This window comes from Actinoplanes sp. NPDC051861, from assembly GCF_040681145.1.
Taxonomy (GTDB): Bacteria; Actinomycetota; Actinomycetes; order Mycobacteriales; family Micromonosporaceae; genus Actinoplanes.
Window position 1 is genome coordinate 426,486 of sequence record NZ_JBFAYE010000003.1, and the last position, 104,414, is coordinate 530,899.

Below are 104,414 nucleotides of genomic sequence, written 5' to 3' on the forward strand. Positions count from 1 at the left end.
CGACGGTGCGGCGGCGGCGCCCGCCGACGGGATCTTCGTGGCGCAGCGCACCGGCCGCCGGCAGCACAGCGAGGACCAGGTGCAGGTCTCGATCCGGCCCAACCAGGCGAACCTCGCCGTCATCGACGACCTCGCCGCACGGCACACCGCCGGCAACCGCTCCGCGTTGATCGCGATCGCGCTCGACGAGTTCCTCCCGCCCGTCACGAAAGGCGTTTCCGCGTGAAGCAGTTCAACGATCTGATCGCGGACTTCTGGCGCGACTATGCGGCGCTGGTGCTGCTCGGCGCCGGCCTGGTCGGCGTGCTCGCGCTGATCAGCCTCGGCGTCTGGGCCAAGCGGTCCCGCAAACCGCTGCGCCCGATCGCCCTGGCCGTCAGCATGAACCTGGCGCTGCTGCTCAACGCCGAGGGCATGTGGGTCATCGCCATCGACCAGCTCAAGCTCCCGCCGGTCTTCGCGGTGCTGGTCTTCGCGGTGTTCGAGATCTGCTTCCTCACGGCCACGTCCCTCGCCGCCGAGCAGTATCGGCGGACCACGACGTACGGGCCGGACGGCGAGATCGTCACGCCCGGCCACCCCGGGTCGATGCTCTACATCGCCGCCCTCATCGCGGCCGTCTCCGGCATCATCGTGGCCAGCAACGCGGTCACCGGCACGGAGAAACTGCTGCGCCTCGCCGTGCCCTGCGTGATCTTCCTGATGTGGTGGGCGGCGCTGACCGCCGCCGGCCAGCGCATCCGCCGGGGCCGGTTCGCCTACAGCCCCCGTCGCCTGGCTGAGCGATGGGGATGGCTGATCCCGGACGACGACCCCGATCTGGTACGCATGGCGTCCGACCGCCAGGTCCGCCGCATGATCGTGAACCACCACCGGGTCAGCGCGGGCCGCTGGCCGAGGCCGTGGTGGCGGTCGCGGTTGTTGAAGGACGCCCGGACCGCGGGGGAGCCGGTGGTCGCGGACGTGATCCAGCAGGTGGCCCGGATCCAGCGGGTGATGGATCTCCTCGTGCCGGGTGGCGCGGGGATGCCGACGATCGACCGTGACCGGCTGGCCGCTGCCATGGCGCCTCCGGCTGTTGCTCCGCCGGTGCCCGTCGCGGTTCCTGAGGAGGTGCCGGTGCCGGTGCCGGTGCCTGACGCTGTCGCTGTCCAGCCTGTGGCGCCCGCGCCGGCGCCTGTACAGCCGGTCCAGTTCGTGCCGCCGGTGCAGCGCCCGGCGGTGGTCGTCGATCCGCCGGCTGCCCCGGAACCCGTCGTGGTGGCGGTGGAGGTGCCGGCGCAGCGGCGGCCCGTGGCGGAGCCGGAGTTGCCGGCCGCCCCGGTCACCGAGTTCGTCGCCCGTGCCGTTCCCGGCGCTCCCGCTCCTCCGAACGGCACTGCGGTGACGGCGCCGGTTGCGGGAGTCGCTGTGCCCGCACCTGTCGCTGTCCACCCTGTGGTGCCCGTGCCCGTGCCCGTGCCCGTGCCCGCGCCTGTCGCTGTGCCCTCGACTGTCGCTGTGCCCGCGCCGGAGCTGGAGGACGCACCGGTTTCGGCTGTGCCGGTCTCGCCGGCGGTGCCCGCGTGGGCGTCGACCGGGACAGGCGCGCGACCGGCCGTCACGATCGTCGGTTCGCCGTGGTGGCGGCTCGCGGTGGAGCGGCTCGCCCGGCTCGTCGCGGCCGAGATCAGCCCGGAGGACCTGCCCGCCATGACCTACCTGCGTGTCACCGAACTCGCGCGCGCCCTCGCGCCCCGCGTCTCGGAACTGGGCGAGGGGGTCGTGCGGGCGTTCGTCAACGACTACGTGCGAGAGCTCAACGGCGAGCATGTGGAATCGGCGTACCCGTGGCGCGACCTCCTGCCCGAGCCCGCCACCGCCCCGGCCCACTCCTCGGCCTGGATGACCGCCCTCGAGGAGCTGCGCGACGCCCTGGTCGAGGAACTCGGCCACGGCGAACCCCGCGACGCCCGCGAGCTGGCGGAACTCCTCGCCCCGAGTGCCCCCCGCCTGGACGACGTGACGATCCACGGCTTCATCACGGACTATCTGCTGGCGCTCGGCGGCCAGAGCAACTCGGGCAGCTCCGAGCCGTGGCAGCATCTGCTTCCCCGGCCGCAGGCGGGGCGGGGCCCCACGGACGAGGAGGTACTGGAGGTCTACGGCGACCTCCTCGACGAACACCTCCGCACGACGGGCCGGCTGAGCCGTTACCGGGTGCAGTCCGTCACCGGCGTCAAGAGCAAGATCCAGGCCGACCGCATCAAGGCCGCCGTGGAGGACCGGGCGGCGCGTTCGGCGTCTGCCGCCCACTGACCTGCCCGGTTACGCGCGTGTGGTGATCGAGCCGTCGCGGGAGCCGCGGACGGCCCGGTTACGCGCGTGTGGTGATCCAGACGTCGCGGGAGCTGCGGACGGTCAGGTCCGGACGGTGTTCGAGGGCGTCGGGGCCGGTGGCGGTGAGCAGTTCGTGGAGGGCTGCCTGGTCGGCGGGGGAGAGACGGTCGGCCAGCGTGACGGTGAAGCGCTGGAGGATGGCGCGGGCGTAACGCAGGGCCAGTGGCGGGAGCGGCGCGGCGATCTCCACGTCCAGGGTGCGTTCCTCCTGGACGGTGAATCCGGCGGCCTTCAGCAGGGTGGGCCAGGGAGCGCCCATGTGCGGCAGGTGTTCGTTGCGGGCCTGTTCGCTCAGGGTGTGACAGCGGACCTCCGCGCCCGCGCCGAAGCTGTCGGGCAGGAAGCGGGGCATGTGTTCCATCTCCAGCATCACGAACAGGCCGGCCGGGCTCAGCGTGGCGTGGATGTCGCGCAGCACTCGGCCGGGCTCGGCCATGTGGTGCATGGCGGACGACGCCCAGACCAGGTCGGCCCGGTCGAGTGCCGGCCACGCCTCGTCGAGATCGGCACGCAGCGGCCGGACGCGGCCGGCGAGGCCGAGGCGGCCCGCGGACTCGGTCAGGTGCGCGAGCATCTCGTCGGAGGTGTCGACGGCCGTGACCGTCGCCTCCGGGAAGCGGCGCAGGAGGGCGAAGGTGCCGGCCCCGGTGCCGCTGCCGACGTCGACGATGTGCCGGACCGGGTGCGCGGCGAGCGCGGCCACGCGGGCGGTCAGGTCGGCCGTCTGTTCGCGGGCAACCTCCGCGTCGAGGTCGAGGATCTCGGAGAGCCCCTGACTCGAGCCGTGCTGGTGAGGGGCGTGGATGTGACCGTGGGGGTGGGCGTGTTCGTGAGCCATGCCTCGACTGTAGGCATCCTTTGCGCCCAGCGCATACTATCTTGCGTATGACGCAAGACGCCGAGATCGACGCCCTCGTCCGGGCCCGGATCAGAGGGCTCCGGATCGCCAAGGGCTGGTCGCTCGACGAGCTCGCGGCGAGGTGTTATCTCAGTCCGTCCACGCTGAGCCGGATCGAGACGGGGCATCGGCGGATCGGGCTGGATCAGCTGACCGCTATCGCGCGGGCGCTCGGGGCCAGCATCGATCAGCTGGTGGAGGAGGCCGGGGACGAGGTGGTGATCAAGCCGCACCATCAGCCGGAGCGGGGGATCACCACCTGGGTCCTGAGTCATGACCCGGGGCAGCAGGGGATGACCGTCGCGCGGCTGCGGATCACTCAGCCGGCGTCGCGGGACCCCGGCGCGCTCAAGGTGCATCCCGGGCGGGACTGGTTCACCGTGCTCTCCGGGACCGTCGAGCTGGTCCTGGGTGACCGGCTGGTCGTCGTCGACGCCGGGCAGGCGGCGGCGTTCAGCACGATGGTGCCGCACACCTTCGGGGCGCGCGGCGGGCCGGCCGAGGTGATCGCCATCCTCGATCACGACGGCGAGCGGATGCATCTGGACGCCTAGAAGGCGCAGCTCTCCCGCCAGATGATGCTGGCCTCCGCGGGCTCGGCCCGCGGCCCGTCGTCGTCGCCCAGCGCGAGTGCCATCGCCCGCTCGCCCATCGCCACCAGGGGCAGTTTGACCGTGGTCAGCGACGGGGTGACGTCGCGGGCGATGGGCATGTCGTCGAAACCGGTCACCGACACGTCCTCGGGAACCCGCACCCCGCGCTCGCGCAGCGTGGCCAGCGCGCCGACGGCCATCGAGTCGTTGAGCGCGATCAGCGCGGTGATCGCCGGATCGGCGTCGATCAGCGAGGCGGCGGCCGCGGCACCGCCGTCGCGGGTGAAGTCGGTGTAGAGGATGCGGGCGGGCGGAAGCTCGACACCACAGTCCTCGGCGGCGCGGCGGAAACCGGTCAGGCGGTCGGTGGTCGTGGTGAGGCGGCGCGGGCCCGCGACGATCGCGACGCGGCTGTGGCCGAGGCCGAAGATACGCAGGCCCAGCGCGTGTGCGCCGTCCTCGTTCGCCGGCAGGACCGCGCTGCCGACCAGCCGGTGCCGGCCGATCACCGCGACCCGGCCCCCGGCCTGCTGGTACGCGCCCAGCTCGGCGTTGAGCCGCTCGGTGAAAGCGTCGTCGTGGTAGCCGGAGCCGGCCAGGATCAGCGCGTGCACCTGCTGGGCGCGCAGCAGAGCGACGTACGCGAGCTCGCGCTCCGGCTCCCGGTAGCTGTTGCAGATCACCAGGAGCCGGTCGTGTGCGCCCGCCTGGCGTTGCAGCCCGCGGGTGATCTCCGCGAAGTACGGGTCGGACACGTCGTGAACGATCACGCCGACCGCCGACTTGCGCGGCCGGGCCACGTGCTGGGCGTGCGCGTTCGGCACGTAGTGCAACTGCGCGACCGCGGCCAGGACCCGCTCACGCAGATCGTCGTTCACCCGCTTGGAACTGTCGTTGATGACGCGGGAGACAGTTGCCGGGGAGACCCCGGCGAGCCGGGCCACATCTGCCAGAGTGACCGCCATCGGCACAGCATAGAGAGTTTCAGCCGCGGCCGATCAAGGCGAGGGTGTCGACGACCCGGTTGGCGAAGCCCCACTCGTTGTCGTACCACGCGACGACCTTGACGAGACGGCCCTGCACGCTCGTCAGCAGCGAGTCGAAGATCGAGGACGCCGGGTTTCCGGTGATGTCGCTGGAGACCAGCGGGTCGGTGGAGAACTCGAGGATTCCGCGCAGCGGCCCGGCCGCGGCCGCCTCGAACGCGCTGTTCACCTCCTCGACCGTGACGTCACGGTTGACCAGGGCGTTCAGTTCGACGAGCGAGCCGACCGGGACGGGCACGCGGACCGAGTACCCACGGAGCCGGCCGTCGAGCCGCGGCAGCACCTGCCCGATCGCGGTGGCGGCGCCGGTCGTGGTGGGCGCGATGTTGAGCGCGGCGGCCCGGGCGCGCCGCAGGTCCCGGTGCGGCCCGTCCTGCAGGTTCTGCTCCTGGGTGTACGCGTGGATCGTCGTCATCGAACCCTGCTCGATGCCGGCCAGGTCGTCGAGGACCGAGGCGACCGGTGCCAGCCCGTTCGTGGTGCAGGACGCGTTGGAGACGACGTCGTGGCGCTCCGGGTCGTAGTCGCCGTGGTTCAGCCCGTACGCGATCGTGATGTCAGCGCCCTTCGCCGGCGCGCTGACGAGGACCTTGCGTGCGCCGGCGGCAAGGTGTGACCGGGCGTCGGCGGTGAACTTCCCGGTGGCCTCGACGACGACGTCCACCTCTTTCCACGAAATATCCGAAATATCGCGGAAAGAGGTCACCTCGACGCGGCGGCCGCCAACCACCAGGTGATCATCGTAGGCCTCGACAGGATGACCGAAACGGCCCAGCGTGCTGTCGTACCGGAGCAGGTGAGCCAGCGTCGAGGCGGGAGCGAGGTCGTTGACCGCGACGATCTCCAGGTCGGGATTGGCGAGCGACGCCCGGAAGACATTCCGCCCGATACGACCGAAACCGTTGACAGCGATACGAATCGTCATGCCGTAGACGATGCCGGGAACGGCGCCACCCCGGCAGACGGTGGAGCGCCATGTTGCGCAAGCATCCCGCCGCTGAACATCCGCCGGTACTCGCTCGGCGACGTGCCGAGGATCCGCTGGAAATGCAGCCGCAGGTTCGCCCCGGTGCCCAGACCGACCCGCGCCGCCACCTGATCCACACCGAGCACCGTGGACTCCAGCAACTCCCGCGCCAGGTCGACCCGGGCACGCAGCACCCACTGCATCGGCGTGTACCCGGTGTCCTCCACGAACCGCCGCCCGAACGTCCGGGCCGACACACGGGCGTGCCGGGCCAGGCTCTCGACGGTCAGCGGCTCGTCGAGGTGCCGCAGCGCCCACTCCCGGGTCGCCGCGAAGACGTCGCCGAGCGGTTCCGGGATCGTCCGGGGCACGTACTGCGACTGCCCGCCACTGCGGTACGGCGCCGCGACCAGCACCCGGGCCACCGTGTTGGACGCCTGCACCCCGAAGTCGCGGCGGATGATGTGCAGGCACAGGTCGATGCCGGCCGCCACGCCCGCCGACGTCAGCACCTGGCCCTCGTCGACGAACAGCACGCCGCCGTCGACCTTCACCTTCGGGTACTCACGGGCCAGCGCGGGAGCCATCTGCCAGTGCGTCGTGGCCCGGATGCCGTCCAGGATCCCGATCGCGGCCAGAGCGAACGCACCGGTGCAGATCGACACCATCCGCGCGCCGCGGAACGCCGCGTCGCTCAGCGCCTCGGAGACGCGCGGGTCGCGCGGGCGCAGCGGGTCCTTGAAGCCGGGGACGATCACGGTGTCCGCCGCGGCCACCGCCTCGAGGCCGGCGTCGACGACGAAACCGAGGCCGTCCCGGCCGGCCACCGGGCCCGCCCGCAACGAACAGTGCGTCAGTTCGTAGGCAAGCCCGTGTCGCGGGGCGAAGATCTGGGCGGTGATCCCGACGTCGAGCGGTGCGGCGCCGTCGAGGACGAGGACAGCGATGCGATGCATGTGATCCATGCTGCCGGTTCACGTCGCGAGCCGGAACTGGCGGTCCCGCCACTGTTCGCAAGAATCCCGCCAGTGAGGAGGACCTACCTGCACGCCAGAGGGGACGTGTAGGTTGTGACGGGCGCGTATTGACGACGCGATTGCCGCGCGGCGCGGAAAGGACGGCCGGCGATGAGGGACGAACGTAGCCGCTCGGCGGGGCGGCCGACGCTCGAGGAGGTCGCGGCCCGGGCCGGGGTCGGCCGCGGCACGGTGTCGCGCGTCGTCAACGGTTCCGCCCAGGTGAGCCCGAAGGCTCGGCAGGCGGTCCAGGACGCTATCGAAGCGCTTGGCTATGTGCCCAACCGGGCCGCCCGCGCGCTGGTCACTCAGCGAACCGATTCGATTGCGCTCGTCGTCTTCGAGTCGGGGGAGCGGTTCTTCGCCGAGCCGTTCTTCGGCCGGATCGTGCAGTCGGTGTCGTCGGTGCTGGTCGCGCGCAACCTGCAGATGGTGCTGATGATCGCTCAGGCGCCGGAGGAGCGACGCCAGCTCGAAGGCTATCTCACTCGCCAGCACGTCGACGGCGCGCTGCTGCTCTCGCTGCACGGCGACGACCCGTTGCCGGCGCAGTTGGAGGAGCGCGGCGTGCCGACCGTGCGGGTGGGCCGGCCGGTGCACCCGGAGCCGGTGAGCTTCGTCGACGCCGACAACCGCGGTGGTGCCCGCGCCGCCGTCTCCTATCTCAAGGACCAGGGCCGCCGCTGCATCGCGACGATCACCGGCCCCCTCGACATGGCCGCCGGTATCGCTCGTTACGACGGCTATCGCGACGTGGTCGGTGAGGGCCCGGCCGCGCGCGGTGACTTCGGCGAGCTGAGCGGCGCGACCGCGATGGAGTGGCTCCTGGGGCAGTACCCGCAGATCGACGCCGTGTTCGCCGCCTCCGACATGATGGCGGCGGGTGCGCTGCGCGTGCTGCGGCGGGCCGGTCGCCGGGTGCCGCAGGACGTCGCGGTGATCGGTTTCGACGACTCCGGCATCGCCCGGCACACCGATCCGCCGCTGACCAGCGTCTATCAGCCGATCGAGCAGATGGGCCAGGAGATGGTCCGCCTGCTGCTCGCCAAACTGGACGGCGACGAGCCGGTCGATCACGAGACCGTGCTGCCTACCCGCCTGATCCTTCGCGGGTCGGCCTGAGAGCCTTTTATCGTACGGAAAATGGCATTTCCCCTGCATCGCACCGCGGCCTGACCGCGGCACCGGGCCGTGCCGCGCCCGCCGGGCGGAAATCGGTGGTCAGGCGCCCGACGCGTCCTTGAGATCGACCAGTCGCGCCTGCAGGACGTTCGACTGGTCCTCGGTGAGCGCGCCCTCGACGAGCCGCTGGCGCACCTTGCTGCTCAGCAGGTCGACCTGATCGCTGATGTCGACGTTGCCGGCCTGCATCTGGCGCAGCAGGTTCATGAAGTCCAGGGCCACGTCCGGCCGGATCTCGCCCTGCTGCTCGCCGCGTTCGACGGCGGCGCGAACCCGGCTCAGCGCGGCGTCCACGGTCAGCGTCGCCCCCGGTGTGGCCGGCACTGTGGACTCGATCCGGGGCGCCGGCGGTGACGGGGCCGCGACGCTGGGCTCCGGCGTCGTGGTGGACGGCGTGCCGGCCGGCGGCTGAGCGAGCTCGCCGTTCTTGTCCGGCGAGTTGACCGTGTTCACCAGCAGCAGGAACGCGGCGATCGTCAGGACCAGCGCCGCCGCGACACCGACACGGCGGGCCAGGACCGAGCCGTCCCGCCCGGCCGCCGGGATGACCTTGGCCAGCCCGGTCGGCGGTGGCTCGGGCAGCGGGATGGTGCTGCGCGCCGGCGCGGACGGGATCAGGCGGGACAGCGCGCGGCGGGCCTCGGCGGCGGAGGGCCGACGGTACGGATTGTCCTCCAGGCAGCGGCCGATCAGGTCACGCAGGCGCGCGGGCAGCCCGTCGGGGAGCCGCGACGGGCCGGTGGCCTGCGCCGCGGCCAGCTCCTCCCAGGTGTCCACACTGTAGGGCGGCTGGCCGGAGACCATCTCGAACAGGAGCACGCCCAGCCCGTACAGATCGGTGGCGGGCTCGGCGGGCTTGCCGTCGAGGCGTTCCGGTGCCGCGTAGGCCGGGGTGCCGAACGTCGCGCCGGTGTCGTCGTCGTCGGGCTCGCCGGCCGCCGCGCTGATCCCGAAGTCGAGCAGCTTGACGCCGCCGGGGCAGAGCATGACGTTGCCCGGCTTGATGTCGCGGTGCACCACTCCCGCGGCGTGCGCGGCGGCGAGCGCCTCGGCGACCGCGGTGCCGATCGAGACGGCCTCACCCCACGGCATCGGGCCGTCGACCAGCCGGGCCGCGACGGTCTCGCCGGCCAGCAGCTCCATCACCACGAAGGGCGCGACCGACCCGTCCGGGCGGACCGCCTCGCGGTAGTCGTGCACGGCGGCGATCCCGGGGTGGGAGAGGCGCGCGGCCAGCCTGGCCTCGCGCCACGCCAGGTGGGCCGCTCTGGTGTCGCCGGCCGGCAGCTTGACCGCGACAGGGCGGTCCAGCAACTCGTCCACCGCCCGCCAGACCTGCGCCATGCCGCCTGTCTCGATCAACGTGACAAGGCGGTACCGCGAGGCCAGGAGGACACCCGGTGCCGGCCAAACATCGTGCATCCCAGGACATTCACCCAGTCCGCCGGGCATGTCAACTCTTGCGCGGTGGCGGCTCGGCACAACTACCGGGAACGCGGGCTCAACGGGCGGGTAATCGTCGTTATCCGTGAAAAGCGGCGCAACCCATCCGCAACCGGGAGCGCAACCGGCTTGATCCTCACCCGGCCAACCATGGGTGCATCCCCCGAGGTTGTAGTTGAGGAGCTCTTTTCATGCGCATGCGCCGCACCGCCGCCGCCGTTGCCATGGCAGCGGTCGTCACCGTCTCCACCGCCATCACCGGAGTGAGCGCGTACGCGTCGTCGACGCCCGGCTCTGTCTCGGTGACCAGTGCTGTCTCGGTGGCCAAGAAGAAACCGGAGGCCCCCGCGCCGAGGAAGAAGGTCACCTTCTCCGCGACCGGCACGGTGACCGCTGTCGACGCGGCCAAGTCGACGGTCACGGTCGCCGCGAAGAGCGGCACCAAGGGCATCAAGGGCACGACCGTCAAGGTCAACGTGCCGGCCGGTGTCCGGATCGTGCTGAACGGCAGGTTCGTCAAGATCGGCGCGCTCGCCGCCGGCGACAAGATCACGGTGACCGGCACCCGGGTCGACACGACCTACACGGCGTCGAAGATCCAGGCCTCCGGCAAGCGGGTCAAGCCCGGCCCGTCCACGTCGCCGACCTCGTCACCCACCGCCTCGCCGACCACCTTGCCGACCACGTCGCCCACCGCGGGGCCGACCGACTCGCCCTCGGCCTCGCCGTCGCAGTCGCCGTCGCAGGAGCCCTCCGAGGGCCCCGAGGACCCCGAGGACGAGCCCACCGCGTCGCCCGAGCCGACCGGTTCCGCCGAGCAGTGACCGGCTCGGTGACCGGCCCGCCCACCGCCATGACAGCCGGGCGGGCCGGTCACCGTGTTTCGACGGTTGTCTCTCAGTCGACGGTCGGCGGCATCAGGCGCGCCGCCTCCTTCAGAGCGGCCGAAGCCGACGTGTACGGGTTGTAGGTGTACGCCCGTGCCGGCGCCCCCGGCACCGTGAAGTAGGACGTCGCCAGCTTCGCCGGGTCCGTGGCGATCTCGCCGCGGGCCACGCTGTCGTTGCCGTCGTCCCAGCCCCACGGCGCGTTCGCCGAGTTGGTGCCGCACGAGAACGTCCCGGTGCCGCAGCCGCCGCTGGTGTCACCGGCGAACGTGCCGAGCCCCGAGAAGAGGCTGCTGGTGTTCCGCTGCGCCCACAGCCCGCCACTGGCGAAGACGTCCACCAGCCGGTACCGGACGTCCCGGTCGTCGGCCCCGCTCGGCGAGTCCGCGGCCGACAGCGACGGGTAGTAGACGATCCCGTCCCCGTTGATGGCGTACTGCGGGTACGCCTTGAGCCCGTGCCCCTTGGCCTCCTGCGCGGTCACCGGGTGCTGGAACGCGTCGTGCGGCGACGACTGGAGCTGCAAGGTCCCGTCGATCGTCTCGGCGCCGTTCTTCCAGGTGCTGCCGGCCGGCGCGTACGAGTAGAAGTCGCTGTGCGCCACCGTCACCGCGCCCCGCAACACCCCGTAGTCCGAGCCGTCCCGCTCCACGGCGACGAGCACACCCTCGCCGTCGTTCTCGTGCTCGGTCTCGAAGAACGGGTGGTCCACCCAGTCGCGCGGGTGGAAGAACAGGTACGTCAGGTACCAGTGCGTGGCGGTCTCGGCGATCGACCAGTACGCGTACGCGGACACGTCGGTGCCCGCGTTGTCCCAGTTGTCGCGGCCGTTGAGGTTGCCGTCGAAGTCGTACCGCGTGATCATGTCGGCCTTGCCGCCCAGCGCGTGCGACCCGGTCGCGTCCACGTCCTGGTAGTGCACCGGCGCCCAGCGCAGCGCCAGGTCCGCCCGGCTCACCGCCGCCTGCGCGGCCCCCGGCGCCACCACGACCGCCCCGGCCGCGAGGACGAACGACGCCACCCAGCGACCAGCACCTGATACAGCAGCCATTGATGCCCCTCTGTCCGGCGAATATAAGAGCATCAATATATGGTCCGAGAATGACCTTGGGGGGAAGGCGACATGGCCCTCCCGGAAAGCTAAGACCGAACTTTCCCGCGCCGATCGCTGGCATGGACAGGGAGAGGACGGGAGACAACCATGCCCGCAGCGGTCGCCGATGCCGCCCGCCCGGTAGCGCTCCGGCGCGACCCGGTGCTGGTGGCGCTCGTGGTGGCCGCGTCAGCCCTGTTCGGCTGGTTCGCGCTCGACCTGGCACCGCCGCGCACCCAGCTGGTGCTCTGCTGGCTGATCGCGCCGGTGATGGACGTCCTGCTGTTCTGGATGTGCCGCCAGGTGTCCCGGGCGCCGGGCGTCTCCCGTGAGATGCGCCGCTTCTGGACCGCGTTCTCGCTGGCCGGGCTCACGTTCTGCCTCGGCGACGTCGCGCTGGTCGTCAGCATCCTCGGCGACCCGGCGATCGAGCGGCCCTACACCCATCCGGTGCAGACCGCCGCCGCGCTACTCGGCGTGATCATGGTCTACGTGGTCGGGCTGCTGCACCCGATCGGGATCTGGCAGCGCAGCGAGCGGTTCCGCTTCCTGCTGGACGCGGCGATCGTGAACACCGCCGCGGTGGCGGTCGCGTGGTGCCTGATGACCCGCCCGAACGTGGTCTCGTCCGGCAGCGCCGCCTTCGTGACGGCTCTGGTCGGCTGCGGGGTGATGTTCTGCGCGGTGCTGCTCGCCGTGAAGCTCGCGCTCAGCGCCCACAGCCCGGTCACCGCCGGTGCCGCCGTGCCGCTCGGTGCCGCCCTGGTGCTGCAGGCGGGTGCCAACGCCGTGCTGCCGAGCGGCGCCACCTCGCACACCGGCCTGCTGATGATCCTCGCCATCAGCCCGTGCCTCGTCGTGCTCGCCGCGCCCCGGATCCAGCTGCTGCGCCAGGACGCCCGGGCGCCGCAGCGCGCCACCGCGCGGCGCCGGTACAGCGTGCTGCCGTACGCCGCCACCGTGGTCTGCGCGATCACCCTGGTGACCGCGCTCGTCGCCGGCGGCCTCGGCCTGCCCGCGTGGGGCGCCCTCGTCGCCCTCCTGGCGAACGTCGCCCTGGTGGTGGTCCGCCAGATGCTCGCGCTCGCCGAGAACAACCGCCTGCTGCAGCGCCTGGACGACCGCGAGCAGCGCCTCGAGACGCTGCTGCGGCACGCCTCCGAGATCACCGCGATCTCCCGGCCGGACGGCACGTTCAGCTACGTGAGCCCGGCCGTGGAGAAGGTTCTCGGCATAGCGGTCTCGGCCGCGACGGGCCGGTCGTCCCTGGCGAATCTGCACGATGACGACCGGGTCCGGCTCGCGGACGAGCTGGCCGTGCTGTACTCGACTCCGGGAGCGCAGCTCACCTACGAGGGGCGGTACCGCCGCGCTGACGGCACGTGGCGATGGCTGGAGGTGGTCGCGGTGAACCTCTCCCACGACCCGGGGATCGCCGGCGTCGTGAGCAACGCGCGGGACATCACCGAGTCCCGCGAGCTGCACGAGCGCCTGCGGTTCCAGGCCGGGCACGACGACCTGACCGGGCTGGCCAACCGCCGCCAGTTCACCGCCACCGTGTGCGCGGCGGCCGGCGACGGGACCGGGCAGGCCGCGGTGCTGCTCATCGACCTCGACGGCTTCAAACAGATCAACGACACGTACGGCCACAGCGCCGGCGACGCGATGCTGCGGCACGTGGCCGACCGGCTGCGCGCCTGCACCGGCCCCGGTGACGTGGCGGCCCGGCTCGGCGGTGACGAGTTCGCCGTACTCGCCGGTGACGGTGACCTGGCAGCGGCCGGCCTGATCGCGGAGCGGATCCGGGCCGCTCTCACCGAGCCCGCGCCGGTTGCCGGGCGGATGCTCCCGGTCGGCGCCAGCATCGGCGTCGCCACCGGGCCGGCGAACGACCCCGACCACCTGCTCAACGCCGCGGACCTGCGGATGTACGACGAGAAGCAGCGAGCCAGGGCGGTGCGCTCATGACCGCCCCGCCGCGCCGGTTCGTCATCTCGGCCGGGATCGTCGTGCTGCTCGGCACGCTCTGGTACCTGCTGTGGGTGGCCACCGGCGGCTCGCACATGGGACCGGTGGCGATCGGCTACCTGTTCATGCCGGTCGCCATGGGCATCGGCGGCCTCGCCGTACGCGCGCTGCGCCGTGCCGTGCCGCTGGCGCCCGCCGGGCGCCGGTTCTGGCTGCTCCTGGAAGCCTGCTGCTACCTGTTCTCGTCCGGGTTCACGCTGCTCGCCGTCGACGCGTTCCGCTTCGGCCCGGAGCTGCCGGACATGCCGCCGGCCGGTGCCGTGCTGATCGGCTCCGGCGTGCTGCTGGCGATGTGGGGCGTCATCCAGGTGCCGGTCGGCGTCACCACCTGGTACGAGCGCGGCAAGCAGTGGCTGGACCGGATGATCGCTCTTCTCGGTTGCTCCACCGTGCTGTGGCACTTCGGGATCTCCCCGATGGTCCTGGCACCCGAGCCGTGGACCACCTCGGCTCTCTCCGTCCTGCTGCTCGCCTGCGCGTTCGCCGCCGGGTCGATCACCAAGGTCTCGTACATCGCCGGTGGCCCGGTCGACCGCCGGGCGATGCGCCTGGTCGCCACGACCGGTCTGGCCGCGGCCGCGGTCGCCCTGCTCTCCGTGCTGGGCGGCTACGACGGCATCCTGCCCGGCCAGACGGTCTGCATGCCGGTCTGCGGGCTGCTGATCGCGCTCGGCGCGCGGCGCCAGCAGGCCGCCACCGACGCTCCGAAGCGCAGCGGCAACATCTGGCTGCCGTACCTGGCGGTGCTGGCCGTGGACGTGCCCGTCGCCGACGTGCTGTTCCGCTCCGAGCACTGGGGGCCGGGCCGCTGGGAGGGCCGGCTCGTGGTGCTCGCGGCGGTCGTGGTGACCGCGCTGGTCGCGCTGCGGCAGTTCGTGGTGTTCCGGGAGAACATGCGGCTGCTGCGCGAGCGGAAGGCGTCCGAGGCGCGGCTGCGGCACGAGGCGACCCACGACCCGCTGACCGGGCTGGCCAACCGGGCGCTGTTCAAGGAGCGCCTGGAGACCGCCCTCGGCGAGGGCGAGGCCACCGTGCTGCTGGTCGACCTGGACGACTTCAAGACGGTCAACGACTCGCTCGGGCACGACGTCGGCGACGCGCTGCTCGTGGCGTTCGCCGGTGCGCTGTGCGACGCGGCGGGCGAGGACGGCGAGGTGGCCCGCCTGGCCGGTGACGAGTTCGCCGTCCTGACCGGCACACCGGAGGCGGGGGAGTGCGTCGCCGAACGGATCATGGCGGCCACCGCGCTGCCGATCAGCACCCACCGGCTGCTCGTCCACGTCAGCGCCGGTCTCGCCTCGGCGCTGCCGGGCACGGTGCCGAGCCAGCTGCTGCGCGACGCCGACGCCGCCATGCACGCGGCCAAGCAGCGCGGCAAGGCGAACTGGGTGCGGTACGCCAGCGGCATGGAACAGCCCGCCCAGGCGCACGCCCGGCTCGGCGGTGACCTGCGCCGCGCGCTGGACGCCGGCGAGTTCCGGGTCGTCTACCAGCCGATTGTCGGCCTGGCCGACGGCCGGGTCCTCGGCGCCGAGGCCCTCGTACGCTGGGCGCACCCGGAGCGCGGCCTGGTGTCGCCGGCCGATTTCATCCCGGCCGCCGAGCGCACCGGCCTGATCGTCCCGCTCGGCCGGTACGTACTGCGCGAGACCTGCCGGCAGGCCGCCGAGTGGCTGGCCGAGTTCGGGCCGGACGCGTTCAGCAAGGTCGCGCCGAACGTGTCGGTGCGCCAGCTGCACGACCCCGACTTCGTCGCCGACGTCCGCGCCGCGCTCGCCGACACCGGCCTGCCGCCGGAGCGGCTGGTGCTGGAGCTCACCGAGTCGGCGGTGCTGCGCGGCCAGCAGGTCCTGCGGGTGCTCCACGAGTTGCACGACATGGGCGTACGCCTGGCGCTCGACGACTTCGGCACCGGCGAGTCGTCGCTGAGCCTGCTGCGCTCGTTCCCCGCGGCGATCGTCAAGCTGGACAAGTCGTTCGTCGACGGCATCGAGATCGACGAGCCGGGCACGCCCGCCGCCGACGCCCGGCAGGCGGTGGCCCGCGCGGTCGTCCAGCTCGCCGACGCTCTCGGCCTGGACACCGTGGCCGAGGGCATCGAGAACCAGGAACAGGTGGACCGGCTGCTGCGTCTCGGCTACACCGTCGGCCAGGGCTACCACCTGGGCCGGCCGGGCAGCGCCGCGGACCTGACCGCGCGGCTCGCCGCACAGCGCGCGCCCGCCGCCGCTGCCTGATCGCCCGCGCCGGTTAGGGTACGGCGATGGACACGGCGGACGACGGCACGGCCACCGCGCGCTCCCTGACGGAGCGGCTCGACGGCCTGGCCTTCACCGACCTCACCGCCGACCAGGCCACCGCCCGCATCCTGGACGCGGTCGAGGAGTGGGCCGTGTCCCGGAGCTGGCGGGTCTACCGCCGCGCTCCCAGCGTCTTCCCGCTGCCACCGCCGCTGCGCGGCAACTCGGTGCTCGACGTCGCCTGCGCGCGTCCCGGAGCCCCGCCGATCGCGATCGAGGTGGACCGGCTGGACCGGCAGCGCACGGTCGACAAGCTGCTCGCCGAGGCGGCCGCCGGGCGGGTGGCGATCTGGGTGCGCTGGGGCACCGGCCCGTTCCCGCCCCCGCCGCTGCCGGTGCACCTGGTGACCCGCGAGGCGGCCCGGCAGGGCGGTAAGTGGCACACCGTCACCGACCTGCCCGCACCGAAGCATTCCGGCACTGTCGTCGCCAGTGCCGAGACCGAGCAACTGCCCTGGGGGAATCAGTGACCGAGAGCCCTTCCCGTCTGGCCTGGCGGGTGACCGAGCCCCTGCACGCGATGATCTATTTCGTGCCCGAGGCGCCGGAGCGGTACGCGCTGCAGGGACTCGACGCGTCGGCCGGCTACTTCGCTTCCCGTGCCGCCGCGTTCGGCACCGCCGGTCCGGGGCTGGTGACGGCAACCTTCTACAACTTCAACCCGGCACTGGTGGCCCGCGCTCTGCCGGCGGCGTGGGAGCGGACCACACCGGCCGCGATGCTGGCGGCCCGGCTCGAGGCGGCGGACGCGGCACTGACCCGCGGCCTCGGCGCCGACGTGATCGCCGGGCCGGAGGTGGCCGAGGCGGCCGAGCTGGCGCGCACCGCGGCGCTGTCGGCGGCCGCGTTCCCGCACGGCCGGCCGCTGTTCGCCGCGCACGCCGAGCTGCCCTGGCCGGACCAGCCGCATCTGGTTCTGTTCCACGCGCAGACGCTGCTGCGCGAGTTCCGCGGCGACGGGCACGTGGCGCTGCTGCTGGAGTCGGGCCTGACCGGCCTGGAGGCGATCGTGCTGTACGTGGCCGACGGCCAGTCCGACGAGCGGTTCCTGCGGCCGACCCGCGGATGGAGCCGGGAGGTTTGGGCGGCCGCGATCGAGGAACTCCGGTCGCGCGGCCTGATCGGCGAGGACGGCATCACCGAGGCGGGCCGCGAACTGCGTGCCGGTATCGAGGAACGGACCGACCGGCTCGCCGAACCGGCGTACCGGACGCTGGGTGAGGACGGATGTCTGCGGTTGGCGGCGCTCACCCGGCCATTGAGCCGTACCGTGGTGAAGGGCGGCCTCCTCGACCCCGGGCAGCTGACGAAAAGTCGTTCGTGAGCAGGCACACGGACCTGATCGGCCGAATCCTTTGCCGCAGCGTAATCGGTACGTCACGCTGGGTTGGTGACAGAGCAGCGGAGACACCCGGCGTCCTGGTGGGCGCAGTTCCAAGAGGCCTCCGACCGATTCGACATGGCGTATCTGACCGAGGGCCTGGGTGACCTGATCGTCGCCAAGATCGCGTCGCCGCTGCTGCGCCGCGAGGCGGAGATCGCACTCGACATCATGGTCCGGCACCTCAACAAGCCGAACAGCGACGAGCTGGCCGAGCGCGCCAACAAGGGCGTCGAGCGGCTCGTCGCGACCGTCGACCGGCTCGGTGAGCGCTCCGGCGAGGCCTTCACCCTGGACGAGGCCTGGGCCCTGTGCCACCTGCTGGAGGGGCGTGTCGGCGAGGCGGCCAACGAGGCCGAGGCGTTCGTCAAGACGCAGTCGATCCTGCGCGTCTTCGTCGGCGCGCTGCGGATGGAGCGGTTCGACGGCGACGTGGCGGTGAAGATGCTCGCCGCCGGGCAGCCGCCGGCCGCCGCCCTGCACTCCGGCCAGGTGGTCGGCAAGTACAGCTGGTGGCCGAGCTGGCTGCTGACGGTCGTTACCGAGCGGGCCATGGCCGGCCATCTCGACAACGAGACCGTCGAGGCGCTCGACCGGTGCGCCTACGCGGAGCTGAGCCCCGCGCAGGCGCGCATCGCCCGCCGCCTGCTCGCCGGCGAGGACGCCCTGATCGACGCCTCCGCCGTCCGCCTGGAGGGCCTCGGCGAGGCCGACGCCGCCGAGAAGCTCCGCAAGGGCGACCTGACCGCTGTCGCCCTCGCGGCACGCCTCATACCTATCTAGCGGCTCAGGCGCCGCCCTCCTCGAGGGTGACGGTGGCCGGTGCGAACGACGTGCCGTTCACGTCGACGCCCGCGGTCTTGGCCTGCTCGATCGCCTGCTTGATGTAGTCGTTCGTGTAGGCCAGGCCCTCCGGCGCCTTGGTCAGCACGGTGTCGCCGGTCTGGTTCTTCGTGGTCATCGAGATGTCGACGGTCTGCTTCCAGTCGTCCTCGTCGATCACGCCGATGCCGCCCTCGGCCGGCCAGATCAGCTTGTTGACCTCGTTCATCTGCCAGAGCTGGTGGCTCTTGCCGAGCTTCGAGCCCTTGGCGACGACCAGGTCACGGCACTTCTCCGCGTTGTCCCGGCAGAACGCCCAGCCCTTGATCGAGGCGGTCAGGAACTTCACGGTCTGCTGCTGGTACGCCGCGTCGTTCAGCTTCTCCGTGTTCGCCCACACCGCGTCCTGCAGCATCGACGTGCCCTCGGTCTTCCAGTCGATGATCGAGAAGTCGTCGGCGGTGTACAGCTTGCCGGTGGCCGGGTTCTTGGCCTCCAGCAGCTGGGCGTACTCGTTGTAGCTCATCGCCTGCGCTGCGTCGATCTCCTTCTTGAGCAGCGCCTGCATGTCGAACTGCTGCTGCACCAGGGTGACGTCCTTGCCCGGGTCGATACCGGCCTCGGTCATCCCGGCGAACAGCTCGAACTCGTTGCCGAAGCCCCAGTTGCCGACCTTCTTGCCCTTCAGGTCGGCGGCCTTGGTGATGCCGCTGTCCTTCCACGCCACCTGGTACGTGCCGGACCGGGCGAAGATCTGGCCGACGTCGGTGATGCCGGCGCCCTGCTCGCGTGAGGCGAGCGCCTTGGGTACCCAGGCGATGGCGTAGTCGGCCTTGCCCTGCGCCAGCACGGTCTGCGGCACGATGTCGACGCCGCCCTCGAGCAGCTCGACCTGGAGACCCTGTTCGGCGTAGAAGCCCTGGTCGACCGCGGCGATGTACCCGGCGAACTGCGCCTGGAAGAACCACTGGAGCTGAAGCTTGATCGGGGTGAGGCCGCCGCTGCCGCCGGGTGCGGGGGTCGACGGGGTGTCCGCCGTGCCGCAGGCGGTGAGGGCGAGAACGGAGGCGAGAACTATGCGGGAGATCTTCATACGAAACCCCTGACTAACTGATGAGGCGTTGCTTCCATGGCATGGCCAGGCGCTCCAGCAGGAGCGTGACCAGGTAGAAGGTGAGTCCGAGCAGGCAGGCGCCGGCCACGAAGGCCCAGGCACGGGGGTAGGCCGTGAACGCCGCGGCGGAGGTGATCCGCGCGCCGAGCCCGTCCTGCAGTCCGCCGAAGTACTCGGCGACGACCGCGGCGATCACGGCCAGCGACGACGCCTGCCGCAGGCCGGTGAAGAGGTGGGGCAGTGCACCGGGGAGGCGCACCTTGCGGGCGAAGGTCCAGCCGCCGGCCGCGTACGAGTGCATCAGCTCCTGGTGCACCGGGCTGACCTCGCGCAGGCCGCGCAGCAGGTTCAGGAAGACCGGGAAGAACACGACGATTCCGGTGACCAGGCGCCGCGGGACGCTGCTGGTCGACTCGAACATGTTGTTGAGGATCGGGGCGAGCGCGATGATCGGCAGCGCGTTGATCAGCGCGGCGAACGGGATCGACACGTCGCCGAGAGATCGGAACCGGCTCGCGGCAAGCGCGGCCAGGACCGCGACGAGGGCGCCGCCGATCAGCCCGGCCAGCGCGTTGGCGCCGCTGGCCAGTGCCGCGTCCCAGATGTTGCCGCGCTGCTCGACCACCTGCTCCCAGATCGCGGTCGGCGCGGGCAGGATGAACGGCGCGATCCGGCCCAGGTCGACGGTGAGCTCCCAGAGGACCAGGGCGAGGACGCCGACGACGAGCGGCGGGAGCAGGCGCCTCATCCGCGCAGCGCCTTCCGTACCTCGGTGATCTTCTCGAAATAGACCGGTGACTGCCGGCCCACCTCGTCGCGGGACGGCAGATTCACCTCGATCGACGCCGTGATCCGGCCGGGCCGCGCGGACATCACCACCACCCGGTCGGACAGGAACACCGCCTCGGAGATCGAGTGGGTGACGAAGACCGTGCTGGTCCCGGTCTTGGCGCAGATGCCGAGCAACTCCGACTGCAACCGTTCCCGGGTCATCTCGTCGAGGGCGCCGAACGGCTCGTCCATGAGCAGCAGCGGCGGTTGCACGGCCAGCGCCCGCGCGATCGCGACCCGCTGCTGCATGCCACCGGAGAGCTGGCCCGGGTAGTGCCCGGCGAAGTCGGCGAGCCCGACCAGCTCCAGCATCTCGTCGGCCTTGGCGCGGCGCTCGGCCCGCCCGGCGCCGCGCAGTTCCAGCGGAAGCTCGACGTTGCGCCGCACGGTCCGCCACTCGAAGAGGCCGGCCTGCTGGAAGGCGATGCCGTACTCCTGCTCGCGGCGGGCCTGCGCGGCCGGCCGCCCGGCCACCGAGATGGTGCCGGTGGTCGGCGGGATCAGGTCGGCGACCAGGCGCAGCAGGGTGCTCTTGCCGCAGCCGGACGGGCCGATCAGCGAGACGAACTCGCCGTCGCCCACGGTCAGATCGACGTTCTCCAGCGCGGTGACCTCGTCGGCCCGGCCCCTGTTGAAGATCTTGGTGACGTTCTCGACGACCACTGCGGTCATAGCGTGACTACCTCCACGTGGCGCCGGTGCCGCATCAGCGGCCATTCGAGCAGGGTGACCGCCACCGCGACGAGCAGGCCGAGCAGCGCCGCCCCGAGCATGGCCGTGTAGACCTTGGCGGGGTCCGAGGTGGCCTCCCGCGAGTATTCGATGATCAGACGGCCGATGCCGCCGCGCGTACCCGTGGAGATCTCACCGACCACCGCGCCCACCACCGCCGCCGCGCCGGCCAGGCGCAGCGCCGGGAACAGGTAGGGCAGCGCTGCCGGGAAGCGCAGCTTCACCAGGGTCCGCCACCAGCCGGCGGCGTAGCTGTGCATCAGCTCGACGCCGGCCGGGCCCGGCGACTGCAGGCCGCGGAGCATGCCCACGGCCACCGGGAAGAAGGCCAGGTATGCGGCGATCACGGCCACCGTGGTCCAGGGCGGCATGATGCTGCCGGACCAGCCCGCGATCAGGGGGGCCAGGGCGACCAGGGGAACGGTCTGGGACAGGATGACGTACGGGAGAAGCCCCCGCTCGGCGATCCGGAACCGCTGCATCCCCACCGCCAGGGCGAGCCCGACGACGGTGCCCGCGAGAAACCCGGCCGCCGTGATCCCGAGCGTGAAGAAGCACGCCTGCAGCACCACGATCCACACCGGCCGGCCGCCGGTCATCTCCGGGTCGGCCAGCCGCTGCGCGATCGTCCACAGGTGTGGCATCGAGAGGTCGTCGGCGCGCGGGAGCACCCGCACGCCGAGGACCACCGTGCCCTCGGGGTTGCCGAGAGCCTTGTAGCCCTCCCAGACCAGCGCGGCCGCGACCAGCCCGGCCAAGACCGAGAGGGCCCTCCTCACGCGAACGCCGGGATGATGTGCTCGCCGTACGCGGCGAGGGTCTCCTCTTTGGCGTCGTGCTGGAGATAGACGGCGAACTGGTCGACGCCCAGCGCCTTGAGCTCCTGCAGCCGCTTGACGTGGTTCTCCACCGGGCCCAGCACGCAGAACCGGTCCACGATCTCGTCCGGCACGAACGTGGTGTGGCTGTTGCCGGCCCGCCCGTGCTCGGAGTAGTCGTAGCCCTGCCGGGCCTTGATGTAGTCGGTCAGCGCCTGCGGCACCGCGCCGTCGGCGCCGTAGCGGGCGACGATGTCCGCCACGTGGTTGCCGACCATCCCGCCGAACCAGCGGGTCTGGTCCCGCTGGTGGGCCAGGTCGTCGCCGACGTAGGCGGGCGCCGCCACGCAGAACTTGATCGCGTCCGGATCGCGGCCCTTGTTCTCCGCGGCTTTCCGCACAGCGCCGATCATCCACTCGGCGATGTCCGGGTCGGCGAGCTGCAGGATGTACCCGTCGCCCACCTCACCGGTCAGGGCCAGGGCCTTCGGGCCGTACGCGGCGACCCACACCTCGAGCCGGCTGTCCGGCGCCCAGGCGAACTGGATCTCGTTGCCGCGTACGGAAACCTTCTCGCCGTTGCCCAGGCCCTTGATCACCTGAACGCTCTCGCGGAGCTGGCCGAGTGTCTGCGGCTGCAGCCCGAGGACGCGCAGCGCCGAGTCGCCCCGGCCGATGCCGCAGATCGTCCGGTTGCCGTACATCTCGTTGAGCGTGGCGAACAGCGAGGCGGTGACCGTCCAGTCGCGGGTGCCGGGGTTGGTCACCATCGGGCCGACGACGATCCGCTGGGTCGCGCCGAGGATGGCCGAGTAGACGACGAACGGCTCCTGCCAGAGCACGTGCGAGTCGAAGGTCCAAAAATGACTGAAGCCGGATTCTTCCGCCTTCTTCGCCCAGTCCACCATTGCGCGAGCGGGTGGGTCGTTCTGCATGACTACACCGATGTCCATCTTCACCCCCTCAGAGCAGGTAGTCGCTGAGGCCGCGCTTGAGATACTTGCCGCGACCGGCCCGTCCCGAGTACTCGCCGTTCGCGACGATCACCTCGCCGCGAGCGAGAACGGTGTCGACGCGGCCGTCGATCTCCCAGCCCTCCCAGGCGGAGTGGTCCATGTTCATGTGGTGCGTCTCGACGCTGATCCGGGTCCGCCCGTTCGGGTCGTAGAGCACGATGTCGGCGTCCGAGCCGGGCGCGATGATGCCCTTGCGCGGGTAGAGGCCGAACATCCGCGCCGGTGTGGTGGCGATCGTCTCCACCCAGCGGGCCAGCGACAGCTTCTTGTCGACCACGCCCTGGTAGAGCAGGTCCACCCGGTGCTCGACGCTGCCGATGCCGTTCGGGATCTTGGAGAAGTCGCCCAGGCCGAGTTCCTTCTGGTCCTTGAAGCAGAACGGGCAGTGGTCGGTCGAGACCACCGACAGGTCGTTGGTCCGCAGGCCCTGCCACAGGTCGGCCCGGTGCGTCTCGTGCTTGCTGCGCAGCGGTGTCGAGCAGACCCACTTGGCGCCCTCGAAGCCGGGCGCGCCGAGCTGGTCCTCCAGCGTCAGGTACAGGTACTGCGGGCAGGTCTCGGCGAACACGTTGCGGCCCAGGTCGCGGGCGGCCTTGACCTGTTCGAGGGCCTTGGACGCGGACAGGTGGACGATGTAGAGCGGGCAGTCCGCCGCGACGCTCGCCAGCCAGATCGCCCGGCTGGTCGCCTCCGCCTCCAGCTCCTGCGGCCGGGTCAGACCGTGGTGGATCGGGTCGGTCTCGCCGCGTTCGAGGGCCTGCTTGACGAGCACGTCGATGGCCGGCCCGTTCTCCGCGTGCATCATGATCATGGCGCCGTTGTCCCGGGCCTTCTGCATGGCGCGCAGGATCTGGCCGTCGTCGGAGTAGAACACCCCGGGGTACGCCATGAACAGCTTGAAGCTGCTGATGCCCTCGGTGGCGACGAGCTGGTCCATCGCCTTGAGCGAGTCGTCGTCCACGCCGCCGAGGATCATGTGGAAGGCGTAGTCGATGTGGCAGTTGCCGTCCGCCTTGCCGTGCCAGGCGGCCAGACCGTCCTGCACCACCTCGCCGTACCGCTGCACCGCGAAGTCGACGATCGTCGTGGTGCCGCCGATCGCCGCGGCCCTGGTGCCGGTGTCGAACGTGTCGCTGGCGTGGGTGCCGCCGAACGGCAGCTCCATGTGGGTGTGCGCGTCGACGGCCCCGGGGATGACGTACTTGCCGGTGGCGTCGATCGTCTGGTCGATTTGTGGTGCTTTGCCTGGCTGGTACAGAGCGGCGATCGTCTCACCGTCGATCAGCACGTCTTGGAGGGCCGCGCCGGTCGGGCCGATGACGGTCCCGCCCTTGATCAGGATGCTCACGGCGCCACCAGCCCGTCGTAGCTGTCCGGGCGGCGGTCCCGGTAGAACTGCCACCGGTCACGGACCGTGCTGAGCAGGCTCAGGTCGAGGTCACGGACGATCAGCTCGGGGTTGTGCGTGTCGCCGACCTCGCCGACGAACTTGCCCTCCGGGTCGACGAAGTACGTCTGCCCGTAGAAGTCGTTGTCGCCCAGCGGCTCGACGCCGACCCGGTTGATCGCGCCGATGAAGTACTCGTTCGCCACCGCGCTGGCCGGCTGCTCCAGCTGCCACAGGTACGACGAGAGGCCGCGGCTGGTCGCCGACGGGTTGAAGACGATCTGCGCGCCGTTCAGGCCGAGCGCCCGCCAGCCCTCCGGGAAGTGCCGGTCGTAGCAGATGTAGACGCCGACCCGGCCGACCGCGGTGTCGAACACCGGGTAGCCGAGGTTGCCGGGACGGAAGTAGAACTTCTCCCAGAAGCCCTTGACCTGCGGAATGTGGTTCTTGCGGTACTTGCCGAGGTAGCTGCCGTCGGCGTCGACGACGGCCGCGGTGTTGTAGAGGACGCCGGGCTGCTCCTGCTCGTACATCGGCAGGACCATCACCATGCCGAGCTCCGCCGCGAGGGCCTGGAAGCGCTCGGTGGTCGGGCCGGGTACGGACTCCGCGTATTCGTAGTAGGCCGCGTCCTGCACCTGGCAGAAGTACGGCCCGTAGAAGAGCTCCTGGAAGCAGATCACCTTCGCGCCCTGGGCGGCGGCGTCACGAGCGTAGTCCTCGTGCGCCTTGATCATGGATTCCTTGTCGCCCGTCCAGGTCGTCTGGACCAGGGCGGCGCGGACGACTTCAGTTGACATCAGTGTCCTCCCGAATGGGTCACGCCTGTGATCGTGTGTCTACTCCCCGTGATAGCACCTGCGCCAGGGGTTGCTTGAAGACGCCCGATGCCGTAGGACCTTAACGACACACATTGAAGCGGACAATTGCCAGTACGTAACCGATTGTTTCGGAGAGGTAATTTGCTCACCCTGATCACCGGGGCGGTCCAGGACCGCAGCGCCCGGGGCATCGCCGCGGCCGTCAGCCGTCTGATCACCGCGGGACGGCTGCCGGCCGGCAGCCGGCTGCCCACCGTCCGGTCCGTCGCCGGCGAGCTCGGGGTCAGCCCCACCACGGTGAGCGAGGCCTGGCGCAGCCTCATCCACGCCGGGGCGATCCAGACGCGCGGGCGCTCCGGCACGTTCGTCTCCGGACCGCTGCCACCCCGCGAGCGGCTGCGTTTCACCCAGCTGGGCGGCGGGCACGTGGCGCTGCCCAGGGACCTCTCCACCGGCGTGCCCGACCCCGCCCTGCTGCCGGACCTGAGTGAGTCGCTGCGCCGGATCGGCGACGGCCGGTGGTCCGGGAGCTACCTGGACGCGCCGGTGCTGCCGGAGCTCGAGTCGCTGCTGCGGCGCCGCTGGCCGTTCCCGCCGGAGCGCCTCACCGTGGTCGACGGCGCCATGGACGCGCTGGACCGGATCGCCGGCGCCATGCTGCGCTTCGGCGACCACGTCCTGGTCGAGAACCCGGCGTTCGCGCCGCTGCTCGACATGCTCCAGGCGGTCGGCGCGACCGTGATCGGCGTGCCGATGGACGACGACGGCGTGGACCCGGCCGAGCTGCGGCGGCTGCTGCGCGAGTTCCGGCCGGTCGCGCTCTTCCTCCAGCCCCGGGCGCACAACCCGACCGGCGTCAGCATGAGCCAGGCCCGCGCGCTGGAACTCTCCGACATCCTCCTCGAGTCGCCGAGCGTGCTGGTCGTCGAGGACGACCACGCCGGTGACATCGCCTCGGCGCCTCCGGTCAGCATCGGCCGCCACCTCCCGGACCGGACCGTGCACGTGGCCGGCTTCTCCAAGAGCCACGGGCCGGACCTGCGGCTGGCGGCGATCGGCGGCCCGGCGCACGTGGTCGACGCGGTCGCCGACCGGCGGCTGCTCGGACCGGGCTGGTCCAGCCGGCTGCTGCAGGGCGTCCTGCTCGACCTGCTCACCGACACCGGTGCGATCGCGCAGGTGGCGGCGGCCCGCGCCGCCTACGCGGCACGCCGGTCGGCGCTGCTGGCGGCTCTGCACGCCCGCGGGGTGACGGCCACCGCCGCGGACGGGATCAACCTCTGGATGACCGTTCCGGACCAGCAGAACGCTCTCGTGGCACTGGCCGCCTGCGGTATCGCCGCGGCGCCCGGCGCGCCCTTCTGTGTCACCCCATTGGGTGACGACCACCTCCGCATCACCGCCGGCCTGGTCGCCGGCGGATACGACGAACTGGCCGACGTGCTCGCGTCGGCAGCGTTCCAGACCAGCCGCGGCAGCGGCCGGCGCGGCCTCGGGCACCCACACGGCTGGCGCTGACGATCTTTTTCGCAGGAGGTAACCCGATGAGTCTTCTCGACCGCCACCGCGCGGTGATGCCAGGCTGGATGCCCCTCTACTACGGCGACGACGCGCTGGAGATCGTCTCCGGCAGCGGCCGCCGCGTCACCGACGCCGCCGGCCGCACGTACCTCGACTTCTTCGGCGGGGTGCTGACCACGATGATCGGTTACGACGTCGCCGAGATCAGCGACGCGGTCCGCCGGCAGGTCGGCACGGGCGTCGCGCACACCTCCACGCTCTACCTGATCCGGCAGCAGGTCGAGCTGGCCGAGAAGATCGCGCGGATCTCCGGCATCCCGGACGCGCGGGTCTTCTTCACCAACTCCGGCAGCGAGGCGAACGAGTGCGCCCTGCTGTTCGCCACGAACGTGCGCCGCTCCAACCAGATCCTGGCGATCAAGAACAGCTACCACGGGCGCACGTTCGCGACCATGGCCGTCACCGGGCACCGCAGCTGGTCGTCCAGCTCGCTCAGCCCGATCTCGGTCAACTGGCTGGCCTCGGCGGACCGGTTGCGCGGGCGGATGGCCGGTCTCTCCGACGGCGATCTGCTGGACGCGGCCGTCGACGACCTGCGCGAGGTCCTCGCCACGGTCACGGCGGGTGACGTGGCGGCGCTGATCGCCGAGCCGATCCAGGGCGTCGGCGGTTTCGTGCACGGCCCGGACGGGCTGCTCGGGGCGTACTCCAAGGTCCTCGCGGAGCACGGCATCCTGCTCATCGCCGACGAGGTGCAGACCGGCTGGGGCCGCACCGGTGAGCACTTCTGGGGCTACCAGGCGCACGGGGTGACGCCGGATCTGATCACTTTCGCCAAGGGGATCGGTAACGGTTTCGCGCTGGGCGGCGTCGTGGGCCGGGCCGACGTGATGAACGCGGTGCCGGCGATCAGCTTCTCCACGTTCGGCGGCAACCCGGTGAGTGCGGCGGCCGGCAACGCCGTCCTGGACTACGTGCTCGATCACGACCTGCAGAGCAACGCGAGGCACGTCGGCGAGATCCTGCTCAGCGGCCTGCGGTCGCTGCGGCAAGGGATTCTTGCAGACGTACGCGGCCGCGGGCTCATGATCGGACTTGAGTTCGTCCGGCCCGGCACCCGCGAGCCCGACGCCGCCGCCACCGCGCGCGTCTTCGACCTGTGCCGCCAGGGCGGCCTGCTCGTCGGCAAGGGTGGCCTGTACGGCAACGTGATCCGGATCGGCCCCGCTCTGACGCTGACCGAGGAGGAGGCGCGCGAGGGCCTCGCCATCCTCACCGATGCCGTCGCCACAGCCGACGCGGAGTACCGCATCGCCTAAGGTTCCCCTGTGGAGCTGAGCGCGACCGAGAAGCTGGTCCGGGAGGGGTTCGCACGCGGGGCCCCGGTCGACCTGGGACCGGCGGACGATCAGGTGGTCCGCGCCGAGGTCCTGCGCCATCTCCTGCTCGGCGGCGTGCCGGCCGCCGACGGTGAGCTGCCGGGGCTGCGCCTCCAGCACGCCCGTGTCACCGGCCGTCTGGAGCTCAGCTACGCCGACGTGACCGTGATGGTGATCCTGAACGACTGCCGGTTCGACGAGCGGATCACGCTCCACGGAGCACACCTGCGCCGCCTCAACCTGGCCGGATCCACGCTGAACGGCATCGCCGCCGAGAACGCGACGATCGCCGGCGGCCTGAGCCTGAGATACGCGGTGGTGCACGGCACCATCGACCTGATCGGCACCCGGATCGAGGGCGCGCTCGTGCTCGACGGCGCCCGCCTCAGCGCCGCGTCGCCCTCGCCCGGCGGCGCGCCGCCCCCGCCCGGTGGCGCGCTGCCCTCGTCCGGCGGCGCCGGGCCCGGGGGCGCCCTGCCGGCGCTCGACGGATCGCATCTGAGCGTCGCGAGCAGCATTCTGGCCCGCGACGGCTTCGTCAGCGACGGTCCGATCTGGCTCGGTGGCGCGACCGTGGCCGGATCGCTGCGCTGGTGCGGGGCGACCATTCGCAACCCGGGCGGGCGGGCCCTGGACGCACCGGGTCTCAAGGTGGGCGGGGTCGCCGATCTCACCGACGGGTTCACCGTGGCCGGGTCGATCCGGCTCAGCAACGCCGAGGTCGGCGGTCTGCTGTCGCTGCACGGGGCGGAGCTGTCCGAGCCGGGCGGCCGGTGCCTGGATCTGCGCAACCTGGTCGCGGGGGAGGTGAACCTGCGGCCGCGGACACCGTTCCCCGGGCGGGTCGACCTCAGCTACGCCCGGATCAGCCTGCTCCGCGACGACCCGGCCACCTGGCCCGAACAGATCGCGACGACGGACTTCCGCTACGAGGCGATCGGCGGGCCGGCCGAGGTGGGGGAGCGGCTGCGCTGGCTGCAGCGGGACCCGCACGGGTTCCGGCCGCAGGCGTACAGCCAGCTGGCCGGGGTCTATCAGGCGGCGGGGCGCGACGACGACGCCCGGACCGTGCGCTACGCGGCGGAGCGGAACCGGAGCCGGAAGAACCGGATCTGGTCGGCGCTGCAGAACGTGACCGTCGGCTACGGGTACAAACCGGTGCGGGCGGCGAGCTGGCTCGGAGCGCTGCTGGCCGCGGGCACGGTGCTGTTCACGCTGGTGGAGCCCCGGGCGGCGGAGGCTCCGAAGGCACCGGAGTTCCACGCGCTGGCGTACACGGCCGATCTGCTGCTGCCGGTGGTCGATCTCGGGCAGCAGTCCGCATACCACGCGCGGGGTTGGACCGCTTGGGTCGCGTACGGGCTGATCGGTGCGGGACTGGTGTTTGTGACGACTGCGGCGGCGGCGATCGCCCGCCGGCTCCAGCGGGGCTGAGGTCTCCCGGCAGGTGCCCCGGCGGTCGCGCTGCGGCCTCGCGTCGCAGGTCGTCGCGGGTCTGGAGGAGGCAGAGCGCGAGTCGCGTACCCCATGATCCCGCTCAGAATGAGTGGCACCCCGCGTGAGTTACCGGCGGGTTTTGTCGTGGACACGCGAACTTTCGCTGGATCTGAAGAAACTTAGCTTCACTGTGGACGAAACTAATCGGTAACGTCCTCAACGATGTAGATGCATCGATGTGGAGGGGGACCGCAATGCCGCAGTCACTAAGCCGCAGACGACTACTGGGCGCCGCAGCCGCTGCGGGCGCCGCTGGAGCCTTCACCGTCCCTGAGGTCGCCGCGGCCCACGGTGGTGGATCACTTCATCGCGTGCCACGCGATCAGATCAGCGTGCAGCTCTACACGCTGCGCAATCAGCTCAACATCGACCTCGAGGCGAGCCTCGCCGAGCTCGCGGAGATCGGATACACGCGGGTGGAGCACGCCGGGTTCGTGGGGCGGACCGCAGCACAGTTCCGCACCGCGCTGGACAACGCCGGCCTGCGCGCCACGTCCGGCCACGTCGGGATTCCGCAACCGTGGAACGCCGACACCTGGAAGCGCGCCCTCGACGACGCCGCGATCGTCGGCAACAAGTTCATAGTTCACCCCTACTTCGGCGCCGGCCCGACCGGCCCGATCCGCGACGCCGCGGTCTACAAGGCGTTCGCTCGCGACCTGAACAAGGCGGGCGACCTGGCGCGCCGGGCCGGGCTGAGCTTCGGCTACCACAACCACCAGAACGAGTTCTTCCGTCAATCCGGCACCGACGTGACCGGTTTCGACATCCTGACCGGCGACACCGACCCGCGCCTGGTGCACCTGGAGGTGGACCTGTTCTGGGCGTTCCGCGGCGCCAGCGACCCGGTCGACCTGATCAAGGAGCACCGCGGCCGGATCCGCCAGGTGCACGTCAAGGATCTCAACGAGGGCGGCAGCTTCGCCGACCCGGGCGCCGGACTGATCGACTTCGGCCGGATCTTCGAGCGGTCGAGGGAGGCGGGCCTGGTCGAGTACATCGTCGAGCGTGACGACGCGGGCAGCCCGCCGCGGACGCCCGCCGACGCGCTGGTGACCGCGAAGGTCGGCTACGACTACCTCGCCGGGCTGCGGTTCTGATGATCCGCGGACGGATTCTGATCAGTGTCGTCGGTGTGGCCGTCTTGGCCCTGCCGACCGCGGCGGTGGCGCACCCGGACCACGACCTGCCGCCCGCATCCGACTTCCAGAAGGTCACCCTCAACGACTTCCCCGGTGAGCCGATGGCGCTGGCCGTGCTGCCGGACGGCCGGGTGCTGCACACCGCGCGGACCGGCGAGGTGCGCGTCCACGAGCCGTCGACCGGTCGTAACGTGCTGGCCGCGACCCTCGACGTCTACCAGCACGACGAGGAGGGCGTGCAGGGCGTCGCCATCGACCCGGACTTCGAGCACAACAAATGGGTCTACATCTACTACTCACCGCCGCTGAACACACCCACGGACGACCCGGAGACGCCGACGACGAACGAGGGCGACGCGCCCGCCGAGGGCACGGCGGCCGACTTCGCGCCGTTCAAGGGCCTGTTGCGGCTGTCGCGGTTCAAGCTGTACGGCAACACGCTCAAACTCCACACCGAGCAGAAGATCATCGATGTCGCCACCGACCGCGGCCAGTGCTGCCACGTCGGCGGAAAGATCGACTTCGACCGGCACGGGAACCTGTTCCTGTCCACCGGTGACGACAGCAACCCGTTCTTCTCCGACGGGTTCGTACCGATCGACGAGCGGCCGAACCGCAACCCGGTGTTCGACGCGCAGCGGACGTCGGCCAACACCAACGACCTGCGGGGCAAGCTGCTGCGGATCAAGGTGGGCAAGAACGGCGGGTACACGGTCCCGCGCGGGAACCTGTTCAAGCCGGGCACGCCCAAGACCCGTCCGGAGATCTACGCGATGGGCCTGCGCAACCCGTTCCGGTTCACCGTCGACCCGCACACCAGCGCGGTCTACATGGCCGACTACTCGCCGGACGCGCGCGCCGCCAACCCGGCACGCGGGCCCGCCGGGCACGGGCGCTGGATGGTGATCGACAAGCCGGCGAACTACGGCTGGCCGTACTGCGTGCAGCCGGACATGCCCTATGTGGACTACGACTTCGCCACCGGCGTGTCGGGTGCGCCGTTCAACTGCGCGGCTCCGGTGAACGAGTCGCCGCGCAACACCGGGCTGCGGAACCTGCCGCCGGTGGAGCGCTCCGAAATCGCGTACTCGTACGGGCTCAGCCCGACCTTCCCGGAATTGGGTACCGGGGGCATCGGGCCGATGGGCGGGCCGGTCTACGACTACGACCGCCGGTCCAAGTCGCGGATCAAGTGGCCGTCGTCGTTCGACGGGCTGCCGCTGTTCGCCGAGTGGACCCGTGACTGGGTGAAGGCACTGCACGTCGACCGTACCGGGGTCACCCAGATCGACGCCGTGCTGCCGGAGCTCGTCTTCGACAACCCGATGGATCTGGAGTTCGGCCCCGACGGCGCGCTCTACGTCCTGGAGTACGGCGACGGCTACTTCGCCGAGAACCCGGACGCCCAGCTGTCCCGGTTCGACTTCGTGCGCGGCAACCGGACCCCGATCCCGAGGGCGTCCGCCACGCCGACCTCGGGCCAGGCGCCGCTCACCGTGACGTTCTCCAGCGCCGGCACCGTCGACCCGGACGGCGACGCGCTGCGGTACGAATGGGACTTCGACGCGGACGGCCGTGTCGACTCCCGGCAGCCGAACGGCACCTGGACGTTCACCGAGAACGCCGACTACCGCCCGACCCTGAAGGTCACCGACAGCACCGGCCGGTCCGCGTCGGCCGAGGTGATCCTGCCGGTCGGCACCCTCGCTCCGGTGGTCCGTTTCGTGACACCCGTCGAGGACCAGCCGTTCGAGTTCGGCGACACGGTGACGTACGAGGTCGCGGTGACCGACGACGCGCCGATCGACTGCTCGCGAGTCACGGTGCGTTACATCCTCGGGCACGACCAGCACGGGCACCCGCTGTCCACGTCGCAGGGCTGCACCGGTTCGATCACCACGTTCCTGGACGGTGGCCACGCCGGTGCGGACAACCTGAGGGCGGTGTTCTTCGCGTCGTACACCGACACCGGAACCCCGCCGCGGACCGGAACCGATCAGGTGGTCCTCACGCCGGGAGAGTGACACACCCCGTTTCCCGGGCGCCGGCCGGGCCTCTTGAGAGGCTCGGCCGGCGTCACTCTGTGTGATGCCCTCACCGAGAGCAAACCTACGTTAACGTGAGGCGAACATCACACATCCGGCCGACATCGTGATGCACCCGGCGTGATCGATCGACAACCCGCTGTTCAACTTTGGGAAACGTCAGGTTAACGGGGGCCGAATCTTGTACATGTGTCGTTCGCCCTCTGGCTGCGAGTGGCATTGCTCCGTCACGATCACGACGTGACAGAAACATCCGTGATCTTGGCGCTGGTGGTCCTCACGGCCCTGGCCTTCGATTTCACCAACGGTTTCCACGACACCGCGAACGCGATGGCGACCTCCATCGCGACAAAGGCGCTACGGCCCAAGACCGCCGTCGCCCTCTCGGGTGTTCTGAACCTGGTCGGCGCGTTCCTCTCCGTCGAGGTCGCGCTCACCGTCACCAACGCCGTCGTCAAGATCCAGGACAAGAGCGGCGCACCCAAGGCCGAACTGCTCGCCGACGGCGGCACCGGCCTGCTCCTGATCATCCTGGCCGGCCTCGTCGGCGGGATCATCTGGAACCTGCTCACCTGGCTGTTCGGCCTGCCGTCCAGCTCGTCGCACGCCCTCTTCGGCGGTCTCGTCGGCGCCACCCTCGCCGGTCTCGGTGTCGCGGGCGTCAACTGGAACGGCGACGGCTCGAAGCTCGACGGTGTGGTGGGCAAGGTGCTGCTCCCGGCGGTGATCTCCCCGGTGATCGCGGCCGTCGTGGCGGCGGTCGGCACCTGGCTGATCTTCAAGATCACTACGGGTGTGGCGGCGCGGTTCACCGAGCAGGGCTTCCGGTGGGGCCAGATCGGCAGCGCCTCGCTGGTGTCGCTGGCACACGGGACCAACGACGCGCAGAAGACCATGGGTGTCATCACTCTCGCCCTGATCGCGAGCGGTCACTGGAGCGACCTGGAGAACATCCCGCTGTGGGTCAAGGTCTCGGCGGCGCTGGCCATCGCGCTGGGGACCTACCTGGGTGGGTGGCGGATCATCCGTACGCTCGGTAAGGGACTCACCGACATCAACCCGCCGCAGGGAACCGCGGCCCAGTCGGGCGCCGCGGCCGTCATCCTCGCCTCCAGCCACCTCGGCTTCGCGCTCTCCACCACGCACGTCGCCACCGGCTCGGTGCTCGGGTCCGGCCTCGGCCGCCCCGGCGCGAAGGTCCGCTGGGCCGTCGCCGGCCGCATGGTCGCCGCCTGGATGATCACGCTGCCCGCGGCCGGCCTGATCGGCGCCCTGACCTGGTACATCGGCAACGCGGTCGGCGGTGTGGCCGGAGCCCTCGTCGTCTTCACGCTGCTGGTGGCGGCGTCCGGAGCGATGTACGTCCGCTCGCGCACCGGCCGGGTGGACCACGAGAACGTGAACGACGACTGGGACGGTTCCGCTCCCGCCGCCGCCACGCCCGTACCCGCCGTCGCGGCCAACTGAGAGGCGATCAGCGATGCACAACCTCGGTTTCGCGCTCGACGGCGCCTGGCAGGTCCTGCTCGCCGGCCTGGTCCTCGGCGCCGGCCTGCCGATCCTGTTCGCCCTCGGCATCCGCTCCCTGGCCTGGGGCGCCGGCGAGGCGTCGGTCAGCGCGGACGGCGTCACCGCCGCCGGACCCCGGCGCCCAGTCGGCACGGCGATCGGATACACCCTCTTCGCCGTCGTCGTCATCGGCGTCCTGCTGGGCCTGACCTTCATCGTCGCCACGGGCTTCGGCTACAAGCTGGATTTCTCCCACATCTTCCCGACCCTCGTCGCCAAGTAGCCGTCAGACGTTCGTGAGGCCCGGCGTGCGCACGCCGGGCCTCACCTTTCGGGACCTCAGTAGTTGTCAGAGCAGCGAACGGGCCAGGACGCCCACGTCCGGGTTGTCGGTGAAGAGGCCGTCGATTCCGGTACGCAGGAACGTGATCTGCTCGTCGATGGCCTTGCCGTAAGCGGTGGCGTCGGCGCCGACACGCAGCTCGGCCGGCAGGAACGAGTTCTCCGCCCGGAACGTGTACGGGATGACCTTGAGCCCGGCCCCGTGCGCGTCCTTGACCAGGGTCGTCGGAGTGCCCAGGGTGGCGTCCGCCTTACGCGGGATGATCTGGCCCTTCTCCGGGCCGATGCCGTCCACGTACTCGGACAGCTCCTTGAGACCGGCCGGCGTCAGGTAGTCGGCGTACGGCCGCGGGTCGTTGTACGGCGTGCCCGAGGCGCTGCTCAGGAACACCAGCGGCACCTCGAGCCGGTGCTCGTCGGCGAAGGTGCGCAGGTTGGCCGCCTCGAACGACTGCACGAACACCTTCGCACCGCGCCGGTCGAGCCCGTTGCGGCGCAGCGCCCGCACCAGCGGCTTCTCCAGCTCCAGGCCGAGGCGCTGGAAGTAGGTGGGGTGCTTCGTCTCGGGGAACACGCCCAGGTCGCGGTCGAGCTCCTTGGAGAGCCGCTTGCGCAGGTCGAGGACCTCCTGGAAGGTCGGCACCTCGAAGAAGCCGTCATAGAGCGTGTTCTGCTGGCGTACGGCCGGGATGCGCTCGGTCGCGCGCAGCGTCTTCAGCTCGGCCAGCGTGAAGTCGTGGGTGAACCAGCCGGTGACGCTCACCCCGTCGAGCAGCACCGTCTTCCTCCGGTCGGCGAACTCGGGCCGCGACGCGACGTCGGTGGTCCCGCCGATCTCCGGCTCGTGCCGGCAGACCAGCACGCCGTCCTTCGTGATGACGAGGTCCGGCTCCATGTAGTCGGCGCCCATCCGCGCCGCGAGCTCGTACGACGCGAGCGTGTGCTCCGGCCGGTACCCGGACGCGCCACGGTGCCCCACCACGAGCGGCGCGGCACGGTGCCCACCGTGCCCGCCGGATCCGGCCCACGCGGGCGCGGAAGCGGTCCCAGCCAGCACCGGCGTAGCGGCGGCAACCGCCCCGAAGCGCAGCACCTGACGGCGATCAGCCACGTTCTCCTCCACCGTTCCAGTCCCCGGCGCCACCCGCCGAAGCCCCGACAGGCAGTCGACGTGATCGATTCGTCGCGAAGGAGAAGGGTTCGTGGCGTGTCCACTAACAAGCGGGGGACACTGAGATCACCGCCAGGGTGTTCCGCAGGCGCCTCGCCTCTCTGACGAGCCGGGAGCCGCCGCGCCGGGCGGCCACCTCGGACAGTGCCGGGATCTCGGCGCGTGCCCCGGCGGCGGTGGCGGTGATGGTGGCCAGTTCGAGCAGGTCGGGGAGCCCGCGCGGGGCCGTGGCCAGCAGAGCGGGAAGGGCGGCCGCGAGCGCCTCCCACACGGGGGCGGACGCGCCGGCCCGGTGGGCGTCGGCCAGTGCCGGCACCACTCGGCTCAGCTTCACGGTCCCGTCGGAGCCCAGGTCACCGAGGTCCGCACCGAGCGCGGCGGCGAACGGCTCGGGCCGGGCGGCCAGGGTCAGGAAGGCGTCCACCGCGGCGACCCGGTCGGCGGGATGCCGGGCGCCCAGCCCGTAGACCAGAGCCAGCGTCATGGCCGGGCCGATCGGGCCGGAACACTCGGCGAGCAGCGGCAGCAGCGCGGCGTCCCGGCGGTCCTGGTCGGCCAGCACGGCCACGGAGGGAAGCGCCCAGGCGGCGGCGACCTCGCGGTGCTGCGGCAGGACCATCGTGAGCACGCCCGGCTCGTCGGGTGAAGTCCAATAGGTCTCCGGCCGCGGCCGCCGCGTCAGCGTGACCAGCGCGTCCTCGAGAAGAATCCAGCCGTCGTCGGTGCGGGCCGACTCCAGGTTCACGACGACCCGGCGTTTCACCTCGGTGCCGTGTTGCTCGAACCGGGTACTCACCGGGTCCGGCAGCCCGCCGGCCCGCAACCACCCGGCCAGCTGCCGGCCCTCCGCCGAGGTCAGCGCTCCCGCCCGCGCGAGCACGTCGTCCCCGGCGGTCCGCGACACCCGGAGCAGCGCCTGCTGAAAATCGAGCGACCACGGCCGGCACCCCGCACCCTCCACCCGGGCCAGCCGCTCGACCAGCACCGAGGCGTCGAGGGCGCCGTTGACATGGGTGGGCGTGGCCAGCAGGACCGGCACCGGCGCCCGGGTGATCTGCACGGCCAACTCGGCCAACCGCAGCGTGAGAATCCCCGACGGCGTGTTGATCAGCGACCGGTCCATGCCCCCGCCCACGTCGGTCAGGCTCCGCCGCACCACCCCGAGCAGCCGCTCCCGCATCACATGCCCGCGCTCCCGCCCGATCCGCGCCCCGATCGCCTCACCCAGGAACGGAACGCGCCCCCACCGATCGGTGAAGCTGCTCCGATAGCGATCGAGCACCGGCCCCAGGGACTCCTCGAGCCCCTCCACGGGCAGCTCCACCAGTGCCGCCATCACCCGCTCCCACCCCACCGCGACGGAGTCGTGCAGGAGCCCCACCACCTCCTCCGCCAGCTCAGCCGGACCACCCACCCCGGCCGCCATCCGCGCGACGCCCGCCCCCGGCACCGCAGCCGCGTCCGGCCTCCCCGCGCTGGTGCCCGGTGCTGCCTCAGCCGCCCCCGGCCTCCCCGCGCTGGTCCCCGGTGCTGCCTCAGCCGCCCCCGGTGTCTCTGACTCCGTGAACTGGGCCTCCGCCACAGCCGGGTGCGGCGCAACCGTGAACAGCGCAGCCGCCCGAGCCGCCAGCTCCCCGGTAAGCCCACCGGCGGCCTCGGCCAGCCGCTCCCTGACGACCCGCCCTGCCGCGACTTGGCCGGCCTCGTGCGGCCCGTCAGCGGCGCCGTCCAGCGTTGGCAGGTGGCTGCCGATCACGGTCAGGGCGCGTTCCTGAATGTCGAGCGTGGGATGCCCGAGAGCCGGCGCGACCGCCTCCAGGATCTCGCCGAGGCGGTCCGGGGTGCGGCGAGCCCTCTTGTCGAGCCACGTCAGTTGTGCGCGGATGACGGTCTTCTCGGTGCGGGTCAGGGCGGCCGCGCACGCCTCCAGGAACTGCTCCGTCTCCAGAAGGCCGGCCTCGTCGGTCCTGCGCAGCGCGCGCTGGGCGAGAGTGGCGATCGTGGACGGTCCCTGTGCGAGCAGGCCGAGGTAGGAGCCGGCGTGTCCGGCGAGCTCGGCGGGGGAGGGGGCGAGGGCCTCGTGCAGCATGGCGAACGGTTTCAGGTGTGCGGGGCGGTCGCCGCGCACGAGACGGTCGACGGTTGCGTCCAGCACCCACGCTCGGTCGATGAGGCCGTCGGCGGCGAGTCCGGCGACGGCCGCGGGGAGAGTGGGTGTGTCGTCCCACTTGCCGTCCTCGTAGCCACCGACGTTGAGCCAGTCGCCGATGCCGTCGAGGTCGAACAGCGCGGGAAGCATCAGATCCAGGTAGGGCAGCGCCCGCAGTCGCGAGCCGGCCAGCGACAGCGGCCCGTCGTGCACCGCCGCGAGCCAGCCGATCACGAAGCCCTCGGTGACCGGTGGGCCGGCCCTGCCCTCCTCCAGGAGAGCCGCCACGAATCGCCACTCGCCGGCGCGGACGCCGTCGTCCGGCAGCCGCTGCGCCAGCCGGACGCCGAGGTCACCCACCCAGCTCAGCTGCCGGGCCCGCGCGATCGCCAGGAAGTGCTCGACGGAGATCTGCTGCCACTGAGTCATCCCCCAGTGGCGCAGCAGCGGCACAGCCCGCGCGGCCGACGGCATGCACGCGATCACCGCAAGCGCATAGCCCGCGGCTCGGTGATGGCGCCCGTGCCACCAGCCCCGCTCAACCTTGATCCGGGCCTCGAGCTCCGCGCCGAACGCCAGCCGATCGCTCTCCTCCACAGCGAGCAGCGCGGCACTCAACGCCCCGGAGTCACCGTCCCGGACGTATCGATCGAACAGCACCCACGTGATCGGCATGCCGGACAACTTAGGGCCCGGGTACGACACTTCGCCGACCCGTCAGGCATCGATCGCCGCCAGCAGGCGCCTGGCCTCCCGCACCACGCGCGTGCTGCCACCCCGCCCCGCCACCTCCGCGAGTCCCGCGATCTCACCCCTGGCCCCCACGGCGCCCGCCACCCGCGCGGCCAGCTCCAGCAGATCCGGCAGGCCCCGCGGCGACACGGCCGGCCCGGCCGGCGACGTCACCCCGCCGGCCATCCGGCGGCCCCGCTCCACCGGCAGAACCGAGGGCAGCGCCGCCGCCACCACCTCCCAGACCGCCGCGGACGCTCCGGCCTGGTGCAGATCAGCAAGCGCCGGGACGGCACGCGACAGCGTCACCAGCCCGTCCCCGGCCAGGTCACCGAGCTCCACCCCGACAACGACCGCGAAGTCGGGGGACACCGTGGCCGCGATCGTGCGGAAGGCGTCCACCGCCGCGACGCGGTCGGCGGCGTGGCGGGCGCACAGTCCGTAGGCCAGCGCCGCCACCGTTGCCGGGCCGATCGGGCCGGAGCGGCCGGCGAGGAGGGGGAGCATGCCGGCGCCCTGATGGTCCTGGTCGGCGAGCGCGGCCACGTCGGCGACGAACCAGGCCGCGAGCACCTCACGGTGGTGGGGGAGGGCCATGGCGAGGGCCTCGAAGAGGTACGACGAGGAGGACCGCAATCGTGGCTCGCCCGGCGGTTCGACCGTGAACAGCGCCTTCTCCAGGTGGAGTGGCAGGCCCTCGGTGCGGCCCGGGCGCAGGCGGGCCACGACACGGCGCCGCACCGCACACTCGCCGACGCCGGCGAACACCTGCTCGAACCGGGTGCTCACCGGCGCGGGAAGTCCTCCGCCCGCCAGCCAGGCGGCCAGCCTCCGCCCGTGCACCGACGTGAGGGTGCCCGCCCGGTCCAGGACAGCGGCATCAGCCGGAACCGCCACGCGCAGCAGCGCCTGGTCGAAGTCGAGCGCCCACGGATCCCAGCCACCGGCCTCCGCGCGGGCCAGCCGGTCGATCAGCACGGCCGGGTCGATGCTGCCGGTCACGTGCGTAGGAGTGGCGAGCAGCGACGGCACCGGCGCCCGCCCGGCCTGAACCGCGAGCTCGCCGGCGCGCAGTTTCAGCAGGTCGGCGGGAGTCTCGATGAGGGGCCGGCCCGGCACGCCCGCGTCCTGCCAGGCGAGCCGGACCATGTCGGTCACCGGCTGGGCCGGCTGGTGCCCGGGAGTCCCGTCCAGCACGGCGCGGACGGCCTCGGCGAGGTAGGGCAGCGCACCCCAGGCCCCGAGCCGGAAGGCCGCCGAGTTCCTGGCGAGCACCGGCTTGACCGCCGCGACCTCGCCCCGCTCCAGCGTGACGAGAGCGGCGAGCACCCGCTCCCACCGCACCCCGCTCTCGTCCTCCACGAGCGCCGCCAGCTCCTCAGCCAGCTCAGCACCACTCGAGATGCCCGCCGGCATCTCGGCCACCGGTGAAGAGGGGAGCGTGGCCCAGGTCAGCGACATGCCGACACCCTAGGGCCACGGTCCGACAGAAAATCAGAGCCGCAGATGGCTCCAGTCGAGCAGGCCCTCGCCGAGATCGCGCACGGTTGCCAGCAGCCCCAGGCGGGCCGCCCGGAGTGCCGGGTCGTCCGCCATCACGAAGATCTCGTCGAAGAACAGGTTGAGCGGCGCCACGAGCGGGCCCACAGATCCCACAAAATCAGAAATGTCGGAAAAATTGGATCCGGCGATCGGGGCGACGGCTGAATGCAATGAAACCTCAGCGGGTTCCTTCAGGAGCGACGCGTCATATCCGGCCGGGGTTCCGGCGGGAACAATGCGGCGAGCGCGCGAGACCGCCTCCGCCACGCTACGGAACTCCGGATCCGCGACAGCCGGCGACAAGGATTCCAGCAGGGAATCCACGAACGACGGACGGGCGAAATGCGGCAGAACGGCCCGCACCCGGTCCACCGGCTGTCCCTCCTCCACCAGCACCTGTTCGAGCCGTTTGGCGAGGAATTCCGCACAGGCCGGGACCACCGGCGGCGGCACCGGAACCGGCTGCGCGGCCGCCGCGAGAGAAAGGGCCGAGACGAGGTCGAGGGACGAGAACGCCGGTGTCGCCCGATGCACCGCCAGCAATCCGAGAACAGCCCGCCGCACCGCGAACGGGTCACTCGACCCGGTGGGCAGGCCCACCGTGGCCGCGAGCCCCGCCACCAGGTCCAACCTGTCCGCCAGCGACAGCAGTGCTCCGGCCACCGTGCCCGGTAGCGCGTCCCCGGCGCTGCGCGGCAGCTCCGCCTCGTAGACGGCCTGGGCGACCGCGCGGTCCGCACCGGCGTTCAGCGCGTAATCGCGCGCCATCACCCCCGCGAGGCTGGTCATCTCCGTGACCAGTTGCGAACCCAGATCGAATTTGACGAGCGACGCCGCCCGTTCGAGTGCCGGCGTCCGAACGCCCAGTCCGTCGGCCAGGAGAAGCGCGAGCCGGGCGATCCGGGAAGCGCGATCCGCCATCGACCCCAGCTTGTCGGTGAACGTCAGCCGCGTCAGCCGCGAGCGCATCTCCTCCACCGGAGTCGCGAGGTCGGCGCGGTAGAAGAATGCGGCGTCCTCATATCGAGCGCGCAGCACGGCCTCGTTTCCGGCGCGGACCAGTTCGACGTCGACCGGGCCGTTCGCCACCGTCACGAACATCGGCAGCAGAGCGCCGTCGGCGTCGCGCACCGGAAGATATCGCTGGTGCTTTCGCATGACCGTGGTGAGCACCGCGTCCGGCAGCGACAGATATGCCTCGTCGAACGTTCCGAGAAGGGGCAGCGGCTGTTCCACCAGATCGGTCACCTGATCGATGAGCGCCGATTCACCCTGCAGGTCGACGCGGCCGTCGGGATAGACCAGGTCCTGCGCGCCGATGACAATCAGTTCGCGACGGTCCTCGTGGTCGGCGACGATTCCGTTGACGCCCAGCGTCTCCAGGAAAGTCTCCGCCGATTCGACCTCGACGACAGACGGTGAGGCAGTCCGCAGCAGCCGGGTGGAGCGTCCCGCGGCGAGTGCCGACACGCTGACCGGCACCACGTCGTCGCCCCAGAGCGCCGTGAGCCAGCGGATCGGCCGGCTGAAGGCCAGTTTCGGGTCGTTCCAGCGCATGTTCTTCGCGGCACGCAGACCGGTCACCACTTGCGCGAGCACAACGGCGAGGACTTCGCCTGCCGCGCGGCCGGCTTCGTGCTTTTGCAGAACCACATGGGGTACGCCGGAAAGCTCGGCGGTCTCCACCTGGTCGATTGTCGCGCCCTGCCCCCGCAGGAAACCCTCGAGCGCTTTCGTGGGCGTGCCGTCAGCTCCGTACGCATGCTGGGTCTTTGGTCCTTTGACCGTGCGCGACCAATCCTCCTCGCGTGCCCCCACCTCCGGAACGACGGCGATGAGCCGGCGCGGTGTCCCGAAGATCCGCACCTCGCCGTGCGGGAGCCGGGTGGCCGCCAGGCCATCGGTGAGAAGGCGCCGCACCTGCTCGCGTGCCGCACGCAGCTCGGCCGGCGGAAGCTCCTCGGTGCCGATCTCGAAGGCCAGCGTGCGCGGCAGCGTGCCGGTCTGCGCCGCCGCGGGAGGACTCGCGGCGGCGAGCGGTTCCACCAGGCCGAGCGGATGCTCCAGCTCGGCGCGACGGGCGACCCAGAGCCTGGCCACCTCGCCGGCCAGCCGCCGCATCCGGGCGAACTCGGCGGCCCGCTCGGCGGTGGAGACAGCGCCGCGGGAGTCCAGCACGTTGAAGGCCTGCGAGCACTTGAGCACGTAGCTGTGCGCGGGCACGGGCAGCCCGGCGTCGATCATGCGCTGCGCCTCGCCCGCGTAGATCTCCAGGAGCCGCCGGTTGGCCTCGACGTCGGCGTCGTCGAGGTAGTAGCGGGACATCTCGTACTCGGACTGGCCGAAGACCTCGCCGTAGCTGACGCCGGGCGCGTACTCGATCTGTTTGAAGTGGGTCTTGTCCTGCAGGGCCATGATGATCCGCTCGATGCCGTAGGTGATCTCCACCGACACCGGATCGAGGTTCAGGCCGCCGGCCTGCTGGAAGTAGGTGAACTGGGTGATCTCCAGGCCGTCCAGCCAGACCTCCCAGCCCAGGCCCCAGGCGCCGAGCGCGGGGGAGGCCCAGTTGTCCTCGACGAACCGTACGTCGTGCGCGGCCACGTCGATGCCGAGCGCGCGCAGGCTGCCCAGGTAGAGCTCCTGCGGGTTGCCGGGGTCGGGCTTGAGGATCACCTGGAGCTGGGTGTGTGTCTGCAGCCGGTTGGGATTCTCGCCGTAGCGGGAGTCGTCCGGCCGCACCGACGGCTCGACGTAGACCACCCGCCACGGCTCCGGGCCGAGCACCCGCAGGAAGGTCGCCGGGTTGAGCGTGCCCGCTCCGACCTCGGTGTTCATCGGCTGGACGACCAGGGCTCCCTGATCCGTCCAGTACGTGGTCAACCGGGCGAGCGCGTCCTGCATGGTGAGCATGGGACCGAAGTCTAGATCTGGGACGATCGGACGTACTCCTTGACGGTGACGCGCTGGTCCGCGGTGAAGGACAGGTCGCAGGCGGCCGGTCCGGTCCACGCGATCGAGAAGTGCCCGCGCCGGGCCGCCGGGTTCAGGTCGAAGGTGACCGGGCCGGTGCCGTCGGGGAAGTCGCGCCAGCCGGGGTCGCCCGCCGAATAGGTGCCGGTCCGGTCGGCGGTGAACCCGATCCGGCCCCTGGCCTGCGGTGTGTCGCAGGTGCGGGTGAACGTGACCCGCACCGGTCCCGGTTCCAGCTGGTGCTCCGGGCCGGTCCGCCCGCAGGTCGCCCGGCAGTCGAGCCGGGTGCCGCCCCAGGTGTAGACCATGCGGTTCTCGGTCCGGGTGGTGAACACGGCGAGGCCGTCGACGGCGTACGCGGTATAGCGGTTCTTGCCGCGCACCTTGGCGTCGCTGCGGTACGTGGCGTAGTAGTCGCCCGAGGTCTTCGCCTTGGTGGCCAGCTTGAAGTGCCCGGCTCCGGTGCTCCGGACCGTGCCGAGGAGCACCTTGCGGCCGGTCTCGTCCTCGAAGTGCACGTCGACCCGGCCCGCGTAGCCGCTCCTGCCGGGCCCGATCCTGCCGGTGAGCGTGATCGCGGCACCGGCCCGGACCTCGCTGCCCGCCGGTCCCGCGGTGAAGTCCATCGTCGGCGTCTGGTTCGGCGGCGGCGCGGCGAGGCCCGGTGCGGCGCCGGCCAGGCTCGCGACCACCGCGAGCCCGGCCGCGAGGAGGCTCTTTCTGCCCACCATGTCGTCCTTCCCCATCGGGCGTTTCGGGATAATTCTCCCGAAAACTACCAGGACTGAGAAGGACTCACGGCGTTACCGCTTGGTAGGGCGCGTCAGGCACCGGCCAGCCGTACCCCGCCGCCACCGCGTTTGGCCTGGTACATCGAGGCGTCGGCGTCACGCATCATGGCGCCGTACTCGGTGGCGTGGTCGGGGAAGAGGGCCACGCCGATGCTCGCGCCGATCTTCACCTCCTGGCCCTCGATGTCGAACGGCTCGCGCAGGGCCACGCAGATCCGCTCGCCGGCGTCGAGCGCGGCCGACTGGTCCGGGTCGCCGGTGAGCAGCACCGAGAACTCGTCGCCGCCAAGCCGGGCCACCAGGTCGGGCCGGTGGATCGTGGCCTGCAGGCGCTTGGCCACCAGCTGCAGCAGCACGTCGCCGGCGTGGTGGCCGACCGTGTCGTTGACCTGCTTGAAGCCGTTCAGGTCGAGCAGCAGCAGGGCGACCCGGGTGCCGGTCGCGGCGGCCACCTCGACCGCCTCCTCGGCCCGGTCCAGCAGGTGCTTGCGGTTCGGCAGCCCGGTCAGCGAGTCGTGGAACGCCTGGTGGGTGAGCTCCTCGACGTGCACCTGGGCGGCCTGCCGCATCCGGGCGCTGTCCATGATGAGGGCGCCCTCGACGGCGAGCTGCTGCGCGAGGAGCCGGTCGCGGGCGCCCCACTCGCGGGTGGCGGTCGAGTCGCCGGCCATCACCATGCCGACCGGCCCGTTGCCGGACATCAGCGGGATGGCGATGAAGGACTGCACGCCGATGGTCTGTGCGAAGCCACCGGTCCGTGTCTTGGCGGTCTTGATGTCGCTGATCATCACGGGCTCGCCGGACTCGGCCGATGCACGCCACACCGGTGACTCGGCGGCCAGCTTGCCGAGCAGGTTGTCGTCGAGTGCCCGGCGGATCTCCGGCGGGAAGCCGACACCGTGCACGTAGCGGATCCGCCCCTCGGCGTCGATCAGGTGCAGACCGGCGTGCTCGGTACGAAAAGCCGTCGCACAGGACTCGGCCAGGAGCTCGGCGGCCGACTCGATGCTGCCGGCGGTCATACCCTGCTCGAACAGCTCCTGGATCGTCGCGCTGCTGTGCGCGACGAACTGCCGCTGCTTCTCCGCGGCCAGACCCTGCAGGGTGGTGGCGAAGTGCAGCGCCATCGTCCAGATCGTGTCGTCGCGCAGCGCGGCCAGCTCCGGCCCGGTCAGCAGCAGTACGCCGACGGTCTGCCCACCGATACGCAGGCGGATCGCCATCTGCTCGCCGTTGACCACGGGCTTGCCACCGGCCGGCGCACGGAACACCTTGCCCGCGACGAGCTGATCGCGCCGCCCGGGCTCGCCGATCCGGGCGGTCGGCGTCATCATGCCGGTCTCCGAGTCCAGCTCGAAGACGGTCGCTGCGGTCAGCCCGGCCACCGCTCGCAGGTGCGGCGCGGTCAGTTCCAGCACGTGCTGCACCGAGGGCGTGTCCTTGGTCATGAACGCCACGAGCTCGGCCAGCATCAAGCCCTGCTGGTCCGGGGTGATGTCCAGCTCGCCTGGCCCGTCGGTCACGGGTTCGGCTGTGTGCACTCCGCTGCCCACGTTCATGGCCCTAGGGTCGGCACACCGCCGCCGGGGTTGAGCGCCCCGAGCCACCGCGCTGGTGCAATCCGGGTGCGGTGCCGCCGGGACCAGGTGTTTCGCGAGGCAGAGTGCCTGATCGTCGCATTTGCGGGTGGCGATTGCGGGCCCCGCGGGGGCAGCATGAACTCGTGGTTGCTCCGGTGTTTCCGGATCATTGCGCTGGGAGCGCTCCCATGTAATGCTGTCCACATCGGCCAACGATCCCCACCGATGTTTGGCCGCCGTTCCCTCGGCGCTCCCGCGCCCACCCCCGTCTCGAGGAGTTCTCAAATGAGACCCATCCCCACCCGTGCCCGCGCGCTCACGGCAGCTGTCGCCGTGAGCGTCGTGGCCGGCGGCGGCGCCGTCGCCATGGCGAACAGCGCGAGCGCAGCGGCCGGTTGTCGCGTCAACTACTCGGTCAACCAGTGGAGCACCGGCTTCACCGGCAACGTGACGGTCACCAACCTGGGCGACCCGATCAGCGGCGGCTGGCGGCTGACCTGGACGTGGCCGGGCAACCAGACCATCACCCAGGGCTGGAGCTCCACGATCACCCAGTCCGGGACGAGCGTCACCGCCACGAACCCGTCCTGGTCGAACTCGCTGGCCACCGGCGCGACCGCCAACTTCGGCTTCAACGCGAACTACTCGGGTACGAACACCGCGCCGGCGAGCTTCTCGCTCAACGGCACGGTCTGCACCGGCACCGTCCCGACCGGTGGGCCGTCGAGCCCGCCGCCGAGCTCGCCGTCGAACCCGCCGCCCAGCTCGCCGTCCACCTCGCCGTCGACCTCGACCGGCCCGGTCGGCCCCCGGGTCGACAACCCGTACGCCGGAGCTCGCGGCTACGTGAACCCGGAGTGGAAGGCCAAGGCCGAGTCGGTCTCCGGCGGCAACCGGGTCTCCAACAACCCGACCGCCGTCTGGATGGACCGCATCGCCGCCATCAACGGCAGCAGCGACAGCAGCTCCAACGGCGCGATGGGCATGCGGGCGCACCTGGACGCGGCCCTGACGCAGGGTGCCGGCTACATCCAGTTCGTCATCTACAACCTGCCCGGCCGGGACTGCGCGGCGCTCGCCTCCAACGGTGAGCTCGGCGTGAACGACCTGCCGAGGTACAAGACCGAGTACATCGACCCGATCGCGGCGATCCAGGCCGACGCGAAGTACCGCAGCCTGCGGATCATCAACATCGTCGAGATCGACTCGCTGCCGAACCTGATCACGAACGTCGGCGGCCAGGCCGGTGCCACGGCCACCTGCGACACGATGAAGGCCAACGGCGGCTACGTGCAGGGCATCGGTTACGCCCTGAACAAGCTCGGCGCCCTCGCCAACACCTACAACTACGTCGACGCCGCGCACCACGGCTGGATCGGCTGGGACTCGAACTTCAACCCGACCGCCGACATCATGCTGCAGGCCGCCCAGGCGTCCGGCAACGTGCGCAACGTGCACGGCTTCATCACCAACACGGCCAACTACTCGGCCCTGCGGGAGACCAACTTCAACATCGGCACCTCGGTCGGCGGCACCTCGGTGCGCCAGTCGAAGTGGGTGGACTGGAACCAGTACGTGGACGAGCTCACGTTCGCCCAGGCCTTCCGGACCCGCCTGGTCTCGATCGGTTTCGACTCGGGCATCGGCATGCTGATCGACACCTCCCGCAACGGCTGGGGCGGCTCCGCGCGGCCCACCGGCCCGAGCAGCTCGACCAACGTCGACACGTACGTCAACGAGTCCCGCATCGACCGCCGGATCCACGCCGGCAACTGGTGCAACCAGTCCGGTGCCGGCCTCGGTGAGCGCCCGACGGCGGCGCCCGCCAGCGGTATCGACGCCTACGTCTGGGTCAAGCCGCCGGGTGAGTCGGACGGCTCCAGCAAGCTCATCCCGAACAACGAGGGCAAGGGCTTCGACCAGATGTGCGACCCGGCCTACGCCGGTAACGCCCGTAACGGCAACAGCATGTCGGGTGCACTGGCCGACGCTCCCATCTCGGGTGCGTGGTTCTCGGCCCAGTTCGCCCAGCTGATGCAGAACGCGTACCCGCCGCTCTCCTGACCTGCGGTTGCTCCATCCGGTAAAGGCCGGCGCCTTCGGGCGCCGGCCTTTGCAATACAAGTGCATCGTGACGTACGGTTGCCCGCATGGCGAAGGTGTGGGCTCTGATCCGATTCGTGGTGCTCTACGAGCTGCGGCTCTGGGCGGCGCTGTTCCGCTGGATCGCGCGGCGGCCCGTCCCGGTCGAGCCGGGCACACTGCGCTTCGGGTACGTGGGTGCCATCAAGCTGATCCTCGGAGCCTTCATCGCCGTCTCCGCCGTCGAGATCCCGATCCTGCACCTGATGATCCCGTGGGAGCCGGTGCGCGTAGCGCTGCTCGCCCTCGGCGTGTACGGCCTGTTCTGGATGTTCGGGCTGGCCGCCACCATGAGTGTGTACCCGCACCTGACCACGCCGGACGGCCTGCGCATCCGTAACAGCATCACGCTCGACCTGCCGCTGGACTGGGCCGCGGTCGAGTCGATCACGGTGCGCCGCCGCTCGATGCCGCCGGGCGGCCAGACCCAGCTCGAGGACGGTGTCCTGTCGCTGGGCATGGCCAGTCAGACCAGCGTCGACGTGCGCCTCACGGAGCCGGCGGTTGTGCCGGTCCGCAAGACGCGCGGCGAGCCGGTCCGGGAGATCCGCTTCCACGCCGACGACCCGGAGGCCCTGGTGGCCGCCGCCCGGACGGCGATGGATCAGGCCTTGGCGACGAAGAACCGGTAGACCGCCGTGTACGGCACCGCGGTCGTGGCGGTCCCGCTGCAGGCACCGGCCGGCGCGATCCCGCCCTTGGTGTCCAGTCGCTGGATGTAGGTCACCTTTCCGAACACCCCGTCACCGCGGGTGAGCTTCGCGGTGATCCGCAGCTGCGGGATGCTGTTCGGGGTGCTCGACGGTGCGCGCACCGCGCTGGCCCCGTCGCCCTCCAGCAGCGAGCCGTCCTGGTCCGACTGCCAGCTCGGGCCGCGGAAGTGCAGCGCGGTCACCTTCTTCACCGGGCTGAGCCGGACCCCGGTCAGCGTGGCGGCCGGCTCGATCAGCGTCCAGACCGCGTTCTGGCAGCCGTAGATCTGCACGCCACGGGCCTTGAAGACGGAGTCGACGACGTTGCCGGCCGGCGGTGCGAGCTCGGCGGGCACCGTGGGCTTGCCGCCGAGGAAGCTCTCCTCCTGCGTGGTGGCCGGTTTGCCGGCCGCTGACTGTTCGGCCGTGCCGGCGAACGAGATTCCGGCCGGTACGGCCACCGCGGCGACGGCGACAGCGGCGAATCCGGCGGAAATCGACAATCGGGACCTGAGCACAGAGTCCTCCCCAGTGGACGGTGATGTCGGCCACCGACCGTAGCGGTACTCCGTCCGCGGGGACCGGTTGAGTCGGGAAAGTTACCGGGGCGATCCGGGCATCGTGTAGAAGCCGGTCGGAATCATCTCCTCCCGGCGGCGGGCGGCGCGGGCGCGCGAGCGGATGCGCAGCAGCATGAGCAGGCCGAGGAAGACGAAGACACCGCCGACGATCAGCCCGGGACCCAGCAGGGAGGTCTCCTCGGCGGCCAGGGCGGCGTCGACCTCGTCCGCGTCGCCCGCGCCGGCCGGCGGCGCGGCACCCGCGTTCCCCTCCGGCGCCACCGCGCCGGCGCCCTCCGACGGCTCCGCGGAGGGCTCCCCGGTCGGCTCGGGGCGGTCACCGCCGGTCACCTCGGTGGCGGCTCCGCCGGTGCTGAGCAGCCGGTCGCGTACGTCGAACGCCTGCGCCTCGAACTGCACGTCGTCCGCGTCCGGGCCGTCGAACTCGATCTGCCAGCGGCCCGTCACGGTCCGCCCACGGCACAGCGTCCCCGGGTCGACCCGCTCGTCGACGATGCGCGTGGTGACACCCTCGGTACGCGTCTGCACCGGGAACGCGCGCTCCTCCTCGATCCGGGTCACCTTTAGCTGGTCCGGGTTGATCGCGGTGTGCACCAGCAGCGCCCACCGCACCTTGCGGCACTGGCGGTTCTGCGAGGTGACGACGGCGGTCACGGACTTCGCGTTGCCACCGGCGGTGAACTTCGCCGGAGCGTCGACGGTGACGCTGAAGCCCGGCTCGTCCGCGGCGGCCGGCGCGGCCCACCCCGGGCCCACCGCAGCGGTCAGGCCGGTCAGCACGGCACCGGTCAGTGCGGTCGTGCGACGACGCATGACGATCCCCCTCATCCAGGCATGGACCTGCACTACATAGTTCGCCGGCGGGGGCCGAATGGTTCACCCGGTGCTCCGCATCACCCCCCGACGCACTTTAAATCTTCCTTAGGGATGCCCACGTTCCGTTGTTTACGCAGGTCAGAGGCTCATTGCCAAAAGTAGCCGCGCCGCTACGCAAAAAGTTTCGACGGCGTTCATCCGATCCCGGGCCACCTTCGTAATCCGGGGTGGACGCGGACTGTGGCGCGGCAGGGGATAGCAGGGCCACAGAATGCGTTCGGCAGAGCTTGAGCGCGGGGTGTTCCCCACGGACACCGGCGTCCCACCGCCCACGGGACGTGACCGCACCAAGGAAAACGAGGAGTCAATGGCCCGGTCGAAGAACAACCAGCGAGCCGCCGCCCCCAGGCCGGTGGCTGTCGACGTCGAATCCACCGGAACACGTTCGGCGCCGGCATCCGCAGTACTACTGCTCGTCCTGTGCGTCGTGGCCGCTCTCTGGGCCGTGGCGATGATGACGAAGCCTGGCCGTGTCGCGTACTACTACTTCTTCATCTACGCCGAGTACTACATGGGCGTCATCAGCCTGGTGTCGCTCTCGATAACGATCATGATCGGCCTGGTCGCGACCGACCGGCTGGTGCTCTCGATCCGTCAGCGGGTGCTGCTGCAGTCCGGCCACCGCACCACCGGCCTGATCGCGGTCTCGGCGCTGTTCGTGCACGTCTGGACGAAGTTCGCCGAGGACCACATCGGGTTCATCGACATCGTCGTCCCGTTCCTGTACCCGGGACTGAACAAGGTCTACGTCGGCCTCGGCACCATCTCCGCCTGGGTCATGGTGCTGGTGATGTGGACCGGTATCGCCCGGTCCCGGTTCATCGGGATGGGCAAGCCGTGGATGTGGCGCAGCATCCACGCCGTGTCGTACCTGATGTGGCCGCTCGCCCTGATGCACGGTCTCTCGGCCGGCCGCCCGGCCGCGACCTGGGTCACCGTCAGCTACGTCGTCTGCGTGCTCGGCGTGCTGATCGGCCTCGCCGTGCGGCTGTCGGTCAGCCTGAACCGCAAGAAGGACTTCGCCTCACCGGCCGGTGTCGGTGGCGCCAAGCCGAACGAGATCGGCAAGCTGGTGCCCACCAGCGCCGCGCCGATCCGCCGGTCCTCGCGCCGCGCCCCGGAGCCGCAGGCGGACCTGATGGCCCCGGCGGCACCCGACACCTGGGTCCCGGCGGCGCGCCCGGTCAGCCCCGCCCCGGCGCCCCGCCCGCCCGCGATGGCTCCGGAGGACGACTACGCGCCCGCTCCGGCGCCTCGGCAGCGCCGCGCCGCCGAGGACGACGACCGCTACGACACGTCCACCCGGGCGATCTCGCGGCGTGCCATCGAGGAGGAGCGCTACCGGTACGAGGAGGAGCCCGCTCCGCGCTCCCGGAGCAGCCGTTCCCAGGAGATCTACGACGCCGGCCCGCGCCGCGGCCGCCGGTTCGACGACGACGAGCCGGACCCGCGCGAGACCACCGGCACCCGCATGCGCCGTGACGACCTCGAGTCCACCGGCACCCGCATGCGCCGTGACGACCCGGAGTCCACCGGCACCCGCATGCGCCGGTACGCCGACGACGAGCCGCCGCCCCCGCGCTCGCGCCGCCGTGAGGCCGAGTACGACGACGCCCCGCGTGGGCGCCGCGCCGACGACGGCTACGACGACGCACCCCCGCCGCGCGGCCGGTACGAGGAGGAGCCGCCCCGCCGGCGCGGCGGCCGCAGCCAGTTCGTGGACCTCTCCGCCGACGGCTACGACGACAGCCCCACCCTGGTCGACGCCGCACCGCGCCGTTCCCGGCGCGCGCCCGAGCCGGACTACGAGCCCCGCGGCGGCGGCCGCCGGGCCCGCGGCCGGGCGGACGAGGACGAGGCCTATTTCTCCCAGTTGCGCGGTGAAACGAATTGAGTACGGCACAGGTTCCACCCGTCACGGCGATCGGCACGCCACGCATCACGGCGGGCTTCGACGAGTACGGCCGCCTCGACCTGGTCGCCCATCAGGAGGTGCACGGCGGGTTCGCCGCGCTGACCTCGGGCGAGCTGGTCGGGCTGGCGGACCGGATCGAGCTGCGCGGCCGTGGCGGCGCAGGCTTCCCGTTCGCCCGCAAGGTGCGCGCGGTGATCGACTCCTGCCGCCGGCAGGAGCTGCCCCCGGTCATCGTGGTCAACGGCACCGAGGGTGAGCCGCCGTCGTGGAAGGACAAGGCGGTCCTCACCCGGGGACCGCACCTGATCCTGGACGGCGCGGCACTGGCCGCCGCGGCGCTGGACGCCGAGGAGATCGTCATCGGTGTCGCCGACGACGGTGTCGGCCTCAGTTCGATCACCGCGGCGCTGGCCGAGCGCAAGATGCCCTGCCCGACCCGGATCGTCACGGTGCCGCACCGGTTCATCTCCGGTGAGGGCGGCGCGCTGGTCCGCGGCATCAACGGCGAGGCGCACATCCCGCCCGGCCGCAAGGTCCGCTCCAGCGACAACGGCGTGATGGGCCTGCCCACCCTGCTGTCGAACGCCGAGACGTTCTCCCAGCTGGCGATCGCCGCGCGGCTCGGGCCGTGGGAGTACAACTCGGTCGGCATCCCGGAGGAGCCGGGCACGGTCATGCTGACCGTCGGCGGCTCGGCCACCGCTCCGGCGGTGGTGGAGGCGCCCAGCGGCACCCCGCTCATGGAGGTGCTGGAGATGTGCGGGGCCGACCTCGGCCCCGGCCTGCTCGTCGGCGGCTACCACGGCAAGTGGGTCACCGCCGAGGCCGCGAAGACCATCACGATCTCGCGGAAGGGCTTCGCCAAGGTCGGCGGCACGCTCGGCGCCGGCATGCTGATCCCGATCGGCTCCAAGACCTGCCCGCTCGGCGAGGTCGCCCAGGTCGTGCAGTACCTGGCCGGCGAGTCGGCCGGCCAGTGCGGCCCGTGCCGGATGGGCCTGCCCGACCTGGCCCGGGCGGTCACCCTGGTGTCGCTCGGCGGCAGCGCGCTGGAGAGCGTGCGGCAGGCGGCCGGCATGGTGAAGGGCCGGGGGGCGTGCAGCCACCCGGACGGCACCTCCCGGTTCGCGCTGTCGGCGATGGAGGTCTTCCACGCCGACGTGGAGGCGCACGCCAACGGCGAGGGCTGCGGCAAGCAGGTACGCGGCATCCTGCCGCTGCCGTACACGGCGGAGAAGGGCGCGCGGAAGCTGGCCCTGGACTGGTCGCGGTGCGACGGGCACGGGCTGTGCTCGGCGGTCGCCCCCGAGATCATCCGCCTCGACCAGAACGGCTTCCCGGCGTTCCCCCAGACGCCGCTGCCGCCGTGGCTGGAGAACGGCGCCCGCAAGGCGGTCAACGTCTGCCCGGCGCTGGCACTGCGACTGACCGAACCGACGACGACGAAGTGAGCCGAGGCCGATGACGAACGGGCGGGCGGTACGCGTACCTCTGCTGTGGGGTTTGTTTCTTGCCGCCGCGATAGCGGTGAGCGGATGCACGACGCTGCACCAACCGTCGTCAGCGGCCGCTCCGGCGCCGTCGTCCTCGACCCGCACCACGCCGGTGGCGCTCACCTTCACCGGCAAGACGCTGGACGGGGCCGCGTTCGACGCGGCCTCGCTGGCCGGCAAGCCGGCCCTGCTCTGGTTCTGGGCGCCCTGGTGCGCCACGTGCGCGAGCGAGGCGCAATCGGTGGGTGACATCTATGACGAGTACGCCGACCGCCTGGGCATCCTCGGCGTCGGCGGTCTCGGCACCACCGACGCGATGCACGAGTTCGTCCGCGACCTGGAAGTGGAGAAGGTGCCCCACCTGGCCGACACGCCCGGCAAGATCTGGCAGCGGTTCGGGATCGCGCAGCAGAGCTGGTACGTGCTGATCGACCCGGAGGGCACCATCGTCTACCGCGGCTACCTCGACGACCTCGAGCTCAACAAGCGGGTCAAGGAGATCACCGCCTGACCGGGCGGCTCACCCGGTCGGCGCCTTGGCGCGCAGCACGTTGAGGAACTCGCGCATCCAGCCCGGGTGGTCCGGCCACGCGCGCCCGGTCACCAGGACTCCGTCCACCTGCGCCTCGCTGTCGGCGAACGTGGCTCCGGCCCGGCGCACGTCGACCGCGCAGGCGGGGTACGCCGAGACGGTGCGCCCGTCGAGCACCCCCGCGGCGGCCAGCACCAGCGGGCCGTGGCAGAGGGCGGCGACCGGCTTGTCAGCTTCGAAGAAGTGCCGCACGATCCGCAGGCAGTCCTCGTCGTTGCGGATGTACTCGGGTGCCCGGCCGCCGGGCAGGACGAGGGCGGCGTACCCGGCCGGGTCCACGTCGGCGAAGGCCAGGTCGGCCGGCCAGGTGTGCCCTGGCTTCTCGGTGTAGGTGTCGAACCCGTCGACGAAGTCGTGCACCACGAACTGCAGCTTCTTGGCGGCCGGTGCGGCGATGTGCACCTCGTACCCCTCCTCCAGCAACCGCTGGTACGGGTACATCACCTCCAGGTCCTCGGCCGCGTCGCCGGTCAGGAGCAGGATCCTGGTCATGGTCGCCTCCGGTGGGTCACGATGGGCATCATCGCCCATCGTGTCCGGATGGCTACCGTACGTCAAACATCAGAACGTGGTCGGCGGGGTGGTCGCCGTCGCCCAGTCCGGCTTCTCGGCCGGCATCAGGATCCAGAGCAGCGGGTAGATCAGGATCTGGCTGCCCGGGATGACGAACAGGATGAGCACGAAGAGCATCCGGGCGATCCACGGGTCGATGCCGAATCGGCGCCCGAGGCCCGCGCACACGCCGGCGATCATCCGGCCGTCCTGCGGGCGGACCAGGCCCTGGCGGGCCATCGAGTCGTGCACGGCGTTCATGGTGGGTCTCGCTTTCGCTTCACTGAGTCCCTCGCGGTGAGGAACCGGTGACTCAATGGTGATCCGCGGTGGCCTCCGCCGGTATCCGGCGACCCCCGGACCCGACCCCTGGATTCGGCCTCGGGGGTTACCGGGAGGCCGTGGGTTAGCATTCGGGACCGCCGCGATCATGGTGACCTCGCGGAGGGTGTCGGGTTCCGCCACCTGGCCTGTTCGGGCAGAGACAACGCCCTATACAGTGCCAGCGGCGAGGAGAACAGGGCCCGCCGTGGGGGCCGCCGGGGGGCACGAGCATGGTCGATGGCACATTGCCGGGTGAGCGGACGCAGCCACTGCGCCCGCGCGACCCGCGCGCCCTCGGCGACTACGAGCTGGTGGGGCGCCTCGGCGAGGGCGGGATGGGCACGGTCTATCTCGCGCGGACCGGCGGCGGCGTGCTGGTCGCGGTCAAGATGGTGCGTGCCGACCTGGCCCACGACGACGAGTTCCGCCGCCGGTTCCGCAGCGAGGTGAACCGGGCCCGGCAGGTGCCGCCGTTCTGCACCGCCGAGGTCATCGACGCCGACCCCGACCACGAGCACCCCTACCTAGTCGTGGAGTACGTGGACGGCCCGACCCTGGCCGAGGTGGTCGAGCAGCGCGGGCCGCTGACCAAGTCGAACCTGCACGGCGTGGCGATCGGGGTGGCCACCGCGCTCACCGCGATCCACGGTGCCGGGGTCATCCACCGCGACCTCAAGCCCCGCAACGTGCTGCTCGCGCCGGGCAGCCCCAAGGTGATCGACTTCGGGATCGCCCGGGCCATGGAGGCGACCAGCGGCAACACGCGTACCGACCAGATGGTCGGCACGGTGGCGTACATGGCGCCCGAGCGGTTCGGCTCGGATCCGGAGATGCCGGTGACCCCGGCCGCCGACGTGTTCGCCTGGGGCGGCGTGGTGGCGTACGCGGGTACCGGCACCACCCCGTTCAGCGCCGACTCGCCGCCGGCCACCGCGGCGCGCATCCTCACCCAGCCGCCGAAGCTCGACGGGCTGAGCGCGCCGCTGCGCGACCTGGTGGCGCACGCGCTGGAGAAGGACCCGGCCAACCGGCCCAGCGCGCGGGAACTGCTCGACCTGCTGATCTCCGGCGACCGGCCGGCGGCCACCGCGGCGGCCCTCGCCGACCAGCCCGCGCTGCGTGCGGCGGCGGTCGAGGCGCAGGCCGTGACGGGGTACGCGGTGGAGCCCGCCCCGGCCGTCACCGAGACCACCCCGGCGCTGGACATCCCGCCCGGCCTGATCGGCTACGACGAGAACTCGATCGTCACGATCCCCATCTCGGCGCCGCCCGGCGACCTGCCCGAGCTGGAGCCGGCCGAGCCGTCGGCGCGCCGCTGGGTGCTGCCCGGCGCCGTGGCGTTCCTGATCGTGGCGGTGGTGGCCGGTGCCGTGATGCTCGCCCTGTCGCTGCGCCCGCCCGGCGGCAGCGCGACACCGATCGCCGCGCCGTCGTCCGCGGCCACGCCGTCGGAGCCCACCGATCCGCCGCGGATGGCCGACCCGCTCGTCCGCGAGTTCCTGTGGCGCGCGGCGGAACTGCCGGGCCAGGGTGCCTGCTTCTTCGAGGACGGGCTGGTGGCCCGCCGCGACACCGAGGGCACCTACAAGTGCAAGGGCCCGCAGGACGAGCTGGCCGACGACCTGCGTGCCGAGGTCGGCGTCAAGCTGCTCACGCCGAACAGTTGCGCGGCGATCTGGTTCCGCAACACCGGGACGGTCGGCGGTTATCAGGTACGTGTCTGCGAGCGCAACATCTACGTCGGCGTGCACTACGCGTCCGGCAAGATCACCGTGTTGCAGACGCTGCCGCTGGTGGACGCGCCGATCCCGCTCGGCGAGGTGACCCGGATCGGCCTGACGGTCGAGGGCGACACGGTGCGGGTCTCGCGCGGTGACTCCGTGGTGGGGATGGCGGCGCTCACCGAGGAGAAGATCAAGTCCGGGCGGGTGCTGCTCGGCGTGTTCTGCGAGCGGGACGCGGCCAAGCAGGGGCCGTACTCGGCGGCCTTCACCGACCTCAAGATCTGGACGCTCTGACGTCCGGCCCGGGCGTTTCCGCCCGGGCCGCCGCTTTTTCTCCTCAGTCGCGGGTCAGGCCCGCTCGGCGCAGGGCGTCAGCCATCGCGCTGTTGCCGATGCTGCCGCCGCCCTGGCCGCCTCGCTGGCCGCCGCCCTGCTGCCGCGGCTGGCGCTGACCGCCCTGGCCGCCACGGCCACCCTGACCGCCGCGCTGGCCGCCCTGGCCACCTTGACCGCCCTGGCCACCGCGCTGGCCACCTTGACCGCCCTGGCCACCGCGCTGGCCGCCTTGGCCGCCCTGGCCACCTTGACCGCCGCGCTGGCCGCCCTGGCCGTCCCGGTTGCGGTCGCCGCGCTTGGGCTCGTCGGACAGGCGCATCGAGAGCGAGATCCGCTTGCGGTTCTCGTCGACCTCCAGCACGCGCACCTTCACCACGTCACCGGACTTGACCACCTCGCGCGGGTCCTGCACGAACTTCTCGGACAGCGCCGAGACGTGCACGAGCCCGTCCTGGTGCACGCCGATGTCGACGAACGCGCCGAACGCCGCCACGTTCGTGACCACGCCCTCCAGGATCATGCCCGGCTTCAGGTGGGCGATCTTCTCGACGCCCTCGGCGAACGTGGCCGTGGTGAACGCCGGCCGCGGGTCACGGCCCGGCTTCTCCAGCTCCTTGAGGATGTCGGTGATCGTCGGCAGGCCGACCGTGTCGGTGACGAACCGGTCCGGCCGGATGCCGCGCAGCAGCGGGCTGTTGCCGATCATCGTCTTGACGTCCGAGCCGGCGTCCGCGGCGATCGTGCGGACCAGCGTGTACGACTCGGGGTGCACGCTGGAGAAGTCGAGCGGGTCCTCGCCGTCACGGATCCGCAGGAAGCCGGCGCACTGCTCGAACGCCTTCGGGCCCAGCCGCGCCACCTTCTTGATCTCCTGGCGGTTCCGGAACGGGCCGTTCTCGTCACGGTGCAGCACGATGTTCTCGGCCAGACCGGCGGTGATGCCCGAGACCCGGGTCAGCAGCGGCGCCGAGGCGGTGTTGACGTCGACACCGACGCCGTTCACGCAGTCCTCGACCACGGCGTCCAGCGAACGGGCCAGCTTCACCTCGGAGATGTCGTGCTGGTACTGCCCGACGCCGATCGACTTCGGGTCGATCTTCACGAGCTCGGCGAGGGGGTCCTGCAGGCGGCGGGCGATGGAGACCGCCCCGCGCAGCGAGACGTCCATGCCGGGCAGCTCCTGCGACGCGTACGCGGAGGCCGAGTAGACCGACGCGCCCGCCTCGGAGACCATCACCTTGGTCAGCTTCGCGTCCGGGTGCCGCTTGATCAGCTCGGTGGCGAGCCGGTCGGTCTCGCGGGACGCGGTGCCGTTGCCGATCGCGATCAGCTCGACGTTGTGCACCGAGGCGAGCGCGGCGAGACGGTGGATCGACTCGTCCCACTTGTTCTGTGGCACGTGCGGGTAGATCGTGTCGGTGGCCACCACCTTGCCGGTCGCGTCCACCACGGCCACCTTCACACCGGTACGGAAACCGGGGTCCAGGCCCATCGTGGTGCGGGTGCCGGCGGGCGCGGCCAGCAGCAGGTCGCGCAGGTTGGCGGCGAACACGCGTACCGCCTCGTCCTCGGCCGCCTCGCGCAGCCGGACCCGCAGGTCGGCGCCGAGGTGGATGAGGATCCGGGTGCGCCACGCCCAGCGGACCGTGTCGGTCAGCCACTTGTCGCCGGGGCGGCCCTGGTTGCTGACACCGTTGCGCCCGGCGATGCGGCCCTCGAAGTACCCCTCGTCCTCCTCGGGGTGCGGCTCCATGGTGAGCTCGAGGACGTCCTCCTTCTCACCGCGGAGCATGGCGAGGATGCGGTGCGAGGGCAGTTTCGAGTACGGCTCGGCGAAGTCGAAGTAGTCGGCGAACTTGGCCCCGTCGTTCTGCTTGCCGTCGCGGACCTTGGCGACCAGGCGGCCCCGGGTCCACATCTGCTCGCGCAGCTCGCCGATCAGGTCGGCGTCCTCGGCGAACCGCTCGATCAGGATCGCCCGTGCCCCGTCCAGCGCGGCCGTGGGGTCCGCGACGCCCCTGTCGGCGTCCACGAAGCCCTCAGCGGCCGCACGCGGGTCCAGCGACGGGTCACCCAGGAGTTGATCAGCGAGCGGCTCCAGACCGGCCTCACGGGCGATCTGGGCCTTGGTTCGCCGCTTCGGCTTGTAGGGCAGGTAGATGTCCTCCAGCCGCGCCTTCGTGTCGGCTTCGAGGATCTGCTGTTCGAGCGCGTCGTCGAGCTTGCCCTGGGACCGGATCGACTCCAGCACCGCGGCGCGACGCTCCTCCAGCTCCCGCAGGTAGCCCAGGCGCTCCTCGAGGGTGCGCAGCTGGGCGTCGTCGAGCATGCCGGTCACCTCCTTGCGGTAGCGGGCGATGAACGGCACGGTGGCCCCGCCGTCGAGCAGATCGACGGCGGCGGTGACCTGCCCTTCGCGGACCCCGAGCTCAGAGGCGATGCGCTGATGGATTGCTGTCGTCACGACGTCGATTGTTACCGAGGCGGCCGCGGCTTGTCGCGCCGCCCCGCAGAGCGGCCCGGATGTGATGTGCCCGCCGGGCCGTGGGGAGCGCGACCCACCATTCTGCCGGTAGCCCTCAAACGGCACTACGTAGGAGGTACTAGAGACAACCGAATGGGCCTTTGGCACTCTTGTCACATGACGCTTGCTGTCCGGGCGGTCGCCGCCACTGATCAGGGCCTGGTCCGGTCCAACAACGAGGACGCGGTCTTCGTGGGTAATCGACTGTTCGTGGTGGCGGACGGCATGGGCGGGCTGCCGGCCGGTGAGCTGGCGAGCGACATCCTGGTGCAGACCCTCAGCACGGTCGACACGGCACCGGACAACGGCGAGCCGCTGCAGGATCTGATCAGCGCCCTGGAGACCGCCAACCAGCGCATCGAGGCCGCGGTCGCCGACGACGACGCCCGCGACGGCATGGGTACGACGGTGACAGCCCTGCTGCTCTCCGGCGACCGGCTGGCGGCCCTCAACGTCGGCGACTCCCGCTGCTACCTGCTGCGCGACGGCGAGTTCACCCAGCTCACCCGCGACGACACGTACGTGCAGGCGCTCGTCGACCAGGGCGTGCTCACCCCCGACGACGCCCGCCGCCACCCGCAGCGCGCCCTGGTCACCCAGGCGGTGCAGGGCGGCCCGTTCCGCCCGGCGGGCCGCATGATCCCGGCGCGGCTCGGCGACCGATACCTGCTGTGCAGCGACGGCCTGTCCGATTACGTCGAGGACGAGGTGATCGCCCGCACCCTTGGCGAGGTGGCCGACCGCAAGTCCTGCGCCGCCGAACTGGTGAACCGCACCCTGGAGAACGGCGCCCCCGACAACGTGACCGTCATCGTCGCCGACGTCGTCGAGGCCTGACCGGCCGTGTTGATGGGGACCGAGCGGCTGGTGTTGCGGCGGTTCTGGGCTTCCGATGCGGCGGTGCTGGCGGAGTATCGGTCGGAGCCGGAGGTTGCGCGGTATCAGTCGTGGGACGCGCCGTTTCCGATGGCGAAGGCGGAGGTGGCCGTGCGGAATTTCGCGGCGAGTTCGCCGGATGCGCCCGGGTGGTTCCAGTACGCGATCGAGCTGGTCGAGGAGGGCCGGCTCATCGGGGACGTGGCGGTGCGGACGCATGAGAACCTTCAGCAGGCGGAGATCGGGTTCACGCTCGCGTCCGCGTACCAGAGAAGGGGTTTTGCGACGGAGGCCGTGACGGCCGTCCTGGACCGCTTGTTCCGCCTGCGTGGGCTGCACAAGGTGACGGGCGAGTGCGATGCGCGGAACAAGCCGTCGGCGGCCCTGATGGAGCGCCTCGGGTTCACGCGTGAGGGGCATCTGCGGCAGCAGACGTTCATCAAGGGTGAGTGGACCGACGACCTGATCTACGGCCTGCTCGCCGAGGAGTGGCTCAGTGGATCTTGACGGGTTCTGGCGGCTGATCGAGCGCAGCGGGCGCGAGCGCGACACCAAGGACGGCCGCACGCAGTGGCTGACCGGGGTGCTGGGGCGGCTCGACCGGGTGCACATCGAGGACTTCGACGCGCGCCTGCAGGAGCTGCGCGACCGGATCGACGGCGCGCGGATGTGGACCGCCGCCGACGTGATGATCGACGGGTGCTCGACGGACGGGTTCTGGTACTTCCAGTGCTGGCTGATCGGGCAGGGCCGGGAGGCGTTCGAGCGTGTGGCGGCGGACCCGGACGAGCTGGTCACGCTGCCGGCGGTGCAGCACCTCGCCACCCGGCCCTACGGCACGTGGGAGGACGAGGAGTGGCCGGAGTGGGAGTCGCTCGCCTACGTGGCCCGCTCCGCCTACCCGGACGGTGAGGAGATCTTCGACGTGCTCGAGGAGCGCGGCGTCTACATCAGGTCGGACCCGCTGCATCCGGACTGGAGCCGCGAATACAGCTATCCCCGGCTGAGCGCCCTGTTTCCGCACCGCCGGGGATAGCCGCCGGTTCTCAGCCCTCGTAGCGGAGCCAGACCGCGCCGAGCGGGGGTACGCGCAGCGAGGCCGAAGCGTCGAAGCCGTGCCAGGCGATGTTCTCCGCCTCGACCGCGCCCATGTTGCCCACGCCGGAGCCGCCGTACAGCTCGCTGTCGGTGTTGATGACCTCGGCCCAGCGGCCGGGCCGGGGCAGACCGATGCGGTAGCCCTCGTGCGGGATCGCGGCGAAGTTGACCACGCAGGCGACGGTGTCGCCGTTCGGTGCGAAGCGGACGAACGAGAACGTGTTGTGCTGCGAGTCCTCGCTGGTGATCCAGCGGAAGCCGGACGGTGAGGTGTCCTGGGTCCAGAGCGCCGGCGTCTCCCGGTAGACCCGGTTCAGGTCGGTGACCAGGGCCTTGACGCCGCCGTGCCGAGGGTCCTCGAGCAGGTGCCAGTGCAGGCCCTCACCCTCGTTCCACTCCCTCTCGTCGCCCATCTCGGCGCCCATGAACAGCAGCTGCTTGCCGGTGAACGCCCACATGAAGCCGAGCATGGCCCGGGTGTTCGCCAGTTTCTGCCACAGGTCGCCGGGCATCTTGCCGGTCAGCGAGCCCTTGCCGTGCACGACCTCGTCGTGGCTGATCGGCAGGATGTAGTTCTCGCTCCATGCGTACACGGTCGCGAAGGTCATCTGATGGTGGTGCCACTGGCGGTGGATCGGCTCCTTGACCATGTAGTTCAAGGTGTCGTTCATCCAGCCCATGTTCCACTTGAAGCCGAAGCCCAGGCCGCCCAGGTGGGTGGGGCGGGTGACGCCGGGCCACGCGGTGGACTCCTCGGCGATCGTCATGACACCGGGGTGGTGCTTGTAGACGGTCGCGTTCATCTCCTGCAGGAAGCTGATCGCGTCCAGGTTCTCCCGGCCGCCGTACTGGTTCGGGGTCCACTCGCCGTCCTTGCGGGAGTAGTCCAGGTAGAGCATCGAGGCCACGGCGTCGACCCGCAGGCCGTCGGCGTGGAACTCCTCGCACCAGTAGAGGGCGTTGGCCACCAGGAAGTTGCGGACCTCCTTGCGGCCGAAGTCGAAGACGTACGTGCCCCAGTCGGGGTGCTCGCCGCGGCGCCAGTCGCCGTGCTCGTACAGCGGGGTGCCGTCGAAGCGGGCCAGGGCCCACTCGTCCTTGGGGAAGTGGGCGGGCACCCAGTCGAGGATCACGCCGATGCCGGCCTGGTGCAGCTTGTCGACCAGGAAACGGAACTCGTCGGGGGAGCCGAAACGGGAGGTCGGAGCGAAGTAGCCGGTGACCTGGTAGCCCCAGGAGCCGCCGAACGGGTGCTCCATGACCGGCATCAGCTCGACGTGCGTGAAGCCCGTCTCGACGACGTAGTCCACGAGCTGCTCGGCCAGTTCGGTGTAGGTCAGCCCCGGCCGCCACGAACCCAGGTGCACCTCGTAGCAGCTGATCGGCTCCTGGTGCCACGACTTGCGGGAACGCTCCCGCATCCACTGCTCGTCGTGCCACTGGTACTCCGACTGGAACACCACCGAGGCGGTTGCCGGCGGGACCTCGGTGTGCTGGGCCAGGGGGTCGGCGTGCTCGCGCCACACCCCGTCGCGCCCCAGGATCTTGAACTTGTACTTGGTGCCGAGGTGCGCGGTCGGCACGTACAGCTCCCAGACGCCGCTGGAGCCGAGCGAGCGCATGGGCCACCCGTCGTAGGGCCCCCAGCCGGCGAAGTCGCCGACGACCTGGACACCGCGGGCCGCCGGGGCCCACACGGCGAACGCCACCCCGGTGCCCTTCGGCTGCGCGCCGAGCACCTTCCACAGCTTCTCGTGCCGGCCCTCACCGATCAGGTGCAGGTCCAGCTCACCCAGGGTGGGGAGATGACGGTACGGGTCGTCGCACTGCGTCCCGTCCACGTCGAGCCGGTAGTCCAGCACCGTGCCGGGCAGCTCGGCGGCGAAGATGCCGTCCGGGTGCACGAGGGTCGCCTCGTAGCGTTCTCCGTCGTGCAGGACCGCCACCGCCGAGGCACCCTTGCGCAGGGTACGGACGACCGTGTGCCCACCGTGCGGATGAGCGCCGAGGATGGCGTGCGGATCGTGGGTGTCCCCGGCGATCACGCTGTTCATGGCCCGCTTGTCGGCGGCCAGCCGTGAGGTGGTGTGCCCGATCATGATGGAACGATTCCTCCGGGGGTTGTCTCGACCAGCCGGGCGATGGAGCGCAGGGGGATGCGCAGCCAGCCGGGCCGGTGCCGGGCCTCGTACGCGGCCTCGTAGACCGCCTTGTCCAGTTCGTACGCCGCGAGCAGCTCGGCACGATCACGGGGATCCTGCCCGGCCGCGTGGGCGTACCCGTCGCAGAAGGCCGTCCGGTTGCGGTCCACCCACTCGCGGGCCCGTGCCGCCAGGTGCTCGTCCTCGTCCTGGTCGACCAGCAGCTGATAGGCCGCGTACTCGTAGGAGCGCAGCACACCCGCCACGTCACGCAGCGGCGAGTCGGGCAGGCGGCGCTCGTCGAGCGGCTGGCCGGGCTCACCCTCGAAGTCGATCAGCAGCCAGGCCTCCGGCGTGCGCAGCACCTGGCCCAGGTGCAGGTCGCCGTGCACCCGCTGCACCTCGACCTGCTCGCCGGTGAGCCGGGTGAAGCGGTCGGTGATCGCCGGGACGTACTGCTGGAGCTCGGGTACCGCGTTGGCGGCCGTCCGCAGCCGGGCCAGGAACCCGTCCAGCGGGAACGGCGCCGGTCCGGTGCCCATCTCCCGGGAGAGCGTCAGGTGCACCGACGCGACCGCCTCGCCCAGCCGGTACGACTCGCCCTGGAAGTCGCCGCCCACCTCGTCGGCGCCCAGCTCCGCGTCGGCGAACAGGTCCCGCGCGGACGCGGTGGCCATCGCCCAGCCCTCGGCCGAGTTCGACGCGTACTCGGTGACCATGCCCAGTGAGCAGGAGCCGGCGTCGTCGGCCGCCTGGAACGACCCGAACAGCTTCGCCACGTGCGGGTTCCCGGCGCGGCCGAGCACCCGGTTCAGCTCGATGTCCGGGTTGATGCCGCAGGTGACCCGCCGGAACAGCTTGAGGATGGCGTCCTCGTCGAAGATCACGCTGGTGTTGCTCTGCTCCGCGTCGAACACCCGGGGCCAGGCGTCCAGCGGCAGCGCGTCGCCGGGCTCCTTGGAGAACGTGATGTCGCCCTTCTGCTCGGAGCCTTCCACCAGCCCGAGCAGATAGCGTGCCGCGTCCGCGTCGTAGAGCGCGTCGTAACCGACCCGGCCGTCGTCGGCGGTGCCGATCGTGGCGACGGCGTTGTACTCGGCGACCGGTGCGGAGCCCCAGCCGACCAGGATCTGGTACCGCTCGGAGCTGCCGTCGGTGTACTCGACGTCCACCAGGACCAGGTCGAGGTCGTCGCCGAGGGACGTGGCGGAGGCCTCCTTGATGGACGCGAGCACCCGGCTGCGCCCAGCGTACCAGCGTTGTTTCGGCAACCACTCGGCGAAAGGCAGCGTCATTGCTTCTCCTCTGACCCGCACAGCTGGAACCAGTAGAAGCCGTGCCCCGGAAGGGTCAGCAGGTACGGCAACTGGCCGATCCTCGGGAAGTTGACGTGTCCGGTCAGCTCCACCGGGGTGTAGCCGTTCCAGTGCTGGAGGTTGAGTTCGATCGGCTGCGGGAAGCGGGACAGGTTGTTGACGCAGAGCACCACGTCGTCGCCGAACTCCCGCAGATAGGCCAGAACGGACGGGTTGGAGCCGCCCAGCTCCCGGAACGTGCCGACGGCGAACGCCTCGTGCCGGCGGCGCACGGCCAGCATGGTGCGGGTCCAGTTCAGCAGCGACGTGGAGCTGTCCCGCTGCGCCTCGACGTTGACCGCCTGATAGCCGTAGACCGGGTCCTGGTTGACCGGCAGGTAGAGCCGTCCCGGCGTCGCGGTGGAGAAGCCCGCGTTGCGGTCCGGCGTCCACTGCATCGGCGTACGCACGCCGTCGCGGTCACCGAGCCAGATGTTGTCGCCCATGCCGATCTCGTCGCCGTAGTACAGGACCGGCGAGCCGGGCAGCGACAGCAGCAGCGCGGTGAACAGCTCGATCTGGTTGCGGTCGTTCTCCAGCAGCGGGGCGAGCCGGCGGCGGATGCCGACGTTCGCCTTCATCCGTGGGTCCTTGGCGTACTCCGAGTACATGTAGTCGCGCTCTTCGTCGGTGACCATCTCGAGCGTCAGCTCGTCGTGGTTACGCAGGAAGATGCCCCACTGGCAGTTGTCCGGCTTCTCCGGCGTCTGCGCCAGGATCTCCGAGATCGGGAAGCGCGACTCGCGCCGGACCGCCATGAAGATGCGCGGCATGAGCGGGAAGTGGAACGCCATGTGGCACTCGTCGCCGCCGGAGCGCGGGTCGCCGAAGTACTCCACCACGTCGGCCGGCCACTGGTTCGCCTCGGCCAGCAGCACCCGGCCCGGGAACTCGTCGTCGATCACCTTGCGGCAGTGCTTCAGGAACGCGTGCGTGGCCGGCAGGTTCTCGCAGTTGGTGCCCTCCTCCTCGAACAGGTACGGCACGGCGTCCAGGCGGAACCCGTCGATGCCCAGGTCCAGCCAGAACCGCAGGACGTCGAGCATCGCCTCCTGCACGGCCGGGTTCTCGTAGTTGAGGTCGGGCTGGTGCGAGAAGAACCGGTGCCAGTAGAACTGCCGGCGCACCGGGTCGAACGTCCAGTTCGACTCCTCGGTGTCGACGAAGATGATCCGGGCGTCGGGGTACTTGTCGCTGGTGTCGTTCCAGACGTAGAAGTCGCCGTAAGGGCCGTCCGGGTCGTGGCGGGAGGCCTGGAACCACGGGTGCGAGTCCGACGTGTGGTTCATGACGAGGTCGGTGATCACCCGGATGCCGCGCTTGTGGGCGGCGTCGAGCAGGGCCACGAAGTCGTCGACCGTACCGAACTCCGGCAGCACCTTGTAGAAGTCACGGATGTCGTAGCCGCCGTCGCGCAGCGGCGAGTCGTAGAACGGCGGCAGCCAGAGGCAGTCGACGCCCAGCCACTGCAGGTAGTCGAGCCGCTCGATCAGGCCGCGCAGGTCGCCGCCGCCGTCGGACCCCGAGTCGTAGAACGCCCGGACCAGCACCTCGTAGAAGACCGCCCGCTGGAACCAGGTGCGGTCGGCCGGCAGGGCCCGGGCGTGACCGAAGTCGTCGGCGCTGGGGTGCTCGACCACACCGTCCTCGGTGTGGCTGCCGGACGCCGGATCGTGCTCGCTCGTCAACTCCATCGTGTTCCCCCTACCCCGTCTGCACGACGAAGATGTGCGCCGGCTCGACGTACGGGTCGATCCGGACCGCGTTGTACTGTCCCCACTCGTACGTCGCCCCGCTGATCTGGTCGACCACCGTGAACCGGTCGTGCCAGTCCATGCCGAGGGCGGGCATGTCCAGAGTGGTGTTGCCCCACTGCACGTTGGCGGAGTCGAACGAGCAGATGACCAGGACGGTGTTGCCGGTCTCCGGATCCCGCTTGGAGAAGACGAGCAGGGCGCCGTTGTCGATCTCGTGGAAGCGCAGGTTGCGCAGCCAGTGCAGGGCCGGGTTCTGCTCACGGATCTGGTTCAGCTTGGTCAGGTACGGCGCGAGGGAGCGGCCGGTCCGCTCGGCCGCCGCCCAGTCCCGCGGCTTCAGCTCGAACTTCTCGTTGTCGATGTACTCCTCGGCGCCGGGCCGGGGCACGTGCTCGAACAGCTCGTAGCCGGAGTAGAGGCCCCAGGACGGGGTGAGCATCGCGGCCAGCACCGCGCGGATCTTGAACATCGGCGGCCCGCCGTGCTGCAGCGACTCGTGCAGGATGTCCGGGGTGTTCGGCCAGAAGTTCGGCCGCATCCAGTCGATCGAGGTGAGCAGCTGCTCCATGTACTCGCGCATCTCGGGCGCCGAGGTGCGCCACGTGAAGTACGTGTACGACTGCGTGAAGCCGATCTTGCCGAGCCCGTTCATCATCGCGGGGCGGGTGAACGCCTCGGCCAGGAACAGCACGTCCGGGTCGGACTCCTTGACCTTGGGGATCAGCCACTGCCAGAAGTTGACGGCCTTGGTGTGCGGGTTGTCGACGCGGAAGATCTTGATGCCGTTGTTCACCCAGTGCATCACCACGCGGTAGACCTCGTCACGCAGCGCCCGATAGTCGTTGTCCCAGTTGATCGGGTAGATGTCCTGGTACTTCTTGGGCGGGTTCTCGGCGTACGCGATCGAGCCGTCGGCCCGGGTCGTGAAGAACTCCGGGTGCTCGGAGACCCACGGGTGGTCCGGGGCAGCCTGCAGGGCGAGGTCCATGGCGACCTCCATCCCCAGTTCCTCAGCCCTCTTTATAAACGCCCGGAAGTCGTCGAGGCTCCCCAGCTGCGGATGAATCGCGTCGTGCCCGCCCTCGTCGGATCCGATCGCCCACGGCGAGCCGACGTCCTCCGGACGGGCGACCAGAGTGTTGTTCCGGCCCTTGCGGTTGATCTTTCCGATCGGATGGATCGGAGGGAGGTAGACGACGTTGAAGCCCATCGCCGCGACAGCCGGCAGCCGCAGCGCGGCCGTGGCGAACGTGCCGTGCTTGACCGGCGTGGCGTCCGGCCCGATCTCGGCACCCTCGGAACGGGGGAAGAACTCGTACCACGCGGAGTAGAGGGCGCGCTTGCGGTCCACCCAGATCGCGAACGAGCGGGTCGTGGTGACCAGGTGGCGCACCGGGTTGTGCCAGAGCAGCTCCTCCAGGTCCAGCGCCGGGGTGACCCGGGCGAACAGGGAACGCTGCTCGTCGCGCAGCGCGGCCGAGGCGGTGCGGACCCGCTCCTCGTCGGCCGGCGGCACGATCTTGGCGGCCAGGTCGATCACCTCGGCGCCCTCGGCGAGGTCGTTCGCGAGGTCCTCGGCACCCTGCCCGGCGCCGATCTTCTTGACCACGGCGTCGCGCCACGTCCGGTACGGATCGTCGAACGCCTCGACGGTGAACGTCCACCGGCCGATCTCGTCGGGACGGATCGAGGCGTGCCACCTGTCCAGGCCCGGCTCGCCGGGCGTCATGCGGGTGAACGGCTTGGTCTCCCCGTCCGGGCCACGCCATACCACATTCACGCCGAGGGCGTGGTGACCTTCGCGATAGGACACCGCAGAAACCGGGACGAGCTCGCCGACCACCGCTTTGGCGGGGTAGCGGCCACCGGAAACGGCCGGCGTCACGTCTTCGATGGGGAAACGACCGGTCATGATCTCCACCGTAGTCAGAGGGGCGCGGGAGGACTCGGCGACCGGAGAATCCACCGCCGTTCGTCCTATGACTTCTCCGCAGTGGAGGTTTTGAAACGGCCGACCGCCGATGCGGTTCAACCTACCGGAGCATCCCTACGCCGACCCGTCCGGACGCGGCCGTGCGCCACCGGAAAACACGACAAGTTCACCTGATCGCAACAGGCGCTCGTCGCTTGCCGGGCGCACGTCCGGGACGGCGCCGGCCAGCAGTACCACATTGCCCGCGCGGCGCCCCTTCAACACTCCGGTCTGGCCGAGCAGGGCCACATCGTCGAAGCTCGATCGCATCGTCGCCACCTGGGTCCGGGTGAAGGCCAGCGGCGGCACATCGGTCAGATTCATCACCAGCAGCCCGTCCGGACGTAACGCCCGAGCCGCCGCCGTCGCGAACCCGGCCGTCGCCAGCGAGCCCGGCATCGCGGCGCCCGAGAAGACATCGGCGATTATCACCGCGTACCCCTGCTGCTCCTCGGTCTCCAGAACCGTGCGCGCGTCGCCCACCGAGATCTCCATCGGCTGCGCCGGCGGCATCTCCCGCAGGATCAGCGAGATCAGGTCCGGATCGTGCTCCACCACCTTCTGCGCGGCGTCCGGCCACCACCGGGCCATCAGGCGCGGCAGGGTCAGCGCCCCACCACCCAAATGCAAGATCTTCAGGGGTACGCGAGACGCGCTCCGCCCGCTCCAGGACCGCACGGCCCGCGCGATCTGGCGCACGTAGGTGAACGCCAGGTACTCCGGGTCGTCGAGATCCACGTATGACTGCGGCACGCCGTCGATCAGCAGCGTCCAGCCGCGCGGCCGGTCCGGATCGGGCTCCAGATCGGCGACCCCGGACGCGACCAGCGCGGTCAGGGTAGTGCGTCGGTTGCCGCGGGTTGCCATCGAGTGACCTTACTCAAGACGGCCATCGCGAACCCGAGCTATACCCCTGACGCGAGCCGCCCCCGGCAAGCGCCTGAGGGAGGAGATACCGACGTGGCCGGACCGTCCACCGCACTGTCGCCGGTGATTGCCGCCAGCACGCACTGGCTGGCTCGCGCGTACCCCGGGGGAGACTCCAACACCGTCGCGCACACCCTGGCCGAACTGCAGGCCCGGCAGGCCGTGACCGTCGCCGCCTGGCTGCGGTACCCCACCGAGGTCGACGCCGCGCTGGTCGCGATCGCGGGTCCCGGCGGCTCCGCCCTGCTCGACTGGAAGGCCGGCAGCGAGCCGGACGACGAGTTCGCCGACGGCGAGGGCTGGCGCACCTGGGTCGACGAGGTCGTGGTGAGCTGGGCCGCCTGCCTGCTCGCCGACCCGATGCTGGCCCGCCGCGGCGTCGACGCGGTGATCGCCGCCATGCCGGCCGGCGCCGCCGACCCGCGTCCCCGCCCGCACGCCCGCCGCCCCGGCGGTCTGCCCACCGAGTTCCGCCGCCTGCTGCAGCCGGACCCGCGCGACCGTGAGGCCGCCGCGCTGCTGCGCCACCCCGACCTGCTGGACCCGATCGCCTCCATGCACCGGGACACCCTGCTCTACCTCTTGGACGCCGAGCCGGATCGCGCTGTGCCCAATGGCCTCGCTCCGCTCGGCGGGAGCGCGCCCCTGGGAGCCGCTGTCGAGGGCACCGAAATCCACGACGGCTTCGCCTAGCGGATTTCGGCACCCTCGACACCGGCGGGCGCGCTCCGCTCGCCGCTTGATCTGTCTCTCCCGGCCGGATCCCGCTGCCTTTGTGCGGCGGGACGGGAGGGAACTGAGAGGCCGCGATACCGGTGCCAATGTCCTCCTGGGCGCCGGTATCGCGGCCTCTTTCTAGTCTTCGGCCAGTCTGGCGGGGAAGCCGCCGGTGGCGATCGGGCCCCAGGAGTCGATCGTCACGCGGATCAGGCATTTGCCCTGGTCACGCATGGCCTGGCGGTACTCGTCCCAGTTCGGGTGCTCGCCGGAGATGGACCGGAAATAGTCCACCAGGGGCTCGACGGCCTCCGGCAGGTCGATGATCTCGGCGGTGCCGTCGACCTGCACCCACGGACCGTTCCACTCCTCGGAGAGCACGCAGAGCGTCACTCGCGGGTCGCGGCGGATGTTCGCCACCTTGGCCCGCTCCGGGTAGCTGGAGATCACGATGCGGCCCTCGGCGTCGACGCCGCACGAGTTCGGCGAGGACTGCGGGCGGCCGTCCTTGCGCGTGGTCATCAGGATCGCGTGGTGCCGTGGCCGCAGGAACTCGACCAGTTCCTCCCGGCTGACCCGCGTGTTCGTGGCGATGGTGCGTGGCATGGTCTCTCCTAGTCCCGGTGGGCCTGCGCGGCCGCGTCGACCTGGATCGCGCCCGGGTCCTGCTGGCCGGGGCCGGACGCCGCCTGCTCCGCGCTGACCGCCGCGCCGATGATGCCCGCGTTGTTCAGCAGCGCGGCCGCGACGATCGGCGTGCGCAGGTCCAGCAGCGGGAAGAACTTCTCCGACTTCTTGCTGACGCCGCCGCCGATGATGAACAGCCGCGGCGAGAGCAGCATCTCCACGTGCCGCAGGTAACGCTCCACCCGCGGCGCCCACTGCTCCCAGGTCAGCTCCTCGGCCTCGCGGATCCGGTCGGAGGCGAGCAGCTCGGCGTCGCGGCCGTCGATCTCCAGGTGGCCGAGCTCGGTGTTCGGGATCAGCACGCCGTCCAGGAACAGCGCGGTGCCGATGCCGGTGCCCAGGGTCACCATGATGATCAGGCCGGACTGGTCGCGGCCCGCGCCGAACGCCACCTCGGCCGCGCCCGCCGCGTCAGCGTCGTTGAGCACGGTCACCGGCATGCCCAGGCGCTCGGAGAAGACCTGCGCGGCCGGCGCGTTCAGCCAGGACTTGTCGACGTTGGCCGCCGTCTTCGTGACGCCGTCCACGACGATGCCCGGGAACGTGATGCCGACGCGCTCGACGTCCGCGTACTTCCCCGCGACCTCCGCGACCGCCTCGAGGACGGCCTCCACGTCAGCCGGCTGTGGGGTGGGCACACGGAACCGCTCCTCGAGCAGTTCGCCGCGCACAGTGTCGACCGGGGCGCCCTTGACGCCGGAGCCGCCGATGTCGATACCGAGGATGCTCATCCGTCTTCCGTTCTTCCGCTCGCTCTGCCGGTCGTTCTCCGGTGTCTACCACGCGGTGCCGACAGTAAATCTTGCGCTCTGACGGACCGTGAGCGACCGACACCATAGAATGAACTCGCTGAGTAATTCCCGTATTCACGCATCGTCACTCATACTTTCGGCTAGTCGAGGGTCGTCTTCTCGGCTAGCGTTGCCCTATAGAACGGTCGCCGAGCGCGGGCACGGCTCTCTGCCCGCTGATGGAGGACCAGTCCATGACCCTCATCGAGGTAACAGCGTCCGACCTGCTCACGATGATGGCGGACGCGCCGCCCGAACAGCGTGGCCGCATCCGGGACCGGGCCATCGAAGCCTGGCTGCCCCTCGCCCGCCACCTCGCCCACCGATACTCCGGCCGGGGCGAACCCACCGACGACCTGATCCAGACCGCGACCGTCGGCCTCATCAAAGCGGTCGACAAATTCGACCCGGAACGTGGCGTCGACTTCGCCGGGTACGCGATACCGACGATCATCGGCGAGATCAAGCGGCACTTCCGCGACCGGACGTGGTCGGTCCGGGTCCCCCGTCGGCTGCAGGAGCTGCGGCTGGCGATCACGGAGGCCAACAGCACGCTCACCCACAGTCTGGGGCGGTCACCGACCGTGGCGGACATCGCTGTGCATCTGGGGATCGGTGAGGAGGACGTGCTGGAAGGGCTGGAGGGGGCGCGGGCGTACAACGCCACGTCGCTGTCGACGCCCATCAGCGCGGACGGGAGTACTGAGCTGGGGGACACGCTCGGTGCGGTGGACCGGGAGTATGAGATCGCGGAGACGCGGGTGGCGCTGGGGCCGGCGCTGGCGACGCTGGACGAGCGGGAGCAGAGGATTCTGACGCTGCGGTTCTACGGGAACCTGACGCAGTCGCAGATCGCGGAGCAGGTGGGGATCTCGCAGATGCACGTTTCGCGGTTGCTGACCAGGGCGCTGGGCAAGCTGCGGAGTCAGCTGGCCTCCTAGCGCCTGTTTCGGAGTGGATGGCTGGGCTGCGGCGTGGCCCAGCCGCCGTCTGGCCGCACGTCGCGAACACCCGGATACAACCCCGGTATCCGGGCGCCCGCGCCGCACACCCAGACGACACCTGGACCTCGCCTCGCTCCTGCCCCCACTGAAGAAACAGGCGCTAGGCTTACCGGGCGCCGCTGGCTCGCCAGTTCAGCTGGATCAGGAGGTGGCGGGCCTCGTCGGCTACCTCGGTGTCGGCCAGGACGGCGTACTGGGCTGCCTGCAGGGAGCTTCGTGAGGTGAAGTCGCGGCGGCCGCCGGTGGCGGCGTGGGCGATGGCTCCGAAGACGGCGCCCCAGACGGCGCCGATCAGGACCGTGGTCAGGATGACTGCGAACCAGCCCGAGTCGCTGAACAGGCCGAACAGCAGGCCGACGAACAGGCCGAACCATGCGCCGCTGGCCGTGCCCGCGATGGCGGCCCGGCCGACGGTCAGGCGGCCGAGAACGTTCTCGACCAGGCGCAGATCGGTGCCGACGATGGAGACCCGGGAGACCGGGAACCTGTTGTCCGAGAGGTGGTCGACGGCCTGCTGGGCCAGGCCGTACTCCGGGTAGGTGCCGACCACGACGGTCGGGCCCGCCGCGGCGGGGGTGGCGGCAGCGGGCAGGTCGGGAACGCCGGCCGGGCCGGGCGGCACCGAACCGGGTGCGGCGGCTGCCGGGTTGTCAGCGGGAGGGGTTGTCATCTGGTGCCTCCTGTAGCGGGTCGGGACGCCGGCGGTTCGCCCGCCGTGAGCCGTACCCAAATGATGAACGCCCCGGCGACGAAGGCGACAATGCCCGCCGCGCCGGCCAGGAACGCGTACTTGCCGGAGACGAAGTCCGGGAAGACCCGCTCGGAGAGGGCCACCGCGACCAGGCCGACGACGCCGGCCGCCGCGGTGATGGCGGCGGTGATGCCGAGGACCACGGTCACCAGGCGGTTGGGCAGGTGCAGCGGCCGGGTGGGCCCGGACAGGCGCAGGCGTACGCCCCACACCGCCAGCGAACCCCACGCCAGCACGATCAGCACACCGGCTACCGCGTCGCTCGGGCGGTGCCACTCGGCCCAGACGGTGGCGATCGCGACCACCGCCGTGTAGGCGGCGCCGATCAGGGCGATCGTGCCGCGCAGCGCCCGGGGGAACACGAGCACCAGCACGAACGCGACCGACGCGGCGGCGGCGGTGTGGCCGCTCGGGAACGAGTTGGGTGCCGGGAAGTCGTCCAGGTCCGGCCGGTCCAGGCGGGCCTTGAGCAGCTGCGCGGTGAGGTTGGCGCCGACCACGGTCAGGGTGGCGGCGACGGAGAGGTCGAGGCGGCGGCGCAGCGCGCCGAAGGCCGCGGCGAGCAGGCAGACCAGCGCGAGGCTCGCGAGTTGGGTGGCGTTGAGCGTACGGGTGAGCACCTCCGTGACCCTCGGGTGATCCACGTCGTTGCCCCGCATCGCCGCGGTGTCCGCCAGCTGGCCCAGTGGTGTGCGTATGAAGATCACGTAGACGGCCACCGCGAGCGCGGCCGCCAGGATCGAGACCAGCAGCGGACTGGCCGTGTCCCACAAAGTGCGGCGCGGGCGGGAAGCACGCGGGCGGGCGGGCACGCGGGATACACGGGCGGGACGCGGGGCGACGGCTGTCATGTCGTCCTCCAAAGACGGCGATGTGGACACGCCCTTTCCCCATCCGGCGAGAATCCAAGCGCAACACACCCGCACCCGTTCGAACTCCGGTGACGCAACGCCCGGAACAGACCTTCGTACCGATGGCCATCGGAACGAGGGGGACGTACTTCATGGGGCACAGCACCCGACGACTGCTCACCGGCGCGCTGCTGGTGCTTGCCGCCGGGACCGGGCTCGGTGTGTCGCCCGCCGCGGCGTACGCGAGCGGTGTCACGGCGACCGTCGACGTCAACAGCGCGCTGAAGGTCCGCTCCGCGCCCTCGCTGACCGCGCAGGTGATCGGCACCCTGCGCGACGGCCAGAAGGTCACGGTCGAGTGCACGGTGAACGGCCAGCCCGTGCGTGGAAAGGTGCGCACGACCGCGACGTGGGACCGGCTCAGCAACGGTTCCTATGTCTCGCACAGTTATCTCCGTACCGATGCGAAGATCTCGGCCTGCAAGGCCGGCGCCAAGGCCGCCTCGTTCGTGACCGGCCGGGTGCGCACCGCCGACGGCGCCGTCAATGTCCGCAGCGGCCCGTCGACCCTCAGCGCGGTGGTCCGAAAGGCGGCCAACGGTACGAGCGTGAAGGTGAGCTGCTCGGTGCAGGGCGCCCGGGTCGCCGGCACGGTCCGGACCACCACCCAGTGGGACAGGCTCACCGACGGGCGTTACATCTCGCACGCGTACGTCGTCTCCGCCGCCGTCAAGGCGTGCCCGGAACCGGCGCCCGCGCCCACCCCGCCCGCTCTGACGCCCGAGCAGTTCATCGCCGCCGCGGTGCCCGGCGCACAGCAGGGCTGGCGGCAGTACGGCGTCCCGCCGTCGGTGACCATCGCGCAGGCGATCCTGGAGTCCGGCTGGGGCCGCAGCAGCCTGTCCGCGACCGACCGCAACTACTTCGGCATCAAGTGCCAGAGCGGCTACTACGGCCCGCACGCGACCGGCTGCCACGTCTACAGGACGACCGAGTGCGACAAGGCCGGCAAGTGTTTCGAGACGGCCGACGCGTTCCGCACGTACGCCTCGATGGCCCGCTCGTTCCGCGACCACGGTCACTTCCTGCGCAACAACAAGCGGTACGCCCCGGCGTTCACCTACACCCGGGACGCGAACAAGTTCATCTGGACGGTGTGGAAGGCCGGGTACGCCACCGACCCGAAGTACTACCCCAAGATCACCGGCATCATGGCCACCTACGGGCTGTACCGCTACGACACCTGGAAGTAACACCAACGAGGGCGTTTTGCGGCATACGCTCCTTATGGTGGAGGGACGCGAGAACGGCGAGCGGCGGACCGGTGGCCCGCTGCTCGCCGCCGCCGTGCTGGTCACCGGGCTTCTGGTGACGGTGCTGGTGTCGGCAGGCCTCCACGTGATCCAGCGGGACAAGGCCGAGCGGGTGATGGACCAGCGCCACGCCATGGCCCTGGCCGCCGTGCAGACCGAGATCGGCCGGTACCGGGCGGTCCTGGAGACCCTCGCCGCCGGTGCGGCGAGCCAGACCGAGTTCACCTGGGACGACTTCGACCTGTCCAGCTCGGCGCTGGCCGACGCGAAGCTGATCGGTGCTGCCGCGGTGGCGTTCGTCGTACCGGCCGAGACCGCCGGCGTCGCCGCCGCCGAGCGCAAGTGGCGTGCCCTCGGCGCCTCCGGCCTGCGCATGCGGCCGGTCGGCACCGGCGAGCACTTCTTCACGGTGTACTCCCGGATCCTCAACGACACCGACGTGGCCGGCGTCACCGGCACGGACCTGGTCACGATCCCCGAGCTGCGCGGCGCCTTCGAGGAGGCCAGGCGGCTGCGGCAGACGACCGTCTCCGACACGTACGTGTTGCTGCGCGACCGCGAGAAGCCGGTGACCGAGCAGCAGGAGTCGTTCGTCCTGGCCACGCCGCTCTGGAGCCGTGGCAACACGCCGCACTTCATCGGCTGGGCGGTGCTCGGCCTGCGTGGCCAGAGCTTCCTCTCCGGCATCCTGCAGACCACCAGCCAGGGTCACCTGTTCGGCAGCCTGACCGCGGCCAACAGCGACGGCGGCCGGGTCACGATCGCCGACTGGTCGGTGCCGGGGCGGCCGGACCTGACCCGCAGCTCGGAGTTCGACGTGGGGGACCGGCGGTGGACGCTGATCACCCGGGCCGACTCCGGCCGGCTGCCGGGAGCCGGCGGGCACCCGGCGGTGATCGCCCTGGCCGGCGGAGTGCTGCTCACCCTGCTCCTGGCGTGGCTGGTCCACGTGCTGGCCACCGGCCGTTCCCGGGCGCGCGAGCAGGTCGAGGTGGCCACCCGGGAACTGCGCGAGACCGAGGCTGACAGCCGCCGCCAGGCCGTGCTGCTCGGCGCGGTCCTGACCAGCATCAGCGACGGTGTCATCGTGGTGGACGAGCACGGCGGCGTGCTCGTGCAGAACCCGTCCGGGCGGCGGCTGCTCGGCGGCGTCGACGCCGATCCGAGCAGCCCGGAGGAGTGGCAGCGGCACTACGGCGTCTACCGCCCGGACGGCGTGACGCCGATGTCGCTGCAGGAGATGCCGCTGATCCGGGCGCTCAACGGCGAGCCGTCCGACGGCGTCGAGGTGTTCATCCGCAACGGCGGCCGGCCCGAGGGGGTGCTGCTGAGCGTCGACGGCCGCCCGCTGGACTTCAGCGCCGGGGTGCACGGCGCGGTCGCGATCTTCCGGGACATCACCGAGCTGCGCCGCTACGAGACCGATCTGACGATCTTCGCGGGCGTGGTCGCGCACGATCTCAAGGCGCCGCTGTCGGTGGCCCGCGGTCACGCCGAGCTCGCCATCGAGGATCTCGGCGGCGATTTTCCCGCGGTGGCGGACGCGAGTGAGGCGGTACGCCGGGTCGTGCACGCCGTCGACCGGATGGACACGCTCATCGAGACGTTGCTGGCGTACACCACCGCACGGCACGCGCCGCTGCGCCTCGCCTCGATCCGCCTGGAGCCGCTGGTCCTCGAGGTGATCAGCGACCGGCTCGGGCACCGGGCCGGCGACGACGGCCCGGCTCCGCGCTGGACGGTCAGCGCGCTGCCGCCGGTCGAGGCGGACGCCGGCATGGTGCGGCACGTCCTGGACAACCTGATCGGCAACGCGTTCAAGTACGTCCGGCCCGGCAGCGCGCCGCGGGTCGAGGTGACCGGCGAGGCGGTCGGCGTGGACCGTGTGCGCATCGCGGTGGCCGACGGCGGCATCGGCATCCCGGACGCCGAGAAGCCGCGCATCTTCGACTCGTTCCACCGGACCGAGGCGGCGACGGCCGGTTACGCCGGCTCCGGGCTGGGCCTGGCCATCTGCAAACGGATCGTGGAACGCCACGGCGGCGAGATCGGCGTCGCCGACAACCCCGGCGGCGGTACGTGCTTCCACTTCACGCTGCCCGCCGCCATCGCCGTACCCGAGGAGGACTCCGCCATGAGCACCGAGAAAGCCGACAGTGACGACGACGCCGTACGCGAAGCCCTGGAACGTGCCCTCGCCGAGCGTGCCGCCATCCTGGAGGCCGCCCAGCTGCCCGGCCTGGGCGGTGGGCCGCCGCCGGTGCCGGAACCGCAGCGGACCAAGCGTTACGAGGGCAGCAGCGCCGACACCAGCGCCAGCAGCTGAGCCGGCACGAACGGCTTGAGCAGCGTCGCCGAGGCGCCCGCGTCCTCGGCGCGCCCGTCGCCCGGGATCAGTGAGCCGCTGGCCACCACGACCGGGATGTGCCGCAGCTCGTCGTCGGCGCGGATCGCCCGGCACAGGTCGAGGCCGGTCATCTTCGGCATGTCCACGTCCGTGACCACCAGGTCCGGGCGGTGCTCGCGGATCGCCGCCAGGGCCGCCGCGCCGTCGGCCGCGGCCACGACGTGGTGCCCGGCGCGCTCCAGCGAGCGTTTGAGCACGTACCGGATGTCGTCGTGATCCTCCGCGACAACGATCACCGTTGACCTCGTCTCTGCTGGAACGTTCACTCAACTACCGATCCAGGTGACATCGGGGACACGGGGGCGGCGTTAATCACCAGGCGTTTCCGGCAGGTTCCGCCTATCCTTGGCCCGCCATGTCGATATCGCCTCCTCCCGCTCCGGCCGTCTCCGAGCTGCGCCGGCGGATCTCCGAGTTGCTTCCCCGAGACGAGCGTCGGCTGCAGCGCCGCCTCGACGGCACCCGGCGCATCCGTGACGACGCCGCCCGTTCCACCGTGCTGTCCGAGATCGCCGGTGAGGTGGAGGCGGCGCGAGCGCGCCTGGAGAGCCGGCTCGCCTCGGTCCCGCGTGTGACCTATCCGGAGTCGTTGCCGGTCAGCGCCCGCAAGGACGACATCGCCGCCGCGATCCGTGACCACCAGGTGGTGGTCGTGGCCGGTGAGACGGGTTCCGGCAAGACCACCCAGATCCCGAAGATCTGCGTCGAGCTCGGCCGAGGGGTGCGCGGGCAGATCGGGCACACCCAGCCGCGCCGGATCGCCGCCCGGACCGTGGCGGAGCGGATCGCCGAGGAGCTGGACCGGCCGCTCGGCTCGACGGTCGGCTACAAGGTGCGGTTCACCGACCAGGTGAGCGACGACACCATGATCAAGGTGATGACCGACGGCATCCTGCTCGCCGAGATCCAGAACGACCGGATGCTGCGCCGCTACGACACGCTGATCATCGACGAGGCGCACGAGCGCAGCCTCAACATCGACTTCATCCTGGGCTACCTGCGCGAGCTGCTCCCGCAGCGCCCCGACCTCAAGCTGATCATCACGTCGGCGACGATCGAGACGCAGCGGTTCGCCGAGCACTTCGCCGGCCGGGACGGCAGGCCCGCACCGGTGATCGAGGTGTCCGGGCGGACCTACCCGGTCGAGGTGCGCTACCGGCCGCTGGTGACCGTCACCGAGGACGACACCGAGGAGCCGCAGGACCAGGTGGACGGCATCGCGGCCGCGGTCGACGAACTGCCCCGCGACGGCGACATCCTGGTGTTCCTCTCCGGCGAGCGGGAGATCCGCGACACCGCCGACGCGCTGAACAAGCGCGACCTGCGCGGCACCGAGATCGTCCCGTTGTACGGCCGGCTGTCCGCGGCCGAGCAGCACAGGGTCTTCGAACGGCACACGGGCCGCCGGGTCGTGCTCGCCACCAACGTCGCCGAGACCTCGCTGACCGTCCCCGGCATCCGCTACGTGATCGACCCCGGCACGGCCCGCATCAGCCGGTACTCGAACCGGCTCAAGGTGCAGCGGCTGCCCATCGAGCCGGTCTCGCAGGCCAGCGCGAACCAGCGCAAGGGGCGCTGCGGGCGTACGTCGGACGGCATCTGCATCCGGCTCTACTCGGAGGAGGACTTCGAGCAGCGGCCGGAATTCACCGAGCCGGAGATCCTGCGGACCAACCTGGCCAGCGTCATCCTGCAGATGACCAACCTGGGCCTCGGTGACCTGCAGAAGTTCCCGTTCATCGACCCGCCGGACCGGCGCAACGTCACCGACGGCATCAAGCTCCTGGAGGAGCTCGGCGCGCTCGACGACCGCAAACTCACCCCACTCGGCCGCCAGCTCGCGCAGCTGCCGGTCGACCCGCGGCTCGCGCGCATGGTGATCGAGGCGGACCGGCAGGAGTGTGTCGCCGAGGTCATGGTGATCGCGGCGGCGCTGTCGATCCAGGACCCGCGGGAGCGCCCGGCCGAGAAACAGCAGCAGGCGGACGAGAGGCACGCCCGGTTCACCGACAAGGAATCGGACTTCTTCACGTTCCTCAACCTGTGGCGCTATCTGCGGGAGAAACAGCAGGAACTGTCGGGCAACCAGTTCCGGAGGCTGTGCCGGTCAGAATTCCTCAACTACCTGCGGGTGCGCGAGTGGCAGGACATCTACTCGCAACTGAAGCAGGTTGCGCGTACGCTCAATCTTTCTGTCAAAGAGGACTGGGAAGCCGGAGTCGCGGCACAACCGGTGCACACCGCCCTGCTGGCGGGACTTCTCAGCCACATCGGCATGAAGGATCAGGAGAAGCGCGAATATCTCGGTGCCCGTGGCGCCAAGTTCGCGGTGTTCCCCGGCTCGGCGCTGTTCAAGCGCCAGCCGAGGTGGGTGATGTCCGCCGAGCTGGTCGAGACGAGCCGCCTCTGGGCCCGGGTGAATGCGCGGATCGAGCCGGAATGGGCCGAAAAACTCGCGCCGCACCTGGTCAAGCGCAGTTACAGCGAACCGCACTGGGACCGGAAGATGGGTGCGGTGATGGCCTTCGAGAAGGTCACGCTCTACGGTCTGCCGATCGTTCCGCGCCGCCGTGTGGGTTATGGGCGGGTGGATCCGGTGGTCGCCCGGGAACTGTTCATCCGACACGCGCTTGTCGAGGGGGACTGGGAGACGCACCATAAGTTCTTCGACTCCAATAATCGTCTGTTGCGCCAAATTGTGGAGATCGAGAACCGGGCGCGGCGGCGTGACATCGCCGTTGACGACGAGACGGTGTACGCGCTTTACGATGCTCGGATTCCGGCGGACGTGGTTTCCGCGCGCCATTTCGACGGCTGGTGGAAGAACGCCCGCCGGGAGAATCCCGATTTATTGACTTTCACTCGGGAAGACCTGGTCAATTCGGGCAGGGATACCGTTGATCCGCAAGCCTTCCCGGACGCCTGGCTCGCGGGTGGGGTGAAACTGCCGCTCTCCTATGAGTTCGAACCTGGCAAACCGGGCGACGGCGTCACCGTCCGGCTGCCGCTCGACCTGATCAACAAGGTCGACGCGGACGACTTCGGCTGGTCGGTGCCCGGTTTCCGCAAGGACGTCGTGATCGCCCTGATCCGCGCGCTGCCGAAACACCTGCGCACCGCGTTCGTGCCGGTCCCGGACTGGGCCGAGGCCGTCCTCGACCGGGTGCCGGCGCGGCGCGGACCGCTGCCCGACGCGATCGGCAACGAGCTGCGCCGTCTCACCGGCACCGTCGTTCCCCGCGACGCGTGGCGCCCCGACCAGGTGCCCGAGCACCTGCGGATGAACTTCCGGATCGCGGGCGAGACCGGCGAGGTGGTCGCCGAGGGCCGCGACCTCGACGTGCTGCGCCGCCAGCTCGCCCCGAAGGTGCAGGCCACCATCTCCAAGGCGGCCGGTGACCTGGAGCGCCGCGGGATCACCACCAACGACTTCGGCGCCCTGCCGCGGCGGGTCGCCCAGGTGCGCGGCGGGTACGAGGTGAACGTCTGGCCGGCCCTCGTCGACGAGGGCACCAGCGTCGCGATCAGGGTGTTCGAGGACGAGGCGTCGCAGCGGGTGGCGATGGCCGCGGGCACGCGCAGGCTGCTGCTGCTCACGTTGCCGCCGGCCGCGCGCTATCTCCAGGGGCGCCTGGACAACCGGGCCAAGCTGGAACTCTCGCGTGCCAACCCGTACCGGTCGATCGCCGACCTCCTCGACGACTGCGCGGGAGCGGCGGTCGACAAGCTGGTCGCGGATGCGGGCGGCCCGGTCTGGTCGTCGGTCGAGTTCGCGTCCCTGCGCGACACCGTCCGCCAGGACCTCGTCGACGCGGTGGCCAACGTCGTCACTCAGGTGCAGGCCGTGCTGGCTACCGCGTACGACGTGGACCAGCGCCTGCGCACGCTGCGGGACCCGTCGCTGCTGCCCGCGCTCTCCGACATCCGGCAGCAGATGAAGGGCCTGATCCATCCCGGGTTCGTCACCGAGACCGGCTGGCGCCAGCTGCACCACATGCCCCGCTACCTGCGCGGCATCGTCCACCGCCTGGACCGCCTCGGCGGCACCCTGGGCAGGGACCGCCAACTGACCACCCAGATCCACGAGATCGAGTCCGAGTACCGCGAACTCCGGGCCGAGGCGGTCCCGAACGGCCCGGCGTCGGAGGGACTGCGCGAGATCCGGTGGATGATCGAGGAGTTGCGGATCAACTATTTCGCGCAGACGCTCGGCACCGCCTATGCCGTCTCCGACAAGCGCATCTACAAGGCGATGGACGCGTTGCCCCTCTGACGGCTGCGGCGAGGTTGCGCCGGGTGCGGGCCGGTAGCGGCGGTTGCGGGCCGGGTGGCGCTTGGGGTGCCGTTCGGTTACGCCCCTGTTCTTGCAGGTCACGGCGCTCTAGCGTTGCCGGCATGACGAACGAGAACCTCGCCTTCGCCCCGATCGCCGCTGTCGCCGCCGGCCGTACCGCCGCCGCGTACCTCGACGAGATGATGGCGCGGGTGGGTGTCGACGGCCTCGCCGCCGCGTTCGCCTCGCCCGCCCTGCTGGCCCGCCTCGACCAGCACGCCGCGGCCGTCCGCGACGCCCTTCACAGTGCCGGCCGGGTGGCCGACGCGAAGGGCCTCGCCGCGTACGCCCGGTCCATCGCCGCCGGCGGCATCCGGATGGGCCGCCCTCTCCCGGAGCCGGGCGCCGCCCCCGTCACCGTCGAGGGCTGGCTGAACGCGGGTTGGCCGCTGCTGCGCGTCGTCGCGGTCTGCCTGATCGCCGAGACGGCCGGTCTCCTCTGAGCGGGTGAACTCGGGCCCCTTACGATCTACTTTCGCGGGTCGGAACCGTATAAAAGGGGACTTTAGGCCATCTTCTTCTCATGAAGATCTTCAGGCTCTCGCTTCTCGCTCTTCTCACGGTGCCGGTGGTGGCCGCTCCGGCGGTGGCCGCGCCGGTTGTCGTGCCCGGGCCCATGCTGGTTGCCCGGTACAACTTCGACGGCGGCGCCGTGGGCGGCCGGATCTCGGAGTTGTCGGGGCGGGGGAGCGCGCTCACCGTGCGCGGGTTCGCCAACGGGCTCGTGGCGTTCGTGGCGCTGGGCGCGGGACGGTTCGCGGCGTTCCCGGGCCCGTGTGCGGCTACCGCTCCCACCTGTGCGAAGGCGCTCATGGAGGCGCCCGACGACGCTGACCTCGACCCCGGCACGCGCAGCTTCCGCTGGGCGGCGACCGTTCGCCTGACCCGCGCGCAGCTCACCGGCTCGGCGAACGTGGTGCAGAAGGGTGTCGCCACGCGCGACAGCCAGTGGAAGCTGCAGATCGGCGGCCCCACCGGGCGGGCCCAGTGCGTGATGGTCGCCAAGGGCAGCGGGCAGGCGTTCTCGGCGATCTCCGCCAAGCCGGTCATCGACGGCAACTGGCACCGCGTCGTCTGCCAGCGGACCGGCACCGTGCTGGCCGTCTCGGTGGACGGCGTCCCGGGTGAGCGGACCGCCGTGCCCAGCACCCTCACGGTCGACAACAATCTCCCGCTCCGCGTCGGCGGCCCGAACTTCGCCCGCGGCGGCGACATGTACCACGGCCAGGTCGACGACGTTTACGCCCAGCTGGGCTGAGCACGACGAGGTGACAGGGAAAGGGCCCCGGGTGATCCGAGAAGGATCGCCCGGGGCCCGGCTCTGTCAGCTGCGGCGGAAGGCGTAGCTGCGGCCGCCGGAAGCTCCGGCGGCGCGGTCGGAGCGGGCGCGGCCGGAACGTTCCCGGGCGGCCTGGCGGCTGTCGCGGGCGCCGTGGTGACCGGTGTCGCCGGTGACCTGCTGGTCGTCGGCCTCATCGCCGGGCGCGGGGCGCCGCAGGGCGGCGGCGATGTCGCGGCGGGCGATGTCGTCGAGGTTCAGGTTGACGGAGAAGGGTTTGGCAGGCATGTCATGACCTCCTGGCGCTTCTGGCGCTCATGGCGGGATTGGCGGACAAGCCGGCGGCGAAGCGGGTGGCGCCGCACACGAGAGACGCCTGTGAAGAAAGGCGGGTGACGGCGCCGTGATGCCCGGACAACGGCCGCCCGGCAGGGGCAGACCTGGGAAGACACGCCCGCCGCGTCAGGCGCGGCGCGGGCGGATCCGGGTGACCATCACAGCATGCGGCCAACGGTAACCGGGGCCGCGACCTCCGCCAACCGATTTATTCGTGCTTCTCGGCCACCCGGGCGGTGGCGATGTCCAGCATCGTGATGGCGGCGGGGAAGTCGACCAGCTGGTCGCGGATCAGGCGCAGACCGGCGCGCAGAGCGGCCAGCGGCACGCCGCGAACCTGGAGGACGTCACGGGTCCACTCGACGAAGTCGGTGAAGATCTGCTGCTCGCGGACGTAGAGCGCGGCGGCCAGGAAATCGGCGATGTGGCCCAGGTCCTCGGCGGTGGCGTCGAGCTGACTGTGGTCGTAGTGGTGCGCCACCGGGTAGGCCGCGGGCAGGCGGCTCATGGCGGTGGCGATCAGCTGGGGGCGGGAGCGGATCAGGTGGGTGTACTCCTCGTCGCCCAGGAAACCGGAGCTGTCGAGGAAGGGCACGTCCGAGACGTACGGCGGTGGCCAGTCGGTGGCCAGCCGGGTGACCGCCTCCTCGCCGGTGGCCGCCCACGCGTCCGCGCCGAGGCGCTGGGCGTAGAGGCCGTCGGGGCCGAAGCCCCGGCCGCCCGCGATGACCGGGACACCGGCGGCGCGGCAGGCGGTGATCGCGGCGTGGGCGCGGGGGAGACGGGTCGGGATCATGCAGCTGAGGGCGACCGCGTCCGGCCCGGTCTGATGCAGGTGGGTGATCAGGTGGCGGCCGGGGACGCTGGCGCCCAGGAAGTCGACCCGCCAGCCGTCGAGGCGGAGCAGTTCGGCGAGCATCCGGGCGGGCAGGCCGTGCCACTCGCCGTCGACACAGGCCAGGGTGATCCGCCCGCGGTGTGGGGTCACCCGGGTGCGGGCGGCGACGAGGGCCAGCACCCGCTCGCTCACCGCGGTCGCCGCGTGCTCCCGGGCGACCGACCACTCGTTGGACGCCCACAGCTCGCCGACCCGGGCCTGGCTGGGCGCGATCAGGTCGACGATCAGGCGCTGGGCCGATGTGCCGCCGTCGAGCAGGGCGATCGCGAGCTCGGCGGCGCCGCGTTCGTCGCCGTCGCCGATCAGCGTCAGGTAGTGCTCGGCGAGCCCCGGATCGGTCAGCGACCGGGGCCGGGTGGACGCGGTCATGAGCGCGCCCGCGTCCGGCGGCTGCCCTGCTGGGCGGTGATCAGGTACGGCGAGGCGGCCGGGACCCCGCCACCGCGCAGGCTCAGCGGCGTCCGGGACGGCGCGCGGATCGCCAGCATGGCGATGTCGTCCTGGTTGCCGCCGCGCGCCCAGTCGGAGACGAGCTGGCGGATGCGTTCCACGGTGGCCGCACCGGGCATGCCCTGGCACTCGGAGAGAGCGTGTCGTAGTCGCGTCTCGCCGTACTGCTCGCCGCCGCTCGGGCCGCCGCGCGCCTCGGTGAGGCCGTCGCTGTAGAGCAGGCACAGCTCGCCCGGCGCGAGTTCCACGGCGGCGGGATGCACGACTGTACGCGCCATGACGCCGATCAGCGTGCCACTGGTCGGCACCTCCTCGACCACGCCGTCGTTGCGCAGCACGAGCGGTGCCGGATGCCCGCCGGACGCCAGGTCGAGCCGGACCCGGCCGTGCTCGGCCCGGCTGATCGAGCCGACCACCATGGTGACGAACCGGTGCCGGCGGCCGGACTGCAGCAGCGCCTCGTTGAGCACCTTGAGCATCGCCTCCGGGCGGGCCTGCACCAGGCGCAGCGCGCGGAGCGTCTGCCGGACCTTACCGGTGAGCACGGCGGCCTCCGGCCCGTGGCCGCAGACGTCGCCGAGTGCGATCACGGTGTCGGTGCTGTCGCCGGTCGGGCCGAAGACGTCGTAGAAGTCGCCGCCGATCCGCAGCGCCTCACCGGCGGCCTGGTAGGAGCCGGTCAGTTCGAAGCCGTCGAGCGACGGCAGCTCCGGCGGCAGCAGGTCGGCCTGCAGCACCGCGGTGGTGTCCACCTGCTCGCGGTAGAGCATCGCGGCCGAGACGGCGGCACCGGCGCGAGCCGCGAAGACCCGGGCCAGCAGCTCGTCCTGGTCGCTGAACACGGCACCGGCCCCGAACCGGGCCAGGATCAGCGCGCCGGCCGGTTCCGCGTTGCCGGGCAGCGGGACGACCAGCAGCGCGCCGACCGGGCCGAGGCCGGCCGGGAACAGCCAGTCCGGCGCCTGCCCGGCGTCCAGCCAGCGGCTCGGGATCGGCGGGAATCCGCCGAGGGCCTCGAGCAGGCCGGGCACGTCGGCAAGGCGGTGCTCGCGCTGGGTGCCCTCCTCGACGGGGCGACCCGGTGCGAGCCGGGTCCAGGCACTCTGCCGCCGTTTCGCCGGCAGGACCACCACGGCGGCGTCGGCCAGGTGGGCCGCCGCCAGCTCCACAATGGTACGGCTGCAGCGCCGCACATGCAGCGACGCGGACAGCCGCCGCCCCGCCTCGGCGAGGAACGCCGTCCGGGACCGCTCGATCTCCAGCGCGGCCTCGCGCTCGTGCGCGTCGGTGTGGTCACGCAGGAACCAGGCGTAGTGCCGGTCGTCGAGCTGACGCCGCATGCCGTAGACGCACCGGCCGCCGTCGGAGTACCGGAACGAGTCGGTGTTCTCGGCGGTGGCCCGGCTCAGGGCGGGCAGCCGCACGGTCGCGATGTCGTCGCCGGGCAGCAGACCCGGGACCAGGCGGCGCGCCTCCGCGTTCGCCAGCACCACCAGGTGCTCGTCGGACGTGCACAGCAGCATCGCCTCGGTCGACGCCTCGAACGCGGCCCTGAGCAGGGCCGGAGCGGGCGGCACCGGGACCGTGGGCGTCAGCGGCTCGCCGGCCCCCGCCGGCGTACGCGCTGTCATCGTGGCCTCCTGTCTCTCCCCGCCGAATAAAGCTCGTTAGGTGTGCAGGATCGATACCAGCCTACGGGGTCGGGCCGGGAACCGGTCGGGACGTGCCGGGTGTCGCGTCCAGGTCGACCACGATCGGAGCGTGGTCGGAGGGCCCTTTGCCCTTGCGTGCCTCCCGGTCCACCACGGCATCCGTCACCCGCGCGGTGACGTCCGCGCTCGCGTAGACCAGATCGATCCGCATGCCCTTGTTCTGGTGGAACATCCCGGCGCGGTAATCCCAATAGGTGAACGGCCGGTCGCCCTTGAGGGGCCGGGCCGGCACGTCGGTCAGCCCGATACCGCGGATCGCGGCGAGGGCGGCGCGCTCGGGCGGCGTGACGTGGGTCGAGGCGACGAAGACGGCCGGGTCCCAGACGTCGTCGTCGGTGGGTGCCACGTTGTAGTCGCCGGCGACCACGAGCGGGCCGGCGGCCAGGTCGGCGACGAGTGCCTCGCGCAGGGCGGCGAGCCACTGGAGCTTGTACGCGTAGTGCGGGTCGTCCGGGGTGCGGCCGTTGGGCACGTACACCGACATGAAGCGGATCCCGCCGCAGACGGCACTGATGGCGCGCGCCTCCGGGTCCGGATAGCCGGGCTCACCGGCGAATCCCTTGCGCACGTCGTCGAGGCCGGTGCGGGAGAGCAGGGCGACGCCGTTCCAGCGGCCCTGGCCGTACGCTGCCGTCTCGTACCCCAGCTCGGCGACCTCCTTCTCCGGGAAGCCGTCCTCGGGCACCTTGGTCTCCTGCAGGCACACGACGTCCGGCGCGGTGGCGGCCAGCCAGTCGAGCAGGCGGGGCAGCCGGGCCTTGACCGAGTTGACGTTCCAGGTGGCGAAGCGCATCAGCACAGCCTGCCGCATCGGCGGGCCGGACGCTCGTTCACCAGCGGCGGGTTGCGGTGAGCAGGGCGGCGCCGAGGCCGGCGGCCAGCGCGAGGAGCAGGACCACGAGCCAGAGTGCGCTCGTCTCGGTTCCGATGAACGCGGCCATGTCCCCTCCTATCGACTGTGACGTCGCTTACTCCATTATTCCGCCAGCGAATAATGCCGGAGTTGCCCTCATGGCACCAGTGCTCCTGACAGGTTTGTCATCGAGAGAGGGAACGCGCACGGGGGCGACGATGCGAGTGGAAGTCATGCCGGAGCTGCCGGCCGACATGCTGGACGATGCCTGGGCCTTCTACCGGGACACGTTCGACGAGCTGCGGCACATGGCGGCCAACCGGCATCTGATGTACCGCAGCGAGTTCGACGAGCTGATGGGCGACAAGCGGTCCGACAAGTACGTCTCGCTGGACGACGACGGGTCGGTGCTCGGCATGGGCGTCATGACGACCGACCTGGACTCGGTGCCGCTGATCTCACCGGAGTACTTCGAGCACCACTGGCCCGACCTGTTCGCGCAGCGGCGGCTGTTCTACGTGGTGTTCGTCGGGTCGCGCAAGTCCGAGGACGGCGCCGGGGTCTTCATCGCGCTGCTGCGGGACATGTACGAGGCGATCGCCGCGGTCGACGGCCGGGTGTTCGTGGACATCTGCTCCTACAACGAGGAGCGGCACGCGCTGCCCCGGATGATCGCCATGATCCTGGGGCGGGCGGCCGGGCGCGCGCAGCCAAGCCGGCTGGACGCGCAGTCGTTCTGGATGTACGAGTTCCCCCGGCCGGACCAGCCGAGTCGCCGGGTGGAGCGGCGTACCGGGTTCCGGGAGCGGCGCCGTGGGCAGGAGGAGCGTCGGCGTCACCTGCAGTGACCGGCGGTCCTGGCTGGAAAGAACGATCGTTCTTTCTGCTTATGGCTCCCGCCAGGTAGACAGAACGCGCGTTCTGTCTACCTGGCGGGAGCAGAAAGAACGATCGTTCTCGAAGCGAAGCGAAGCGACGCGACGCGAGCGAAGCGAGCGAGAAAGAACGATCGTTCTATCAAGCCCGGACCACCACCCCTACTCGTACCGGCGGCCGGCCTCGATCTGCGCGGCCGCCGACGGCGCGGACGGGTCGCGGCGCCACCGTTCGGAGAACTCGGGTGCCGGCACCGCCGCCCCCCACAGCCAACCCTGCCCGTTCACCACGCCCACGGCATGCAGGGCATCACGCTGCAGCGGGGTCTCGACGCCCTCGGCGATCACGCTGAGGCCGAGTGCGTGGCTCATCGCGACCACGGCGCGGACGATCTCGTCGTCCTCGACGTTCACGCCGAGGCCGGTGACGAAGGAGCGGTCGATCTTGACGCCGGTGACCGGGAAGCGGCGCAGGTAGCCGAGCGCGGAGAAGCCCGTTCCGAAGTCGTCGACGAGTAGTTTCACGCCGAGTTCGCGCAGTTCGAACAGGACGCGGGAGGTGACGCTGGAGCCGTCCACCATGACCGACTCGGTCATCTCCAGGGCCACGCACTGCGCGGGTACGCCGTACCGGAGCATCTCGCCGGAGACGATCAGCGGGAGTTCGGGGTCGGTGAGCTGGCGCGGCGACACGTTGATCGACAGGTAGAAGTCGTCGGCGACCACGCCCTCGGAGCGCCACACGCCGAGCTGGCGCAGGGCCTCCTTGCGTACCCAGGTGCCGATGCTGCCGATCAGGCCGGCGTCCTCGGCGATCGGGATGAACGTCATCGGCGGGATCGGGCCGCGGTCCGGGTGCACCCAGCGGACCAGGGCCTCGGCGCCGACCGGGATGCCGGTCTGGAGGCGCACGATCGGCTGGTACGCGACGTGCAGCTGGTCGTCGGCGAGCGCGGCGCGCAGCGCCACCTCCAGCTCGATGCGCTCGCGGACCTGGGCGTGCATCGAGGTGTCGAAGATGGTGGAGCGGCCGGGGCCTTCGTCCTTGGCCCGGTACATGGCGGTGTCCGCGTCGCGCATCAGGGCCTCGGCGGTCACCGCGGCCCGGCCGGCGTCACCGGAAGCGTGCGCGATGCCGATCGACGCGCTGATCACCACCTCGGTGTCGCGGACCGGGAACGCGCGGGCGAAGCAGCCGCGGATGTCGTCGACCAGGCGCAGCGCGCCGCCCTTCTCGCCGACGAAGGCGAGCAGGAACTCGTCGCCGCCGACCCGGGCGACCGGGATGCCGTGCGGCACCGCGGCCCGCAGCCGCCGGCCCACCTCGATGACCAGCTGATCGCCGGTGTCGTGGCCCCAGGAGTCGTTGACCCATTTGAAGCCGTCCAGGTCGAGCGTGTAGACCCAGACCCGGTCCTGGCTGTCCGGGTCGACCACGGTCACCAGGCGCTCGATCTCGGCCGACATGGACACCCGGTTGGGCAGGCCGGTCAGCGGGTCGTGGGTGGCCTGGTGCTCGGAGCGCAGCTGCGCGGCGACCTGGGCCTGCACCGCGGAGGTGGCCCGGAACAGCAGCAGGCCGATGATCGCCAGCCCGGCGATGGCGATCAGCACCCGCTCCAGGTTGCTGTCCGAGCCGCGGGTGAACAGCAGGATGAACGGCAGGGCCAGGGCCGGCAGCAGCAGCGCGAGCCGCTGCCACGACCAGGCCTGCGCCGGCGGCTTGGCGGCCCGGCTCATCTCCACCACGGACGGGTGCAGCGCGCTCATGCCCAGGGCCGTGTACGCCAGCAGGAACGGCACGTTGAGCAGCGGCGACGCGTAGATCTGGCCGTTGACGCCGACGATCGCGTAGGCCGCGTCCCCGATGAATATCCCGACCAGGGAGGCGGTGAGGAAGTACAGGCTCGGCGGCCAGGTCTTCGCGGTGAAGGTCAGGTTGACGATCAGCAGCAGGACCATCACGTCGAGGAGCGGGTACATCCCCTGGATGATCGAGAGGACGGCCGGCCGGTTCGGGTACTGGGCGGCGGGCAGGGCCAGCAACAGCGCGATGGCCACGCCGGTGGCCAGGCACATGATCAGGCCGTCGACGACCGCGTGCCGGTCCAGGCTCTCCCGGCTGCGCAGCAGGTGCGCGAGGAAAACCGCGAGCAGCACGTACCCGCTGAAGCTGGCGACGTCGGCGACCAGTGGGAACGGCATGGCCAGCTCGGTGACGGTGGGCCGGATCAGCACGCCGATCAGGAACATCAGCGCGGACACGCCCATCAGCAGCCACGCGATCGGCGGCTCGGCGCCCCACCGGCGGGGGCCGCCGAAGCAGGCCGCCACCGTGCCGATGCCGAGCAGGAGGAAGCTCACCGTGCCGAGGGCCGACGACGGGAAGAACGTGTAGAGCACGGTTGCCAGAACGCCGCCCGCGGCCATGACCTGCCAGAGCCGACGGGCGATCGCGGGCGGGAGCACCGACAACACCGGGCATTCCTCCCGTTTAACCCGAATACCTATGTCGGGACCAACGGTAGCAATCCGGGCACCTCGGGGGATTGCGCTTTGGGGATAACGCCTATCGCCGAGCGGCTCCCGCGGGGCGGGCGGGTGGCGGCGGCACCCGCCGGGACGGGCTCCGTGCCGCGTGCACGAAGACGGCGGGCCCGCTGCCACGGCGCAGCACCTCACCGGCGACGGTGCCGAGGTGCACGCCGGAACGGGCGCCGCGCGGGCCGAGCACGGTCAGGCCGGCGCGCCGGGACAGCCTCGGCAGGGCCTCGGGTGCCGAGCCGAGGACTATGCGGCGCTTCACGCGTACCCCCAAAATCTCCGGCACCGCCGCGAGCGCCTCATCCAGCAGGCGTTCCGCCGCGTCGCCGCCCTCGGCGGTCACGTGCACGGCGTGCACCGCCCCGCCTCGCCGGACCGCCTCCTCGGCCGCGAAACGCAGCGCGAGCACCGAGTAGGCTGAACCGTCGAGCGCGGCCAGCACCGGGCCCGTCGGAGGCCGCGGACCGTGGGTGACCGCGACCGGGCACCAGGCCCGGGAGACCACCTCGACCAGCGGCGAACCGGGCATCACCTCGCCGATGGCGAGCAGGACGGCGCCCCTGCTCAGCCGCAACAGCACACGCCCCGGTGGGCCATCCACGAGTTGGCCGCGCGCTTCGACCCCGGGTGTGGAACGCTGGGCGGTGGTGACCGCCTCCTCGACGAAGCGTGAGGCGGCCCGTCGAGCCGCGGTGAAGTCAGCGCCATCGGGCCAGGTGAAAGCGTGCACTATATGCAGCACTCGGCGGCGGGAGGCCGCCTCCCGCGCGGCGAGCCGCACGGCCGTCAGGGCGGCCGGGGTCCCGTCGACGCCCACCACCACCGGTCCCTGAGCGGGGATCTGCATGGGTCCTCCCGTAACCAAGCGGCAATATACCGACCATTGTCTATGGCGCAACGGTCCATACGTACTGGTGACCAATGCCTCAACAGGTGGCCACCTGATGACCCATTCAGGTTGAGGGTTTACGGTGAACGGCAAAATCTTTGAGACATCTGCCGGTGAAGTGAGGGAAATACATGACGGATGTCAAGCTCGACCACCCTGGCGGCCAATTGTCGATGGGGGTCCGCAAGGCCGTCGACGGGCCGGGCGGCATCGACGTCAGTGCTCTGCTGAAGGAGACCGGCTTCGTCACCCTCGACCAGGGGTTCGTGAACACGGCGTCGACCACGTCGTCGATCACGTATATCGACGGTGACCAGGGGATCCTGCGTTACCGGGGATACCCGATCGAGCAACTGGCCGAGAAGTCGACGTTCCTGGAGGTCTCGTACCTCCTGATGAACGGCGAACTGCCGACGGCCGCCCAGCTGCGTGACTTCGCGGACAAGATCCGTGTGCACACGCTGCTGCAGGAGGAGATGCGCACGTTCTTCTCCGGATTCCCGCGTGACGCGCACCCGATGGCCGTGCTCTCCTCGGCGGTCACCGCGCTGTCGACGTTCTACCAGGACGCGCTCGACCCGCTCGACGAGGAGCAGGTTGATATCTCCGCAATCCGCTTGATGGCGAAACTTCCGACGATTGCGGCGTACGCCTACAAGAAGTCGATCGGCCACCCCCTGCCGTACCCGGACAACAGCCTCGATTACGTCGAGAACTTCCTGCGCCTGACGTTCGGCCTGCCCACCGTGCAGTACAACGTCGATCCCAAGGTCGCGAAGATCCTCGACATGCTGTTCATCCTGCACGCCGACCACGAGCAGAACTGCTCCACGTCGAGCGTGCGGCTGGTCGGCTCGTCGCAGGCCAACCTGTTCGCGTCGGTGTCGGCCGGCATCAACGCCCTCTCCGGCCCGCTGCACGGCGGCGCCAACGCGGCCGTGCTGGAGATGCTGGAGCAGATCCGCCTCGACGGCGGCGACGTCAACTCGTTCGTCACCCGGGTGAAGAACAAGGAAAAGGGCGTCAAGCTCATGGGCTTCGGCCACCGGGTCTACAAGAACTACGACCCGCGCGCCGCCATCGTGAAGAAGGCCGCCCAGGACGTCCTCTCCACGCTGGACAACCCGGACCCGCTGCTGGAGATCGCTTTCAAGCTCGAGGAGATCGCCCTCTCCGACGACTACTTCATCTCCCGCAAGCTGTACCCGAACGTCGACTTCTACACCGGCCTGATCTACAAGGCCATGGGTTTCCCGACGAAGATGTTCACCGTTCTGTTCGCGATCGGGCGCCTTCCCGGCTGGATCGCGCAGTACCGCGAGATGATGACCGACCCGGCCAACAAGATCGGCCGCCCGCGGCAGATCTACACCGGTTCCCCGGTCCGCGACTTCGTGCCGATGGACCAGCGCTGAAAAAAGCCCCGCCGCATTCGGCGGGGCTTTTTTGCGTTTGCTATATGCCTCGTGAGGCATATACTGCCCGGGTGGACGTCCTGGAGGTGCTCGCCGAGCCGACCCGGCGCCGGATCACCGACGTGCTGCGCACCGGTGAGGCCAGCGTCGGCGACCTGGTCGACGCGCTCGGCATGAGTCAGCCCGCCGTCTCCAAGCACCTGCGGGTGCTGCGCGAGGCCGGCGTGGTGAGCGCGCGGGTGCGCGCCCAGCAGCGGATCTACCGCCTGGAGGCGGCCCCGTTCCGCGAGCTGGACCGGTGGCTGGCGCCCTATCGGCGGCTCTGGGAGCACCACCTCGACGCGCTCGAACGCCATCTGGAGGAGGAATCGTGACCGAGGCAACCCTGGAGCGAGACGGCGACCGCTGGACCCTGATCTTCATCCGGGAGCTGCGCAAGCCGCCGGAGCAGGTGTGGTCCGCACTGACCGACCCCGAGCGGCTGGACCGGTGGGCACCGTTCACCGCAGCACGTGACCTGGCCACACCTGGGCCGACCACGCTGACCATGGTGGACGGCGACGAGCGCACCCCGATCGCGGCCACCGTCCACCGAGCCGAGCGACCGCGCCTGCTGGAGTACACGTGGGGCGACGACCTGCTGCGCTGGGAGCTGGAGCCGTCCGGCGATGGCACCCGGCTGACGCTGCGGCACACCTCCCGCGAGGCCGGCATCGAGGCGATGGTCGCGGCCGGCTGGCACCTGTGCGCGGATGTTCTGGAGCGCCTGCTGGACGGCGAGGCCGTCGAGGCGATTCGCGGCGACGCCGCGCGGGAACACGGCTGGGAACAGTTGCGCGACGAGTACGAGAAGATGTTCCTGAGACAGGGGGATGCATGGACGTCGTGATCGGGATCGACACCGGGACCACCGCGACCAAGGGTGTCGCCGCCGGCCTCTCCGGCGAGTTGCGGGCCCTGACCAGCGTGCACTACCCGCTGTCGGTGCCCGGTCCGGGCCGTGCCGAGCTCGATCCCCGGCAGCTCACCGCCGCCGCGGTCAAGGCGCTCACCGACGTGGCGTCCGAGTGCGCCCGGCGCGGTGACCGGGTGGTCGCGGTCAGCCTCAGCGCGTTCCTGCACGCGCTGGTCCCGATGGACGACGACGGCCGCCCGCTGGGACCGGTGATCACCTGGGCGGACGGCCGTTCCGGTGAGCAGGCGGACCGGATCGTGGCGGCGGGGGCGGCCAGGGAGCTGCAGGCGCGCACCGGCACCCCGGTGCACCCGATGTCGCCGCTGACCAAGCTGGCCTGGTGGGGCGAGACCGATCCGGGCACGCTGCGCGGCACGCCCCGGTGGGGCGGGGTCAAGGAGCTGATCGTCGCGGCGCTGAGCGGCTCACCCTTTCTCGTCGACCTGTCGGTCGCCTCGGGCACGGGGCTCTACGACATCCACTCACGGCAGTGGGACGACGAGGCCGTCAAGATCGCGGGGGTACGCCGTGAGCAGCTCGCCGAGGTCCTTCCGACAACCGCCCGCCTGCCCCTGCGGCCGGACGTCGCGTCGGCCGCGGGCCTGGCGGCGGACACACCCCTGATCATCGGAGCCGCCGACGGCCCGCTCGCCAACCTGGGTGTCGGTGCCACCCCGCCCGGTGTCGCCGCGGTCTCGCTCGGCACCAGCGGCGCGCTGCGCACGGTCGTCGACCGGCCCACCAATGACACGGCCGGCCGGCTGTTCTGCTACGCGCTCACCGAGGACCGCTGGGTGATCGGCGGTGCCGTGAACAACGCCGGGTCGGTGGTCCGCTGGGCCGCGCAGAGCTTCGCGGCCGGTTTCGAGCGGCCCGGCGCCGAGGGCGAGGACGCCGACGAGCGGGACGCGGCGCTGCTCGAGGAGGCGGCCCGGGTGGAGCCGGGCAGCGAGGGCCTGCTCTGCCTGCCCTACCTGCTGGGCGAGCGGGCGCCGTGGTGGCGCTCCGGCATGCGCGGGGCGTACCTGGGGCTGCGCCGCGAACACGGCCGCCCGCACCTGGTCCGCGCCGCCGTCGAGGGCGTCTGCCAGCAACTGGCCCTGGTCCGCGACTCGTTCGAGGCGGAGGGCTGCTCGATCACCGAGATCCGGGCCACCGGCGGCGCGGCGGCCTCGGAGCTGTGGGTGTCGGTGCTGGCCGGCGCCCTGGACCTGCCGGTCTCGGTCGCCGACGTACCGGAGGGCACCGGCCTCGGCGCCTGCCTGCTCGCCTGGCACGCGCTCGGCGAGCTGCCCGACCTGGACCGGGCCGCCACCCTGGTGCCGACCGGCCGGCACACCCGCCCGGACCCGTCGGCGGCGGCCCTGTACGGCCGGCTGCGGCCGCTGGTGGAGCGCTCCGCCCTGGCCGTCCTCGACGTGGTCACCGAATTGGACAAGCTCGCACCGGAGCCGCTGCCCGGCACCGAGAAAGCCGTCGGCTCGTAACGTGCAACCTTTCCCGCCCGGCGCCGCGTCGTACGCGTGACGTTGACCGGCCGGTGGAGAGGGATCCATGGACGACCACGAGTTCCGGGAGTTCGTGGCGGCGCGCCTGGAACGGTGGCGGCGTTCCGCGTACCTGATGTGCGACGACTGGCACACCGCCGACGACCTGGTGTCGATCGCGGTCACCAAGCTCTACCGCCACTGGCGTGAGGTGCGCCGGGCCGACAACCCGGAGGCCTACGCCCAGAAGGTCCTGACCCGTACCTGGCTCAGCGAGCGCCGCCGTCCGTGGCGCCGCGAGCGTGCCGCGGCGACGCTGCCGGACCGCCCGGTGCCCGCGACCGACCGGATCACCGACCGCAGCTCGCTCGCCGAGCTGCTGCGCATGCTCGGGCCGCGCCAGCGCGCGGTGTTGATCCTGCGCTTCTACTTCGACTACTCGGCCGAGCAGACCGCGGACATCCTGCAGATCTCCGTCGGCACCGTGAAGAGCCAGACCGCGCGTGCCCTGCGGGTGCTGCGCCATCCCACCGAGGCCTGAAAGGACGACGATGACCTCGCAACTGTTCGACGAGCTCGTCGAGGACGCCCCACCCAGCACCGTCGACCTGGACGGGATCATCCGGCGCGAGCGGCGCCGCCGTACCTCGCTGCGGATCTCCGCCGCTCTGGCGGTCCTCACCGCGGGTTCCCTCGGCATCGGCATCGCCGTTGTACCGGGCATCGCCGTTGTACCGGGCATCGCCGTTGTACCGGGTGCAAGCGCTCCGCCCGCGGTCCCACCGGTTCCCGAGGGGTTCCGCCTCGTCGCCGACAGCCGGGAGTCCATCGACGCCACCGCCCGCCGGCTGCGCACGGCCGTCGACGCGGCGGTGCGTGAGGCGGCGCCGGGCACACGCTGGCTGCGGCAGGACCTGTTCGGCAACCCGGCGCCGGACGGGCAGCCACCGCTGTTCCAGGGCGCGCAGGACGCGCAGCAGGTGTTCTGGGGCGGTCAGGGCGCCGAACTCGGCGGGCGCCGAGGATGGATCACCCTGCAGATCGGCAGCTACGCGCCGTGCACCCGGGCCACGCCCAAGTGCGCCGAGGAGCGCAAGCAGCCGGAGCGCCTCGCCGAGGCCCGGGAACGGCTGTACCGGTGCGAGGAGAGCGAGTTCATCCCCCGATGCTCGGTGACGGCCGGGGCCGGCGGGCGGCGGATCAAGGCTTCCACGACGTACTCGCCGCGCAGCCAGGACCGGCTCGAGGTCGTCGTGGCCGAGCTCGCCGACGGGCGGGACCTGACGGTGGCGGCCGGCAACCAGTTCGGGGACGCCCATGTGCAGAAGGCGGCCGTGCTCAGCCTGGAGCAGGTGACGGCGGTCACCACCCTGATCGCCGCGCAGATCATCCCGTAACCATCAGGGCCTTGCGACGGAGATCAATGAGTGTCAGAGTGATCCACGGCGCGCCGATCCATTCTGGACGGCACGGGAGCGGGGGCTCGAAATGCGCATTAGAGCGACGTCTTCTCGCGTGCCTGTGGGAAGAGGTTCGAATGAATTCTGTCAAACGGACGGCCGGTGTTCTGTCGGCGTCCCTGTTCGCGATTACCGCGGGCGCATTCGCCACGGCCGCGCCGGCCGCGGCGGCCAGCCGGAACATCGACAACAGCTCGTGGTCTGTTCCGGCGAGCTGTAACAACTCGACCAACCTGCTCTGCCTCTACTACCGGGGCTCGCTGGGCGGTGCGATGTTCAGCATGCGCGGTTACGTGTCGAACCTGAACAACGCCCGGTTCTCCGGCTCCGGCGACGGCAGCGGCCTGCAGGTCCGCAACCGGGCCGCGTCGATGGCCAACGCCAGCTTCGCCCTGACCGGTTACAGCTGGGTCTACATCAACCGCGGTGGCAACTACGACTACCTGCCGCCGGGTGGCGCCGGACAGCTCTACTACACCTGGAACAACGGGGCGTCCGCCGAGATCATCTGACGGTCGTGAACGGCCGGCGCTGTGCCCATTGGAGCTGGGCACAGCGCCGGTGCCGGCCAATCTAGCAATACCCTCGAGGAGAAGTCCGAGCATGGCACAGGCGTTGACCCGCCGGCCGATCGCCGCGACGTTCCTGCTGGTCACCGCGCTTCTGGCCGGTGCGGCAGGCTGTTCCGGCGACGACGGGCCCGGCGGCGGACCGGCGAGCGATCCGAAGGCCGCGGCGTCGCCCGCGCGAGCCGCCGACGGCGAGGTGATCCTGCCGATCGACGAGTACTCCCTGACCCTGCCGCAGAGTTCGCTGGTGGAGCGGGCCCGGCAGATGCTGGTCCGCGAGTGCATCCAGCGCTTCGGTTTCGACCTGCCGTTCGATCTGGACCGCGACAAGAAGCGCGAGGCCTCCCTGGTCGAGGACCTCGGCGTGCACGGCAACAAGCGCCGCTACGGCGTCAGCGACATGGCGGCCGCCACGAAGTACGGCTACCACTCGCCGTCCGACGTCAACGGCACCCGGCCGGCCATCGACGTCGAGAAGGAGAAGCAGGCGAGCTCCTCGAAGGCGCTGCAACTGGTCGTCCGGGGAAATCTGCAGGCGGGCCAGAAGGCGCCGGTCGACACGGCCGGGAAAGAGTTGCCGAAAGGTGGCTGCAACGGCGAGGTGAACGGTCGTCTGAGCGCCGACGGCAATATCGGGGAGAATGCTGCCGTCGCGCAGATCGCGCGTGACTCGTACGACCGTTCCGTGAATGATCCGGCGGTTGTGGAAACGTTTACGAAATGGTCCGCCTGTATGAAGGCCAAGGGCTACGACTACCCGATGCCGATGGAGGCCGGGGGTGAATTCGACACGGCTTCCCGTACGGTCGGCGAGGCGGAGAAGACCGCCGCCAAGGCCGACGTCGGCTGCAAGCGCGAGCACCGGGTCCTCGAGGTCTGGCAGGCGTACGAGGTGAGGTTCCAGAGCGACGAGATCGACCGTCAGGTGCAGCAGTTGCAGGCGGCCAAGGCCGAGCGCGACGACAAGCTCAGGCGGGCCGCCGCCGTGGTCGGTCAGGGCTCGTGACGTCGCCGCTGGCCCGCCGCCAGCGGGTACTGACCGCGGTGGCGGTGGTGGCGGCGCTCGCCTCGACCGCCGGACTGATCCTGGCGACCCGGATCAAGAGCCCGGCGCAGGTGGCGGCCGACACGCGCGAGCCGGAGGCCAGCCTGCTCACGGCGGAGGTGGTCGAGCAGACGCTGTCGACGACGGTGGCCATGCGGGGAAAGCCGGCGCGGGGGCGGCAGTTCCCGTTCACGCCGGTGTCGGTGGCGCGTACGGCCAACGGCCCGGGTGGGACGGTGCTCGTGGTGACGGCGGTGAAGACCAGGGCGGGCGCTTCGGTGAAAGCCGGGAAGGTGCTCGTGGAGGTGTCGGAGCGGCCGGTCTACGCGCTGCGGGGGGCGTTTCCGGCGTATCGGGACATGCTCCCGGGGCAGACGGGTAAGGACATCGGGCAGCTCCAGGAGGCGCTGCGGGACCTCGGCTACCGGATCGGGGACCGGAAGGGCTACTTCGGGGACGGGACGAAACGTGCGGTGCGGCGGTTCTATCAGGATCGTGGTTACGCCGTACCCCTGACTGATGCTCTTGAGGCCGGCGCGCCGCAACCGGATCCCTCAGCGTCACCCACCACCTCGCCGGCCTCGGCGACGGACCCGATGGTGCCGATGTCCGAGGTGGCGTTCCTGCCCGCCCTGCCCGCCCGGGTCTCCGCCCTGCCCGCCCGCGTCGGTGACCAGGTCGCGGTGCCGCTCATCTCGTTCACCTCCGGCGGCCTCTCGCTCGTCGGGCAGCTCGGGCCGGAGTCGGAGCAGCTCGTCGAGGAGGGTATGCCGGTCGAGGTGACGTCGGAGGTCACCGGGTACGAGGCCACCGGCACGATCGAGAGCATCGGCAAGCGCGTCACCCAGGACGACAAAAGCTACATTCCGGTACGCGTGACGCGCGGCGGCGGCTGGCCCGCCTCCCTGGAGGGCGAGGACCTGCGCATCACGATCACGACTGCCAGCAGTGACGGCGAAGTCCTGGCGGTGCCCGAGGCGGCGGTCTCCTCGTCGGCCGACGGGCGCACCACGGTGACCGTGGTCGCGGCGGACGGCTCGCAGACACAGGTCGAGGTCGTGCCGGGCGTGTCAGCGGCCGGCATGGTCGCGGTCGAGGCAGTCGAGGGCACCCTGCGAGCCGGCGACCGGGTGGTCACCGGAGCGGACGGATGACCCCGGTCCTGGACCTCGACCGGGTCACCCGGATCCACCCCGGACCGCCCGCCGTCACCGCGCTGGCCGACGCCACGCTGCGGGTCGGGCGCGGCGAGTACGTGGCTGTCGTCGGCCCCTCCGGCTCCGGCAAGTCCACGCTGCTCAACCTGCTCGGCCTGCTCGACCGGCCGACCAGCGGCGTGTACCGCCTCGACGGCATCGACGTGGCCGGGCTCGGCGAACGCGACCGCACCGCGCTGCGCGGCGGGCGGATCGGCTTCGTCTTCCAGTCGTTCCACCTGCTGCCGCACCGCACCGCGACGGAGAACGTGATGCTCGCGCAGGTCTACAACGGCGCACCACGGGGCGGGCGCCGGGCGGCTGCCCTGGCGGCGCTCGAACGCGTCGGCGTCGGCCACCGGGCCCATGCCCTGCCCACCACCATGTCGGGCGGCGAGCGGCAGCGGGTCGCGATCGCCCGCGCCCTGGTCAACGAGCCGGCCATCCTGCTCTGCGACGAGCCAACGGGCAACCTGGACTCGGCTACCTCGCAACGACTTCTGTCACTCTTCGACGAGTTGCACGCGGCCGGCCTGACCATCGTGGTCATCACTCACGACGGGGCGGTGGCGTCGCGGGCGCAGCGGCTGGTGCGGATCGTGGACGGGCGGATCACGCCGTGACCCGGGTGGTTCCGGAGCGGTCTGTGCTGCGGTTGCGCGACCTTGTGGCCGAGTCGGTCGCGGGGGTTCTGCAGAGGCCGGCGCGGTCGGTGCTCACGACTGTGGGCACGGTTCTGGGGGTGGGTGCGTTCGTTGCGGTGCTGGGGCTGACGTCCACGGCGACGGGGCAGATCAGCAAGCGGTTCGACGCGCTGACCTCTACGACCGTGACCGTTACCGATGCCGGCGAGTCGGCTGTCAGCTTTCCCGCAGACGCTGATCGGCGGATCACCTCGCTCAACGGTGCGGAGGCTGCCGGCGTCTACTGGCAGGTGCCGCTGCGGAATCCCGTCATCGCCGGTTCGCCGTCGGTCACCGCACACTCCCGGGCCAACGCCGGTGACCTGCCGGTCTTCGCCGCCTCCCCAGGGGTGTTCGAGGCGGCCGCGGTGACGGTGAGCGCCGGGCGGCTCTACGACACGTTCCATGACGGGCGCGGTGAGCCGGTCGCGGTGCTCGGCGCGGGGGCCGCCCGGCGGCTCAACATCCACCAGCTCAGCGGGCGCCCGGCGGTGTTCATCGACGGCACCGCGTTCACCGTGGTCGGCATCATCTCCGACACCCGCCGCCTGCCCGAACTCCTCCTCGGCGTCCTGCTGCCCCGCACCACGGCGGAGAACCTCTACCCGCCACCGGACCCGGTCTCCAACCCGGCCCGCATGGTGATCGAGACCCGCCTGGGCGCGGCGAACCTGATCGCGCGGCAGGCCCCGGTAGCCCTCCGCCCCGACCAGTCCGCCCTGCTCAAGGCCGCCGCCCCACCCGACCCTCGCGGCCTGCGCGACAGCGTCGACACCGAACTCTCCGGCCTCTTCCTGGCCCTGGCCGGCATCTGCCTGGTGATCGGCGCGGTCTCCATCACGAACACGACCCTCGTCGCCGTGATGGAACGCGTGGGCGAGATCGGCCTGCGCCGCGCCCTCGGCGCCCGCCCCCGCCACGTAGCGATCCAATTCCTCTGCGAGTCGACGGCCCTGGGCGCCCTGGGTGGCCTGATCGGGACGGCTCTCGGGGTGGGGGTGGTGCTCGCGGTCGCGCTCCAGCAGGAGTGGACCGTGGTCCTGGACCCGGCGACCGTGCTGCCGGCTCCACTTGCCGGCGCCGTCACGGGCATGCTGGCCGGCGCATACCCGGCATTTCGGGCCGCGGCCATCGAGCCGGTGGAGGCCCTGCGGCGCTGAGGTCCCCGGCTCTGCGGTTTCCTGGGCGGCGCATGATGAGAGCCACTCGGGGTGGGGGTGCGTTGACGGTAGGGCGTGCCGTGAGAAAGAGTGACCGGCGAGCGGTTGCGGAGGAACCCGGTGCGAGTCCGGGACGGTCCCGCCACTGTGACCGGGGAGCGACCCGCTGACCAGCGCCACGGCCCGTGTGGGCCGGAAGGCGAGCGGGGAACGTCGATCCGGGAGTCAGGAGACTCCGGCCGCTCGCGACGACCGACGCGCGGGCGTGGACACCCGCCGGAAGGGATTCCCCGTGACGAGTCCGTACCCGTTCTCGGCCGTGGTCGGCCTGGACGACCTGCGCCTGGCGCTCCTGCTCACCGCTGTCTCGCCGGCTGTCGGCGGGGTTCTCGTCAGGGGTGAGAAGGGCACCGCCAAGAGCACCGTCGTCCGCGCGCTGGCCGGGCTGCTGCCGGAGGTCGAGGTGGTGCGCGGCTGCCGGTTCGCCTGTGACCCGGCGGCGCCCGACCCGGACTGCCCGGACGGCCCGCACCCGTCAGCGCCGGCGTCCGTCCCGGAGGGTCCCCACGTGGCGGCAACGGAGTTGAACGGGGTGCGTTCGGCACGGCTCTCGCGTGCGGCCACTCTTGTGGAACTGCCGGTCGGTGCTACCGAGGACCGAGTGGTGGGCACGCTTGATCTGCAGCGGGCGCTCAGTGACGGGGTGAAGGCCTACGAGCCGGGGCTGCTCGCGGCGGCGCATCGCGGGGTGCTCTATGTGGACGAGGTGAATCTGCTTCCCGATCACCTGGTCGATCTGCTGCTGGACGCGGCGGCCATGGGGCGGGCGCACGTCGAGCGGGACGGGGTGTCGGTCAAGCACGCGGCCCGTTTCATGCTGGTCGGGACGATGAACCCGGAGGAGGGTGAGCCGCGGCCGCAGCTGGTGGACCGGTTCGGGCTGGTGGTGAACGTGGCGGCGCCCCGGGACGCCAGGCAGCGGGCCGAGGTGGTCCGGCGGCGGCTGGCGTACGAGGCTGACCCGGGCGGATTCGCGGCGCGGTTCGGTGCGGCGGAGCGGGAGTACGCGCAACGGATCGCGGTGGCTCGGGCACGGCTGGGCGCGGTGACGCTTCCGGACGCGGAGCTGGACCGGATCGCGCGGGTCTGCCTCGCCTACGGGGTGGACGGGATGCGAGCGGACATCGTCGTGGCTCGCTGCGCGGTGGCCCTGGCGGCCTGGCACGGCCGTGCGTCGGTTACGGCAGAAGATGTACGCGACGCCGCGCGCCTGGCACTGCCCCACCGGCGCCGGACCGATCCACTCGATCCTCCCGGTACCGACGAGGAGAAACTCGAGGAGGCCCTGGCGTCGGCGGAGCGTCAGGCGGAGGAGGAACGCCGGGCCGAACCGGACGATCATCGGGCTGACGGGGACAGTCGTGACGGCGTGGATCGCGGCGCCGGGGAGGACGATCCGGACCCGGACGGAGACGGCCCGCACGGTGGTGGTGGTCCGCAAGGGCCCCGCAACGGCGGCCCTCAGGGCGGTGGCGGTGCCGGTCCTCAGCAGAACGGATCGGAAGCCCCTGAGCAGGCGCCGCAGCCGGCCGGTGCGGTGGCGAGTGCCGGTGTGGCATACCGGACCCGGACGCTTCGGATCTCGGCTCGGGGCGAGGGCGGACACGCGGGCCGGCGGTCGCCGGCTTTCGCGCGGCGGGGCCGGGTCGTGGGCAGCCGGACTCCGAACGGCAAGCTGTCCGGCGCGCCGCACCTGCCGGCCACCCTGCGGGCGGCGATCGACCGGGCGGCGATCGGCGGGACCGGGTCGGTGCGGGTGGTGCCGGGTGATCTGCGGGAGTCGGTACATGTCGGGCGCGAGGCGAATCTCGTGCTGTTCGTGGTGGACGCGTCCGGGTCGATGGCGGCGCGGAAGCGGATGAGCCTCGTGAAGACGGCGGTGCTGTCGTTGCTGCGGGACGCGTATCAGCGGCGGGACCGGATCGGGATGATCACGTTTCGGGGGAGTGCGGCTGAGGTGGTGCTGCCGCCCACGTCCAGTCACGAGGTGGGTGTGATGCGGCTGGCGGCGCTGCGGACCGGTGGGCGCACGCCGCTCGCCGCGGGGCTGCGGGCGGCGATCCGGACCATCGGTACCGAGCGGCGGCGCGATCCGCGACGCCGGCCGTTGCTGGTGCTGGTCACGGACGGGCGCTCGACCAGTGGGCCGGACCCGGAGCTGCTCGCGCCGGCGCTGTCGGGGGTGGCCACCGTGGTGGTCGACTGCGAGTCCGGTCCGATTCGGCTCGGGCGGGCGCGTCGTCTTGCCGTGGCGCTCGGTGCTGAGGTGATGCCGCTCGAGCGGTTGGAGGCGACGACCGCCGGAGGCGCCGCGGTGGGACGCGCCGGGGCCGGCCACACCTACCGAAACGCCGCTTGATCCCTCCCCGACCCGCCGAGCCACAACTCCACACGTGTACAGGCACCAGCGATTGCGTGTGGCGGCAGTCGTTGCGCAGGGCGGCAGCGGTTGCGCGGTGCGACAGCGGTTGCGTGTTGAGTTGGGGTGCGGAGGGGGGGCGCAACTCCACACGTGTACGGGCGGCAGTGGTTGCGTGGGGCGGCGGTGGTTGCGTGGGGTGGCAGCGGTTGCGTGTTGAGTTGGGGTGCGGAGCGGGGCGCAACTCCACACGTGTACGGGTGGCGGTGGTTGCGTGGGGCGGCGGTGGTTGCGTGGGGTGGCAGCGGTTGCGTGTTGAGTTGGGGTGCGG

The 104,414-nt window shown here is 71.1% G+C and carries 86 protein-coding genes and 1 riboswitch (1 of these 87 only partly in view); of the genes, 46 read left to right on the top strand and 40 right to left on the bottom strand.

Annotated elements, in window-relative coordinates:
• Window positions 1-226, top strand: the 3' portion of a protein-coding gene (locus tag AB0M02_RS12795; protein ID WP_364225313.1) for a hypothetical protein. Its footprint begins 167 nt before the window's first position; the window shows 226 of its 393 coding nt (coding positions 168-393); its start codon lies off the left edge, out of view; it ends in the stop codon at window positions 224-226.
• On the top strand, window positions 223-2,298 hold the full coding sequence (locus AB0M02_RS12800) for an MFS transporter (protein ID WP_364225315.1): 2,076 nt from the start codon (window positions 223-225) through the stop codon (window positions 2,296-2,298). Before AB0M02_RS12795 ends, AB0M02_RS12800 begins: the two co-directional genes overlap by 4 nt.
• Window positions 2,299-2,356: 58 nt before the next feature.
• On the opposite strand, the gene AB0M02_RS12805 is transcribed toward AB0M02_RS12800, so the two are convergent.
• Window positions 2,357-3,217 carry a methyltransferase domain-containing protein gene (locus tag AB0M02_RS12805; RefSeq protein ID WP_364225318.1) on the bottom strand — a complete coding sequence of 287 codons (861 nt, stop codon included), beginning with the start codon at window positions 3,215-3,217 and terminating at the stop codon, window positions 2,357-2,359.
• A 47-nt stretch (window positions 3,218-3,264) separates the two neighbouring features.
• Between AB0M02_RS12805 and AB0M02_RS12810 the strand changes: the two genes are divergently transcribed.
• Window positions 3,265-3,831 carry an XRE family transcriptional regulator gene (locus AB0M02_RS12810; protein WP_364225321.1) on the top strand — a complete coding sequence of 189 codons (567 nt, stop codon included), beginning with the start codon at window positions 3,265-3,267 and terminating at the stop codon, window positions 3,829-3,831.
• Here AB0M02_RS12810 and AB0M02_RS12815 read toward each other — a convergent pair.
• From AB0M02_RS12815 to AB0M02_RS12825, 3 genes are read right to left on the bottom strand one after another with little or no spacing between them, the layout of a single operon-like run.
• Window positions 3,828-4,835, bottom strand: coding sequence for a LacI family DNA-binding transcriptional regulator (locus AB0M02_RS12815; RefSeq protein ID WP_364225323.1), 1,008 nt, complete (start codon window positions 4,833-4,835; stop codon window positions 3,828-3,830). The two genes, AB0M02_RS12810 and AB0M02_RS12815, sit on opposite strands and share 4 nt — an antisense overlap.
• 19 nt (window positions 4,836-4,854) lie before the next feature.
• A complete protein-coding gene (gap, locus tag AB0M02_RS12820; RefSeq protein ID WP_364225326.1) occupies window positions 4,855-5,841 on the bottom strand; it encodes a type I glyceraldehyde-3-phosphate dehydrogenase in 987 nt (328 codons plus the stop codon).
• Complete coding sequence (locus AB0M02_RS12825; protein ID WP_364225328.1) at window positions 5,838-6,839, bottom strand: DJ-1/PfpI family protein; 1,002 nt, start codon at window positions 6,837-6,839, stop codon at window positions 5,838-5,840. The genes gap and AB0M02_RS12825 overlap by 4 nt, the downstream gene beginning before the upstream one ends.
• Before the next feature lie 171 nt (window positions 6,840-7,010).
• On the opposite strand from AB0M02_RS12825, the gene AB0M02_RS12830 reads away from it, so the two are divergent.
• The gene (locus AB0M02_RS12830; protein ID WP_364225331.1) at window positions 7,011-8,021 is read left to right on the top strand and encodes a LacI family DNA-binding transcriptional regulator; all 1,011 of its coding nucleotides are present in this window, start codon (window positions 7,011-7,013) and stop codon (window positions 8,019-8,021) included.
• A gap of 99 nt (window positions 8,022-8,120) precedes the next feature.
• Here the strand turns inward: AB0M02_RS12830 and AB0M02_RS12835 are convergent, their stop codons facing one another.
• Window positions 8,121-9,503 carry a protein kinase gene (locus AB0M02_RS12835; protein ID WP_364225333.1) on the bottom strand — a complete coding sequence of 461 codons (1,383 nt, stop codon included), beginning with the start codon at window positions 9,501-9,503 and terminating at the stop codon, window positions 8,121-8,123.
• 212 nt (window positions 9,504-9,715) lie between these two features.
• On the opposite strand from AB0M02_RS12835, the gene AB0M02_RS12840 reads away from it, so the two are divergent.
• Window positions 9,716-10,348 carry a hypothetical protein gene (locus AB0M02_RS12840; protein ID WP_364225335.1) on the top strand — a complete coding sequence of 211 codons (633 nt, stop codon included), beginning with the start codon at window positions 9,716-9,718 and terminating at the stop codon, window positions 10,346-10,348.
• A gap of 73 nt (window positions 10,349-10,421) precedes the next feature.
• Here the strand turns inward: AB0M02_RS12840 and AB0M02_RS12845 are convergent, their stop codons facing one another.
• Window positions 10,422-11,462: a hypothetical protein gene (locus tag AB0M02_RS12845; RefSeq protein ID WP_364225337.1), complete on the bottom strand. Its 1,041-nt coding sequence runs from the start codon at window positions 11,460-11,462 to the stop codon at window positions 10,422-10,424.
• Window positions 11,463-11,612: 150 nt separating this feature from the next.
• On the opposite strand from AB0M02_RS12845, the gene AB0M02_RS12850 reads away from it, so the two are divergent.
• The 5 genes from AB0M02_RS12850 (at window position 11,613) to AB0M02_RS12870 (ending at window position 17,996) form a co-directional block, all read left to right on the top strand.
• A complete protein-coding gene (locus AB0M02_RS12850) occupies window positions 11,613-13,472 on the top strand; it encodes a sensor domain-containing diguanylate cyclase (protein ID WP_364225340.1) in 1,860 nt (619 codons plus the stop codon).
• Window positions 13,469-15,769 (top strand): bifunctional diguanylate cyclase/phosphodiesterase, encoded by a 2,301-nt coding sequence (locus AB0M02_RS12855; protein ID WP_364225343.1) that lies wholly within the window; start codon window positions 13,469-13,471, stop codon window positions 15,767-15,769. Before AB0M02_RS12850 ends, AB0M02_RS12855 begins: the two co-directional genes overlap by 4 nt.
• A gap of 26 nt (window positions 15,770-15,795) precedes the next feature.
• The gene (locus AB0M02_RS12860) at window positions 15,796-16,302 is read left to right on the top strand and encodes a hypothetical protein (RefSeq protein WP_364225346.1); all 507 of its coding nucleotides are present in this window, start codon (window positions 15,796-15,798) and stop codon (window positions 16,300-16,302) included.
• A complete protein-coding gene (locus AB0M02_RS12865) occupies window positions 16,299-17,156 on the top strand; it encodes a hypothetical protein (RefSeq protein ID WP_364225349.1) in 858 nt (285 codons plus the stop codon). Before AB0M02_RS12860 ends, AB0M02_RS12865 begins: the two co-directional genes overlap by 4 nt.
• A 66-nt stretch (window positions 17,157-17,222) precedes the next feature.
• A complete protein-coding gene (locus AB0M02_RS12870; protein WP_364225352.1) occupies window positions 17,223-17,996 on the top strand; it encodes a hypothetical protein in 774 nt (257 codons plus the stop codon).
• A gap of 4 nt (window positions 17,997-18,000) precedes the next feature.
• Here AB0M02_RS12870 and AB0M02_RS12875 read toward each other — a convergent pair whose 3' ends face one another.
• Genes AB0M02_RS12875 through AB0M02_RS12905 form a run of 7 tightly spaced genes read right to left on the bottom strand, consistent with a single transcriptional unit; the run spans window position 18,001 to window position 24,733 of the window.
• Complete coding sequence (locus tag AB0M02_RS12875) at window positions 18,001-19,128, bottom strand: ABC transporter substrate-binding protein (protein WP_364225354.1); 1,128 nt, start codon at window positions 19,126-19,128, stop codon at window positions 18,001-18,003.
• A gap of 13 nt (window positions 19,129-19,141) precedes the next feature.
• Window positions 19,142-19,897: an ABC transporter permease subunit gene (locus AB0M02_RS12880; protein WP_364225357.1), complete on the bottom strand. Its 756-nt coding sequence runs from the start codon at window positions 19,895-19,897 to the stop codon at window positions 19,142-19,144.
• Window positions 19,894-20,652: an ABC transporter ATP-binding protein gene (locus AB0M02_RS12885; protein ID WP_364225360.1), complete on the bottom strand. Its 759-nt coding sequence runs from the start codon at window positions 20,650-20,652 to the stop codon at window positions 19,894-19,896. The genes AB0M02_RS12880 and AB0M02_RS12885 overlap by 4 nt, the downstream gene beginning before the upstream one ends.
• On the bottom strand, window positions 20,649-21,470 hold the full coding sequence (locus AB0M02_RS12890) for an ABC transporter permease subunit (RefSeq protein WP_364225363.1): 822 nt from the start codon (window positions 21,468-21,470) through the stop codon (window positions 20,649-20,651). The genes AB0M02_RS12885 and AB0M02_RS12890 overlap by 4 nt, the downstream gene beginning before the upstream one ends.
• Before the next feature lie 17 nt (window positions 21,471-21,487).
• Window positions 21,488-22,483 (bottom strand): TIGR03842 family LLM class F420-dependent oxidoreductase, encoded by a 996-nt coding sequence (locus tag AB0M02_RS12895; RefSeq protein WP_364225365.1) that lies wholly within the window; start codon window positions 22,481-22,483, stop codon window positions 21,488-21,490.
• Between the two features lie 10 nt (window positions 22,484-22,493).
• Window positions 22,494-23,894, bottom strand: a complete 1,401-nt coding sequence (gene hydA / locus AB0M02_RS12900; RefSeq protein WP_364225368.1) for a dihydropyrimidinase — start codon at window positions 23,892-23,894, stop codon at window positions 22,494-22,496.
• A complete protein-coding gene (locus AB0M02_RS12905) occupies window positions 23,891-24,733 on the bottom strand; it encodes a nitrilase-related carbon-nitrogen hydrolase (protein WP_364225371.1) in 843 nt (280 codons plus the stop codon). The genes hydA and AB0M02_RS12905 overlap by 4 nt, the downstream gene beginning before the upstream one ends.
• Before the next feature lie 162 nt (window positions 24,734-24,895).
• On the opposite strand from AB0M02_RS12905, the gene AB0M02_RS12910 reads away from it, so the two are divergent.
• The 7 genes from AB0M02_RS12910 to AB0M02_RS12940 all read left to right on the top strand — a co-directional run bounded on the left by AB0M02_RS12910 (window position 24,896) and on the right by AB0M02_RS12940 (window position 34,130).
• Window positions 24,896-26,272, top strand: a complete 1,377-nt coding sequence (locus AB0M02_RS12910; RefSeq protein WP_364225375.1) for an aminotransferase class I/II-fold pyridoxal phosphate-dependent enzyme — start codon at window positions 24,896-24,898, stop codon at window positions 26,270-26,272.
• A gap of 26 nt (window positions 26,273-26,298) precedes the next feature.
• A complete protein-coding gene (locus AB0M02_RS12915) occupies window positions 26,299-27,594 on the top strand; it encodes an aminotransferase class III-fold pyridoxal phosphate-dependent enzyme (RefSeq protein WP_364225378.1) in 1,296 nt (431 codons plus the stop codon).
• Window positions 27,595-27,603: 9 nt separating this feature from the next.
• Window positions 27,604-29,088: a hypothetical protein gene (locus tag AB0M02_RS12920; protein ID WP_364225380.1), complete on the top strand. Its 1,485-nt coding sequence runs from the start codon at window positions 27,604-27,606 to the stop codon at window positions 29,086-29,088.
• Between the two features lie 257 nt (window positions 29,089-29,345).
• Window positions 29,346-30,251: a sugar phosphate isomerase/epimerase gene (locus AB0M02_RS12925; RefSeq protein WP_364225383.1), complete on the top strand. Its 906-nt coding sequence runs from the start codon at window positions 29,346-29,348 to the stop codon at window positions 30,249-30,251.
• Window positions 30,252-30,286: 35 nt separating this feature from the next.
• Window positions 30,287-32,317: a PQQ-dependent sugar dehydrogenase gene (locus tag AB0M02_RS12930; RefSeq protein ID WP_364225386.1), complete on the top strand. Its 2,031-nt coding sequence runs from the start codon at window positions 30,287-30,289 to the stop codon at window positions 32,315-32,317.
• Window positions 32,318-32,578: 261 nt separating this feature from the next.
• Window positions 32,579-33,805, top strand: a complete 1,227-nt coding sequence (locus tag AB0M02_RS12935) for an inorganic phosphate transporter (protein WP_364225389.1) — start codon at window positions 32,579-32,581, stop codon at window positions 33,803-33,805.
• 13 nt (window positions 33,806-33,818) lie between these two features.
• The gene (locus AB0M02_RS12940; RefSeq protein WP_364225392.1) at window positions 33,819-34,130 is read left to right on the top strand and encodes a hypothetical protein; all 312 of its coding nucleotides are present in this window, start codon (window positions 33,819-33,821) and stop codon (window positions 34,128-34,130) included.
• Window positions 34,131-34,196: 66 nt separating this feature from the next.
• On the opposite strand, the gene AB0M02_RS12945 is transcribed toward AB0M02_RS12940, so the two are convergent.
• The 6 genes from AB0M02_RS12945 to AB0M02_RS12970 all read right to left on the bottom strand — a co-directional run bounded on the left by AB0M02_RS12945 (window position 34,197) and on the right by AB0M02_RS12970 (window position 45,106).
• Entirely contained in the window at window positions 34,197-35,300 is a 1,104-nt protein-coding gene (locus AB0M02_RS12945) for a glycerophosphodiester phosphodiesterase (protein ID WP_364225395.1), read from the bottom strand.
• Between the two features lie 103 nt (window positions 35,301-35,403).
• Window positions 35,404-38,184 (bottom strand): DUF6493 family protein, encoded by a 2,781-nt coding sequence (locus AB0M02_RS12950; protein WP_364225397.1) that lies wholly within the window; start codon window positions 38,182-38,184, stop codon window positions 35,404-35,406.
• A gap of 42 nt (window positions 38,185-38,226) precedes the next feature.
• Window positions 38,227-39,702, bottom strand: coding sequence for a DUF6493 family protein (locus AB0M02_RS12955; protein ID WP_364225400.1), 1,476 nt, complete (start codon window positions 39,700-39,702; stop codon window positions 38,227-38,229).
• Window positions 39,703-39,735: 33 nt separating this feature from the next.
• Complete coding sequence (locus AB0M02_RS12960) at window positions 39,736-42,696, bottom strand: glycine--tRNA ligase (protein ID WP_364225403.1); 2,961 nt, start codon at window positions 42,694-42,696, stop codon at window positions 39,736-39,738.
• 11 nt (window positions 42,697-42,707) lie between these two features.
• A complete protein-coding gene (locus tag AB0M02_RS12965) occupies window positions 42,708-43,487 on the bottom strand; it encodes a hypothetical protein (RefSeq protein WP_364225405.1) in 780 nt (259 codons plus the stop codon).
• A 92-nt stretch (window positions 43,488-43,579) separates the two neighbouring features.
• Window positions 43,580-45,106 (bottom strand): sensor domain-containing diguanylate cyclase, encoded by a 1,527-nt coding sequence (locus AB0M02_RS12970; RefSeq protein WP_364225408.1) that lies wholly within the window; start codon window positions 45,104-45,106, stop codon window positions 43,580-43,582.
• A 306-nt stretch (window positions 45,107-45,412) separates the two neighbouring features.
• Here AB0M02_RS12970 and AB0M02_RS12975 point away from each other — a divergent pair, with 306 nt between their 5' ends.
• Both AB0M02_RS12975 and AB0M02_RS12980 read left to right on the top strand, forming a co-directional pair.
• The gene (locus AB0M02_RS12975; protein WP_364225411.1) at window positions 45,413-47,191 is read left to right on the top strand and encodes a glycoside hydrolase family 6 protein; all 1,779 of its coding nucleotides are present in this window, start codon (window positions 45,413-45,415) and stop codon (window positions 47,189-47,191) included.
• Window positions 47,192-47,277: 86 nt separating this feature from the next.
• On the top strand, window positions 47,278-47,901 hold the full coding sequence (locus tag AB0M02_RS12980; protein ID WP_364225414.1) for a hypothetical protein: 624 nt from the start codon (window positions 47,278-47,280) through the stop codon (window positions 47,899-47,901).
• Here AB0M02_RS12980 and AB0M02_RS12985 read toward each other — a convergent pair.
• Window positions 47,874-48,479: a DUF3455 domain-containing protein gene (locus tag AB0M02_RS12985; protein ID WP_364225416.1), complete on the bottom strand. Its 606-nt coding sequence runs from the start codon at window positions 48,477-48,479 to the stop codon at window positions 47,874-47,876. The genes AB0M02_RS12980 and AB0M02_RS12985 overlap by 28 nt on opposite strands.
• Before the next feature lie 81 nt (window positions 48,480-48,560).
• Window positions 48,561-49,355 carry a hypothetical protein gene (locus AB0M02_RS12990; RefSeq protein ID WP_364225419.1) on the bottom strand — a complete coding sequence of 265 codons (795 nt, stop codon included), beginning with the start codon at window positions 49,353-49,355 and terminating at the stop codon, window positions 48,561-48,563.
• Window positions 49,356-49,725: 370 nt separating this feature from the next.
• Between AB0M02_RS12990 and AB0M02_RS12995 the strand changes: the two genes are divergently transcribed.
• Genes AB0M02_RS12995 through AB0M02_RS13005 form a run of 3 tightly spaced genes read left to right on the top strand, consistent with a single transcriptional unit; the run spans window position 49,726 to window position 53,337 of the window.
• Window positions 49,726-51,312 carry a translation initiation factor III gene (locus tag AB0M02_RS12995; RefSeq protein ID WP_364225421.1) on the top strand — a complete coding sequence of 529 codons (1,587 nt, stop codon included), beginning with the start codon at window positions 49,726-49,728 and terminating at the stop codon, window positions 51,310-51,312.
• Window positions 51,309-52,784, top strand: a complete 1,476-nt coding sequence (locus AB0M02_RS13000) for an NADH-ubiquinone oxidoreductase-F iron-sulfur binding region domain-containing protein (protein WP_364225423.1) — start codon at window positions 51,309-51,311, stop codon at window positions 52,782-52,784. The genes AB0M02_RS12995 and AB0M02_RS13000 overlap by 4 nt, the downstream gene beginning before the upstream one ends.
• 10 nt (window positions 52,785-52,794) lie before the next feature.
• Window positions 52,795-53,337: a redoxin domain-containing protein gene (locus AB0M02_RS13005; RefSeq protein ID WP_364225426.1), complete on the top strand. Its 543-nt coding sequence runs from the start codon at window positions 52,795-52,797 to the stop codon at window positions 53,335-53,337.
• Between the two features lie 9 nt (window positions 53,338-53,346).
• Here AB0M02_RS13005 and AB0M02_RS13010 read toward each other — a convergent pair whose 3' ends face one another.
• Window positions 53,347-53,910 (bottom strand): DJ-1/PfpI family protein, encoded by a 564-nt coding sequence (locus AB0M02_RS13010; protein WP_364225429.1) that lies wholly within the window; start codon window positions 53,908-53,910, stop codon window positions 53,347-53,349.
• 69 nt (window positions 53,911-53,979) lie between these two features.
• Complete coding sequence (locus AB0M02_RS13015; protein WP_364225432.1) at window positions 53,980-54,231, bottom strand: PspC domain-containing protein; 252 nt, start codon at window positions 54,229-54,231, stop codon at window positions 53,980-53,982.
• Window positions 54,232-54,524: 293 nt separating this feature from the next.
• Between AB0M02_RS13015 and AB0M02_RS13020 the strand changes: the two genes are divergently transcribed.
• Entirely contained in the window at window positions 54,525-56,312 is a 1,788-nt protein-coding gene (locus AB0M02_RS13020; RefSeq protein WP_364225434.1) for a protein kinase, read from the top strand.
• Window positions 56,313-56,355: 43 nt separating this feature from the next.
• Here AB0M02_RS13020 and AB0M02_RS13025 read toward each other — a convergent pair whose 3' ends face one another.
• Window positions 56,356-58,818, bottom strand: coding sequence for a Tex family protein (locus AB0M02_RS13025; RefSeq protein ID WP_364225437.1), 2,463 nt, complete (start codon window positions 58,816-58,818; stop codon window positions 56,356-56,358).
• Window positions 58,819-58,995: 177 nt separating this feature from the next.
• On the opposite strand from AB0M02_RS13025, the gene AB0M02_RS13030 reads away from it, so the two are divergent.
• From AB0M02_RS13030 to AB0M02_RS13040, 3 genes are read left to right on the top strand one after another with little or no spacing between them, the layout of a single operon-like run.
• Window positions 58,996-59,715: a protein phosphatase 2C domain-containing protein gene (locus AB0M02_RS13030; RefSeq protein ID WP_364225439.1), complete on the top strand. Its 720-nt coding sequence runs from the start codon at window positions 58,996-58,998 to the stop codon at window positions 59,713-59,715.
• A gap of 12 nt (window positions 59,716-59,727) precedes the next feature.
• On the top strand, window positions 59,728-60,261 hold the full coding sequence (locus AB0M02_RS13035; RefSeq protein WP_364225442.1) for a GNAT family protein: 534 nt from the start codon (window positions 59,728-59,730) through the stop codon (window positions 60,259-60,261).
• Window positions 60,251-60,790 (top strand): DUF4240 domain-containing protein, encoded by a 540-nt coding sequence (locus tag AB0M02_RS13040; protein ID WP_364225445.1) that lies wholly within the window; start codon window positions 60,251-60,253, stop codon window positions 60,788-60,790. The genes AB0M02_RS13035 and AB0M02_RS13040 overlap by 11 nt, the downstream gene beginning before the upstream one ends.
• A gap of 10 nt (window positions 60,791-60,800) precedes the next feature.
• On the opposite strand, the gene glgB is transcribed toward AB0M02_RS13040, so the two are convergent.
• From glgB to AB0M02_RS13065, 5 genes are all read right to left on the bottom strand, one after another.
• Complete coding sequence (gene glgB / locus AB0M02_RS13045) at window positions 60,801-62,951, bottom strand: 1,4-alpha-glucan branching protein GlgB (protein ID WP_364225447.1); 2,151 nt, start codon at window positions 62,949-62,951, stop codon at window positions 60,801-60,803.
• A complete protein-coding gene (locus tag AB0M02_RS13050; protein WP_364225449.1) occupies window positions 62,948-64,288 on the bottom strand; it encodes a maltokinase in 1,341 nt (446 codons plus the stop codon). The genes glgB and AB0M02_RS13050 overlap by 4 nt, the downstream gene beginning before the upstream one ends.
• Entirely contained in the window at window positions 64,285-66,042 is a 1,758-nt protein-coding gene (treS, locus tag AB0M02_RS13055; protein ID WP_364225452.1) for a maltose alpha-D-glucosyltransferase, read from the bottom strand. Before treS ends, AB0M02_RS13050 begins: the two co-directional genes overlap by 4 nt.
• Before the next feature lie 10 nt (window positions 66,043-66,052).
• Window positions 66,053-68,017, bottom strand: a complete 1,965-nt coding sequence (locus tag AB0M02_RS13060) for an alpha-1,4-glucan--maltose-1-phosphate maltosyltransferase (protein ID WP_364225455.1) — start codon at window positions 68,015-68,017, stop codon at window positions 66,053-66,055.
• A 135-nt stretch (window positions 68,018-68,152) separates the two neighbouring features.
• Window positions 68,153-68,944, bottom strand: a complete 792-nt coding sequence (locus AB0M02_RS13065; protein ID WP_364225458.1) for a fused MFS/spermidine synthase — start codon at window positions 68,942-68,944, stop codon at window positions 68,153-68,155.
• Window positions 68,945-69,037: 93 nt separating this feature from the next.
• On the opposite strand from AB0M02_RS13065, the gene AB0M02_RS13070 reads away from it, so the two are divergent.
• Entirely contained in the window at window positions 69,038-69,697 is a 660-nt protein-coding gene (locus AB0M02_RS13070) for a hypothetical protein (RefSeq protein ID WP_364225461.1), read from the top strand.
• A gap of 162 nt (window positions 69,698-69,859) precedes the next feature.
• Here AB0M02_RS13070 and AB0M02_RS13075 read toward each other — a convergent pair whose 3' ends face one another.
• Both AB0M02_RS13075 and ppgK read right to left on the bottom strand, forming a co-directional pair.
• The gene (locus AB0M02_RS13075) at window positions 69,860-70,327 is read right to left on the bottom strand and encodes a PPOX class F420-dependent oxidoreductase (protein ID WP_364225464.1); all 468 of its coding nucleotides are present in this window, start codon (window positions 70,325-70,327) and stop codon (window positions 69,860-69,862) included.
• Window positions 70,328-70,335: 8 nt separating this feature from the next.
• Window positions 70,336-71,139, bottom strand: a complete 804-nt coding sequence (ppgK, locus tag AB0M02_RS13080) for a polyphosphate--glucose phosphotransferase (protein ID WP_364225467.1) — start codon at window positions 71,137-71,139, stop codon at window positions 70,336-70,338.
• A gap of 293 nt (window positions 71,140-71,432) precedes the next feature.
• On the opposite strand from ppgK, the gene AB0M02_RS13085 reads away from it, so the two are divergent.
• Complete coding sequence (locus tag AB0M02_RS13085) at window positions 71,433-72,140, top strand: RNA polymerase sigma factor SigF (protein ID WP_364226064.1); 708 nt, start codon at window positions 71,433-71,435, stop codon at window positions 72,138-72,140.
• A 169-nt stretch (window positions 72,141-72,309) separates the two neighbouring features.
• On the opposite strand, the gene AB0M02_RS13090 is transcribed toward AB0M02_RS13085, so the two are convergent.
• Window positions 72,310-72,873, bottom strand: a complete 564-nt coding sequence (locus AB0M02_RS13090; RefSeq protein ID WP_364225469.1) for a general stress protein — start codon at window positions 72,871-72,873, stop codon at window positions 72,310-72,312.
• Window positions 72,870-73,805, bottom strand: a complete 936-nt coding sequence (locus AB0M02_RS13095) for a phosphatase PAP2 family protein (RefSeq protein WP_364225472.1) — start codon at window positions 73,803-73,805, stop codon at window positions 72,870-72,872. Before AB0M02_RS13095 ends, AB0M02_RS13090 begins: the two co-directional genes overlap by 4 nt.
• 122 nt (window positions 73,806-73,927) lie before the next feature.
• Between AB0M02_RS13095 and gsmA the strand changes: the two genes are divergently transcribed.
• Both gsmA and AB0M02_RS13105 read left to right on the top strand, forming a co-directional pair.
• Window positions 73,928-75,058, top strand: coding sequence for a sporangiospore maturation cell wall hydrolase GsmA (gene gsmA / locus AB0M02_RS13100; RefSeq protein WP_364225475.1), 1,131 nt, complete (start codon window positions 73,928-73,930; stop codon window positions 75,056-75,058).
• Between the two features lie 37 nt (window positions 75,059-75,095).
• Window positions 75,096-77,444: an ATP-binding protein gene (locus tag AB0M02_RS13105; protein WP_364225478.1), complete on the top strand. Its 2,349-nt coding sequence runs from the start codon at window positions 75,096-75,098 to the stop codon at window positions 77,442-77,444.
• On the opposite strand, the gene AB0M02_RS13110 is transcribed toward AB0M02_RS13105, so the two are convergent.
• Window positions 77,405-77,761 (bottom strand): response regulator, encoded by a 357-nt coding sequence (locus AB0M02_RS13110; protein ID WP_364225481.1) that lies wholly within the window; start codon window positions 77,759-77,761, stop codon window positions 77,405-77,407. The genes AB0M02_RS13105 and AB0M02_RS13110 overlap by 40 nt on opposite strands.
• 119 nt (window positions 77,762-77,880) lie before the next feature.
• On the opposite strand from AB0M02_RS13110, the gene hrpA reads away from it, so the two are divergent.
• The 3 genes from hrpA to AB0M02_RS13125 all read left to right on the top strand — a co-directional run bounded on the left by hrpA (window position 77,881) and on the right by AB0M02_RS13125 (window position 83,116).
• Window positions 77,881-81,798 (top strand): ATP-dependent RNA helicase HrpA, encoded by a 3,918-nt coding sequence (hrpA, locus tag AB0M02_RS13115; protein WP_364225484.1) that lies wholly within the window; start codon window positions 77,881-77,883, stop codon window positions 81,796-81,798.
• 122 nt (window positions 81,799-81,920) lie between these two features.
• Entirely contained in the window at window positions 81,921-82,301 is a 381-nt protein-coding gene (locus AB0M02_RS13120; protein ID WP_364225487.1) for a DUF6401 family natural product biosynthesis protein, read from the top strand.
• A gap of 80 nt (window positions 82,302-82,381) precedes the next feature.
• Entirely contained in the window at window positions 82,382-83,116 is a 735-nt protein-coding gene (locus AB0M02_RS13125) for a LamG-like jellyroll fold domain-containing protein (RefSeq protein WP_364225489.1), read from the top strand.
• Between the two features lie 66 nt (window positions 83,117-83,182).
• Here AB0M02_RS13125 and AB0M02_RS13130 read toward each other — a convergent pair whose 3' ends face one another.
• The 4 genes from AB0M02_RS13130 to AB0M02_RS13145 form a co-directional block, all read right to left on the bottom strand.
• The gene (locus AB0M02_RS13130; protein ID WP_364225492.1) at window positions 83,183-83,425 is read right to left on the bottom strand and encodes a hypothetical protein; all 243 of its coding nucleotides are present in this window, start codon (window positions 83,423-83,425) and stop codon (window positions 83,183-83,185) included.
• Window positions 83,426-83,681: 256 nt separating this feature from the next.
• Complete coding sequence (locus tag AB0M02_RS13135; protein WP_364225494.1) at window positions 83,682-84,740, bottom strand: cobalamin-dependent protein; 1,059 nt, start codon at window positions 84,738-84,740, stop codon at window positions 83,682-83,684.
• On the bottom strand, window positions 84,737-86,452 hold the full coding sequence (locus tag AB0M02_RS13140) for a PP2C family protein-serine/threonine phosphatase (RefSeq protein WP_364225496.1): 1,716 nt from the start codon (window positions 86,450-86,452) through the stop codon (window positions 84,737-84,739). The genes AB0M02_RS13135 and AB0M02_RS13140 overlap by 4 nt, the downstream gene beginning before the upstream one ends.
• Before the next feature lie 61 nt (window positions 86,453-86,513).
• The gene (locus AB0M02_RS13145) at window positions 86,514-87,326 is read right to left on the bottom strand and encodes an exodeoxyribonuclease III (protein ID WP_364226066.1); all 813 of its coding nucleotides are present in this window, start codon (window positions 87,324-87,326) and stop codon (window positions 86,514-86,516) included.
• Between the two features lie 278 nt (window positions 87,327-87,604).
• Between AB0M02_RS13145 and AB0M02_RS13150 the strand changes: the two genes are divergently transcribed.
• Window positions 87,605-88,234, top strand: coding sequence for a hypothetical protein (locus AB0M02_RS13150; RefSeq protein ID WP_364225499.1), 630 nt, complete (start codon window positions 87,605-87,607; stop codon window positions 88,232-88,234).
• 189 nt (window positions 88,235-88,423) lie between these two features.
• Here the strand turns inward: AB0M02_RS13150 and AB0M02_RS13155 are convergent, their stop codons facing one another.
• Both AB0M02_RS13155 and AB0M02_RS13160 read right to left on the bottom strand, forming a co-directional pair.
• Window positions 88,424-90,739, bottom strand: a complete 2,316-nt coding sequence (locus AB0M02_RS13155; RefSeq protein WP_364225502.1) for an EAL domain-containing protein — start codon at window positions 90,737-90,739, stop codon at window positions 88,424-88,426.
• A 91-nt stretch (window positions 90,740-90,830) separates the two neighbouring features.
• The gene (locus tag AB0M02_RS13160; protein WP_364225504.1) at window positions 90,831-91,652 is read right to left on the bottom strand and encodes a universal stress protein; all 822 of its coding nucleotides are present in this window, start codon (window positions 91,650-91,652) and stop codon (window positions 90,831-90,833) included.
• Between the two features lie 173 nt (window positions 91,653-91,825).
• Between AB0M02_RS13160 and AB0M02_RS13165 the strand changes: the two genes are divergently transcribed.
• The 12 genes from AB0M02_RS13165 to AB0M02_RS13220 all read left to right on the top strand — a co-directional run bounded on the left by AB0M02_RS13165 (window position 91,826) and on the right by AB0M02_RS13220 (window position 104,083).
• The gene (locus AB0M02_RS13165; RefSeq protein ID WP_364225507.1) at window positions 91,826-93,109 is read left to right on the top strand and encodes a citrate synthase; all 1,284 of its coding nucleotides are present in this window, start codon (window positions 91,826-91,828) and stop codon (window positions 93,107-93,109) included.
• A 71-nt stretch (window positions 93,110-93,180) separates the two neighbouring features.
• Window positions 93,181-93,483 (top strand): metalloregulator ArsR/SmtB family transcription factor, encoded by a 303-nt coding sequence (locus AB0M02_RS13170; protein WP_364225509.1) that lies wholly within the window; start codon window positions 93,181-93,183, stop codon window positions 93,481-93,483.
• Entirely contained in the window at window positions 93,480-93,998 is a 519-nt protein-coding gene (locus tag AB0M02_RS13175; protein ID WP_364225512.1) for an SRPBCC family protein, read from the top strand. Before AB0M02_RS13170 ends, AB0M02_RS13175 begins: the two co-directional genes overlap by 4 nt.
• Window positions 93,986-95,551 (top strand): gluconokinase, encoded by a 1,566-nt coding sequence (locus AB0M02_RS13180; RefSeq protein WP_364225515.1) that lies wholly within the window; start codon window positions 93,986-93,988, stop codon window positions 95,549-95,551. The genes AB0M02_RS13175 and AB0M02_RS13180 overlap by 13 nt, the downstream gene beginning before the upstream one ends.
• Window positions 95,552-95,618: 67 nt before the next feature.
• Window positions 95,619-96,092: a SigE family RNA polymerase sigma factor gene (locus AB0M02_RS13185; protein ID WP_364225517.1), complete on the top strand. Its 474-nt coding sequence runs from the start codon at window positions 95,619-95,621 to the stop codon at window positions 96,090-96,092.
• Window positions 96,093-96,102: 10 nt separating this feature from the next.
• Window positions 96,103-96,948 carry a hypothetical protein gene (locus AB0M02_RS13190; RefSeq protein WP_364225519.1) on the top strand — a complete coding sequence of 282 codons (846 nt, stop codon included), beginning with the start codon at window positions 96,103-96,105 and terminating at the stop codon, window positions 96,946-96,948.
• Window positions 96,949-97,088: 140 nt separating this feature from the next.
• The gene (locus tag AB0M02_RS13195) at window positions 97,089-97,523 is read left to right on the top strand and encodes a hypothetical protein (RefSeq protein ID WP_364225521.1); all 435 of its coding nucleotides are present in this window, start codon (window positions 97,089-97,091) and stop codon (window positions 97,521-97,523) included.
• A gap of 91 nt (window positions 97,524-97,614) precedes the next feature.
• On the top strand, window positions 97,615-98,586 hold the full coding sequence (locus tag AB0M02_RS13200) for a hypothetical protein (RefSeq protein WP_364225524.1): 972 nt from the start codon (window positions 97,615-97,617) through the stop codon (window positions 98,584-98,586).
• The gene (locus AB0M02_RS13205) at window positions 98,583-99,779 is read left to right on the top strand and encodes a peptidoglycan-binding protein (RefSeq protein ID WP_364225527.1); all 1,197 of its coding nucleotides are present in this window, start codon (window positions 98,583-98,585) and stop codon (window positions 99,777-99,779) included. Before AB0M02_RS13200 ends, AB0M02_RS13205 begins: the two co-directional genes overlap by 4 nt.
• Window positions 99,776-100,444, top strand: coding sequence for an ABC transporter ATP-binding protein (locus AB0M02_RS13210; RefSeq protein ID WP_364225529.1), 669 nt, complete (start codon window positions 99,776-99,778; stop codon window positions 100,442-100,444). Before AB0M02_RS13205 ends, AB0M02_RS13210 begins: the two co-directional genes overlap by 4 nt.
• On the top strand, window positions 100,441-101,664 hold the full coding sequence (locus tag AB0M02_RS13215; RefSeq protein WP_364225531.1) for an ABC transporter permease: 1,224 nt from the start codon (window positions 100,441-100,443) through the stop codon (window positions 101,662-101,664). The genes AB0M02_RS13210 and AB0M02_RS13215 overlap by 4 nt, the downstream gene beginning before the upstream one ends.
• Before the next feature lie 110 nt (window positions 101,665-101,774).
• Window positions 101,775-101,900, top strand: a riboswitch (cobalamin riboswitch).
• A gap of 56 nt (window positions 101,901-101,956) precedes the next feature.
• Window positions 101,957-104,083, top strand: a complete 2,127-nt coding sequence (locus tag AB0M02_RS13220; protein ID WP_364225534.1) for a VWA domain-containing protein — start codon at window positions 101,957-101,959, stop codon at window positions 104,081-104,083.
• Window positions 104,084-104,414: the final 331 nt, after the last annotated feature.

Coding starts and splice junctions, on each gene's coding strand:
- AB0M02_RS12805 (WP_364225318.1), bottom strand. CDS start 3,217: ATGGCTCACGAACACGCCCACCCCCACGGTCACATCCACGCCCCTCAC.
- AB0M02_RS12810 (WP_364225321.1), top strand. CDS start 3,265: ATGACGCAAGACGCCGAGATCGACGCCCTCGTCCGGGCCCGGATCAGA.
- AB0M02_RS12815 (WP_364225323.1), bottom strand. CDS start 4,835: ATGGCGGTCACTCTGGCAGATGTGGCCCGGCTCGCCGGGGTCTCCCCG.
- gap (WP_364225326.1), bottom strand. CDS start 5,841: ATGACGATTCGTATCGCTGTCAACGGTTTCGGTCGTATCGGGCGGAAT.
- AB0M02_RS12825 (WP_364225328.1), bottom strand. CDS start 6,839: ATGCATCGCATCGCTGTCCTCGTCCTCGACGGCGCCGCACCGCTCGAC.
- AB0M02_RS12830 (WP_364225331.1), top strand. CDS start 7,011: ATGAGGGACGAACGTAGCCGCTCGGCGGGGCGGCCGACGCTCGAGGAG.
- AB0M02_RS12835 (WP_364225333.1), bottom strand. CDS start 9,503: ATGCACGATGTTTGGCCGGCACCGGGTGTCCTCCTGGCCTCGCGGTAC.
- AB0M02_RS12840 (WP_364225335.1), top strand. CDS start 9,716: ATGCGCATGCGCCGCACCGCCGCCGCCGTTGCCATGGCAGCGGTCGTC.
- AB0M02_RS12845 (WP_364225337.1), bottom strand. CDS start 11,462: ATGGCTGCTGTATCAGGTGCTGGTCGCTGGGTGGCGTCGTTCGTCCTC.
- AB0M02_RS12850 (WP_364225340.1), top strand. CDS start 11,613: ATGCCCGCAGCGGTCGCCGATGCCGCCCGCCCGGTAGCGCTCCGGCGC.
- AB0M02_RS12855 (WP_364225343.1), top strand. CDS start 13,469: ATGACCGCCCCGCCGCGCCGGTTCGTCATCTCGGCCGGGATCGTCGTG.
- AB0M02_RS12860 (WP_364225346.1), top strand. CDS start 15,796: ATGGACACGGCGGACGACGGCACGGCCACCGCGCGCTCCCTGACGGAG.
- AB0M02_RS12875 (WP_364225354.1), bottom strand. CDS start 19,128: ATGAAGATCTCCCGCATAGTTCTCGCCTCCGTTCTCGCCCTCACCGCC.
- AB0M02_RS12880 (WP_364225357.1), bottom strand. CDS start 19,897: ATGAGGCGCCTGCTCCCGCCGCTCGTCGTCGGCGTCCTCGCCCTGGTC.
- AB0M02_RS12885 (WP_364225360.1), bottom strand. CDS start 20,652: ATGACCGCAGTGGTCGTCGAGAACGTCACCAAGATCTTCAACAGGGGC.
- AB0M02_RS12895 (WP_364225365.1), bottom strand. CDS start 22,483: ATGGACATCGGTGTAGTCATGCAGAACGACCCACCCGCTCGCGCAATG.
- AB0M02_RS12905 (WP_364225371.1), bottom strand. CDS start 24,733: ATGTCAACTGAAGTCGTCCGCGCCGCCCTGGTCCAGACGACCTGGACG.
- AB0M02_RS12915 (WP_364225378.1), top strand. CDS start 26,299: ATGAGTCTTCTCGACCGCCACCGCGCGGTGATGCCAGGCTGGATGCCC.
- AB0M02_RS12925 (WP_364225383.1), top strand. CDS start 29,346: ATGCCGCAGTCACTAAGCCGCAGACGACTACTGGGCGCCGCAGCCGCT.
- AB0M02_RS12940 (WP_364225392.1), top strand. CDS start 33,819: ATGCACAACCTCGGTTTCGCGCTCGACGGCGCCTGGCAGGTCCTGCTC.
- AB0M02_RS12950 (WP_364225397.1), bottom strand. CDS start 38,184: ATGCCGATCACGTGGGTGCTGTTCGATCGATACGTCCGGGACGGTGAC.
- AB0M02_RS12955 (WP_364225400.1), bottom strand. CDS start 39,702: ATGTCGCTGACCTGGGCCACGCTCCCCTCTTCACCGGTGGCCGAGATG.
- AB0M02_RS12960 (WP_364225403.1), bottom strand. CDS start 42,696: ATGCTCACCATGCAGGACGCGCTCGCCCGGTTGACCACGTACTGGACG.
- AB0M02_RS12965 (WP_364225405.1), bottom strand. CDS start 43,487: ATGGTGGGCAGAAAGAGCCTCCTCGCGGCCGGGCTCGCGGTGGTCGCG.
- AB0M02_RS12970 (WP_364225408.1), bottom strand. CDS start 45,106: ATGAACGTGGGCAGCGGAGTGCACACAGCCGAACCCGTGACCGACGGG.
- AB0M02_RS12975 (WP_364225411.1), top strand. CDS start 45,413: ATGAGACCCATCCCCACCCGTGCCCGCGCGCTCACGGCAGCTGTCGCC.
- AB0M02_RS12980 (WP_364225414.1), top strand. CDS start 47,278: ATGGCGAAGGTGTGGGCTCTGATCCGATTCGTGGTGCTCTACGAGCTG.
- AB0M02_RS12990 (WP_364225419.1), bottom strand. CDS start 49,355: ATGCGTCGTCGCACGACCGCACTGACCGGTGCCGTGCTGACCGGCCTG.
- AB0M02_RS12995 (WP_364225421.1), top strand. CDS start 49,726: ATGGCCCGGTCGAAGAACAACCAGCGAGCCGCCGCCCCCAGGCCGGTG.
- AB0M02_RS13005 (WP_364225426.1), top strand. CDS start 52,795: ATGACGAACGGGCGGGCGGTACGCGTACCTCTGCTGTGGGGTTTGTTT.
- AB0M02_RS13010 (WP_364225429.1), bottom strand. CDS start 53,910: ATGACCAGGATCCTGCTCCTGACCGGCGACGCGGCCGAGGACCTGGAG.
- AB0M02_RS13015 (WP_364225432.1), bottom strand. CDS start 54,231: ATGAACGCCGTGCACGACTCGATGGCCCGCCAGGGCCTGGTCCGCCCG.
- AB0M02_RS13020 (WP_364225434.1), top strand. CDS start 54,525: ATGGTCGATGGCACATTGCCGGGTGAGCGGACGCAGCCACTGCGCCCG.
- AB0M02_RS13030 (WP_364225439.1), top strand. CDS start 58,996: ATGACGCTTGCTGTCCGGGCGGTCGCCGCCACTGATCAGGGCCTGGTC.
- AB0M02_RS13035 (WP_364225442.1), top strand. CDS start 59,728: ATGGGGACCGAGCGGCTGGTGTTGCGGCGGTTCTGGGCTTCCGATGCG.
- glgB (WP_364225447.1), bottom strand. CDS start 62,951: ATGATCGGGCACACCACCTCACGGCTGGCCGCCGACAAGCGGGCCATG.
- AB0M02_RS13050 (WP_364225449.1), bottom strand. CDS start 64,288: ATGACGCTGCCTTTCGCCGAGTGGTTGCCGAAACAACGCTGGTACGCT.
- treS (WP_364225452.1), bottom strand. CDS start 66,042: ATGGAGTTGACGAGCGAGCACGATCCGGCGTCCGGCAGCCACACCGAG.
- AB0M02_RS13060 (WP_364225455.1), bottom strand. CDS start 68,017: ATGACCGGTCGTTTCCCCATCGAAGACGTGACGCCGGCCGTTTCCGGT.
- AB0M02_RS13065 (WP_364225458.1), bottom strand. CDS start 68,944: ATGGCAACCCGCGGCAACCGACGCACTACCCTGACCGCGCTGGTCGCG.
- AB0M02_RS13075 (WP_364225464.1), bottom strand. CDS start 70,327: ATGCCACGCACCATCGCCACGAACACGCGGGTCAGCCGGGAGGAACTG.
- ppgK (WP_364225467.1), bottom strand. CDS start 71,139: ATGAGCATCCTCGGTATCGACATCGGCGGCTCCGGCGTCAAGGGCGCC.
- AB0M02_RS13085 (WP_364226064.1), top strand. CDS start 71,433: ATGATGGCGGACGCGCCGCCCGAACAGCGTGGCCGCATCCGGGACCGG.
- AB0M02_RS13090 (WP_364225469.1), bottom strand. CDS start 72,873: ATGACAACCCCTCCCGCTGACAACCCGGCAGCCGCCGCACCCGGTTCG.
- AB0M02_RS13095 (WP_364225472.1), bottom strand. CDS start 73,805: ATGACAGCCGTCGCCCCGCGTCCCGCCCGTGTATCCCGCGTGCCCGCC.
- gsmA (WP_364225475.1), top strand. CDS start 73,928: ATGGCCATCGGAACGAGGGGGACGTACTTCATGGGGCACAGCACCCGA.
- hrpA (WP_364225484.1), top strand. CDS start 77,881: ATGTCGATATCGCCTCCTCCCGCTCCGGCCGTCTCCGAGCTGCGCCGG.
- AB0M02_RS13120 (WP_364225487.1), top strand. CDS start 81,921: ATGACGAACGAGAACCTCGCCTTCGCCCCGATCGCCGCTGTCGCCGCC.
- AB0M02_RS13125 (WP_364225489.1), top strand. CDS start 82,382: ATGAAGATCTTCAGGCTCTCGCTTCTCGCTCTTCTCACGGTGCCGGTG.
- AB0M02_RS13130 (WP_364225492.1), bottom strand. CDS start 83,425: ATGCCTGCCAAACCCTTCTCCGTCAACCTGAACCTCGACGACATCGCC.
- AB0M02_RS13135 (WP_364225494.1), bottom strand. CDS start 84,740: ATGACCGCGTCCACCCGGCCCCGGTCGCTGACCGATCCGGGGCTCGCC.
- AB0M02_RS13140 (WP_364225496.1), bottom strand. CDS start 86,452: ATGACAGCGCGTACGCCGGCGGGGGCCGGCGAGCCGCTGACGCCCACG.
- AB0M02_RS13145 (WP_364226066.1), bottom strand. CDS start 87,326: ATGCGCTTCGCCACCTGGAACGTCAACTCGGTCAAGGCCCGGCTGCCC.
- AB0M02_RS13150 (WP_364225499.1), top strand. CDS start 87,605: ATGCGAGTGGAAGTCATGCCGGAGCTGCCGGCCGACATGCTGGACGAT.
- AB0M02_RS13160 (WP_364225504.1), bottom strand. CDS start 91,652: ATGCAGATCCCCGCTCAGGGACCGGTGGTGGTGGGCGTCGACGGGACC.
- AB0M02_RS13165 (WP_364225507.1), top strand. CDS start 91,826: ATGACGGATGTCAAGCTCGACCACCCTGGCGGCCAATTGTCGATGGGG.
- AB0M02_RS13180 (WP_364225515.1), top strand. CDS start 93,986: ATGGACGTCGTGATCGGGATCGACACCGGGACCACCGCGACCAAGGGT.
- AB0M02_RS13185 (WP_364225517.1), top strand. CDS start 95,619: ATGGACGACCACGAGTTCCGGGAGTTCGTGGCGGCGCGCCTGGAACGG.
- AB0M02_RS13190 (WP_364225519.1), top strand. CDS start 96,103: ATGACCTCGCAACTGTTCGACGAGCTCGTCGAGGACGCCCCACCCAGC.
- AB0M02_RS13195 (WP_364225521.1), top strand. CDS start 97,089: ATGAATTCTGTCAAACGGACGGCCGGTGTTCTGTCGGCGTCCCTGTTC.
- AB0M02_RS13200 (WP_364225524.1), top strand. CDS start 97,615: ATGGCACAGGCGTTGACCCGCCGGCCGATCGCCGCGACGTTCCTGCTG.
- AB0M02_RS13210 (WP_364225529.1), top strand. CDS start 99,776: ATGACCCCGGTCCTGGACCTCGACCGGGTCACCCGGATCCACCCCGGA.